At 70.9% G+C, this 114,558-nt stretch carries 101 protein-coding genes, 2 tRNA genes and 1 riboswitch (1 of these 104 only partly in view); of the genes, 57 read left to right on the top strand and 46 right to left on the bottom strand.

Annotated elements, in window-relative coordinates:
- The first annotated feature begins 24 nt into the window (after positions 1–24).
- The gene (locus ACIO6U_RS07325) at positions 25–825 is read left to right on the top strand and encodes a VOC family protein (protein ID WP_391162400.1); all 801 of its coding nucleotides are present in this window, start codon (positions 25–27) and stop codon (positions 823–825) included.
- Positions 826–874: 49 nt separating this feature from the next.
- Here the strand turns inward: ACIO6U_RS07325 and ACIO6U_RS07320 are convergent, their stop codons facing one another.
- The 6 genes from ACIO6U_RS07320 to ACIO6U_RS07295 form a co-directional block, all read right to left on the bottom strand.
- On the bottom strand, positions 875–1,285 hold the full coding sequence (locus ACIO6U_RS07320) for an STAS domain-containing protein (RefSeq protein ID WP_355337754.1): 411 nt from the start codon (positions 1,283–1,285) through the stop codon (positions 875–877).
- Complete coding sequence (locus ACIO6U_RS07315; RefSeq protein ID WP_401716359.1) at positions 1,282–2,430, bottom strand: B12-binding domain-containing protein; 1,149 nt, start codon at positions 2,428–2,430, stop codon at positions 1,282–1,284. Before ACIO6U_RS07315 ends, ACIO6U_RS07320 begins: the two co-directional genes overlap by 4 nt.
- Complete coding sequence (locus tag ACIO6U_RS07310; protein WP_401717138.1) at positions 2,427–4,076, bottom strand: PP2C family protein-serine/threonine phosphatase; 1,650 nt, start codon at positions 4,074–4,076, stop codon at positions 2,427–2,429. Before ACIO6U_RS07310 ends, ACIO6U_RS07315 begins: the two co-directional genes overlap by 4 nt.
- A 267-nt stretch (positions 4,077–4,343) precedes the next feature.
- Positions 4,344–5,300, bottom strand: a complete 957-nt coding sequence (locus ACIO6U_RS07305) for a pseudouridine synthase (protein ID WP_401716356.1) — start codon at positions 5,298–5,300, stop codon at positions 4,344–4,346.
- Positions 5,301–5,314: 14 nt separating this feature from the next.
- Positions 5,315–6,022: a hypothetical protein gene (locus ACIO6U_RS07300; RefSeq protein WP_401716353.1), complete on the bottom strand. Its 708-nt coding sequence runs from the start codon at positions 6,020–6,022 to the stop codon at positions 5,315–5,317.
- 90 nt (positions 6,023–6,112) lie between these two features.
- A complete protein-coding gene (locus tag ACIO6U_RS07295; protein WP_401716350.1) occupies positions 6,113–9,247 on the bottom strand; it encodes a tetratricopeptide repeat protein in 3,135 nt (1,044 codons plus the stop codon).
- A gap of 267 nt (positions 9,248–9,514) precedes the next feature.
- Here ACIO6U_RS07295 and ACIO6U_RS07290 point away from each other — a divergent pair, with 267 nt between their 5' ends.
- Positions 9,515–11,968 (top strand): tetratricopeptide repeat protein, encoded by a 2,454-nt coding sequence (locus ACIO6U_RS07290; protein ID WP_401716347.1) that lies wholly within the window; start codon positions 9,515–9,517, stop codon positions 11,966–11,968.
- A gap of 318 nt (positions 11,969–12,286) precedes the next feature.
- On the opposite strand, the gene ACIO6U_RS07285 is transcribed toward ACIO6U_RS07290, so the two are convergent.
- Positions 12,287–13,492, bottom strand: coding sequence for a hypothetical protein (locus ACIO6U_RS07285; protein WP_401716344.1), 1,206 nt, complete (start codon positions 13,490–13,492; stop codon positions 12,287–12,289).
- A 946-nt stretch (positions 13,493–14,438) separates the two neighbouring features.
- Here ACIO6U_RS07285 and ACIO6U_RS07280 point away from each other — a divergent pair.
- Both ACIO6U_RS07280 and ACIO6U_RS07275 read left to right on the top strand, forming a co-directional pair.
- The gene (locus ACIO6U_RS07280; protein WP_401716341.1) at positions 14,439–14,588 is read left to right on the top strand and encodes a hypothetical protein; all 150 of its coding nucleotides are present in this window, start codon (positions 14,439–14,441) and stop codon (positions 14,586–14,588) included.
- Positions 14,585–15,565: an RNA polymerase sigma-70 factor gene (locus ACIO6U_RS07275; RefSeq protein ID WP_355337766.1), complete on the top strand. Its 981-nt coding sequence runs from the start codon at positions 14,585–14,587 to the stop codon at positions 15,563–15,565. The genes ACIO6U_RS07280 and ACIO6U_RS07275 overlap by 4 nt, the downstream gene beginning before the upstream one ends.
- An 84-nt stretch (positions 15,566–15,649) precedes the next feature.
- On the opposite strand, the gene ACIO6U_RS07270 is transcribed toward ACIO6U_RS07275, so the two are convergent.
- From ACIO6U_RS07270 to ACIO6U_RS07250, 5 genes are all read right to left on the bottom strand, one after another.
- The gene (locus ACIO6U_RS07270) at positions 15,650–16,303 is read right to left on the bottom strand and encodes a sigma-70 family RNA polymerase sigma factor (protein ID WP_401716338.1); all 654 of its coding nucleotides are present in this window, start codon (positions 16,301–16,303) and stop codon (positions 15,650–15,652) included.
- Positions 16,304–16,507: 204 nt separating this feature from the next.
- The gene (locus ACIO6U_RS07265; RefSeq protein ID WP_391043302.1) at positions 16,508–16,852 is read right to left on the bottom strand and encodes a hypothetical protein; all 345 of its coding nucleotides are present in this window, start codon (positions 16,850–16,852) and stop codon (positions 16,508–16,510) included.
- A 146-nt stretch (positions 16,853–16,998) separates the two neighbouring features.
- Positions 16,999–18,861: a hypothetical protein gene (locus tag ACIO6U_RS07260; protein ID WP_401716335.1), complete on the bottom strand. Its 1,863-nt coding sequence runs from the start codon at positions 18,859–18,861 to the stop codon at positions 16,999–17,001.
- Positions 18,858–20,285, bottom strand: coding sequence for a tetratricopeptide repeat protein (locus ACIO6U_RS07255; RefSeq protein ID WP_391043306.1), 1,428 nt, complete (start codon positions 20,283–20,285; stop codon positions 18,858–18,860). The genes ACIO6U_RS07260 and ACIO6U_RS07255 overlap by 4 nt, the downstream gene beginning before the upstream one ends.
- Positions 20,286–20,407: 122 nt before the next feature.
- Positions 20,408–21,853, bottom strand: a complete 1,446-nt coding sequence (locus ACIO6U_RS07250; RefSeq protein ID WP_401716332.1) for a DUF4331 domain-containing protein — start codon at positions 21,851–21,853, stop codon at positions 20,408–20,410.
- Positions 21,854–22,291: 438 nt separating this feature from the next.
- On the opposite strand from ACIO6U_RS07250, the gene ACIO6U_RS07245 reads away from it, so the two are divergent.
- From ACIO6U_RS07245 to ACIO6U_RS07235, 3 genes are all read left to right on the top strand, one after another.
- On the top strand, positions 22,292–23,071 hold the full coding sequence (locus ACIO6U_RS07245) for a hypothetical protein (RefSeq protein WP_391043313.1): 780 nt from the start codon (positions 22,292–22,294) through the stop codon (positions 23,069–23,071).
- Positions 23,068–23,913, top strand: coding sequence for a class F sortase (locus tag ACIO6U_RS07240; protein WP_401716329.1), 846 nt, complete (start codon positions 23,068–23,070; stop codon positions 23,911–23,913). The genes ACIO6U_RS07245 and ACIO6U_RS07240 overlap by 4 nt, the downstream gene beginning before the upstream one ends.
- A 168-nt stretch (positions 23,914–24,081) precedes the next feature.
- Positions 24,082–25,923: an FG-GAP repeat domain-containing protein gene (locus ACIO6U_RS07235; protein ID WP_401716326.1), complete on the top strand. Its 1,842-nt coding sequence runs from the start codon at positions 24,082–24,084 to the stop codon at positions 25,921–25,923.
- 146 nt (positions 25,924–26,069) lie between these two features.
- Here ACIO6U_RS07235 and ACIO6U_RS07230 read toward each other — a convergent pair.
- A tRNA-Arg gene (locus ACIO6U_RS07230) sits at positions 26,070–26,142 on the bottom strand.
- 74 nt (positions 26,143–26,216) lie between these two features.
- Positions 26,217–26,915, bottom strand: a complete 699-nt coding sequence (locus ACIO6U_RS07225) for a type 1 glutamine amidotransferase domain-containing protein (protein WP_355337793.1) — start codon at positions 26,913–26,915, stop codon at positions 26,217–26,219.
- Between the two features lie 244 nt (positions 26,916–27,159).
- Here ACIO6U_RS07225 and ACIO6U_RS07220 point away from each other — a divergent pair, with 244 nt between their 5' ends.
- Both ACIO6U_RS07220 and ACIO6U_RS07215 read left to right on the top strand, forming a co-directional pair.
- Positions 27,160–28,269, top strand: coding sequence for an LLM class flavin-dependent oxidoreductase (locus tag ACIO6U_RS07220; RefSeq protein ID WP_355337796.1), 1,110 nt, complete (start codon positions 27,160–27,162; stop codon positions 28,267–28,269).
- Positions 28,266–28,973 carry an FMN reductase gene (locus tag ACIO6U_RS07215; RefSeq protein ID WP_401716323.1) on the top strand — a complete coding sequence of 236 codons (708 nt, stop codon included), beginning with the start codon at positions 28,266–28,268 and terminating at the stop codon, positions 28,971–28,973. The genes ACIO6U_RS07220 and ACIO6U_RS07215 overlap by 4 nt, the downstream gene beginning before the upstream one ends.
- A 60-nt stretch (positions 28,974–29,033) precedes the next feature.
- Here ACIO6U_RS07215 and ACIO6U_RS07210 read toward each other — a convergent pair whose 3' ends face one another.
- Positions 29,034–30,371, bottom strand: coding sequence for a hypothetical protein (locus ACIO6U_RS07210; RefSeq protein ID WP_401716320.1), 1,338 nt, complete (start codon positions 30,369–30,371; stop codon positions 29,034–29,036).
- 301 nt (positions 30,372–30,672) lie between these two features.
- Here ACIO6U_RS07210 and ACIO6U_RS07205 point away from each other — a divergent pair, with 301 nt between their 5' ends.
- From ACIO6U_RS07205 to ACIO6U_RS07195, 3 genes are all read left to right on the top strand, one after another.
- The gene (locus tag ACIO6U_RS07205) at positions 30,673–31,008 is read left to right on the top strand and encodes a hypothetical protein (RefSeq protein WP_401716317.1); all 336 of its coding nucleotides are present in this window, start codon (positions 30,673–30,675) and stop codon (positions 31,006–31,008) included.
- Between the two features lie 55 nt (positions 31,009–31,063).
- Positions 31,064–32,650 (top strand): DHA2 family efflux MFS transporter permease subunit, encoded by a 1,587-nt coding sequence (locus tag ACIO6U_RS07200; RefSeq protein WP_401310481.1) that lies wholly within the window; start codon positions 31,064–31,066, stop codon positions 32,648–32,650.
- A 78-nt stretch (positions 32,651–32,728) separates the two neighbouring features.
- Positions 32,729–33,526 carry an ABC transporter ATP-binding protein gene (locus ACIO6U_RS07195; protein ID WP_401310478.1) on the top strand — a complete coding sequence of 266 codons (798 nt, stop codon included), beginning with the start codon at positions 32,729–32,731 and terminating at the stop codon, positions 33,524–33,526.
- A 60-nt stretch (positions 33,527–33,586) separates the two neighbouring features.
- Here ACIO6U_RS07195 and ACIO6U_RS07190 read toward each other — a convergent pair whose 3' ends face one another.
- Positions 33,587–34,072: a MarR family transcriptional regulator gene (locus tag ACIO6U_RS07190; protein ID WP_391043331.1), complete on the bottom strand. Its 486-nt coding sequence runs from the start codon at positions 34,070–34,072 to the stop codon at positions 33,587–33,589.
- A gap of 278 nt (positions 34,073–34,350) precedes the next feature.
- On the opposite strand from ACIO6U_RS07190, the gene ACIO6U_RS07185 reads away from it, so the two are divergent.
- Both ACIO6U_RS07185 and ACIO6U_RS07180 read left to right on the top strand, forming a co-directional pair.
- Entirely contained in the window at positions 34,351–35,034 is a 684-nt protein-coding gene (locus ACIO6U_RS07185; RefSeq protein WP_391043333.1) for a TetR family transcriptional regulator, read from the top strand.
- Positions 35,035–35,220: 186 nt separating this feature from the next.
- A complete protein-coding gene (locus tag ACIO6U_RS07180) occupies positions 35,221–36,726 on the top strand; it encodes a DHA2 family efflux MFS transporter permease subunit (protein WP_391162381.1) in 1,506 nt (501 codons plus the stop codon).
- 125 nt (positions 36,727–36,851) lie between these two features.
- On the opposite strand, the gene ACIO6U_RS07175 is transcribed toward ACIO6U_RS07180, so the two are convergent.
- The 3 genes from ACIO6U_RS07175 to ACIO6U_RS07165 all read right to left on the bottom strand — a co-directional run bounded on the left by ACIO6U_RS07175 (position 36,852) and on the right by ACIO6U_RS07165 (position 38,948).
- Positions 36,852–37,481 (bottom strand): hypothetical protein, encoded by a 630-nt coding sequence (locus ACIO6U_RS07175; protein ID WP_355337816.1) that lies wholly within the window; start codon positions 37,479–37,481, stop codon positions 36,852–36,854.
- 19 nt (positions 37,482–37,500) lie between these two features.
- Positions 37,501–38,286, bottom strand: coding sequence for a dioxygenase (locus ACIO6U_RS07170; RefSeq protein WP_401716311.1), 786 nt, complete (start codon positions 38,284–38,286; stop codon positions 37,501–37,503).
- 140 nt (positions 38,287–38,426) lie between these two features.
- Positions 38,427–38,948 (bottom strand): GNAT family N-acetyltransferase, encoded by a 522-nt coding sequence (locus ACIO6U_RS07165; RefSeq protein ID WP_401716308.1) that lies wholly within the window; start codon positions 38,946–38,948, stop codon positions 38,427–38,429.
- A gap of 208 nt (positions 38,949–39,156) precedes the next feature.
- Here ACIO6U_RS07165 and ACIO6U_RS07160 point away from each other — a divergent pair, with 208 nt between their 5' ends.
- Both ACIO6U_RS07160 and ACIO6U_RS07155 read left to right on the top strand, forming a co-directional pair.
- Positions 39,157–40,155 carry a sigma-70 family RNA polymerase sigma factor gene (locus ACIO6U_RS07160; RefSeq protein WP_355337827.1) on the top strand — a complete coding sequence of 333 codons (999 nt, stop codon included), beginning with the start codon at positions 39,157–39,159 and terminating at the stop codon, positions 40,153–40,155.
- Between the two features lie 123 nt (positions 40,156–40,278).
- Positions 40,279–41,013, top strand: a complete 735-nt coding sequence (locus ACIO6U_RS07155) for a VIT family protein (RefSeq protein WP_355337831.1) — start codon at positions 40,279–40,281, stop codon at positions 41,011–41,013.
- Here ACIO6U_RS07155 and ACIO6U_RS07150 read toward each other — a convergent pair.
- On the bottom strand, positions 40,971–42,203 hold the full coding sequence (locus ACIO6U_RS07150) for a low temperature requirement protein A (protein WP_401716305.1): 1,233 nt from the start codon (positions 42,201–42,203) through the stop codon (positions 40,971–40,973). The genes ACIO6U_RS07155 and ACIO6U_RS07150 overlap by 43 nt on opposite strands.
- 62 nt (positions 42,204–42,265) lie before the next feature.
- Positions 42,266–43,348: a PLP-dependent cysteine synthase family protein gene (locus ACIO6U_RS07145; RefSeq protein WP_401716302.1), complete on the bottom strand. Its 1,083-nt coding sequence runs from the start codon at positions 43,346–43,348 to the stop codon at positions 42,266–42,268.
- A gap of 281 nt (positions 43,349–43,629) precedes the next feature.
- Between ACIO6U_RS07145 and ACIO6U_RS07140 the strand changes: the two genes are divergently transcribed.
- A complete protein-coding gene (locus tag ACIO6U_RS07140) occupies positions 43,630–43,854 on the top strand; it encodes a hypothetical protein (protein ID WP_391162378.1) in 225 nt (74 codons plus the stop codon).
- 13 nt (positions 43,855–43,867) lie between these two features.
- Here the strand turns inward: ACIO6U_RS07140 and mscL are convergent, their stop codons facing one another.
- From mscL to ACIO6U_RS07110, 6 genes are all read right to left on the bottom strand, one after another.
- Positions 43,868–44,338: a large conductance mechanosensitive channel protein MscL gene (mscL, locus tag ACIO6U_RS07135; RefSeq protein ID WP_391162377.1), complete on the bottom strand. Its 471-nt coding sequence runs from the start codon at positions 44,336–44,338 to the stop codon at positions 43,868–43,870.
- Between the two features lie 102 nt (positions 44,339–44,440).
- Positions 44,441–44,887 (bottom strand): hypothetical protein, encoded by a 447-nt coding sequence (locus ACIO6U_RS07130; protein ID WP_401716299.1) that lies wholly within the window; start codon positions 44,885–44,887, stop codon positions 44,441–44,443.
- A 336-nt stretch (positions 44,888–45,223) separates the two neighbouring features.
- A complete protein-coding gene (locus ACIO6U_RS07125; RefSeq protein ID WP_391043356.1) occupies positions 45,224–46,081 on the bottom strand; it encodes an S-methyl-5'-thioadenosine phosphorylase in 858 nt (285 codons plus the stop codon).
- Positions 46,082–46,174: 93 nt separating this feature from the next.
- Positions 46,175–46,507, bottom strand: a complete 333-nt coding sequence (locus tag ACIO6U_RS07120; RefSeq protein ID WP_391043359.1) for an FmdB family zinc ribbon protein — start codon at positions 46,505–46,507, stop codon at positions 46,175–46,177.
- Between the two features lie 66 nt (positions 46,508–46,573).
- Complete coding sequence (locus tag ACIO6U_RS07115) at positions 46,574–47,827, bottom strand: MFS transporter (RefSeq protein ID WP_401717135.1); 1,254 nt, start codon at positions 47,825–47,827, stop codon at positions 46,574–46,576.
- Positions 47,828–48,119: 292 nt separating this feature from the next.
- Positions 48,120–49,649: a potassium/proton antiporter gene (locus tag ACIO6U_RS07110; RefSeq protein ID WP_391043588.1), complete on the bottom strand. Its 1,530-nt coding sequence runs from the start codon at positions 49,647–49,649 to the stop codon at positions 48,120–48,122.
- A 157-nt stretch (positions 49,650–49,806) separates the two neighbouring features.
- On the opposite strand from ACIO6U_RS07110, the gene ACIO6U_RS07105 reads away from it, so the two are divergent.
- Entirely contained in the window at positions 49,807–52,521 is a 2,715-nt protein-coding gene (locus ACIO6U_RS07105; RefSeq protein ID WP_401716295.1) for a penicillin acylase family protein, read from the top strand.
- Positions 52,522–52,574: 53 nt separating this feature from the next.
- Here the strand turns inward: ACIO6U_RS07105 and ACIO6U_RS07100 are convergent, their stop codons facing one another.
- Entirely contained in the window at positions 52,575–53,168 is a 594-nt protein-coding gene (locus ACIO6U_RS07100; RefSeq protein WP_401716292.1) for a 5-formyltetrahydrofolate cyclo-ligase, read from the bottom strand.
- An 82-nt stretch (positions 53,169–53,250) separates the two neighbouring features.
- Between ACIO6U_RS07100 and galU the strand changes: the two genes are divergently transcribed.
- The 7 genes from galU (at position 53,251) to ACIO6U_RS07065 (ending at position 58,608) form a co-directional block, all read left to right on the top strand.
- The gene (gene galU / locus ACIO6U_RS07095) at positions 53,251–54,165 is read left to right on the top strand and encodes a UTP--glucose-1-phosphate uridylyltransferase GalU (protein ID WP_355337861.1); all 915 of its coding nucleotides are present in this window, start codon (positions 53,251–53,253) and stop codon (positions 54,163–54,165) included.
- Positions 54,162–55,514, top strand: coding sequence for a gephyrin-like molybdotransferase Glp (glp, locus tag ACIO6U_RS07090; protein ID WP_401716289.1), 1,353 nt, complete (start codon positions 54,162–54,164; stop codon positions 55,512–55,514). The genes galU and glp overlap by 4 nt, the downstream gene beginning before the upstream one ends.
- A 106-nt stretch (positions 55,515–55,620) precedes the next feature.
- Positions 55,621–56,103, top strand: coding sequence for a cyclic pyranopterin monophosphate synthase MoaC (gene moaC, locus ACIO6U_RS07085; RefSeq protein ID WP_401716287.1), 483 nt, complete (start codon positions 55,621–55,623; stop codon positions 56,101–56,103).
- Entirely contained in the window at positions 56,100–56,648 is a 549-nt protein-coding gene (locus ACIO6U_RS07080; protein WP_401716284.1) for a molybdenum cofactor biosynthesis protein B, read from the top strand. The genes moaC and ACIO6U_RS07080 overlap by 4 nt, the downstream gene beginning before the upstream one ends.
- Complete coding sequence (locus tag ACIO6U_RS07075; protein ID WP_401310712.1) at positions 56,645–57,265, top strand: GNAT family N-acetyltransferase; 621 nt, start codon at positions 56,645–56,647, stop codon at positions 57,263–57,265. The genes ACIO6U_RS07080 and ACIO6U_RS07075 overlap by 4 nt, the downstream gene beginning before the upstream one ends.
- Before the next feature lie 117 nt (positions 57,266–57,382).
- Entirely contained in the window at positions 57,383–58,447 is a 1,065-nt protein-coding gene (locus ACIO6U_RS07070; protein ID WP_401716281.1) for a hypothetical protein, read from the top strand.
- 87 nt (positions 58,448–58,534) lie between these two features.
- Positions 58,535–58,608 (top strand) — tRNA-Ala (locus tag ACIO6U_RS07065).
- A 231-nt stretch (positions 58,609–58,839) separates the two neighbouring features.
- On the opposite strand, the gene ACIO6U_RS07060 is transcribed toward ACIO6U_RS07065, so the two are convergent.
- Genes ACIO6U_RS07060 through ACIO6U_RS07050 form a run of 3 tightly spaced genes read right to left on the bottom strand, consistent with a single transcriptional unit; the run spans position 58,840 to position 61,404 of the window.
- A complete protein-coding gene (locus tag ACIO6U_RS07060; RefSeq protein WP_401716278.1) occupies positions 58,840–60,468 on the bottom strand; it encodes a hypothetical protein in 1,629 nt (542 codons plus the stop codon).
- On the bottom strand, positions 60,465–60,608 hold the full coding sequence (locus tag ACIO6U_RS07055; RefSeq protein ID WP_391043386.1) for a hypothetical protein: 144 nt from the start codon (positions 60,606–60,608) through the stop codon (positions 60,465–60,467). Before ACIO6U_RS07055 ends, ACIO6U_RS07060 begins: the two co-directional genes overlap by 4 nt.
- On the bottom strand, positions 60,592–61,404 hold the full coding sequence (locus ACIO6U_RS07050) for a hypothetical protein (protein WP_401716275.1): 813 nt from the start codon (positions 61,402–61,404) through the stop codon (positions 60,592–60,594). Before ACIO6U_RS07050 ends, ACIO6U_RS07055 begins: the two co-directional genes overlap by 17 nt.
- Positions 61,405–61,509: 105 nt before the next feature.
- Here ACIO6U_RS07050 and ACIO6U_RS07045 point away from each other — a divergent pair, with 105 nt between their 5' ends.
- Positions 61,510–61,833, top strand: coding sequence for a hypothetical protein (locus ACIO6U_RS07045; protein ID WP_401716273.1), 324 nt, complete (start codon positions 61,510–61,512; stop codon positions 61,831–61,833).
- A 153-nt stretch (positions 61,834–61,986) separates the two neighbouring features.
- Here ACIO6U_RS07045 and ACIO6U_RS07040 read toward each other — a convergent pair whose 3' ends face one another.
- The gene (locus ACIO6U_RS07040; protein ID WP_401716271.1) at positions 61,987–62,523 is read right to left on the bottom strand and encodes a hypothetical protein; all 537 of its coding nucleotides are present in this window, start codon (positions 62,521–62,523) and stop codon (positions 61,987–61,989) included.
- A gap of 190 nt (positions 62,524–62,713) precedes the next feature.
- On the opposite strand from ACIO6U_RS07040, the gene ACIO6U_RS07035 reads away from it, so the two are divergent.
- The 7 genes from ACIO6U_RS07035 to ACIO6U_RS07005 all read left to right on the top strand — a co-directional run bounded on the left by ACIO6U_RS07035 (position 62,714) and on the right by ACIO6U_RS07005 (position 67,430).
- Positions 62,714–63,094: a hypothetical protein gene (locus ACIO6U_RS07035; protein WP_401716268.1), complete on the top strand. Its 381-nt coding sequence runs from the start codon at positions 62,714–62,716 to the stop codon at positions 63,092–63,094.
- A complete protein-coding gene (locus ACIO6U_RS07030; protein WP_401716266.1) occupies positions 63,087–63,590 on the top strand; it encodes a hypothetical protein in 504 nt (167 codons plus the stop codon). The genes ACIO6U_RS07035 and ACIO6U_RS07030 overlap by 8 nt, the downstream gene beginning before the upstream one ends.
- Positions 63,591–63,782: 192 nt before the next feature.
- Complete coding sequence (locus ACIO6U_RS07025) at positions 63,783–64,208, top strand: DUF4259 domain-containing protein (RefSeq protein ID WP_401716263.1); 426 nt, start codon at positions 63,783–63,785, stop codon at positions 64,206–64,208.
- 41 nt (positions 64,209–64,249) lie between these two features.
- On the top strand, positions 64,250–64,654 hold the full coding sequence (locus ACIO6U_RS07020) for a hypothetical protein (RefSeq protein ID WP_401716260.1): 405 nt from the start codon (positions 64,250–64,252) through the stop codon (positions 64,652–64,654).
- A gap of 14 nt (positions 64,655–64,668) precedes the next feature.
- Complete coding sequence (locus ACIO6U_RS07015) at positions 64,669–65,430, top strand: DUF4253 domain-containing protein (RefSeq protein WP_401716258.1); 762 nt, start codon at positions 64,669–64,671, stop codon at positions 65,428–65,430.
- Positions 65,431–65,725: 295 nt separating this feature from the next.
- Positions 65,726–65,812, top strand: a riboswitch (ZMP/ZTP riboswitch).
- A gap of 49 nt (positions 65,813–65,861) precedes the next feature.
- Entirely contained in the window at positions 65,862–66,692 is an 831-nt protein-coding gene (locus ACIO6U_RS07010; RefSeq protein ID WP_401717132.1) for a bifunctional 5,10-methylenetetrahydrofolate dehydrogenase/5,10-methenyltetrahydrofolate cyclohydrolase, read from the top strand.
- A 108-nt stretch (positions 66,693–66,800) separates the two neighbouring features.
- Positions 66,801–67,430 (top strand): dihydrofolate reductase family protein, encoded by a 630-nt coding sequence (locus ACIO6U_RS07005; protein WP_401716255.1) that lies wholly within the window; start codon positions 66,801–66,803, stop codon positions 67,428–67,430.
- Here ACIO6U_RS07005 and ACIO6U_RS07000 read toward each other — a convergent pair.
- Complete coding sequence (locus ACIO6U_RS07000; RefSeq protein ID WP_401716251.1) at positions 67,415–68,107, bottom strand: AEC family transporter; 693 nt, start codon at positions 68,105–68,107, stop codon at positions 67,415–67,417. The two genes, ACIO6U_RS07005 and ACIO6U_RS07000, sit on opposite strands and share 16 nt — an antisense overlap.
- 132 nt (positions 68,108–68,239) lie before the next feature.
- Positions 68,240–68,407: a hypothetical protein gene (locus ACIO6U_RS06995; RefSeq protein ID WP_401717193.1), complete on the bottom strand. Its 168-nt coding sequence runs from the start codon at positions 68,405–68,407 to the stop codon at positions 68,240–68,242.
- On the opposite strand from ACIO6U_RS06995, the gene ribA reads away from it, so the two are divergent.
- The 4 genes from ribA to ACIO6U_RS06975 all read left to right on the top strand — a co-directional run bounded on the left by ribA (position 68,358) and on the right by ACIO6U_RS06975 (position 75,154).
- Positions 68,358–68,936, top strand: coding sequence for a GTP cyclohydrolase II (gene ribA, locus ACIO6U_RS06990; RefSeq protein WP_401717129.1), 579 nt, complete (start codon positions 68,358–68,360; stop codon positions 68,934–68,936). The genes ACIO6U_RS06995 and ribA overlap by 50 nt on opposite strands.
- A gap of 182 nt (positions 68,937–69,118) precedes the next feature.
- Positions 69,119–69,715 (top strand): TetR/AcrR family transcriptional regulator, encoded by a 597-nt coding sequence (locus ACIO6U_RS06985; protein WP_188282412.1) that lies wholly within the window; start codon positions 69,119–69,121, stop codon positions 69,713–69,715.
- 186 nt (positions 69,716–69,901) lie between these two features.
- Positions 69,902–72,136, top strand: coding sequence for an MMPL family transporter (locus ACIO6U_RS06980; RefSeq protein WP_401716249.1), 2,235 nt, complete (start codon positions 69,902–69,904; stop codon positions 72,134–72,136).
- A 210-nt stretch (positions 72,137–72,346) separates the two neighbouring features.
- Positions 72,347–75,154, top strand: a complete 2,808-nt coding sequence (locus ACIO6U_RS06975) for a YfhO family protein (protein ID WP_401716246.1) — start codon at positions 72,347–72,349, stop codon at positions 75,152–75,154.
- Positions 75,155–75,225: 71 nt separating this feature from the next.
- Here ACIO6U_RS06975 and ACIO6U_RS06970 read toward each other — a convergent pair whose 3' ends face one another.
- The 5 genes from ACIO6U_RS06970 to ACIO6U_RS06950 form a co-directional block, all read right to left on the bottom strand.
- Positions 75,226–75,753: a methylated-DNA--[protein]-cysteine S-methyltransferase gene (locus ACIO6U_RS06970; RefSeq protein WP_401716244.1), complete on the bottom strand. Its 528-nt coding sequence runs from the start codon at positions 75,751–75,753 to the stop codon at positions 75,226–75,228.
- On the bottom strand, positions 75,750–77,375 hold the full coding sequence (locus ACIO6U_RS06965; protein WP_401717126.1) for an AlkA N-terminal domain-containing protein: 1,626 nt from the start codon (positions 77,373–77,375) through the stop codon (positions 75,750–75,752). Before ACIO6U_RS06965 ends, ACIO6U_RS06970 begins: the two co-directional genes overlap by 4 nt.
- A gap of 155 nt (positions 77,376–77,530) precedes the next feature.
- Positions 77,531–77,860, bottom strand: a complete 330-nt coding sequence (locus ACIO6U_RS06960; RefSeq protein WP_355337894.1) for a GNAT family N-acetyltransferase — start codon at positions 77,858–77,860, stop codon at positions 77,531–77,533.
- On the bottom strand, positions 77,857–78,066 hold the full coding sequence (locus ACIO6U_RS06955) for a DUF2630 family protein (RefSeq protein WP_391043593.1): 210 nt from the start codon (positions 78,064–78,066) through the stop codon (positions 77,857–77,859). Before ACIO6U_RS06955 ends, ACIO6U_RS06960 begins: the two co-directional genes overlap by 4 nt.
- Positions 78,067–78,248: 182 nt before the next feature.
- On the bottom strand, positions 78,249–79,151 hold the full coding sequence (locus ACIO6U_RS06950) for a MerR family transcriptional regulator (RefSeq protein WP_401717122.1): 903 nt from the start codon (positions 79,149–79,151) through the stop codon (positions 78,249–78,251).
- Positions 79,152–79,612: 461 nt separating this feature from the next.
- Between ACIO6U_RS06950 and ACIO6U_RS06945 the strand changes: the two genes are divergently transcribed.
- The 4 genes from ACIO6U_RS06945 (at position 79,613) to ACIO6U_RS06930 (ending at position 83,555) form a co-directional block, all read left to right on the top strand.
- Positions 79,613–81,115: an NAD(P)/FAD-dependent oxidoreductase gene (locus ACIO6U_RS06945; protein WP_355337900.1), complete on the top strand. Its 1,503-nt coding sequence runs from the start codon at positions 79,613–79,615 to the stop codon at positions 81,113–81,115.
- Positions 81,112–82,278 (top strand): alpha/beta fold hydrolase, encoded by a 1,167-nt coding sequence (locus ACIO6U_RS06940; RefSeq protein WP_401716241.1) that lies wholly within the window; start codon positions 81,112–81,114, stop codon positions 82,276–82,278. Before ACIO6U_RS06945 ends, ACIO6U_RS06940 begins: the two co-directional genes overlap by 4 nt.
- Complete coding sequence (locus ACIO6U_RS06935) at positions 82,275–83,195, top strand: SDR family oxidoreductase (protein ID WP_401716239.1); 921 nt, start codon at positions 82,275–82,277, stop codon at positions 83,193–83,195. Before ACIO6U_RS06940 ends, ACIO6U_RS06935 begins: the two co-directional genes overlap by 4 nt.
- A gap of 123 nt (positions 83,196–83,318) precedes the next feature.
- A complete protein-coding gene (locus ACIO6U_RS06930) occupies positions 83,319–83,555 on the top strand; it encodes a hypothetical protein (protein ID WP_355337909.1) in 237 nt (78 codons plus the stop codon).
- 126 nt (positions 83,556–83,681) lie between these two features.
- On the opposite strand, the gene ACIO6U_RS06925 is transcribed toward ACIO6U_RS06930, so the two are convergent.
- Both ACIO6U_RS06925 and ACIO6U_RS06920 read right to left on the bottom strand, forming a co-directional pair.
- On the bottom strand, positions 83,682–87,548 hold the full coding sequence (locus ACIO6U_RS06925) for a S41 family peptidase (RefSeq protein ID WP_401716237.1): 3,867 nt from the start codon (positions 87,546–87,548) through the stop codon (positions 83,682–83,684).
- Between the two features lie 134 nt (positions 87,549–87,682).
- A complete protein-coding gene (locus ACIO6U_RS06920) occupies positions 87,683–88,498 on the bottom strand; it encodes a class I SAM-dependent methyltransferase (RefSeq protein WP_401716234.1) in 816 nt (271 codons plus the stop codon).
- A 57-nt stretch (positions 88,499–88,555) separates the two neighbouring features.
- Here ACIO6U_RS06920 and ACIO6U_RS06915 point away from each other — a divergent pair, with 57 nt between their 5' ends.
- Positions 88,556–89,281 (top strand): GntR family transcriptional regulator, encoded by a 726-nt coding sequence (locus tag ACIO6U_RS06915; RefSeq protein WP_355337918.1) that lies wholly within the window; start codon positions 88,556–88,558, stop codon positions 89,279–89,281.
- Positions 89,282–89,448: 167 nt separating this feature from the next.
- Positions 89,449–89,910 (top strand): ATP-binding protein, encoded by a 462-nt coding sequence (locus ACIO6U_RS06910; RefSeq protein WP_401716231.1) that lies wholly within the window; start codon positions 89,449–89,451, stop codon positions 89,908–89,910.
- Between the two features lie 152 nt (positions 89,911–90,062).
- Here the strand turns inward: ACIO6U_RS06910 and ACIO6U_RS06905 are convergent, their stop codons facing one another.
- Both ACIO6U_RS06905 and gltX read right to left on the bottom strand, forming a co-directional pair.
- Positions 90,063–90,731 carry a hypothetical protein gene (locus ACIO6U_RS06905; protein WP_401716228.1) on the bottom strand — a complete coding sequence of 223 codons (669 nt, stop codon included), beginning with the start codon at positions 90,729–90,731 and terminating at the stop codon, positions 90,063–90,065.
- Between the two features lie 87 nt (positions 90,732–90,818).
- Positions 90,819–92,204 (bottom strand): glutamate--tRNA ligase, encoded by a 1,386-nt coding sequence (gltX, locus tag ACIO6U_RS06900; RefSeq protein WP_401310696.1) that lies wholly within the window; start codon positions 92,202–92,204, stop codon positions 90,819–90,821.
- 183 nt (positions 92,205–92,387) lie between these two features.
- On the opposite strand from gltX, the gene ACIO6U_RS06895 reads away from it, so the two are divergent.
- The 6 genes from ACIO6U_RS06895 to ACIO6U_RS06870 all read left to right on the top strand — a co-directional run bounded on the left by ACIO6U_RS06895 (position 92,388) and on the right by ACIO6U_RS06870 (position 100,608).
- Positions 92,388–94,079, top strand: coding sequence for an FAD-binding dehydrogenase (locus ACIO6U_RS06895; RefSeq protein ID WP_391162333.1), 1,692 nt, complete (start codon positions 92,388–92,390; stop codon positions 94,077–94,079).
- A 299-nt stretch (positions 94,080–94,378) separates the two neighbouring features.
- The gene (locus ACIO6U_RS06890) at positions 94,379–96,163 is read left to right on the top strand and encodes a glycoside hydrolase family 6 protein (protein ID WP_391162332.1); all 1,785 of its coding nucleotides are present in this window, start codon (positions 94,379–94,381) and stop codon (positions 96,161–96,163) included.
- Positions 96,164–96,491: 328 nt separating this feature from the next.
- Positions 96,492–97,676 carry a serine hydrolase domain-containing protein gene (locus ACIO6U_RS06885; RefSeq protein ID WP_401310367.1) on the top strand — a complete coding sequence of 395 codons (1,185 nt, stop codon included), beginning with the start codon at positions 96,492–96,494 and terminating at the stop codon, positions 97,674–97,676.
- A gap of 4 nt (positions 97,677–97,680) precedes the next feature.
- On the top strand, positions 97,681–98,523 hold the full coding sequence (locus ACIO6U_RS06880) for an SDR family NAD(P)-dependent oxidoreductase (RefSeq protein WP_401716223.1): 843 nt from the start codon (positions 97,681–97,683) through the stop codon (positions 98,521–98,523).
- Between the two features lie 158 nt (positions 98,524–98,681).
- On the top strand, positions 98,682–99,671 hold the full coding sequence (locus tag ACIO6U_RS06875) for an NAD-dependent epimerase/dehydratase family protein (RefSeq protein ID WP_401716220.1): 990 nt from the start codon (positions 98,682–98,684) through the stop codon (positions 99,669–99,671).
- 4 nt (positions 99,672–99,675) lie between these two features.
- Positions 99,676–100,608, top strand: a complete 933-nt coding sequence (locus ACIO6U_RS06870) for an RNA polymerase sigma-70 factor (RefSeq protein WP_401716218.1) — start codon at positions 99,676–99,678, stop codon at positions 100,606–100,608.
- A gap of 3 nt (positions 100,609–100,611) precedes the next feature.
- Here ACIO6U_RS06870 and ACIO6U_RS06865 read toward each other — a convergent pair whose 3' ends face one another.
- The 3 genes from ACIO6U_RS06865 to ACIO6U_RS06855 form a co-directional block, all read right to left on the bottom strand.
- Positions 100,612–101,457, bottom strand: a complete 846-nt coding sequence (locus tag ACIO6U_RS06865; protein ID WP_355337945.1) for a DMT family transporter — start codon at positions 101,455–101,457, stop codon at positions 100,612–100,614.
- A gap of 81 nt (positions 101,458–101,538) precedes the next feature.
- Complete coding sequence (locus ACIO6U_RS06860; RefSeq protein ID WP_401716214.1) at positions 101,539–103,173, bottom strand: penicillin-binding transpeptidase domain-containing protein; 1,635 nt, start codon at positions 103,171–103,173, stop codon at positions 101,539–101,541.
- Between the two features lie 212 nt (positions 103,174–103,385).
- Positions 103,386–105,110 carry a phospholipid carrier-dependent glycosyltransferase gene (locus ACIO6U_RS06855; protein ID WP_391043451.1) on the bottom strand — a complete coding sequence of 575 codons (1,725 nt, stop codon included), beginning with the start codon at positions 105,108–105,110 and terminating at the stop codon, positions 103,386–103,388.
- Between the two features lie 317 nt (positions 105,111–105,427).
- On the opposite strand from ACIO6U_RS06855, the gene rsmI reads away from it, so the two are divergent.
- From rsmI to ACIO6U_RS06815, 8 genes are all read left to right on the top strand, one after another.
- A complete protein-coding gene (gene rsmI, locus ACIO6U_RS06850; protein WP_355337951.1) occupies positions 105,428–106,303 on the top strand; it encodes a 16S rRNA (cytidine(1402)-2'-O)-methyltransferase in 876 nt (291 codons plus the stop codon).
- A gap of 351 nt (positions 106,304–106,654) precedes the next feature.
- Positions 106,655–107,254, top strand: a complete 600-nt coding sequence (locus ACIO6U_RS06845) for a hypothetical protein (RefSeq protein WP_401716210.1) — start codon at positions 106,655–106,657, stop codon at positions 107,252–107,254.
- Positions 107,255–107,289: 35 nt separating this feature from the next.
- The gene (locus ACIO6U_RS06840; RefSeq protein WP_355337957.1) at positions 107,290–108,177 is read left to right on the top strand and encodes a TatD family hydrolase; all 888 of its coding nucleotides are present in this window, start codon (positions 107,290–107,292) and stop codon (positions 108,175–108,177) included.
- A 146-nt stretch (positions 108,178–108,323) separates the two neighbouring features.
- Positions 108,324–109,469 (top strand): ubiquitin-like domain-containing protein, encoded by a 1,146-nt coding sequence (locus ACIO6U_RS06835; protein ID WP_401716207.1) that lies wholly within the window; start codon positions 108,324–108,326, stop codon positions 109,467–109,469.
- Between the two features lie 63 nt (positions 109,470–109,532).
- The gene (gene rsmA, locus ACIO6U_RS06830; RefSeq protein WP_391162323.1) at positions 109,533–110,432 is read left to right on the top strand and encodes a 16S rRNA (adenine(1518)-N(6)/adenine(1519)-N(6))-dimethyltransferase RsmA; all 900 of its coding nucleotides are present in this window, start codon (positions 109,533–109,535) and stop codon (positions 110,430–110,432) included.
- 150 nt (positions 110,433–110,582) lie between these two features.
- Complete coding sequence (locus ACIO6U_RS06825; protein WP_391051684.1) at positions 110,583–111,515, top strand: 4-(cytidine 5'-diphospho)-2-C-methyl-D-erythritol kinase; 933 nt, start codon at positions 110,583–110,585, stop codon at positions 111,513–111,515.
- An 86-nt stretch (positions 111,516–111,601) separates the two neighbouring features.
- Entirely contained in the window at positions 111,602–113,392 is a 1,791-nt protein-coding gene (locus ACIO6U_RS06820) for an ABC-F family ATP-binding cassette domain-containing protein (RefSeq protein ID WP_355337968.1), read from the top strand.
- A 204-nt stretch (positions 113,393–113,596) separates the two neighbouring features.
- Positions 113,597–114,558 carry the 5' portion of a hypothetical protein gene (locus ACIO6U_RS06815; RefSeq protein WP_401716203.1) on the top strand. It continues 766 nt past the right edge of the window, so only the first 962 of its 1,728 coding nucleotides appear in the window; it begins with the start codon at positions 113,597–113,599; its stop codon lies off the right edge, out of view.

Raw genomic sequence — 114,558 nt, 5'->3', positions numbered from 1 at the left:
GACAGCTCCAGGAGGAAGGCACCCATGCTCACCAACGACTACGTGCCCGGCGCGCCCGACTGGATCGACCTGGGCAGCCGCGACACCACGGCCGCCGCCGCGTACTACGGCTCGCTCTTCGGCTGGGAATTCGAACCGGGCGGCCCCGCGTCCGGCGGGTACGGCACCTTCGTGCGGGACGGCGCGACGGTCGCCGCGCTGGGCCCGCTCCAGGACACCGGCGCCCACCCGGCCTGGACGGTCTACTTCGAGACCGCCGACGCCGACGCCACCACGGCGGCCGTCGAGGAGAACGGCGGCACCGTACGGGTGCCGCCGATGGACGTCTTCGACCAGGGCCGCCTCGCCTCCTACACCGACCCGACCGGCGGCGAATTCGGCGTCTGGCAGCCCGGCACCAACAAGGGCCTGGACCACGTCGGCCCCTGGGGCCTGTGCTGGACGGAGCTGTACACACCGCGGGCCCAGCGCGCCAAGGACTTCTACGCCGCGGTCCTGGCCTGGGACTACGAGGACATGCCGCTGCCCGGCGACGCGTCCGCCGACGTCTACACCGTGGTGTCCCGCTCCGGCGGCGGCCAGGACGGCTCGCACGGCGGCATCCTCCAGCTCGGCCCCGACCTGCTCCCCACCGGTACGGCCTACTGGCAGCCCTACTTCGGCGTCGACGACTGCGACGCCGTCGTCGCCAGGGCCACCGAGGGCGGCGGCACGGCCCTCCTGCCCCCCACCGACATGGCGGGCGTCGGCCGCCTCGCCCTGCTGACCGACCCCGAGGGCGCGTTCTTCGCCGTGCTCACCCCGGCGGCCTCGATGACGTCCTGAGCCCGTACGGCCCGCAAAGCCGCCACAGCGTGCCCGGCCCGCGCGGCCCTCAGGCCCGCGGGTCCTGGCCCGTGGAAGGGGCGGCCTGCTCGGCGGCGGACGGCTCCGCCGCACCGGCCCCGGTCGCGGGGAGCGCCGTCAGATGGGCGAGCGTGCCGGTGATCGTCAGCAGCCGCTCCAGCGCGGGGGACCGGTCGTCCAGGTGGAGCCGGACACCGGCCTCGTCGGTGCGGCGGCGGATCATCAGCAGCGCCGAGAGCCCGCTGGAGTCCGTGCTGCCGAGCCCGGCGCAGTGCAGGTGCAGGTCCGCCAGGCGCGGATTGTCGGCGATCTTGTCGCTGACGACCGCCAGCAGCCGGTCGGCGTTGTCGTAGTCGAGGTCGCCGTGCAGTTCGATCCGCACGGTCGTCTCGGTGTCGACGGCCGTCAGCCGCAGATGGCTCGGGGGAATCGTGGTCATGCGGTGGTCCTGGCGGTGGTGAGTGCGGACGAGGTCAGACAGTCGGTGCCGAGCCGGAGTATCCGGACCGCGCGCGGGAAGTCCTTCAGCTCGTCGGACAGGATCCGCAGCGCGGGCGGCAGGCTGTGCGCGGGAACGCCGCGGGCGGCGAGGATCCCGGCGGTCCAGGTGAGGAAGTCCGCGAAGAGGTCCTCGTCGCCCGTGTAGAGGGCGATGGTGAGGAAGTCCACGATGTGCGCGAGGTCTTGCGCGGTGTGCTCGCGCTGGAGCTCGCTGTACGCGCGCATCGCGGGGAAGGCGGCCTCCAGCCTGCTGAAGACGGTCCGCACCAGGGCCGTACGGGCGCGCGCGACCATCGTGTACTCCTGGTCGGCCAGGTGCGGCAGATCGTCTATCGGCTGGTGCTCGGGCTGCGGGCGCGGCAGCGGGCCGCGCGCGAGGCGCTCCGCGGCCGTACGCGCGTCGGGGGCCCAGGCGTCGGCGCCCAGCAGCCGCGCGTGCCGGCCGTCCGGGCCGAAGGCGGCGCCGCCGACGAGGACCGGCACCCCGACGGCCTGGCAGGCGGTGATCGCGGCGTGCGCGGTCGGCAGCCGGGTGGCCAGCGAACTGGAGAGCGCCACCGCGTCGCACGCGGTGCGGTGCAGGTGGGTGATGAGGTGCGGGGTGGGCACCTGGGCGCCGAGGAAGTCGACGCGCCAGCCGCGCAGCTTCAGCACCTCGGCCAGGATCCGGGCGGGCAGCGCGTGCCACTCGCCCTCGACGCAGGCCACCGTGATCCTGCCCCGCCAGGGTTCGGTACGGGCGGCCGGGTGCAGGGACAGCGCCGCCACCGCCCGGTCGTTGATCGCGGTGGCGGCGTGCTCCTCGGCGACGCTCAGCCGGTTGGCCGCCCACTCCTCGCCCACCTTGCCCTGCACGGGCGCGATGACGTCGAGCAGCACGCTCTCCGCGTCCACCCCCGTGTCCAGCGCGCCGAGCACCACACCGGCCGCCGCGTGCTCGTCGCCGTGCGCGACGGCCTCCCACAGCTCCGTCACGCGCCGCGCGAGCCCCTGATCAGGTCCGGAGCGGGCTCCGGACGGCGGGGCGGGCGGCGAGGACGCGGAGTGCGACGAGGGTGCGGTCGGCTCGGTGTCGGTGCTCACGCTGTGTACCTGCCCCGAGTACGGCCGTTCACCGCACTCAGGTGGTGCGTCCGGGGCGCGGAGATCACGACGACGGCCATGTCGTCGTGACGCCCCGTGCCGACCCATTCGGCGGCGAGCATCTGGACCCGCTCCACGATTCCTTCCGCGGGCATGCCCGCGCACTCCGACAGCACGCGCCGCAGCCGCTTCTCGCCGAACAGCGCGCCGCCCAGGGGGCCGCCGCGCGCCTCGGTGATCCCGTCCGTGTACAGCACGCAGGTCTCGCCGGGCGCCAGGGACAGCGTGACGGTACGGGAGACGGCGTCGGGGATCGCGCCGACCAGGGTGCCCTTGGTGTCGGCCTGCTCCACCTCGCCGTCGGCCCGCACGATCAGCGGCGCGAGGTGTCCCGCGCTGGTCAGCCGCAGCCGCACCTGGTGCCCGTCGCGGAGCGCGGAGGCCAGGATCAGCGTCGCGAAGCGGGTGTGGTGGGAGTTCAGCAGCGCCGTGTTCAGCAGGCTGAGCATCCGCTGGTGGTCGTCGGCCATGGGCAGCAGCGCGTGCAGGGTGTTGCGGATCTTGCCGGTCAGCACGGCCGCCTCGAGGCCCTTGCCGCACACATCGCCCAGCACCGCCAGCGACGCCTCGCCCTCGGTCACCGACGGGTGCACGTCGTAGAAGTCCCCGCCGATCCGCTCGTGGTCCTGCGAGGGCCGGTAGCCGCCGGCGAAGTCCACCCCGCCGACCTGGTGCAGCGACGGCGGCAGCAGTTCCCGCATCAGGACCTCGGTGATCGCCGACTGCTCCGCGTACAGCCGGGCCGCCGACATGGCGGCGCCCGCGCGCGCGGCGAACAGCCGGGCGAAGACCTCTTCGCGTTCGGTGAAGGCGTCGGTCTCCGAGCGCCGCAGCAGGACGAGGGCGCCCGCCGACACCCCGTGCCCCGGCAGCGGGGTGATCACTATCGAACCGACCGGCCCGAAGCCCTCGGGCACCAGCCAGGAGGGGGCCGTCGCCGGGTCGAGCCAGCGCGAGGGCACCGGCGGGAAGCCGCGCAACGCCTCGCCGAGCCCCGGCACTTCGTCCGGATCGACGCCCAGGTGCGACTGCGAGGGGCTGCCGCCGCGCACACAGGAGACCACCGGCAGCCGGTTCGCCCGCGACGGGGCGATGACCATGGCGGCGTCGGCCAGGTGCTCGGCGGCCATCTGCGCGGTGACGTCCATGCACCGGTCCAGGTTGAGCGAGGAGAGCAGCAGGTTGGACGAACGGCTGAGGAATTCGGTGCGCTCGCGTTCCATGCGCAACGCCTCGCGCGCCAGCCGCCGGTCGGTGTCCTCGACCAGCCACCACACGGCGCTTCCGTCGGCTAGCACCGTCGGATGCGCCTCGAAGGTGCGCCCGCCGACCGCGCCCCAGGCCACGTCGACGTCAGCGGTCGCGGCCACGTCCCCGTCCACGTGAGCGGCCACGTCCCCGTCCACGTCAGCGGTCGCGGCCCCGTCCACGTCAGCCGTCGCGGCCCCGTCCGGGCCCGGGGAATCCTCCGTCGGCGCGTGCAGCGTTTCGTGTGCCCGCGACAGCCACGGTGGCGCCACATCCGCGAGCGCCACCCCTTTCCCGGCCCCCGGCAGCAGAATCCCCGCCGCCTCGTTCGCGAGTATCAGCCTGCCGTCGGCCTCGACCACGAGCACCGGGTAGGGCGCCAGCAGGGGGTACGGAGTGTCGCTCCTCGAAACGCTCACCGGTGCGTCCGCACCGGCTGCCGTCGTGACGGAACCAACCACACATTCAGGATCCGCTGAGCGAATCCCTCACCTCATCGACTAGGGGACAGTTGCGTACGGCGACCAGAAGACCGTTGCCGTCCAGCAACCATCCCGTACTTCCCCGCGGCCCCGCAACCAGCCCACCGGAGCGTGGCCGACCGGTCACAGGGCCTCGCGCCACGCCGCCAGTTCCCGCGCGCTGTCGAACCGCAGCGCCCGTCCGGTCACCGGATCGGTGAATTCCAGCGCCCGCGCGAGCAGTTGCAGCGGCCGGGTGAAGTCCTCCCGGCCGCCCTCCGAATCGGGCTCCGGCAGCACCCGCGGATACACCGGGTCGTACAGCAGCGGCAGGCCGAGCGCGCTCATGTGCAGCCGCAACTGGTGGGTACGGCCCGTCGCGGGCAGCAGCCGGTAGCGGCCCCGCGCACCGCGCCGCTCCAGCAGTTCGACCCGGCTCTCCGCGTTCGGCGGCCCCGGCTCCTCCCACGCCGCGATCCGCCCGCGCTCCTTCACGATCCGGCTCCGTACCGTCCTGGGCAGCTCCACTCGCGGGTCGTACGCGGCGACCGCCTCGTACTCCTTGCGCACCCGCCGGTCCCGGAAGAGCGTCTGGTACGCGCCCCGGTCGCCGGGGCGGACCACGAACAGCACCAGGCCCGCCGTCAGCCGGTCGAGCCGGTGCGCGGGCGACAGTTCGGGCAGCCCGCAGTCGCGCCGCAGCCGCGCCAGGGCGGTGTCCGTCACGTGCCGCCCGCGCGGGGTCGTCGCCAGGAAGTGCGGCTTGTCCGCCACCACGATCCGCTCGTCGCGGTACACCACCCTCACCTCGAACGGCACGGCCGTCTCCGGCGCCGCATCGCGGTGGAACCATACGTACGCGCCCGCCTCGTACGCCGTCCCCGCCGTCACCGGACCGCCGTCCGCGGTCACGAAACGCCCCTCGGCCAGCATCGCCCCGACGCGCTCCGCGCCCACCGCCCCCGCGTACCGCTCCAGCAGATACGCCGCCACCGTCGGCGGCTCCCCGCCCCCGCCGGGCAGCCGCAGCCGCACCGGGTCCACGCCGTCCCGCTGCGCCAACGGCGACGGCGGCGCCTTGCGCCCGCCCCTGCGTGCCATGTCCCCGCCCCCCGTCAGCGCGCGACCGGGTAGCCGATCCGCTCCAGCTCCCCGGCCACCGCCTCGAAAGGAGCCGCCGGATTCAGGGCGGCGACGGTCTCGCGGTCCAGTGGCCGCAGCGCGTACACCCCGCGCACGGCCTCGGCCGCGAGCCCGCTCTCGCGCGCGTACGCCTCGGGATCGGGATCGGTGAGCGGCGCGAACAGCCAGGCCGCGCCGTCCGGTCGGCCCCGCACCCCGGACTCCGCGGCCGGGAAGACGATGCCGTCGCCGGTACGCCACCGGTCGTCGTCCGCCGTACGCCACGCGCAGGCCGTGACCAGCGGCACCTCGGCGGCCAGGAACTCCGGCGGCTCCGCCACATAGGGCGCGAACACCGGCGGCACCGCGTCCAACACCCCCGGCCAGTTCCGCGGCGGCGGCCCCGACGCGTACGGGCTCATCGGCGACGCGTGGTCGAAGCCCAGCACGAGCGCCCCGTAACACGTGAACGCCACCGCGTATCCGTCACCGCTCCCCGTCCGCCACACCCCCACGTCGGCGGCCGTCCGCCAGCCCCGTACGAAATCCCGCTCCCGTTCCCCCCGGCCGTCCCCCTGAATCTCCCCCGCCCCCGGATACCGCACGATCTCCAACGCGGCCAACGCCCGGCACACATCCCGCAGCCCCGCGATCGACGGCAGCGCTCGAGCGACGTCATGGATCGTCACACGCTCAGTCATGCCCCATCCCTATCAAGCCGCACTGACATTCCGGACGCATGACGAGCCACGCACGTGGAGTCCGAGCATCTTCAGAGCCGCGGAGCGGGGTTACGGCCGTTGGCCGTCACTGGTCCCGACCTCGCCGCAGAGCCGGATCCGGTCCTGGGTCCTGGCGGCCTCCAGTTCGTTGAGCCCCTGAAAGATCGCGTGTGCAGAATGGAGCTGCTGCAGCGCCTCGTTCCTGCGGCCCGCCTCGAAATGGACGTCAGCGATTGCGGCGTGCGCGCGGGCTTCTTCCTCCGACGAGCTGATCTGCCGGGCCATCGCCAGGGCCTCGGTCAGACGGTCGACGGCCGAATCGCGGTGGTCGGAGCGGTGTTCGGCCATTCCCAGCCCGCGCAGCGCCTGGACTTCCTCCTGCGCCGCCCCTATGTCACGTGCCAGGGTGAGAGCGACCGAATGATGAGCGGCGGCCTCCGCGTAGTGTCCCCCGGCGTACAAGTCGGAACCGATGGCGATGAGAGCTACGGTCTCATTGCGCCGGTCCCCTACATGGCGAAATGCCGCCAGAGCCTGCCTGTGGAGGCTCAGAGCCTTGGCCAAGTCCTCAGGGGCGTCGAGGGTGTTGCCGAGGTTGAGCTGGGCAATGGCCTGCTCGGTGCGGCTGCCGAATTCTGTGGTGAGAGCGAGGACACGGTCGAACGCTTGTCGCGCCTGGTCGTCTTGCCCCATGTGGTGGTGCAGATCGCCCAGATTGTTGAGCGCTTGTGCCTCACCCCGAGGATCCCGCGTGCGGATGAAGCCGTTCAGCGCCGCGCTGAAGCACTCCATCGCCTCTGCGTGCTGACCCAGTTGCAGTAGCGAAATACCGAGATTGTTGCGGGACCTGGCGATGTTCCACTCATCCCCAGACCGCACACGGATGTCCAACGACTCCTGCTGGAAAGCGCACGAATCCGCCAGACGCCCCAGATTCCAGCACACCAACCACAGCGCGCTGAGCGCTTCCGCCTCGATGTTGGCCTCGGATACTGCCCTGGCCGCGTCGAGTGCGCGCTGGCTGTCACGTTCCGCCATCTCATAACGACCTGTCTGCGCATGGACGGTGGCGAGGGCGAGAAGCGCATGCGCCTCGGAGGACTGGTTGCCGGTCGAGCGCCAATGCCGAGCCGCGTGCGTGTGTACGGTCTCGGCCTCTCTCCACAACCCTTCCGTCTCCAAGAACCCCGAAGCAGCGTCGGCGAGTTGAGCGGCGGGCTCGTCCAGGCGGTGTTCGCGGAGATAGGACGCGGCGCCAACCACCGCATCCGTCTCGGCGAGAAGCCACTTCTTCGCTTGGCGGGCGTCGGGCCAGTCGGGGAGGTCGAAAGAGCATGAAGGCGCCCCGTCGGCAAGCCGCGCCCGCCGCGGATGGAGCAGCAGGTCGGCCGCAGCCACTGCACGCGCGTAGAACAACGCCAAGCTGTCCAGCGCCTCGTCGCGCATGGTTAGCGGATCGTTGAGCGCAAGCGACTGTGCGTAGGCGCCGATCAGATCGTGGAATTCGTAACGGTCCGCCGCGGGCTCCTGCAACAGGTGCGCGTCCAGCAGGGACTCGAGAATCCGTTCCGTGGTGTCCAGCGGAAGTCCGACGAGCACGGCTGTCGCATACGGGTCGAAGGCGCGTGTGAAGTGCAGGCTCAGCAGCCGGAAGACGCGCTGCTCCTCTGCGGTGAGCGAGTGGTACGAGAAGGCGAAGACGGTGGCGAGCTCCGACTGACCGTCGCGGATCTCGGCCAGTCTGCCGGGCCCTTGGGACATCTTCCGTACCAGGCGGCCGACGGTCCAAGTGGGTCGGGATCTGAGCCTTCCCGCCGCCAGCTCCAATGCCAGGGGTAAGTAGCCGCACAGGCGGACGAGTTCGGCGACGTCGGTCGGTGCCTCGGCGGGTGTGATGCCGGCCAGCGTCGTGAAGAGGGCCTCGGCATCCGCGGGCGACAGAACGTCCACGAAGACGTGGTGCACACCCGGGATTCCGGTAACCCGGCGGCGACTGGTGATAAGGACGAGCGATGGTGAGTCGCCGGGCAGCAGCGGCTGGATCTGGGCCGCGTCCGCCGCGTCGTCCAGCACGACGACGGCCCGCCGGTTCCCCAGCACGGTACGCCACAAGGTGATGAGGGCCGCCAAGTCGTTTGGCATGGTCTTGTGAGGAATGCCAAAGTCTCGCAGCAGCGCGATGAGCGCGGCCTCGGGGGAGAGCGGGTGCTGCCCGGCGTGCGCTCTCAGATTGATGTAGGCCACACCGTCCGGGTACTGATGAGCCACTTCGCGGGCGGTGTGCAGGGCGAGCAGCGTCTTGCCCACACCGGCCATTCCCGAGATCGCCTGGAAGGCGATGACGCCGGCGCCAGCGGTCTGGAGCGCCCGTATTTCCTCGGTCCTGCCCAGGAGCAGTCTGCTGTGCGCCGGCAGATTGTGCGGGGCGGGCGCCGAACTGCCGGGCGGGCCGCCGTCGGGGATCAGTTCGCTCACGGGCGCCTGGTCGAGAATGCTGCGGTACGCCCGATAGAGCGCCTCACCCGGCTGTGTTCCCACCTGCCGCAATCGGCGCCGGAGGGATTCGAACGCGCGCAAGGCATCGGTCTGTCGGCCGCTGCCGTATGCCGCGGCCATGAAATGCTGCGCCACCGTCTCGTCCGTGGGGTACTGCTCGGCCAGGCCGGAGAGTTCCACTACAAGAGAGCCGAAGTGCCCCAGGCGCAATTCGATGGCTGTGCGCAGCAGCGTCGCTGACAGCCGATGTTCCGTGAGCCGACGTCTGACCTGCTCGGCCCAGAGGCTGGAGAATCCGGTGAGGGGCACTCCGCGCCACATCGCGTCCGCGTTCCGCAGCAGAGTCAGCGCTTCGGCGTCGTCCCCGCTGGACGCCAGCGATCGGGCCTGGGTGATCAGCCGCAGGAACCGGTGGTAATCGACGGTGTGCGGAGGGACGTGGAGTGCGTACGTGTGCGCCTGCTGCTGCAATTGCTCGGCGCCGAGCTTTCGCCTGATACGGGTGGCGTACGAGTGCAGGGACGCGCGCGGTTTGGCAGGTGGTGAATCACCCCACAGCCGACGAGCGAGGTTGTCCAGCGAGATCGCCTTGCCCGCGTCCACTGCCAACGCCGCGAGCAATTGCAGTTCTTTGGCGGCTCCGCGCATTTCCTGCTGCTGCTCTACGCACAGTTCCATCGGCCCCAGGACGACAATGTCGAAGTCCACAAGCAAGCCCCCCAACGCTGGCCGCTGTGCAGCCATGTACGGCCGTGCTCCGCCATGTCCAGAGTGACATGCGTCAACTCCGGTCGACAGAGTCACCTTCCCGTGGATGATTTGTTGGCCGAAACGTTTCTTACTCATCCAACGTCTGTCTTTCATGGTCAGGAACGGGCGGCGTGGAACATCGACCGCCGGACGGGCTCCATAGATTCACCGAGATGTCCGTCGGGCGGCACGGGCTGCAGGCAGTCCTGAGGGAGGGCGCTCAGTATGCATGAGGCGACGGTGGAGGAACTGACCGCTGCGTTCGTACGGGCCGACGGTACGGCGATGGAAGTGTTGGCACGGCTGTTGCCGGACAGTTGTAGGCCGTGGTTGCAGGATCTTCCGGGAGGGGCGTTTCACAAGGACGTTGTGGCCGTGCGTGCCGCAGCGCGCCGGGTGATGTCCTTCGCCGCAGCTCGGCCGGACCTCCTGACGGCCGTGCGGATCTGGCTGGCGGCGGTTTCCGCGAACGACATCGCCCCAGCCGGCGACGTCACCGTGATCGCCAACTCGATCTCCGGTGGCACCAGGATCAACGGCCCAACCTTGCAGGCCCGGGACATCAGCGGCGGCATTCACGTCCACGGGTCCGCCCCTCCCGTGCCATCGCCGCTGCGGCCGGTTCCGCGCCAACTTCTCCCAAGGCCGGTCCATTTCACCGGCCGGAACGCCGACCTGGCCGCCCTCGAATCGATACGCTCCGCACGAACCGGCGCGTCTGTACTCGTCGTGATCAGTGGAACTCCTGGCGTTGGCAAGACTGCACTGGTCTCGCACTGGCTCAGCGGCCTCACCTCTGAGTATCCGGCAGGACAGCTTTACGTGGACTTACAGGGATATTCCGATATAGGTCCTGCTGATCCAGGGGCAGTCCTCGGCCAATTCCTCCGAGCGTTGGGCATCGACCACGCGCCGGCCTCGCTGGCGGAACAGGCCGCCCTATGGCGTACGGTCACCGCGGACCTCCGAATCGCGGTCATGCTTGACAACGCTTACAGCGCCGCACAGATCAGGCCACTGCTGCCCGCGTCGCCCGGTGCGCTCGCGGCGGTCACCAGTCGACGGCGGTTGTCCGGTCTAGGCGTGAACGGCGCGGCCTTCCACCATCTCGACGTCCTGGAACTTGGTTCCGCGCTGGAGCTGCTGAGTCGAAGGATCGGCGCAGAACGGGTGGCACGTGAACGGGAGATCGCGTACGGGCTGGCCCGCATGTGTGGTGGACTGCCGCTCGCCCTGTGTGTGGCCGCGGCTCGGATGTCCGCCCGGCCCAAACAGCCACTCTCCTCCCTGGTCGGGGCCATGGCCCGGGAGGACGACCGGTTGGCCGTCCTGGACGCGGGTGAGGACCGGGCAGTACGCACTGCGCTGGATGATTCGTACGCGGCTCTGCCTCCCGATGTTGCCCTCGGCTATCGGCAGTTGGGGTTGTCCTTCATTACTGAATTCGGGCCGGACGTCGTCGCGGCGGCCCGGGGTGGCTCCCGCGAGGATGCCGCGCGTACCCTGGATGAACTCGTTGACGCCAGCCTGGTCGAGGAGTTGGGACCCGACCGTTTTCGTCTGCACGATTTGATACGGCTACATGCTTTTCGGCGCGCCACGAAGGAGGATTCGTCCGCAGCCCGAGAGACCGTCGTACGACGTGTACTCGACTGGTACCTTGCGACCGCCACCGAAGCCAGGAAACTCCTCTCCCCCAGCCACCGGGAGCTGAGGCGGGACTACGCCCACCCACCCGCGCACGTATTCTCGGATGGGTCCTCCTCGACCGCGTTCTTCAGCGACGACGCCGAAGCGCTGGCGTGGTTCGACCGGGAGCGGCTGCACCTCTTGGCAGCGGTAAGACTCGCCGCTGAGCGTGAACTCTTCCCTACAGCATGGCAATTGGTCGACAGCATGCAACCACTGTTTCTCCGGCTGCGCCCATACGATCTGTGGATCGAGGCCCATGTGATCGGTCTGGCCGCAGCAGAGCGGGCCGGGCACCCCGAGGGCGTCAGCCGCATGCTCACGACCGGCGGCAGCGGCTTCTACAACGTCGGCCGCTACGACGAAGCGATCGACTGGTTCGGCCGCGCGCTCGAGGATGCCCGCGGCCGCGCGGACCGCCGGGCCGAGGCCCAGGCACTGCACGGTCTTGGCCAGTCCCACCGACTTACCCAACGTCTGGACCGTGCGTTCTCGTTCTTCCAACAAGCCTTGGCCATAAGGGAAGTCATCGGGTACGTCAGGGGCGCTGCGTTGAGTCGGCTGTGCCTCGGTGACATCGCGCTCGCGTCCGGCGACCCGCGAGGGGCGATCGACTTCCTGAGCAGGGCGCGGGCCGATCTGCTGGCCGTCCCCGACCCCTATGACGCCGCGCGTGCCCTGGCCTTCCTCGGCAGGGCTCACGCGGCCGAAGGCATCCGGGACCTCGACGGTGCCGAGCGTCAACTGACCGAAGCATTGGCGGAGTTCGCGGCCGCGGGATCAGTGCATTGGCAGGGGCATGTGTTGGAAATGCTCGGACAGACCTCGGCAGAACGAGGCGACAGGGAGAAGGCCAGGGACTGGTACGAGCAGTCCCTGGCTCACTATGCGCCGGTCAGTCCCTTGGACGCCCGGCGTCTCAAGGATCGACTGCGTTCGTTGGAAGAGGATCCGTCGGCAGAAGAGTTGGGTGAGTCGGGAGAGAGTTGATGTCGATGAGCCATCGGTACAGCGTCGACACGAGCAGTGCGTGCTCCCTGTCATCCCGCACAGGGGCGATCGTGCAGTGCGGCCCGGTGCGCGAGACGGTCACACAGCGGCCGCACGTGTCCCTGAGGGAGACGAGGAGGCAACCCGGGTAGCGGGTAAGCAACTCCAGCGCCGCTTCCGGGTCGCCGATGCCATACAGGATGTCCGCGCAGCGGCGGGAGGTCTCGGCGCCCTGGGTGCCGTCCTCCGGGGCAGCGGTCACGTTGATGCATACCGTGTTCTCCGGGACTCGTGCTGCCTGCTCGGGAAGGGGACGGATCACGCGGACGCCTCCCACGCCGGGGCAGCCACCGGTTCGGTCACCGGGGGGAAGGCAGGCTGGCCGATCCCGAGAGTCCGGTACAGCAGGCGCCGCATCCGTTCGTTGAACCGGCCTGGCTCGGACGAGATCCGCCGTGAGATCCGGTTGAAGTCGCGGCGCGGATACGTGGCGGAAGCGTAGTCGAGCTGTTCCGCGAGCGGTCTGTGGGGCGACAGTGCGGGCGCGGTGAGGGCCAAGTCGACACCCGGTGACGCGGGGTTGGCATCATGCTGGGGGTAGCGGGCCAGCACGATGGGTGTGCCGGTCAGCGTCGCGTACAAAGTGGTGGAACCGTAGTCGCCGATCACCGAGTCCGCCGCCACCAGCGCCGCGCGCCAGTCGACCTCGGGCGGCAGCACCATGATCCCCGAACGACGGCAGTCAGCCAGCCATGCCCTGACCTGGAACTGTCCATGGCGCGACCACACATTGGGGTGCACCAGCAGCGCGATGCGGTACCGGTCGCGGGGCAGTTCCGTGAGGAGCCGGGGGAGCAGTCCGTCAAGCCGGTTGAAGGACGAACGGCGTCCCCACGTGGACGTCACCAGAGCCAGGTGTTCCTTGTCCCCGACGCCGAATGCCTCCCGGTAGTTCGCCCGATACGGCAGGCTCGCGGCGATCCGGTCGTGGGTGGGATCTCCGACCACCTCGGCGACCGGAAGTGCCTCCGGGCACCAGCGTGCCAACTCCCGCAGGTCGTCCCGGTGGGGCAGCGCGACCTTACGTGGCACCACCTTGCCGTTCCACGTCAGACCCGCGCGACCCGTGATGCCTCCCGGCTCGCGGCTCCCCCCGCCAGGCGTCTGACCTCTCGCCAGCGACATGTGGCCGGCCCCATGTGAGATCCGGATCAGCGGAGCGCGGACCTGCTCCATCCCCTGAGACCCGGCAGCCAGGGCCAAGTCGAATTCGTCGCTGCCTGTGGCCTCCTCCCACGGAACCACGGTGGCGCCCAGCCCGCTCAAGTACGCGGCCACCCCGTTGTTGAAAGCGTGCGGCGGGATCGTGAACACGACCTCGATCCGGAGATCTGACTCAAGGAGTGGCAGCAAATCCTGCAACCGCCTTCCGTACACCTCGGTGTGCACGAGCACCAGCACCTTCTTGCGCTGGGGCAGCGTGAGCCACTCGCTCCCGTCGCCCCGTGTTGCCCTACCGTCCACCGTCACCTGCCCGGCAGACCTGTTCTCCCCCGACACGTCAACACCCCTCTCCGCTGTGCGAACCGTCCTTCGCGGAGTGAGATGCCCGCACAGCGGACGGAGAGCTTGCTGAAGGCTTGACACGTCCTTGCAGGGTGCCGAGTACCGCGGGCGGGTCAGGCACCCTGAGCTGCGGACGACCGTGTTACCGGCTGTCGTGCAGGACGGCGAATACGACGCTGGTCGGAATGCTCGAAGGCATGCACTGCGCGAGTTGGACGAGGGGCCCGGGTCGGGCAAGGGTTGCGGATTGCGCGAGGCGGAATATCCCGTCATTCCATCCAACTATGCGCACGTGAACCCGTGTGTTGCCATTTTCAATAGTAGACGAACCATTCTCGACAGTGCGGAGAGATTCGTCTTGCGCCCAAACAATCGGATGCGGGGGAGGTGGTACGGCGAACAAATTTATCCTCAGAGAAGTGGGGCGCGACGGTGCCCGAGTATCGCGTATCTGGGGAATCAGAGCACGGGTGCTGGGGTCCCCGCAAGCTGGTTCGTCCGCCATTCCCTTAGGCCTGCTTCGCATGTGTATCTCCCCGCATAGTTTATGCGGACTACGTGCGTAGTATGCGTAGTCCTCTACTGGCCTATGCAATGGGCGTATGTGAAACATGCTTGAGGGCAGTCGCCGGGCCTTTCGATGCATAGGGGATGAGTTGTCCGAAGTGTGCTGCGCGTCAGGGTCCTCGACTGTCCGCCAAGGCGAGCCCGGAACGACTGTCGGTGTGGCCGATGCTCTGCCTCCTCGTCGGCATTCCCCCGTGAGATGAAGGCGTATTTCTACTCGACCTCGACACGAGCCCAACGTGCGTACTAATGTTTCCTTGTGAAATGCGTAGCGAATGCTGTCGAGTGTTCATTGAAATCGGCGCACGCTGGAATTCCCGCGCCTCGATTGGCGCCTGTGAGATCGGACCGGTTGCCCGCGAAGGAGGTGGCGGTGACGATGATGACCGAGGGCCGCGGCTTCTCCAATGCCAAGGCCCGGCGGGAACTGGGCTGGGAGCCGCGCTACTCGTCGTGGCGCGAGGGGTTCGAGAAGGGGCTGAAGTGACGCGGGCGGATGCGCGGCAGGGGCAGGGTTCGGCACGGTCTGACGGGGCACGGTCCGGTGCGGCGCGGGCGGGGGAGTTCGAGGACCTGCGGCCCCTGCTGTTCTCGATCGCGTACCGCATCCTGGGCAGCGTGAGCGAGGCGGAGGACGCGGTCCAGGACACCTGGCTGCGCTACGAGGCCGCCGGGACCTCGCCCGCCTCGCCCAAGGCGTACCTGTCGGCCGCCGTCACCCGCGTCTCCATCGACGTGCTGCGCTCCGCCCGCTTCCGGCGCGAGGAGTACGTGGGGGAGTGGCTGCCGGAGCCGCTGCTCGCCGACCCCTACGACGACCCCGCGCGCTCGGCGGAACTGGCCGACTCCGTCTCGACGGCCGCCCTGTTGCTGCTGGAGCGGCTCAGCCCGCTGGAGCGCGCCGTCTTCGTGCTGCGCGAGGTCTTCGGTTTCGGCTTCCCCGAGGTCGCCTCCGCCGTCGGCCGCTCCGAGGCCGCCTGCCGTCAGCTCGCGGTACGCGCCAGGCGGCACATGGACGAGGGCCGCCCGCGCTTCGAGGCCGACCGGCGGGAGCGGGAGAGGCTGGCGGGACGGTTCTTCGACGCGCTGCGCGAGGGCGACGTCGAGGCCCTGCGCGACGTGCTCGCCGCGGACGTCCAGGTCGTCGGCGACGGCGGCGGCAAGACCCCGCAGTTCGCCCGCGCCATCAGCGGCGTCGAGAACGTGACGCGCCTGCTCGCCACCACCTTCCCCTGGTTCTTCCGCATCGACGTGACCGTCGAGTCCCACGAGATCAACGGCCAGCCCGGCATGATCTTCCGCGACCGCGACCGCAAGGTGCTCAACGTGTGGACGCTGGACGTGCTCGACGGCCGGATCCAGATGATCAACTCCGTCAGCAACCCCGACAAGCTCGGACACCTGGGCCCGGTCGGGGACGCGTGGGCGGTCTACCGCGAGTGGAACGCGGCCCGCCGCCCGTAACGCCCCCCGCCCTTGCCGTCCCGCCCCCGTCGTCCCGTGTCCGTCGTCCCGTGTCCGCCGTTCCCTGTCCGTCGTCCCGTGCCGTCACTTGCGGTCCAGGTCGAGGTTCAGATCCAGGTTCAGGTTCAGGTTCAGGTCCAGGTCGAGACCGAGGTCGCGGCGCAGACGCGTCAGGGCGCTGCGGACACGGGACTTGGCCGTGCCCAGCGGGATGCCGAGCGTCTCCGCGACCTCCTGGTGGCTGCGCTCGGCGTAGAACGCCAGGTGGATCGCCTCCCGTTGCAGATCGGTCAGCACGCTCACCCCGCGCCGCACCGCCGCCTGCCTCATGCGCCGCTCGACGATGTCCAGGACGTTGTCGCCGGCCGGCAGCCGCGTCCTGCGTGCCGCCAGGTCCTCACTGCGCAGCAGTACGGCGTTGCGCCGGATCCAGTCGACGGCACGGCGGTGCGCGATGGTGACGACCCAGCCGCGTACGCTCCCCTGCTCCGGCCGGTACAGCGACGCCTTCGCCCACACCTCGGCCATGACGTCCTGGGCGATGTCCTCGGCTTCGGCGCGCAGCCGCACCCGCCGCTGGACCAGCGACTTGACCATGGGAAAGAGCAGCGTGTACAGCGCGGTGAACGCCTCCTGGTCGCCGCGTCCCGCCGCCAGCATGTGCTGTTCGAGGCCGTCGCTCTCCCAGCACTCCGCCTCCGGCGGCGACGGGAGACGCGTCGGACCTGCGTCCGGCATTCGGCTCACCTCCTCAGCGCCCGGTGCTGAACCGGGTGCCGTGCGGACCAAGGGGAGTTCGTGGCCCCGGTCCTCAGGTATGGCCGCTCCGCCCGATGGCCACCTGGAAAGGGGGTACGGACGTACGGATGTGCGGGCGCCCTGACGTGGCGCCCGTCGGCCGTCCGCCGGGGTCATGGGCGGAGTCGGGGGCCGGTGGCGCGCTCAGCGCCGGGTGAGGTCGCCGTAGAGGGTGTCCCAGGCGTCGTCCTGACGGCTGGCCGGTTTTCCGTCGCAATAGGGCAGCGCGTGCTGGGCCGTGTAGTAGCGGAGCATCGACAGTACGGCCATCGGGTCGCTGTTCTTGCCCGCCGTGTAGTCGCGGTCGGGCAGCGTCGCCTGGTGCACGCGGCAGGTCGGACGCGGGCTCGCGGGGCCGGTGACCAGCGCTCCCGTGTGCCGGTCGGCGGCGCAGGAGGTGAGCGCGAGCGCGAGGACGGCGGCGGTCAGGGCGGCGCCGAGGAGGGCGGCCGGGCGGGAGGCCGTACGCGGTGACGTAGGCGGTGTCATACGTGTGGCCGAACGTGTGGCCGTACGCGTTGTCGTGCGGGTCGTGCCGGTCATATCAGTCGTGCGGGTCGTCGTACGCGAGGGTGTGCGCATGGTTCTGTCCTTGTGGCGTCCGTGGGACAACGGGTGCGGGTGTTGTCGATCCGTCAGAGGGGCATCGCACGCAGGGCGGTTCCCACGCCCACGGCGAGAATGAGGAGCGCGGTGCCCAGAGGGGTGAGGCGACCGCTCCACGCGCCGACGGCGTGCCATCTCCCGCCGCTCAGTGCGGGGAAGCGGTCCCTGAGCGTCAGGAGGAGCAGGCCCGCGGCGGCGAGGGTGGCGGCCATGCCGAGGCCGTAGCAGACGACGAGCAGCACGCCGAACGCCGTACGGCCGAGGGCGATCGAGCCCAGCAGGACGACCAGCGCCGAGGGGCTGGGGACCAGGCCGCCCGCGATGCCGATGCCGATGAGACCGCCGCGCTTGCGGGTGCCGCCCGCGGAGTGGGAGTGGTGATGGTGGCCGTGGCCGAAGAGGCCGTGGCGGTGCGGGTGTTCGTGGGCGGTGTGATCGTCGGTGTGGTGCGAGTGGTGACCGTCGTGGCCGTGGTCGTGCTCAAGGCCGTGCTCAAGGCCGTGCTCGCGGTCGGGTTCGTGTTCGGGGGCCTCCCGTTCGTCCAGGACCGCGACCCGCGTGGTGGCGACGGTCGTGGCCGCGCTCTGCTGGGTGATGCCCTCGGCGCCCTCGGGGACCTCGACGAGCGGGCCGGACGACGGGTGCGGGTGCTGGTGCTCAGCCCCGTGTCCGTGCCCGTGCCCGTGCCCGTGCCCGTGTCCCGGTCCGTGTCCCGGTCCGTGCTCGTGGCCGTGGGAACCTTGAGCCCCGTCCCCCGCGTGCCCGTGCTCCGCCTGCCGCGCCCGGAAGACCCGGACGGCCGACGGCAGCAGCCACAGACCGGCCGCGGTGATGACGATGCCGCTGACCGTACCGAGCCAGGCCAGGACGTCCTCGCCGACGAGCGCGGAGGACACGCTGAGCGCGATGCCGAGGACGAGGACGGAGGCGGTGTGGGTCAGCGTCACCGTGCCCGCGACCGTGACGGCGTCGCGCGGACGCCCCTGACGGCCCGCCAGATACGCGGCCATGATGGTCTTGCCGTGACCGGGCAGCGCCGCGTGCCCCGCGCCCAGCACCATGGCCATCAGCACGGCGAGCAGCCCGACGGGGAGGGTGAGCCGGTCGTGGTCGGTGAGCGCGCCCAGCCGCCGGTCGAGGGCTGCGTACCAGGAGGAGGGCCAGCCGGTGCCGGGCGTGACGGCCGCGACGGCCCCGGGACCCGAGCCCAGGACGAGCCGCGTACGGCGCTGGTCCAGCGGGTCGGCGAGCAGGTCCGCCGGATACGCGCGCAGCTCGCGCGAGACCGAGACGGCAGGGACGTCCGAGGAGCCGATGCGTACGCCGTCCCCGTGCGCGGTGATCTCGTGCCAGCCGATCCGGCTGCTGTCCACGCCGGTGGCCAGCGTGATCGTGTCGCCGCGGCCGGGGGAGGCGGGCGCGGACAGCCGGCACTCCAGCCGTCCGGTGTCGAGCCCGGCCTGCCCGGGCACCAGCCGGAAGGACGCGTCCGTCAGCCCGAACCGCAGGGCCGCGGCCGGCCGCGCGCCCCCGGCGCCGCCCGCGGTCCCCGAACCACCGGCCGCGCCCGTGTCGCCGCCGAGCGTCGCGTCGATACCGCGCGCCAGGTCGGTGCAGGCGGTGTGCGCGTGGGCCGCGGCCTCCGCCGGGCTCAGGGCCCCGTCGTGGTCGGTGTCCATGGCGGCCTTGGCCTGGAGCGTGGGGATCTCGGCGGTGTCCACGACGGCGAGGTCGTCGATCCGGTCGGGGCGTACGGTCAGACCGTCGTACCGGTTGACGGTGAAGTTGCCCAGCGGGTGGGCGGAGACGGCCGGGGCGGCCAGCCACAGCAGCGAGGGCACCGCCACCAGCAGCAGGGCCGCGCCGCGCCGGGCACGGATCGGGGTCGTCATCGCTGTCCTCGCCGTCCTTGCGGTGGTTGTGCCGCCGGTTCCTTCTGATCCTTCTGAAGGGCGGTCAGCCGGGCGCGCGCGTCCGGCGCGTACAGCGGCGAGAAGGCCGGATTGGCGGCCAGGGCCCCGGCCAGGTCCGTACGCGCCGCCTCGTCGTCGCCGAGCGACTGCTCGATCACGCCCCGGTGGTAGCGCAGCAGCGCGTCGCGCCAGCCGAGCCGGTTCGCCTGCTCGGCCAGCGGCAGCGCGTCGCCGTCACGGCCCGCCCGGTGCAGCGCCCAGCTCAGCGCGTCCGCGACCAGCACACTGTGCCGCCGGTCCCACTCGGCGCTCAGCAGCTTCACCGCGAGGTCCGCGTCGCCGTGATCGGCCTGATATTGGCCGAGGTTGAGGTCGTCCACCACGCCGTTGGCCGCGAACAGCCTCTGCTCCGCCTCCAGCACCCCGTACTGCGCCCTGGCTTCCGGCGCCCGGCCCAGCGACTCCAGCAATTCGCCGAATTCCAGCACATATTGCGGCTGCGGTACCCGGTCGATCGCCGTCCGGTAGTCCGCGACCGCCTGGTCCGTCCGCCCCAGCGCCGCCTCCGCCCTGGCCGCGCCCGCCAGCGACGCGGTGTACGTCGGATCCAGCGCGAGCGCCGTCCGGTACTCCCGCAGCGCCTCGCGCGTCTTGCCGGTGTTGAAGGCCAGCTCGCCCAAGTAGTGGTGGCAGAACGCCTGGTCGGCCGCCGTCGTCGCGTCCTGGAGCGCCCGCCGCAGCGCCTGCTCCGCGTCCGCGGTGCGCCCGTGCAGCTCGAAGGTGTACGACGCCCGGGTGAACGACGCCGTCGACGGGTGCAGATCGAGCATCCGCTGCACGGCGTCCTGCGCGGCGCTGTCCTCACCCAACTGGGTGAGCGCGTCGTTGAGCGCGCCGTACGGCGCCCAGGCGTACGGGTCGTCGCTGATCGCCTTGTCCGCCCACGTCCTGGCCTGCGCGAACTGGTGCCGCGCGTTGGCCAGTCCGGCCATTCCGGTGAGCGCGGCGGTGTTGTGCCGCGGCTGGAGCGCGAGCGACTTGCGCAGCGCCGCCTCCGACTTCGGGTACAGCGTCGGATCGACGTCGAGCCGGGCCTGTTCGACGTATTCGGAGCCGAGCTGGGCCCAGGAGGAGGCGTCGTTCGGCTGTGCGCGCAGCGTGCTCTGGAGCTTGGCGACGATGGCGTCCACGCTCAACGGCGCCGCCTGCGGGCCGGAGACCGGGCCGGAGTCCGGGCCGGGACCCGTACCGGAACCTGTACCGGAACCCGTATCGGAACTCTGGCCCGGGACCGCGTCGGACGGCGGCGGGGACGAGGCGCCGCCCGAGCGCTCCAGCGCTGCGAAGCCGGTCAGGCCCGCACAGAGCACGGCGGTGGTGGCGATCAGGGCGAGGCGGCGCATGGGGGTCTGTTTTCTCCGCTCGGGGCGAACAGGGGCTCCGGCCGGTCGGACGGGTGGGGCGGTCGGGCCGGAGGAGAGGGACCCGGCGTGGGCCTGTCAGGTGCCCACGCCGGGTGGCTTGCTCAGCCGGCCTGGTTGACCGAGCCGGTGTAGGGCAGCGCGACGTACGGGAAGGTGCCGGCGAAGGGGACGCCGGGTCCGTTCACGCCGTCACCCGCGGCGAGCGCCTGGATCAGGTGGCCGGGGGTCGCGCCCTCCAGCGCCTGGATCGCGATGTCCACGACGTCGTCACCGAGGCGGCGGCCGTTGGGGTAGCCCTGGAAGTCGCCGTTCAGCACGCCGAGACGGTCCGGCTTCGCGGTGACCGGGGTGGACATGTTCAGCCGCAGCTCCTCGGCGGGGACGAACCGCTTCTTGTCGGCGTCCTGGTTCATGAGCTGCGAGTTGAGGTCCACGGCCAACGGGCCGTTCGCCGCCTTCGCGATACCGGTCAGGAAGATCTCCTGAAGGTCCTTGCGCGGCGTCGCGGGCGCCGGGATCCCGTAGATCGACTGGATCAGCATCGGCAGCTCGGGGTTGAGCACCTTCGCCACGACCTTGGGCTGGTTGTGGTCCTGCGACGGCGGCAGCGCGTTGAACGCGTTCTTCAGACCCGCGGGCACCACCGCCTCGTTCACCAGCGGGTTGCCCAGCCGCGAGACCTGCACGTACGGGCCGCTGGCCGTCTGCTTGCCCGGGGAGAGGTTCATGGTGCGGCGCGAGGTGGTGCTCCACACGCCGATCACCGGGTTGCGCTTGGGGTTGCAGTTGAGCGCCAGCGCCGACTTCGGGACCTGGATCGCCAGGGTGTTGACGTTGTAGCCCTTGAGCGTGTTGTGCCCGGTCTCCGACAGATTCCCGCCGTACAGCAGGTCGAAGACGCGCAGGTCGAGGAAGAACGGGTCGGCGGCCTGCGAGGCCACCGTCTGACCGCCGCCGGGCAGCTTCCGCGTCGCCTGGCCGCGCAGCCGCCCGTAGTTCGGCATCGACGCCTTGCCGACGTTCGACGGCGTCACGATGCCGTCCTTCACCAGCGTGACCGGGCGCTTGCCCGCGCGCAGTTCCTGGAGCGTGTAGTGCTGGCGGAACAGCAGCGTCTTGTCGTTGAGGTTGTTCACCACGCCGTTGTTGTACAGGAATGTCTTGTCTCCGCGCCGGTCCTCGTTGCGGAAGGTCCAGCGGTACGTGAGGTCCGCCTTGCCGGTGCCCTGGCTGTCGATATTGATGTCGTACTGGGCGTCGGTGGCGAACGGGTAGAAGTTCGGCCCCCCGTTGGGCTCCTGGAACGGGTACCAGTTCGCGACCAGCGTCACCGTGTCCGACTTGTCAGGACTGGAGAACGCGTAGAGGTCGGTGTTGTCGACCTGTGGGTCCGCCGCGATCAGCGGCGCCTCGCGGTGGCTGGACGCCTGGCCGACGCCCGTACCGGGACCGGCGAGCGCCGCTCCCGCGATCGCCGTGCCGAGCGTCAGCAGCAGCGCTGCCGACTTCCACCGGCCGACGATGCCCGGTGTTCTGCGTGAACTCATGGGTGGTCTTTCTGTGGGGGTGAAGAGTCCGGCCTCGGGACCGGTCCCTGCACCCCGTTCGTCTCCAAGGGAGGTGCCGGATTGCCCGAAAGAGGTTTTTGTCCCCGATCGGGCGAATATGCGGATACGGATGCCAGGGGTGCGCCGTCCGGCTTGGCGGTGGTGCCGATGTTGACGGCGCGTCATGTCGTGCGCGGTGCAAGGCGCTCCGGCTCTCCCCGGGCATACGGACATACGTATGCGATATGTCCGTATGCCCGGACGCGGAGGTACCGCCGTAAAGAGGTCATGGGCACACCCGTACCAATCCGCGCCCCCCACCGCTCCGAATGCCAGTGCGGAGGCACCCGCCTCCGGTCGCGGAGCCGACGCCATGCCGACTCCGCGAATCCGCGAGTGAAGGGCAGCACCACCATGCGATCCACCAGCGCACGTGTCGTGACCGCGATAGCAGTCGCCGCAGTCCCGTTGGCCTTCCCGGCAGCGGCGTGGGCGGCACCGACGGACACCGACGTCCCCTGGACCACGTACCAGGCGTCGCTGGACCCGATCACCGCCAACCACGTCACGGGCAGCGGTACGGCGATGATCCAGCTCTCCGGCAACACCGCGAAGATCACCGTCACCGCGTCGGGCCTGGTCGGCGGCGGCTCCCCGCACGCCATGCACATCCACGTCGACGGCGCCGGTGTGTGCCCCAAGCCGTCCGAGGCCAAGGACCACAACGGCCACAGCTCGATCAACGTCGCCGACGCCATGAAGGACTACGGCATGATCGGCACCTCGCTCACCACCAGCGGCGACAGCACCCCCAAGAGCGCCCTGGCCGTCGACCGCTTCCCGGCCGGTTCGAGCGTCAAGTACAGCCGCACCCTCGAAGTCACCGACAACGTCGCCGCGAACCTCAAGTCCGGCAAGGCCGTCCTGGTCGTGCACGGCATCGACTACAACGGCAACGGCAAGTACGACAACGTGCTCGGCGCGAGCGAACTCGACAAGACCCTGCCCGCCGAGGCCACCGACCCCGCCCTCTGCGGCGCCTTCAACGTCTCCCAGATGACCTCGATGCCCGGCGGCGGCGCGGACACCGGTGACGGCGCCACGCAGACCGGAAGCGGCATCCACACCGGCATGGTCGCGGGCGGCAGCGCCGCCGCCCTGGTCGGCCTCGGCATCGGCGGATTCGCCCTGCGCCGCAGGGGCGTCACGACCCGATGAGTGACGACGCCGCCGCCGCGCACGAGGACGGCCCGGACGACGAGACCGGCCGTACGGACGAGACCGTACGTACGACCGGCGACGGCCATACCGGCCGTACCCTCCGCGCCAGCCGCACTGCCCGTGTGGGCCGCACGCGACGTACGGCGGTCATGCTCGTCGTCCTCGCGGTGGCCTGCGTCGCCGCGGGGGTCACCGCCGTACTCGCCGGGACCACCGGGGGCGGCGGCAACCCGCCGCCGCAGCCGGGCCCGGCCGTCGCGGGAAGCACACCGCGCGGCGACATGTCGGGTCACGAGATGTCCGGCCACGACATGGCCGCGATGCCCGCCCCGCCGAGCGGCGGCGCCTCGGCCGAAGCGGCCGGTCCGACGCCCACCCGGCCCGGCACCCTGCCCGCGTCCAAGCCGGTCGCCCTCGACATCCCGGCCATCGGCGTCCACTCCGACCTGCTGGACCTGGGCCTCAACAAGGACGGCAGCCTGGAGGTCCCCTCCAAGCCGCTGCGTGCCGGCTGGTACCGCAACTCGCCCGCCCCCGGCCAGACCGGACCCTCCGTCATCCTCGGCCACGTCGACTCCAAGGAGACCGGCCCCGCCGTCTTCTACCGGCTCGGCGCGATGAAGCCCGAGCAGCAGATCCGCGTCACCCGCGCCGACCACAAAGTCGCCGTCTTCACCGTCGACGCCGTCCGTTCCTACGAGAAGGCCCGGTTCCCGACCCTCGACGTCTACGGCAACACCGCGGACGCCGAACTCCGGCTCATCACCTGCTCCGACTGGAACGCGCGCACTCACTCCTACGAGGGAAACACCGTGGTCTTCGCCCACCTCGCGACCTGAGAACGGCCGACGGAGACCGGGGTGTCCCCAACTTCACCCGCACGACGCCGTATTGACTTCCTCTGATCATCTGACCGCAGAGCACAACCAACCCGACGGGTCGGCTGTCGGACGGGGTGGGACACCAAGGGCGGTGTCCCACCCCGTTACGCACAGGAGGAACGTTCCTTGGTCTCCCTGCTCTCCCTCCGCACCGGGCGCCGCCGTCTCGTCGCCGCGACCGCCACCGTCCTGGCCGTCACTCTGGGCGCGGTTTCGCTGACCACCACGGCCACCGCCACCACCTCCGCCTCCGCGGGTGCGACGCGGGCGTCCGCCGCGACGTCCGGGGTGAGCGGCCTGCTCCCGATGACGCCCGGCGCCACGCTGGCGTCCGCAGGCACCCAGGGCTTCTGGACGTACGTCCCGCACGACGGCGACGACGGCAAGCTCCGCTGGACCCCGTACGGGGCCGGCCCGGTCCGCGACCTGCGCTTCGACACCGCCAACGGGATCGCCGAGATCTCGGGGGACACCGTCACCACCACGAGCGACACGTCCGGGAGCCGCGTGCTGGACATGCCCACCGGCACCTCCTTCGCGCTGCGGACGGTCGACGACGGGCTGGACAGCCTCTACGGGGGCGTCGCGGGCCGGGCGCTGTTCGTCCGGGGCGCCACGAAGCTGTGGGTCGAGACCGCGGACGGGGCGAACCGCGCCGTACAGGGCCTGCCCGAGGGAACCGACTACGGGCGGGTGCGGCCGGGCGACGCGACCCACGGCCTGGTCCCCACCGGGACCGGGGAGAGCGACCGGCGCATCGGCCTCATCGACCTGACCACCGCCACCCTCACCTTCCCCTACCCGCGGCAGGCGCGGAATCCGGTGATCTCCGGCAACCGCCTCGCCTGGATCGAGGACGACACCGCCGCGAACACGCTCCGGGTGGTCGTCCGCAACCGGACCACCGGCGCGGACACCGCGGTGCCCGTGCCGGGCGTGAAAGCCGGTACGGACCTGACCATCGGCCTGCTCGGCGACTGGGTGACGTACGGGACGACGGCCCTGCGTGTCGGGACCGGCGAGAAGGTCACCTTCCTGGACCGCGCCGACGCCTCGTACGCCGTCCCCGACGGCACCGCGCGGATCGTCCAGGGCAGCGACTCCGCCCAGGGCGCGGGCGTCTTCCGCGTCGCCCTCGACCCGAACGGCCGGCCGTTCGCGCGGCTCCTCGCGCACGCGGGCACCCCGACCTCCGCCCTGCACGACTTCGACAACGACGGCCTGCCCGACCTGCTGGGCCGCGACGCCTCGGGCGGTTTGTGGCGGGACAGCGCCGCCGACGGGCGCCAGCGGGCGCGGATCGGCGGCGGCTGGCAGATCTACGACAAGCTCGAGACCGTCGGCGACATCGCGGGGACGAACAGCCCCGACTACCTTCCCGAACTCGTCGCCCGCGACAAGGACGGGGTCCTGTGGCTCTACTCGGGCCGCGAGGACGGCGGTCTCACCCCGCGCGTCCGCGTCGGCGGCGGCTGGCAGACGTACACCCATCTCACCGGCGGCAGCGACCTCACCGGTGACGGCCGCCCGGATCTCGTCGCGGTCGACACGACCGGTGCCCTCTGGCTCTACCGCGGCACCGGCAGCGCGGCCCGCCCCTTCGAGCCCCGTGTGCGCGTCGGCACGGGCTGGACCGGCTACGACCAGCTCACCGCCGTCGGCGACCTCGCGGGCGGACCCGCGGGCGACCTCGTCGCCCGCGACAAGGACGGCGTGCTGTGGCTCTACCTCGGCAAGTCCGACGGCACCTTCGAGCGCCGCACCCGGATCGGCTCCGGCTGGCAGACGTACTCCCAGCTCACCAGCGCCGGCGACGTCGACCACGACGGCAAGGCCGACCTCTTCGCCTACCGGGCCGCCACCAAGACCGTCTACCTCTACTCCGGCACCGGCGACCCCGCCCGCCCCTTCGCCCCCCGCGCGATCTCCGACGCCCACACGGGCAACGCGTATAACAACATGAGCTGACCGGCCGGGTCTCCTCGGGGGCGTGCGGACTCCGTGGGCCCCCGCGCGGTCTCCGAGCGGCCCCCGTCCGGACTTCCACGGCCAAAGAGGCCCTCCCGTTCGACAACGGGAGGGCCTCTCATGGCTGTGACCTGCTACTTCCGGTGTGCCCCAGGCAGGATTCGAACCTGCGACACCAGCTTTAGGAGAGCTGTGCTCTATCCCCTGAGCTACTGGGGCGGGGACAGGCGCCAGTGTAGCGGGTCGGCGGTGGCCGGTCGGGGGGCCCGGGGGCGGGGCGGAAGGCCGGTTCGTCAGCCGAGGGTCTTGAGGATCTCGGCGGCCAGGGGACCGGCGGAGGCCGGGTTCTGACCGGTGTGCAGATTGCGGTCGGTGACGGTGTGCGGCGCCCAGGGCGCGCCTTCCTGGAAGTCGGCACCGAGCTGCACGAGCCGGTCCTGGAGGAGCCAGCGGGCCTTGTCGGCGAAGCCCGCCTGGGTCTCCTCGACGTTGGTGAAGCCGGTCAGCCGGTAACCGGCGAAGGGGGAGGCGCCGCCGGGTCCCGTGGCGGTGGCGAGCAGCGCGGCGGGCGCGTGGCACACGATGCCGAGCGGCTTGCCCGAGGCGAGGGCCGCGTTGAGCAGGGCGCCGGACACGGCGTCGGCCGACAGGTCCTCCATCGGGCCGTGGCCGCCGGGGTAGAAGACCGCGTCGTAGTCGTCGAGCGAGACGTCGGACAGCTTCACGGGGTGCTGGAAGGCGGCGATCCCGGCCAGCTCGGCCGCCATCGCCGCCGCGCCCTCCTCGCCGCCGTTGAACTCGGGCGCGAGGCTTCCCCGGTCCACCGTCGGTACGACCCCGCCCGGCGTCGCGGCGACGACCTCGTGGCCCGCCTCGGTGAAGACCCGGTACGGGACCACGGCCTCCTCGGCCCAGAAGCCGGTCGGGTGCGCGCTGCCGTCGGCGAGCGTCCAGTGGGTGGCTCCGGTCAGGACGAACAGGATCCTTGCCATGGAGGTGGCTCTCTCTTCCGTGTCGCTGGGGGCGGGTGGGGCGGGCGTTTCCAACGTACGCCGAGGCGGGGGCTCGCGCCGGGTGCGGCGGGGGGTCGGGTGAGGCCGGGGGCCGGGTACGGCGGGGGCCGGGTGCGGCGGGGTCAGGGTGCGGCCGGGTCAGGGGAATAGGTAAGGTGGCCGGAATGTTCGAGATGTTGAATGCTCAACCAAACAGGGTGAGTGCGACAGGACGGTGGGTGTGATGCAGTTCGGGATCTTCACGGTCGGCGACGTCACGACGGACCCGACCAACGGACGGACGCCGAGCGAGCACGAGCGGATCAAGGCGATGGTCACCATCGCGCGGAAGGCCGAGGAAGTCGGCCTGGACGTCTTCGCGACCGGCGAGCACCACAATCCGCCCTTCGTGCCGTCCTCGCCCACCACCATGCTCGGCTACATCGCGGCCCGCACCGAGCGCATCGTGCTGTCCACCTCCACCACGCTGATCACCACGAACGACCCGGTGAAGATCGCCGAGGACTACGCGATGCTCCAGCACCTGGCGGACGGCCGCGTCGACCTGATGATGGGCCGGGGCAACACCGGGCCGGTCTACCCGTGGTTCGGCAAGGACATCCGGCAGGGCATCCCGCTCGCCGTCGAGAACTACGCGCTGCTGCACAAGCTGTGGCGCGAGGACGTCGTCGACTGGGCGGGCAAGTTCCGTACGCCGCTCCAGTCGTTCACCTCGACGCCCCGCCCGCTGGACGGCGTGCCCCCGTTCGTCTGGCACGGCTCCATCCGCAGCCCGGAGATCGCCGAGCAGGCCGCGTACTACGGCGACGGCTTCTTCCACAACAACATCTTCTGGCCCATGGAACACACCAAGAAGATGGTCGACCTCTACCGTCGCCGCTTCGCGCACTACGGCCACGGCACCGAGCAGCAGGCCATCGTCGGCCTCGGCGGCCAGGTGTTCATGCGCCGCGACTCGCAGGCCGCGGTACGGGAATTCCGGCCGTACTTCGACAACGCCCCGGTCTACGGGCACGGGCCGTCGCTGGAGGACTTCGCCGAGCAGACGCCGCTGACCGTCGGCTCCCCGCAGCAGGTCATCGAACGCACCCTGACCTTCCGCGACGCCGTCGGCGACTACCAGCGCCAGCTCTTCCTCATGGACCACGCCGGTCTGCCCCTCAAGACCGTCCTCGAACAGCTCGACCTGCTCGGCGAGGAGGTCGTCCCCGTCCTGCGCGCCGAATTCGCCAAGGGCCGCCCGGCCGAGGTGCCCGACGCCCCCACCCACGCCTCGCTGCTCGCCCGCCGCGACGCCGACACCGCCGACGAAGTCCTGGAGGCCCGGGCATGACGCATCACCCGATCGAGCGACGCCGGCTCGCCGTCGTCACCGCCGGTCTCAGCCAGCCGTCGTCCACCCGGCTGCTGGCCGACCGGCTGACGGAGGCGGTACGCCGCCATGTCGACGGTGACGTGGACGTGGACGTACGGGTCATCGAGCTGCGGGGCCTGGCCAACGACATCGCGCACAACATGCTCACTGGCTTCCCGGCGCATCATCTGCGCGACGCAATCGATTCGGTGACCGGCGCCGACGGCCTGATCGCCGTGACCCCGGTGTTCACCGGCTCGTACAGCGGCCTGTTCAAGTCGTTCTTCGACATTGTCGACAAAGACGCACTGGCGGGCACCCCGGTACTGGCCGCCGCCACCGGCGGCACCGCCCGCCACTCCCTGGTCCTCGAACACGCCATGCGCCCGCTGTTCGCCTACCTGCGCGCGATCGTCGTACCGACCGCCGTATACGCGGCCTCCGAGGACTGGGGCACGGCAGGCAGTGGCGACGGCAACGGCAACGGGACCAGCGCCGTCGACGGCACCCTCGCCGCCCGCATCGACCGCGCGGGAGCCGAACTCGCCGCCCTGATGACCTCCCGACCGTCCCGCCCGGCGCCGGGCGGGGGCGCGACTACGGATGCCGGTATGGGCGCCGGTGCTGACGACGAGGTCGTGCCGTTCGCCGAGCAGTTGGCGGCGCTCGGCGCGCAAGGGTGACGGCGCCACAAGAGTGACCGTGCGACGGAGCCGGGGCGAGGGACCCGACGACGGCGTCAACTACGACGTCAACGCCCCGGATCCGCGCTCACCCCCGCCGGTCGTATCAACGGCCGGACGCTCGTCCAGGAACTCGATGACCGCGAGCCCCGCCACCGTCACCAACGCGATCCAGAAGATCACCATGCCGGTCGGATACGGCCACAGCGCCAGGACCACCGACGCGACCGCGACGACGACCCACCGCAGCCAGACGCGGAAACGGTCCACCCACGGCCCCACCGGCCCGGTCGACCGCACCCCCGCCGCCTCCCGCACCGCCGCGATCCCCGACTCCCACATCGACCGCACCCGTACCGCCCACTGCCCCGAACCGCTCAGCCACGCCCCCAGCGCCACCACCACCCCCAGGGTGATCACCATCCGAACGCTCGCCCGCAGAAACCGCACTACCTGGTCGTAGATCGCCGCGGCGGCCGCATGGTGCACATCGGGGGAGAGGTGGTCGAGGTAGAAGGTGCGGAAGAGAGCGAGCGCGACGCCGAGTACGGCCACCCCCGCCGCGACACCCAGCGCGGCGGCGACCAGCGCGCGGCGACGCCGTACGGCCAGCAGCACCCCGGCGCCCGCGACGACGACGGTGACCACCGGCAGCCAGTCCCCGGCCAGTTGCAGCGCCCGGAAACCGGTCTTCACCCGCCCGATCTCGTCCGACTTCAGCAACGTGAAGTCGGTGTGCACGTCGGGCAGCCGCCCGGCGACCTTCAACCCGCGGTCCACCAACTGCTGCTTCACCCCGGCCACCACGGGCGCGAGATCGAGCGTCACCGTGTTGTGCTCGACCTGCACCGCCGAATCGTTACTGCCGGTCAGCGCGTCGACGACCGTCGCGTGCGCCCTCCGGTTCAGCTCCTCCCAGATCGTCGAGAAGGCACTGCTCGACACGAACGTCGCCACCGTGCCGTGCACGAAATCCGTCACCCCCGACGTGATCGGGCCGCTGATCCCGCCCAGCGCCGCCTTCACCCCCGGCAGATCCGAGGGCGCCACGCTCGACAGCAGCGAGTCGAGGTCGATCCGGTCCATGACGGCCGCCGTCACCTGATCGGTGACGGCCCTCCGCACCTGCGGGTTGTCGGCGAGCGGCGCCATCGTCGCCACATAGCGGTCGGTGTTGCCGACGATGTCGGCGGCCCACACCGCCACGGCGCTCAGCGGAGCCAACACCGCGGCCAGTGTGATGAGCAGCGCGGAGAAGAACGACCGCACCCGGTGCCGCGACCGCGTCCCCGCCAACCGCGCCCGCAGCGCCGTCAACTCCGCGCGCTCGTCGTCACCCAACGGTCCCGACCCTGACGCGCCGTCCCCGGCAGCGGGTCCGTCGGCGGTCGCCGCCATCCACGTACCCCCTGCCTGTGCGAGTGCCGCCCGACCGGGCCCGTTCCTCTCAGGGAACGTGCTGCCGGGCGGGTGCGCGCGCGGAGTTGGTACGTCAGGGTTGTCGCTAAATCGCCTTTCGCGCGGTGTGTGACGGTGTGCGGTGCTACCTCAGCGCACGCGGTCGCGCTCATTGGGTCGCGCCATTCGGGTGACGACGCGTTAGTCCTATGGGATGGGCGGTTACTGATCGTTGTGTCGGTGCCGCAGACCCGGTGAAGCGCGGGTCGCGCGGCGGTCAGGTTCGTGAAGGGCGCACCGCGTGATCACCACCCGTCTGCTGCTGGACAGGACAGGCACGGCCACCGCCGTGCGGTTCCCGGCCGCGCGGACGACGCCCGCCCACGCCGCCACCGCGGACCGCGGAGCGGCCGACCACTCCGTGACCGTCATCGCCACCCGGGACGGTCGTCCGATGGCGGTCGCGGTGGACTCCAGGGCCTTGCGGGCGACCACCGCCGCGGACGCGACGACCGACACCGAAGACGGAGGAGCCGCCGCGGTTCCGGTACGGGGACCGGACCGCAGCGGCTCCTCGGCACTGCCCAGGGCCCTTGCGCCGTCCGGGCGACGGCTTCCCGCGTGGCGAGGCCGCTGAGCTGCGCCTAGCGTGGAGTTCCCGGGGGGTGGTCGCGCCAAGGGAGAACTCCGTCATGGCCCGTAGCAGCCCGGACACCTCCGCTTCCGCCGCCGGCCTCGGCGGCGGCCCACAGCCCGACGGGAAGCCGGGCCGCAGCAGTGTCGTCGGCACCCCCTCCCACCGCTGGTGGGTGCTCGGCGTGATCGGCCTGGCGCAGCTCATGGTGGTCCTCGACGCCACCATCGTGAACATCGCGCTGCCCTCCGCCCAGACGGCCCTCGGCTTCACCGACGGCAACCGTCAGTGGATCGTGACGGCGTACGCCCTCGCCTTCGGCTCGCTGCTGCTGCTCGGCGGCCGTCTCGCCGACCTGGTCGGCCGCAAGAGGGTCTTCCTGATCGGCCTGACCGGCTTCGCGCTCGCCTCCGCGATCGGCGGCGCCGCCCCCAACTTCGGCGTACTGGTCACCGCCCGCGCCCTCCAGGGCATGTTCGGCGCCCTGCTCGCCCCCGCCGCCCTCTCCTTGCTCACCACGACCTTCACCATCCCCAAGGAGCGCGCCAAGGCATTCGGCATCTACGGCGCCATCGCGGGCGCGGGCGGCGCCGTCGGTCTGCTGCTCGGCGGTGTGCTGACCGAATACCTCGACTGGCGCTGGTGCCTGTACGTCAATCTGATCTTCGCCACGATCGCGTTCATCGGCGGCGTACGACTGCTGCAAGGCGGCACCCTGCCCGACCGTCCCAAGCTGGACATCCCCGGCACCGCCCTGGTGTCGGCCGGCCTGTTCTGCATCGTCTACGGCTTCTCCAACGCCGAGAAGCACCCTTGGAGCTCGCCCCAGACCTGGGGCTTCCTGGTGGCGAGCGTCGTCCTGCTACTCGCCTTCGTCACCTGGCAGCGCCGCGCGGCGCACCCCTTGCTGCCGCTTCGGGTGGTGACCGACCGGGACCGGGGCGCGTCGTTCCTGGCGATGTTCATCTCCGGCGGCGGGATGTTCGGCGTCTTCCTGTTCCTGACGTACTACCTCCAGCAGAGCCTGCACTACTCGCCGGTCTCCACCGGACTCGCCTTTCTTCCGATGATCGCCGTGATGGTGGTGACGTCGGTGACCACCACCAATGTGCTGGTGCCGCGCTTCGGCGCCAAGCCGATCGTGCCGACCGGCATGGCCCTGGCCGGCGTCGCCATGGCGTGGCTGACCGCGCTCGACCTGCACAGCACCTATCCCGCGCACGTACTGCCGCCGCTGCTGATCCTCGGCCTCGGCCTCGGCTCGATCTTCGCCACGGCGATGAACCTCGCCACCGCGGGCGTACAAGCGCGTGACGCGGGTGTCGCGTCCGCCATGGTGAACACCTCGCAGCAGGTCGGCGGCTCCGTCGGCACCTCGCTGCTGAACACCCTCGCCACCAGCGCCGCCGCCAGCTACGTGGTCGGCAGGCAGAACACTCCCGCCGTCGCCGCGCAGGCCCAGTTGCACAGCTATTCGACCGCCTATTGGTGGGCGGCGGGCTTCTTCGCCGTCGGCACCGTGGTGACGGCCTTCCTCTACCGGCGCGGCAAGCCGCGTGCCCTGGCGCAGCCCAGCACGCTGCCCGACGATTCGCCCGCACCAGGTGACGCCGAACCCGACGCCCCGCCCGCCGCACATATGTGACGCCTCCCTCTCGCGCACGGCCGCTCACATCGTGGAATCCCGGGGCGTGAAGGTGGCGGATACAGCTACCGTGCCGTCATGACAGCCAACACCGTCGTGGCCGCTCTCGACGCCGTCAGCGTCCGCCGCTTCACCACCGGCCAGGTCATCCTCGACGACGTCAACTGGACCGTACGGTCCGGCGAGCACTGGGCGCTGCTCGGCGCCAACGGCGCGGGCAAGACGACGATGCTGCGCCTCATCGGCGCCCTCATGCATCCCACCTCCGGCACGGTCGACGTGCTCGGCCACCGTCTCGGCCGTGTCGACATGCGCGAATTGCGCGCGCACATCGGCCTGGTGTCGTCCTCACAGAAGGTGCCGCTCGACGCCACCGCCCACACCGTCGTCCTGACCGGCCACACGGGCACGGTGCAGCCGCTGTGGCGCAAGTACGACGACGAGGTCCGCGAGCGCGCGCACGAGCTGCTGGCGGAGCTGGAGATCAAGGATCTGGCGGACCGGGCGTACGGGGTCTGCTCCGGCGGTCAGCGGGCCCGCGTTCTGGTCGCGCGGGCATTGATGGCCGACCCGGCACTGATGCTCCTCGACGAGCCCTTCAACGCGCTCGACCTGCCCTCCCGCGAGGACCTGATCGACGCCATGCACCGCCTCGCGCTCACCCGTACGGGTCTGGCGACCATCACCGTCACCCACCACCTGGAAGAGCTGTCGCCCGCGATCGGGCACGTACTGCTGCTCAAGGAAGGACGGGTGCTGACGTCGGGGACCGCGCGGCAGGTGCTCACGGCCGAGTCGATGACCCACTGCTTCGGGCGGCCGATCGAGGTCAGCAGGCACGAGGGACGGTGGCTCGCCCGCTCCGGGCGGCGCTGACCGTATGGGGTGACTTCACGGGCGCGAGGTTGACGCTCCCGCAGTCGGTGACCGACCTTTTCAGCGCAGCCAGGGCAGGTCCGCGCGGTCCGGCTGGTGCAGGCCCTCGGCGATGACGCGGGAGATCTCCCCGAGCTGCGCCGTCTGCTCGGGAGTGAGCCGGTCGAAGATCGCGGAGCGGACGGCGGCGACGTGACCGGGCGCCGTACGCACCACCTCGTCGTAACCGGCGTCGGTGAGGACCGCGATCTGCCCGCGGCGGTCGGAGGGGCAGTTCTCGCGGCGCAGCCAGCCGTTCCCCTCCAGGCGGGCGACAGCGTGCGACAGCCGGGAACGGGTGATCTTGGCGCGCTCGGCGAGCTCCGTCATGCGCATACTGCGGCCGGGCGTCTCGGAGAGCGTGCTGAGCAACGCGTAGTACATGTGCGGCATGCCCGCGTCGCGCTGGAGCTGACGGTCGAGGTGGTCTTCCAGCAACGTCGTGGCGTGCAGGAACGCCCGCCAGGTCGCCTGCTCGTCTTCGGTCAGCCATGTCATGGCGTTCATGGTACGTGCACTTCTTGAAGCTTCAATAAAATGGCGTGTCCCGCCGTCGGTCCGCGACCGGGCGCGTCCGGCCCGTACGACCGGACGCCTCTTTGGTGAAGCCTCCCGCCAACCCCGCCAATCGAGTGACGCAGGTCACAAGCGTGACGGGAAATATCCGGGGACGCGGTCCCCGTTTAGACCAGGTGACCGCGAAACGGGGAGTGCCTGTCCGTTTCAACGACGGGGCCCGTACCCCCGTGAACGACCGCTGGATCGATCGGAAGGAGCCGCCCGCCGTGAGCCTCGACACTGTTGGTACGACCAGCGCCACCGCAACCACCAGCAGCACCAGGCCGCGCGCCGTGCGGCTGCGCGCGGACGCCACACGCAACCGCGAGCGCATCGTCGCCGCCGCCCGCGAGGCCATCGTGGAGTTCGGCCCGGACGTGCCGCTCGACGACGTGGCGCGCCGCGCGGGAGTGGGCAACGCCACGCTCTACCGGCACTTCACCGATCGCGCCGAACTGATCCGCCAGGTCACGCTCACCGTCATGGCCACGACCGCCGAGCGGGCCGAAGACGCCCTCGCTCAGGAGCCCGACGCCTTCGCCGCGCTGCGCCGCTTCGTCTTCGAGGCGGCCGAAGAGCGGATCGGGGCGCTGTGCCCGATGCTGTCGGACGCCTTCGACCGCCAGGACCCCGCCGTCACCCAGCAGATGGAACGGCTGGAGCGGTCGGTCAACGCCATCATGGAACGCGCGCAGAGCGCGGGCCTGCTCCGTACCGACATCGCCGTCGGTGACCTGATGGTCGCCCTGACGCAGCTCACCCGGCCGCTGCCGGGCACCGGCTGCATGGGCTTCGACCGCTTCGTCCACCGCCACCTGCAGCTCTTCCTCGACGGGCTGCGCGCCCCCGCCGGATCCGTACTCGTCGGGACGGCGGCCACCCTGGAGGACCTCAAAGCCGGAAACAAATAGTTCGCAACGCCCATGAACCGGGCGATAACGTAGGGAAGTTCGCCGACATACCGAAGCGCAGTTCTCGGCCGCTCGACCGATGAACACCGCGACCGGATCCCGGACCACGATCCGCATCGTCCGGCGCCTGCTCGATGACACACGTCCCCACGTCCTGTCACTCCGCATCCATTAGTGAGATCAGTTATGCCTGAAACACGCTTGCCCGATCCGAAGCGCTGGACAGCGCTGATATTCATCGCCATCGCTCAGCTCATGGTCGTGCTCGACGCGACCGTGGTGAACATCGCACTTCCCTCCGCCCAGGCCGACCTCGGCATCTCGGACGGCAACCGCCAGTGGGTCGTCACGGCCTACACCCTCGCCTTCGGTGGCCTGCTGCTCTTCGGCGGCCGGATCGCGGACCTGTGGGGACGCAGGAACACCTTCATCGTCGGTCTGCTCGGCTTCGCCGCGGCCTCCGCACTCGGCGGCGCCGCTGTCAACACGGCGATGCTGCTCGGCGCCCGCGCCCTCCAGGGCGTCTTCGGCGCCCTGCTCGCGCCCGCCGCGCTGTCCCTGATCTCGGTGATGTTCACCGACGCCAAGGAACGCGCCAAGGCGTTCGGCATCTACGGCGCCATCGCCGGCGCCGGCGCCGCGGTCGGCCTCATCCTCGGCGGTGTCCTCACCGAGTACCTGAACTGGCGCTGGGCGCTGTTCGTCAACATCTTCTTCGCCGTCGCCGCCGTCCTCGGCGCCATCGCCTTCATCCGCGAACCCGCCGAAGGCCGCAACCGCAACCGCCTGGACATCCCCGGCGTGGTCCTCGCCAGCACCGGTCTGGTCGCGCTCGTCTACGGCTTCAGCCGCGCCGAGTCCGACGGCTGGTCGTCCGGTGTGACCATCAGCCTGTTCGTCGCCTCCGTGGTGCTGCTCGCCTCGTTCGTGGCCGTGGAAGGCCGCGTCAAGGCCCCGCTGCTGCCGCTGCGCGTCATCACCGAGCGGAACCGGGGCGGCGTCTACCTGTCGCTGGGCCTCGCCATCATCGGCATGTTCGGCCTGTTCCTGTTCCTGACCTACTACCTCCAGCAGGTCATGGGCTACTCGGCGCTCAAGTCGGGCTTCGCGTTCCTGCCCATGGTCGGCGGTATGGTCATCGGCTCCACGCAGATCGGCACCCGGCTGATGCTGCGGGTCCGGCCGCGCTTCCTGATGGCGCCCGGCTTCCTGGTCGCCGCCGTCGGCATGGGCATCCTCGCCCAGATCAAGGTCGACTCCAACTACGCCGAAATCCTGCTGCCCGGCCTGGTCCTGATGGGCCTCGGCATGGGTACGGCGTTCATGCCCGCCATGAGCCTGTCCGCGCACGGTGTGCGCCCCGAGGACGCGGGCGTCGCGTCAGCCATGGTCAACACCTCGCAGCAGGTCGGCGGCTCCATCGGCACCGCCCTGCTGAACACCCTCGCGGCCAGCGCCACCACCACGTGGATCGGCTCGCACGCCAAGAGCCCGGCCGACCTGAAGAACCAGTTGTTCGTCAACCAGGCCGCCGTCCACGGCTACTCGGTCGCCATCTACTGGGCCACCGCCATCCTGGTGCTCTCCGCCGTCCTGGCCTTCGTCCTGGTCGACGCGGGCGTCCAGAACACCGGAGAGAGGGTCGCCGAAGGCGACTTCGAGGACATCCCGATCCCGGTCATCGCACACTGACCCGGCACGGCACTCACCCGATGGGGTGAGCGCGTGAAAACGGCAGGGCCCCGCCTCGTGCAGCACGAGGCGGGGCCCTGCCGTTGGTCATTCGTCATTCCATACGCAGCCCCGCGCGGCGACCGTCAGAGCCCCTCGGGCCACTTGTACGAGCTGGGCACCGTCACCTTGTCCGAAGGCGCGCCGTACACGAGCGCGATCTCCTCGTGCGCGCCCAGCTTGATCGCCGCCGGGTCACCGGTCTGCTCCTTGCCGTTCACATACACGTGCAGCTCCTTGCCGCCGCCGGTCTTGAGCGAACCGAGCGTGTCCTTCGTGAGCGGCACGTTCCACTCGGTCATGAACTCGCCGAGCGTGAAGTCGGCCTGCACCGGCGACTCGATGTGCACGACGCCACTGGTGTCGTGCGTGTGCAGCGGGCTGATCGACTGCTTGGCCTCGTCGATGCCGATCAGGGCGGGCACGACGACGGCCTTGCCGTCCACGAACACATCCAGGTGACTGTGGATGTGCAGCACCTGCCCCTCCTGCCCGAGCATCGGCAGTCCCGCCGCCTTGACCTGCGCGGAGGCGTCGGCGGGCGCGGGCCACGAGACGGAACTGGCCGCGGGCTTGCTGTCACCGCCGCCCGCGGTAGTCGTCGCCGTGTCGCTCGCTCCCTTGCCGCTGGCGGAGCTGGAGCCGGAGCCGCAGGCGGCCAGCGTCACGGCGCTGACCACTACGGCCACGCCGATCCCGATGCGTCGTTTCTGCATGAGCGTGGGGTCTCCTTGTTCAGCCGAACTGGACGGAACGCTTGGCGAGCCCCATCCAGAAACCGTCGATGATGCTGCGCTGGCTGCCGAGCTCGGACTCGGCGGCGCCGAGCGTAACGAACAGCGGGGCGAAGTGCTCGGTCCGCGGGTGCGCCAACCGCCCGGCGGGCGAGGTGTGTTCAAAGTCCAGCAGCGCGTCCACGTCCTGGGCGTCCAACGCCCGGTGACCCCAGTCGTCGAACTCCGCCGACCAGCTCGGCGGCCGCGGACCCGCGTTGCGCAGCGCCGCCAGATTGTGCGTGAAGAATCCGCTGCCCACGATCAGCACGCCCTCGTCGCGCAACGGCGCCAACTTGCGTCCAATGTCCAGCAGCTTCTCCGGGTCGAGCGTCGGCATCGACACCTGGAGCACCGGAATGTCGGCGGCGGGGAACATCTCCACCAGCGGTACGTACGCGCCGTGGTCGAGACCGCGGTCGGGCACGTCCTGCACGGGATTACCTGCGCCGCGCAGCAGTTTCCGTACGGAGTCGGCGAGCGCGGGCGCGCCGGGCGCCGCGTACCGCACCTGGTAGTAGTGCTCGGGGAAGCCCCAGAAGTCGTACACCAGGGGGACGGTGGTGGTCGCGCCGATCGCCAGCGGGGCCTCCTCCCAGTGCGCCGAGACCATCAGGATCGCCTTGGGGCGCGGCAGGTCGGCCGACCAGGCCGCCAGCTCTGCGGGCCACACCGGGTCGTCGGCGAGCGGCGGGGCGCCGTGCGAGAGGTAGAGCGCGGGCATGCGCTCCGGGGTTGCCGTGGTCATCGCGCACCCTCCTTGAAGTTTCAAGCGTACGGGAGCACCACCGTAACCCCATATGCTTGAACCTTCAAATAAGCTGCACGTGTCCGCACGTGTCCGCACGTGTCCGCGCTGTCCACGCGTATCAGCGTGCGAGGCCGGCGTCAGCCCAGGCGCTTCTCGAACCACGCCACATCGTGGTACGCGCCGAATTTGTGGCCGACCTCCTCATACACCCCGACCGGCCGGAAGCCGAAACGCTCATGCAGCCGCAGCGACGCCGCGTTCGGCAGCGTGACGCCCGCGTACGCGCGATGCAGGTTCTCCTCCGCCAGGGCCTCGAAGAGCGCCGTGTAGAGCAGCGTGCCGATGCCGCGCCCGCCCGCGTCGTGCGCGAGATAGATCGTCGTCTCCACCGACGTCGCGTACGCGGCCTTCGGTCGGAAGGGGCTGCTGGTCGCATAACCCAGGATTCGTCCCGACGGGCCGGGAAAGTGAGCAACCAAGAGCCGGTGCGGGCCGTCTTTCGGGTGGGAGAGCAACCACGGACGACGTTGTTCGACGGTGAAGGGAACTACGTCGAACGTGATCGACGTTTCACGGATGTAGTGGTTGTAGATGTCGGTAAGAGCGGCCAGATCGCCCTCACTACCTGGTCTGACCTGGACTTCTGGACGTTCCGGCACCCTTTGGCCTCCCTGTGTGGCGAGACAGGGTACTGCATGATCACAAAATTCAGGTCACGAGATGGGAATTGTGTCCGGATTCCAATCGTTATCCCGATCAGGACGGGGCAACCGCAAGGCAAGAGCCGCACCTGACGGAACCATCCGGCAAGCGGCCCGACCGCCCGGTCCGACCGAGACCCGACCGCACCTTCGTAAGGGAGCACGCATGGCAACCCGTGCCGTCGCCCGTCGTCACGCTGGCGGGACCAGTAGCGTTCGCGCCGCAGGCGGGGAAGTCGCCGACCGCGACCTCGTCGGCATGTACCTGGACGAGATCGCGCGCACCCCGCTGCTCGACGCCGCCAGGGAAGTGGAACTGTCCCGCGACATCGAAGCGGGCGTCTACGCAGAACGCATACTCGCAGCCGATCCCGGACTGCCCGCAAAGGCCGGCGGTGACGCCCGCCGCGAGGAGCTCGAGGCCATCGTCGCCGCGGGCGAGCAGGCCAAGGACGTCTTCATCCGTTCCAACCTCCGGCTCGTCGTGGCCGTGGCCCGCCGCTACCCGCGCAGCGGACTGCCGCTCCTCGACCTGATCCAGGAGGGGAACGCCGGCCTGGTACGCGCCGTCGAGAAGTTCGACTACGCCAAGGGCTTCAAGTTCTCCACCTACGCGACCTGGTGGATCCGCCAGGCCATCACCCGCTCCATCGCCGACCAGTCCCGCACGATCCGGCTGCCCGTCCACCTCGTCGAGGAACTGGGCCGCATCCGCCGCGTGCAGCGCGAGTTCAACCGCGAGCACGGCCGCGACGCGGAGCCCGCCGAGATCGCCACCGAACTGGCCTCGACCCCCGAGCGCGTCACCGACGTCCTCGACTGGGCCCGCGACCCGGTGTCGCTCAACATGTCCGTCGACGCCGAGGGCGAGACCGAATTCGGTGACCTGGTGGAAGACGGCGCCGCGCCGTCCCCCGAGGACTCCGTGCTCGTGATGCTCCGCCGCGAGGAACTGGACGGGCTGATCGACCGCCTCGACGACCGCACCGCCTCCATCATCCGCGCCCGCTACGGCATCGTCGACGGCCGCGAGCGCACCCTCACCGAGGTCGGCAAGCAGCACGGACTGACGCGCGAGCGCATCCGGCAGATCGAGAAGCACGCACTGGCCGACCTCAAGCGGATGGCCCGCGCGACCGGCCTCGACCAATACGAAGCCGCCTGACCGGCGCGCTTCCCCACAGACCCGAACCCCGGTGCATTCCCCCCCGCACCGGGGTTCGGCCTGTCCGCGACACCCACAACCACCTGATCGGGCACGACCGCCCCAGGTGAGACGCTTCCGCCTATGGACGACCAGACCGACGCCCAAGCCGGGCCCCACAAGAACGAGCCCCACCACGACGGACTCGGCACCCGGCTCAACTGGCTGCGCGCCGCCGTACTCGGCGCCAACGACGGCATCGTGTCCACCGCGGGCCTGGTCGTCGGCGTCGCGGGAGCCACCGACTCCCGCTCCACACTCCTGACCGCGGGCATGGCCGGACTCCTCGCGGGCTCCCTGTCGATGGCGGCGGGCGAATACGTCTCCGTCAGCACACAACGCGACTCCGAACAGGCCGCCCTCGCCCTGGAACGCGAAGAACTCGCCACCACCCCCCAAGCCGAACTCGACGAACTCACCGGCCTCCTCGAAGACCGCGGCATCAGCCAGGAACTCGCCCGCGAAGTCGCCGAGCAACTCACCGAACGCGACGCCCTCGGCGCCCACGCCCGCGTCGAACTCGGCATCAACCCCGACGAACTCGCCAACCCCTGGCACGCGGCCGGCGCCAGCTTCGTCTCCTTCACCATCGGCGCCCTGCTCCCGCTCCTGGCCATCGTCCTGCCGCCCACCTCATGGCGCCTGGCCGTCACCGTCGTCTCCGTCCTGCTGGCCCTCGTCGGCTGCGGCTGGGCGAGCGCCCGCCTCGGCAGCGCACCGACCGGCCCCGCCATCCTCCGCAACGCCGCGGGCGGCGCCATCGCGATGGCCATCACCTACGCCGTCGGCGAGCTCCTCGGCGCGACCGGCGCCGTCTGACCACCACCCCGCGCCTGCAACGTCACCCCCACCCCCACCGTGACCGCACACACCAACCCGGCCCACAACACGGCATGCGAACCCGTGAAGGTGCACGCCAACACCACCACCCCCGAGACCGGCAGCGTGAGCTGCTGCGCGAGACCCCGCTTGTAGTGCCGTGAGTGCAACAGCCAGACAGTGATGAGAAACACCGCGGCGGGAACCGTGACCCAGGCCGCCGCCACCCGCGTCGAGATCTCCGCCTTCCCGACCGCCTGCTCGACTGCGATCTCCATCCCCGCCCCGATCGCCGCCGCCGAACCGAACACCGCGAAGTGGCCGTAACCCCAAAGGAACGCCTGCCTGTTCGACACCAGGTGGTCATGGATCGGCACCGCGAAGTAGATCCACCACGCGGCGAAGACAATCAGCAACCCGCCGATGGCGATCGGCAACAACTCACCGAGCGCGTCGTGCTCGTCGGCCGCCGACTGCACGGCGATGGTCGCCGAGGACACCGACTCCCCGAGCACGATGATCGTGAACAACCCGTACCGCTCCGCGATGTGACGCGGATGCCACGTCGTCGGTGCCGCCCGCTCCGCCAGCACAGGCACCGACATCTCCGCCACCGCCAACAACACGAACGCCCACACCGGCGGCGCACCATGCGGCAACAGCAACGCCATCCAGCCCACTTGGCACAACGTCACCCCGAACGCGTACCGCAGAGCCGTCCCCCGAGCCGCGCCCGTCTCCGCCCCGGCCGCCCGCAGCCACTGCGTCACCAACGCCAGCCGCATCACCGCGTATCCGCACACCGCCAACCGGAAGTCGCCGCTGTCGAAGGCGCGCGGCACACCTGCCGCCAGCATCAGCACACCGACGATCTGCACCAGCGTGGTGATCCGGTACGGCACATCGTCCGTGTCGTATGCGGAGGCGAACCATGAAAAGTTGACCCACGCCCACCAGATGGCGAAGAAGACCAACAGGTAACCGGTCACGCCGTGTCCCGGATGCCCCTCCGCGGCGGCATGCACCAGCCGGACGCCCGCCTGCGCGACCGCCACCACGAAACACAAGTCGAAGAACAGCTCAAGTGGCGTGGACGCGCGGTCTTCCTCGTCGCGGCTGCGTGCCGTCATCCGGCGCAACGCGCCGCTGGTCCTGGCCACCGGACCCGCCGGAGTCGTCGGTTCAGTCATGGAGGACACCATGGAGTACGGCAGGCACTACGCGCAGCGCGCCGCGCGGAATTCCAGGCCGCTCAGCCCCGACTCGCCTGCCCGCTCGGCGAATCCGCCCGCGCCAGCTCCCCCGTGGTCAGGAAGCGTTCGACGCGCTCCACGTAAGGGCCGATCCGGATGCCCTGCTCGGCCAGCCAGCCGTCCGAATAGTACTTCTCCAGATACCGCTCACCCGGATCACACAACAGGCCCACCACGCTGCCCTGTTCACCGCGTTCGCGCATCTCGGAGATGATCCGGAAGGCGGCCCACAGCCCGGTGCCGGTTGACGCGCCCGCCCGGCGGCCGAGCAGGCGCTCCAGGACGCGCACGCACGCGATGGAAGCGGCGTCCGGGACCCGCATCATGCGGTCGATCACGCCCGGCACGAAACTCGGCTCCACCCGCTGGCGGCCGATCCCCTCGATGCGGGACCCCGCTCCGGTCGTCACCGCCGGATCGTGATCCCGCCAGCCCGGAAAGAACGCCGAATTCTCCGGATCCGCGACGCAGATCCCCGTCGTCGCCTGGGCGTACCGCACGTACCTGGCCAGCGTCGCCGACGTCCCCCCAGTGCCGGCCGTCGCCACGATCCACATCGGGACCGGGAACCGCTCGACCGCCATCTGCCGGAAGATCGACTCGGCGATGTTGTTGTTGCCCCGCCAGTCCGTCGCCCGCTCCGCGTACGTGAACTGATCCATGTAGTGGCCGCCGGTCTCCCGCGCCAGCCGTGCCGCCGTCCCATACACCTCGCACGGGTCGTCGACCAGATGACATCGGCCCCCGTGGAACTCGATCAGCTCGATCTTCGACCGCACCGTCCCACGTGCCATCACGGCCACAAAGGGGACACCGATCAGCCGGGCGAAGTACGCCTCCGAGACCGCCGTCGACCCGCTGGACGCCTCGATCACCGGCCGCCCCGGCCGGATCCAGCCGTTGCACAGGGCGTACAGGAACAGCGAGCGCGCCAGGCGGTGCTTCAGCGAGCCCGTGGGATGCGTGGACTCGTCCTTCAGATAGAGGTCGACGCCCCAGTCCGCCGGGAGCGGAACTGACAGCAAATGGGTATCGGCGGACCGATTGGCGTCGGCATGGACCTTCCCCACAGCCTCGCTCAACCAGCGACGGTACGCGAGGTCGCTTCGGTCGAGATCCTGTTCCCGCGCCTGCGCCTCTACGTGCTCCCGCTCCGGTACGTGTGCCTGTGCGCGTCGCTGTTCCCCGCTCTCCGGGTCCGGGCGTACGGCTGCCGGTGCGGGCGAGGGCGTCGGGTCCGGTGTCTGCATGCGGCCAGGTATATCCGGCCGACTGCCTCAAACGGACACTTGGGGTATCTCCCTCCGGCCGCTTGAGCAGGGACGACAGCCCGGCCACCGACGCCCCGCCGTACCCTGGAGGCATGAGCAGCGCCCCCGATCGCACCCCGGCCGAGAACCCCGGCGACGAACCCACCCCGGCCGTTGTACCCCCGGTGGGACCCTCGGGCCTCGTCTTCGACGATCCGCTCGACCGCCCCTCGGCTGACGACACCGACCGGGGCTGGGGCGACCGGCCCTCCGGCTCGGCGGCCGATGACGACGACTTCACGCGCTTCCTCAACGAGAAGCCGCCGCACCACCTCTGAGCCGAGCGGACGATCAGTTCCCGCCCCCGCTGCGCGGCGAGACCAGCGCGTCGCGGATGTCGCGCAGCAGTGTGATCTCCTCGACCTCGGCCGCCTTCTCCACCACCTCGTCGTGCTTGCGCTTGCTCGCCTGCCGTGCCAGGTAGCGGGACATCGGTACGACCATCAGGAAGTACACGACCGCCGCGGTGATCAGGAACGTCAGGACGGCGCTCAGCACCGAGCCCCACAGGATGTGGATCCCGCTGATCGTCTCGCCCTTTTCGTTGACGACGCACGGGCCTTTCAGACAGGACGAGTACCCAACGAGATCCTTCGTACCGAAGGCACCGACCAGGGGATTGATCACGCCGTTCACCACGGAGTTCACGATGTTGGTGAACGCGGCACCGATGACGACCGCGACCGCGAGGTCGATCACGTTCCCGCGCGTGATGAATTCCTTGAAGCCTGCCAGCACGCCCGGCTTGTTCTTGTCGGTCACCGCTATGCCTCTTCCGTGACGCCGATGTGGCGGAATGATGGGTTCCGCCATAGAAGGCAATGCGGGTTCGGCGTGTCCAATCGCCGTCCACGAACGGGTGATTCAGCACAATGTCACCGCCAGCGGTGACGAGACGGCCGCTCCGGAGAGCGCCGCCGCCGTACGGCGTGGCACGGCGAGCACGACCAGTGCCCCGCCGCCTCCACCGCCACTGACATCGGGTGGGGCGGACTCTCCTGTGGGCTTCGAGTCGTCCGCGCGGCCCGGTACGGCCACAACGGTCGCGTTCGACGCCACCACCCGCGAACTGGCCAGCACATCGATCCGGTCGCCAGGGCGCAGCAGCCCGACGGCCGCCGCGTCGGCGATCCGCACCGGCGCCCTGACCAGCACCTCGGCCACGTCATGGGGCGCCCGTACGGTCGCTGCGTGGGTGGTGTCGCTGGCCGGTGCGGGTCCGCGTGGGGCCGCCGCGTCATGACGCGGGCCGATCCCGTGGGCCGCGGACGCCGCCAGCGCGGCCGCCGTCAGCGCCAGACCGAAGGCCAATGAGCGCCGTCGGCGCCCCGGCGACCGCCGCAGGAGCTGCCGTCGGCCGCCCGCTCGGATCGGCGGGAAGTCCGGCACCGCGCAACGCGGCGGCGTGTACGGCTCGGGGCACGCCGGAGCCGAATAGGGAGTGGGGGAGCAGGACATGACGGACCACCGCCTGACGTGAGGTGCTCGATACCGGTATGTCCGGTCGATGCATCCACCATCGCGCACGGCGCCGACAGCGCTCCGATCCCTGTGGACAACTCCCGACTTGTGGATAACTCGGCCACCCGGAGGCGTGAATTACCGCTTCGCGAAAGGCAGGAGCTAAGGGATACGGGAGTCCGCGTGCTAGGGGAAAATGATCCCCGGGTCCTGGCCCCCCAGCGAGTCCACGCACAGGCAGTCCCGCGCGTCGTTGTCCGGCAGCTCGCCGATCAGGTCGAAGAGCACGTCCCGCATCCGGCCGACATTGGCCGCGAAGACCTCCAGCACCTCCTCGTGGGAGACGCCCTCTCCAGTGTCGGCGCCCGCGTCCAGATCGGTGACCAGCGTCAACGACGTGTAGCAAAGCCCCAGTTCGCGGGCGAGCACGGCCTCGGGGTGACCGGTCATCCCGACCACGGACCAGCCCTGCGCCGCGTGCCAGAGCGATTCCGCGCGCGTCGAGAAGCGGGGACCCTCGACCACCACCAGCGTCCCTCCGTCGACCGCCTCCCAGCCACCCGACCGTGCCGTGCCGACGGCGGCCTTCCGGCCCACCGGGCAGTACGGGTCGGCAAAGGTCACATGGACCACGTTCGGCACCTGACCGTCGGCTCGCGTCTCGCCGTCGAAGTACGACTGGGTGCGCGACTTCGTACGGTCCACGAGTTGGTCGGGCACCAGCAGCGTTCCGGGGCCGAACTCGGTGCGCAGACCGCCCACCGCGCACGGACCGAGCACCTGGCGCGCGCCGACGGACCGCAACGCCCACAGGTTGGCGCGGTAATTGATCTTGTGCGGTGGCAGATGGTGCTTGCGACCGTGCCGGGGCAGGAACGCCACCCGGCGCCCCGCTACCTCACCGACGAACAGCGAGTCGCTCGGCGGGCCGTAGGGAGTCTCGACCGTGATTTCGCTCACATCGTCGAGGAAGGAGTAGAAACCGGATCCGCCGATGACGCCGATCTCGGCCTGCGCGTCCGTCGCACTGCTGCTCTGCACCATGTCGATCACCCTATTGCGACGCCGGGCACACGACGAAACCCCCACCGTGAAAACGGCGGGGGTTCGTAAGGTCCGCGAAAGCCTCGGAAGGGCTCAGGCCGCCGACGTGCTGTTCGAGGACGAGGAGCCCGTGCCGGAACCCGAAGAGGAGCCGGACGATGAACCCGACGACGAGCCGGAGGACGGCTTGCTGTCGGACTTGCTGTCCGAGTTGCTGCTCTTGGCGGCAGGCGCGCTGCTCGTGGACGAGCCGCGGCTGTCGGTCCGGTAGAAACCGGAGCCCTTGAAGACCACGCCTACGGCGGAGAAGACCTTGCGCAGGCGTCCGCCGCAGTTGGGGCACTCGGTCAGCGCGTCATCACTGAACTTCTGCACCGCCTCGAGGCCCTCGCCGCACTCGGTGCACTGGTACTGGTACGTCGGCACTTGCTCCTCCTGGCACTCTCACTCATTGAGTGCTAACGACGCTCAATAGTGCAGTATTTCCCGGCGTCAGTCCACCGGGACCGCCGCACGGTGACCGATCACACCCGACGCGACCACTCCTCGCGATTGTGGCACCAACCTCTCGCGCAGCCCCACCAGCACCGTGAGCGCCAGCGCCGTACCGGCCAACGGCACCGTGAAACCGGCGTGCGAGCCGGCGTGGTCGGCCAGCAGCCCGGCTGTCGTCACGGCGGCCGCCTGCCCGAGCGCGACTGCCCCTGTCAGCCACGTGAACGCCTCGGTGCGGGACTCGGCCGGTACCAGGGCGTCCACCATCGTGTAGCCGGTGATGAGGGTGGGTGCGATGCACAGGCCCACCAGCAGTCCGAGCGGTGCCAGTACCGGCACGGCGTGCACGGCCCACAGCGGGGCGCAGGCGAGTGTCAGGGCCGGGTACGCCGCGAGCAGCCTGGTACGGGGGCTGCGGCGCCAGGCGACCGCGCCGTAGACGACGCCCGCCAGCATGTTTCCGGCGGCGAAGGTCCCGTACAACAGGCCGCTGATGCCGGGCCGGCCGATTTCCTGGGTGAAGGCGGTCAGCGACACCTGCATGCCGCCGAAGACGGCGCCGATGCCGAGGAAGGCGACGGCGAGCGCGCGCACTCCGGGTACGGACAAGGCTGAGGCGGGTTTTCCGCTGACGCCCCCCATGGTGGGGTGCGGAACGGGTGCGGTACTTCTCTGCGCGGCGAAGAGGATTCCTCCCGCAAGGGTCAGCGCTGCCTCGGTGATCAGCCCGGCCGCCGGGTGCACCGCGGTGCACAGCGCGGTGGCGAGCACAGGGCCGATGACGAAGGTGAATTCGTCGGTCACCGACTCGAAGGCCGCGGCCGTTGTCATCAAGGGGGAGGCGGCGCTGGACGGGGCGGTTGCTGAGCCGTTCAACGCCACCGCCCAGCGGGCGCGCACCATCGGCCCGATCTGCGGCACGGTGGCACCAGCGGGCACGGCCGCCGCGAACAGCGTCCAGGTAGGCGCATGGGTCAGCGCGAGCGTCACCAGCCCGATGACGGAGACGGTGTGTAGGGCGACGCCTGGTACGAGGACGGCACGTTGCCCGAAGCGGTCGGCCAGTCGGCCGCTCCTCGGGGCGCACAGGGCCATCGAGACCCCGGTGACGGCCGCGGCGGCTCCCGCGGTGCCGTAGGAGCCGGTGGTGTGCTCGACGAGCAGCACCATGCCGATGGTGAGCATCGCGAACGGCTGCCGGGCCGCGAAGCCGGGGAGCAGGAAGGCCCAGGCGCCGGGGGTGCTCAGCAGTTGCCGGTAGCCGGTCTTTGCGTCGACAGCGGCGGGCGTGGGCGTTGTCCCGGGTGGGGACGTGGACGGGGAGGTGGGCACCTTGGATGCCACAGCCTGGTCTTTCTGCCGCCTGGTAGCGCGGACGCGGATCCAGGTCCGCGAATGACCGCGCCGAGAGCCGTCCGCTCAGCGCGGGAATCCGCGCCGGCTCTGCGTCAGACAGAGGTTGAACTCGACAAATACCTCACCATGATACGCGGAGACCGGAGCCGTTTTCGCGCACCTGGCGCGGTCCGGACGTTGATCGGATTTATCGGTCGCCTGGTCGGCCGCGTTGCCGACCAGGCGGCTTCTCTCCGAGCCACCCGGCGAGCTTGCCGCCGCGCCCGACGGCCCGCAGCCGCGCCTCGGCCGCGTCCCGTACCGGATCGGTGGTCACCACGAGCAGTTCGTCGCCGCGCCGCAGCACGGTCGACGGCAGCGGTACGAAACTGGCGCCCTCGCGTACCACCAGGGTGACGGCGGCGCCGGTGGGCAGCCGCAGCTCGTCCACCTCGACGCCGTGCATGCGCGAGCCGTTGGGGATGGCGACGGACAGCAGGTGGCCCTGGAGCCGTTCCAGCGGGGCGGATTCGATGCCGAGGTCGGCGGCGTCGCCGTTGCTGTCGCCGGACAGCCGCAGTCGGCGGGCGACCCATGGCAGGGTCGGGCCCTGCACCACGGTGTAGACGATCACCAGGACGAAGACGATGTTGAAGATCCGCTTGCTGTCGGTGATTCCCGCCACCATGGGGATGGTGGCGAGCACGATCGGCACCGCGCCGCGCAGCCCCGCCCAGGACATCAGCGCCTGTTCGCGCCAGGGGATGCGGAAGGGGAGCAGGCTCGCGATCACCGAGGCGGGCCGGGCGACCGCGGTCAGGAACAGTCCGATGATCAGGGCGGGGACGACATCGTCACCCAGCTCGTGCGGTGTGATGAGCAGACCGAGCAGGACGAACAGGCCGATCTGAGCGATCCAGCCGAGTCCTTCGGCGAAACCGCGAGTCGCGGGCCGGTGTGGAAGTTTGGCGTTGCCGAGGATGAGCGAGGCGATGTAGACGGCGAGGAAGCCGGAGCCGTGCGCCATGGCACCTGCCGCGTAGGCGGTGACGGCGATCGCCATGACGGCGATCGGGTAGAGGCCGGAGGCGGGCAGGGCGACGTGTCTGAGGCCGTAGGCGCCGCACCAGCCGACCGCGAGCCCGATCGCGGCACCGATGACCAACTCCAGCGCGATCTCGCCCACCAGGTGGTACCAGTGGTCGACGGGACCCGCCGCCGAGAAGGCGACCACCAGGATCACGACAGGGGCGTCGTTGAAGCCGGACTCGGCCTCCAGGACGCCGGTCACGCGCTTGGGAAGCGCCACATTGCGCAGCACGGAGAAGACGGCGGCCGCGTCCGTCGACGACACCACCGCGCCGATGATCAGCGCCTGCCGCCAGTCGAGGCCCACCAGATAGTGCGCGGCGCCGGCCGTGACGAAGACGCTCAGCATCAAGCCGAAGGTCGACAACACCGCAGCGGCGGGCAGTACCGGTTTGATTTCCTGCCATTTCGTACCAAGTCCGCCTTCGGCGAGGATCACCACCAGTGCGGCATAACCCAGGACTTGGGTGAGCTGGACGTCGTTGAAGGTGAAACCGAAGACGCCATCCTGGCCCATGATGACGCCAATGCCCAGGTAGATGAGCAGGGTGGGAAGGCCACTGCGTGAGGCGAGGCGCACGGCCACGACCGCGACCAGCAGTACTGAGGCGCCGACCAGCAGGATCTCGTTGAGATGGTGGACAGTCAGGGTGCCGGTCCTTTCAACTTCGTTGCCTTACCTAACATTTTACGCTCTCTTGACATTCCACGGCCCACCGGCCGCCGACCGCTGGGCTGCCCCTATGGTTGCCCTTGCACAACGAGCACCTTGATCACCGGTCCGCCCTGCCCCTCGAAGGACAGCGATGCCCGCACGGAAGAAATCCCGCCGCGTACGCTTCATCGTGATCGCGTTCGTGCTGCTGCTCGTAGCGGGCATCGGATTCGGGTCCTACTGGAGCGTGAGCACCGTCCGCGCCTCCTTCCCGCAGACATCGGGCTCGCTGAAGCTCAAGGGCCTGTCAGGGCCCGTCGACGTCATGCGCGACGCGAACGGCATCCCCCAGGTCTACGCCGACAGCCCCGAGGACCTTTTCCGCGCCCAGGGCTTCGTCCAGGCGCAGGATCGGTTCTACGAGATGGACGTACGCCGCCATCTCACCTCGGGACGGCTGTCCGAGATGTTCGGCAAGGGCCAGGTCGAGACCGACGCCTTCCTGCGCACCCTGAACTGGCGCGGCGTCGCGCAGAAGGAATACGACACCAAGCTCGACGCCACCACCAAGACGTACCTTCAGGCGTACTCCGACGGGGTCAACGCCTACCTCAAGGACCACAGCGGCGCCGGACTGTCGGTCGAGTACGCGGCGCTGTCGTTCAGCAACGACTACAAACCTGCACCCTGGACGCCGGTCGACTCCGTCGCCTGGCTCAAGGCGATGGCCTGGGACCTGCGCGGCAACATGCAGGACGAGATCGACCGCGCCCTGATGACCAGTCGCCTCAGCCAGGCGCAGATCAAGCAGCTCTACCCGGCGTATCCGTACGACCGCAACCGGCCGATCGTGGACGGCGGTTCCGTCAACAAGATCACCGGCGCGTACGAGCCCGCGTCGTCCGGCGGCCCGCAGGGACTCAGCAGCTCGGTCAACACACAGCTTTCGGGTATCTCGCAGGTCATCGACCAGATGCCCGCGCTGCTCGGTCCGTCGGGTGACGGCATCGGCTCCAACTCATGGGTGGTGTCCGGCACCTACACCACCACCGGCAAGCCGCTGCTGGCCAATGACCCGCACCTGGCGCCGCAGCTTCCCTCGCTCTGGTACCAGATGGGCCTGCACTGCCGGGTGGTGAACGCCGCCTGCCCGTACGACGTCGCCGGTTACACCTTCTCAGGAATGCCAGGGGTCGTCATCGGCCACAACCAGAGCATTGCCTGGGGAATGACCAACCTGGGGGCGGACGTCACCGACCTCTACCTGGAGAAGGTCACGGCGGGCACCTACCTCTACGACGGCAAGCAACTGCCCTTCAAGACGCGCCAGGAGACCATCAAGGTCGCGGGTGGTAAAAGCCGCACTATTACGGTGCGCGAAACCAACAACGGCCCCGTGATCTCCGACCGCAGCGACGAGATCCGCACCGTCGGACAGACCGCACCCGTCACCGATCCACCGGGCGGCGTCAACAGTGGTTATGCCGTCGCTCTGCGATGGACGGCGCTTGAGCCCTCGAAGACCATGGACGCCGTCTTCGAACTCGACAAGGCGACGGACTTCGACCAGTTCCGGGCCGCCGCCGCCGACTTCGCGGTCCCGTCGCAGAATCTGATCTACGCCGACACCAAGGGCAACATCGGCTACCAGGCGCCGGGTCAGGTGCCGACGCGCGCCGACGGTGTGGACGGTACGTACCCGGTGCCCGGCTGGGACTCGCACTACGACTGGACGGGCACGATCCCGTTCAAGTCGATGCCGTACGAGTACAACCCCTCCCGCGGATACATCGTGACCGCCAACCAGGCCGTCATCGATCAGAGCAAGTACCCGTACCTGCTGACCGAGGACTGGGGATACGGCACCAGGAGCCAGCGCATCAACGACCTCATCGCGTCCAAGATCAAGGACGGCGGCAAGGTCTCCATGGACGACATGCAGTCGATGCAGGGCGACAGCAGCAGTGAGATCGCCAAGCTTCTCGTTCCATATCTTCTGAAGATCAACATCACGAACGACAAGGGCGACTACGTACGCAAGGCGCAGCAACTGCTGGAGGGCTGGGACTTCAACCAGGACGCCGATTCCGCCGCCGCCGCGTACTTCAACGCGGTGTGGCGCAATGTCCTGAAGCTGGCCTTCGGCAACAAGCTGCCCAAGGAATTGCGTCCCGAGGGTCAGTGCCTGCGGGTGCCCCCGGCCGGGCAGACCGGGCCGGTCGACAATCTCGACGGCAGCAGCGGCACGGTCCACGAGTGCGGCGAGCGGGATGCCGACGAGGCGCAGCCGGACGGTGGCGACCGGTGGTTCGAGGTCGTTCGCAAGATGCTGCCGCAGCAGAACAGCCCCTGGTGGACGATGTCGACAACGGCGTTCTTCAGCGGAGACCCCGACAAGAAGCACCACAGCGATCGTGACCAGCTCCTTGGGCAGGCCATGAAGGACGCCCGCTACGAACTGACCGCCAAGCTCGGCAAGGACATCGACACCTGGAGCTGGGGCCGCCTCCACAAGCTGGAGCTGAAGAACCAGACGCTGGGAACCGAAGGCCCCGCCGTGCTCAAGTGGCTGCTCAACCGCGGCCCCTGGCAGCTCGGCGGAGGTGAGGCGGCCGTGAACGCGACCGGCTGGAACGCGGCGGGCGGTTACGACGTCGTCTGGGTCCCGTCCATGCGGATGATCGTCAATCTCCAGGACCTCGACAAGTCCCGGTGGATCAATCTGACGGGCGCGTCAGGTCACGTCTACAACGCGCATTACACCGACCAGACCAATATGTGGGCGAACGGCGAACTTCTCCCCTGGGCGTTCTCCGCCGAGCAGGTGGACGAGGCCACCAAGGCGAAGATGGCACTCACTCCGTAAATCACACCGGTAATCGCGCACCTGGTGACGGAAAACGTCACGCGCGAATGACATCACCTGGTGAAGTGGTGCACTCCTTCCGGTGTCACCGCCAGGTCTACGAGGTGGTCGTGCGGTTCCTGCGGAACCCGTTCGACCACCTCGTGCGCGTAGAGCAGCACCATGAGAAGAGGATCGACCGCGGCCTCCCTCAGCCGGCCGAGGACCCGGTCGTACGAGCCGCCGCCGCGGCCAAGGCGTACACCGCGCGCGTCCACGGCGAGGCCGGGCAGCAGAACGGCCCGCGCCGTGGTGACGGCTTGGGGGCCGAGGTGTTCGCCGGTCGGCTCGAACAGGCCGCGTCCGGTGCGGTGCAGGGCGTCGGGGCCGTCGTATGCGGCCCAGTCCAAGTCGTTGTCGGGGAGCAGGACGGGCAGTAGGACGCGCGTACCGGCGTTCCGCAGGGTGTCGATCAACTCCCGGGTGCCGGGCTCCGCGCCGATCGACACATAGGCGGCCACCGGTCCGGGGGCGGCCAGTTCGGGCAGGCCGCGTACGGTCTGCGAGAGCGCTGTCGCTGCGGCGGCGCGGTCGGCGGCGGTAAGGTCGCGTCGGGTGCGCAGGAGCCGGGTCCGCAGTGCTGCTTTTCGCTCGCGGGCGTCGCTCATACCACACACATCCGTCACCAATCCGTCACAACCAGTCGTACCTTCGTCTTCGGGCAAATACTTGCCCGCTATGGTGCACGGCATGACGCAATCACATCCTCGTACCCGGATCAGCAAGGCTGTGATCCCTGCCGCCGGTCTTGGTACCCGCTTCCTGCCGGCGACCAAGGCGACGCCCAAGGAAATGCTTCCCGTGGTCGACAAGCCGGCCATTCAATACGTGGTCGAGGAAGCCGTGTCCGCACAGCTCTCCGATGTGCTCATGATCACAGGTCGCAACAAGCGCGCCCTGGAGGACCATTTCGACCGCAACTACGAGCTGGAGGAAGCACTCACCCGCAAGGGTGACGAGTCCCGGCTCGCGCGGGTACGCGAATCCAGCGGTCTGGCGACCATGCACTATGTGCGCCAGGGTGACCCGAAGGGCCTCGGTCACGCGGTGCTGTGCGCTGAACCGCACGTCGGTGACCAGCCGTTCGCCGTGCTGCTCGGTGACGACCTCATCGACCCCCGCGACCCGTTGCTGGCGCGCATGGTGGAGGTGCAGGAACGGCACGGCGGCAGTGTCGTCGCCTTGATGCGGGTCGATCGCTCGCAGATCCACCTCTATGGTGCAGCCGCCGTGGTGCCGACGAGCGACGACGATGTCGTGCGCGTCACCGACATGGTGGAGAAGCCGAGCCCCGACCAGGCACCGTCGTCGTATGCGGTCATCGGCCGCTATGTGCTCGACGCCGCCGTCTTCGACGTGCTGAAGAAGACCGAGCCGGGGCGTGGAGGCGAGATCCAGCTCACCGACGCGTTGCGTGAGTTGTCGCACCGGGACCACACCGGCGGGCCGGTGCACGGTGTGGTGTTCACCGGGCGGCGTTACGACACCGGTGACCGCGGTGACTATCTGCGTGCGATTGTCCGACTGGCATGCGAACGTGATGACCTGGGGCCAGATTTCCGGACCTGGCTGCGTTCGTACGTCACCGAGGAGATGCAAGAGTGAGTCATGACGCCGACCGGGTGTGGTCCGTCTCCGAACATCTCGACAGCATCCTGGGTCAACTGACCCCGCTGGAACCGATCGAGTTGCAGATCCTCGACGCGCAGGGGTGTGTGCTGGTCGAGGACGTCACGGTGCCGGTGGCGCTGCCGCCGTTCGAGAACAGTTCCATGGACGGCTACGCGGTGCGGGTCGCCGACACCAAGGCGGCGACCGAGGAGCACCCGGCGGTGCTCGACGTGGTCGGCGATGTGGCGGCGGGGAGCGGTGAACTGCCCACGGTGGGACCGGGCCAGGCCGCCAGGATCATGACAGGCGCCCCGCTGCCGCCCGGCGCTGAGGGTGTCGTGCCGGTGGAGTGGACCGACGGCGGCACCGGTGGCGGCCCGGCGGCGAGCATGACCGCGCACAGCACCGATCCGGCCGGCGCGGCGGGTGAGGTGCGGGTGCACCGGCCGGTGGAGCACGGGCAGTTCGTGCGGGCTCGCGGCAGTGATGTCGCCGCGGGGGAGTTGGCGTTGGCCGCCGGTACGATTCTCGGCCCGGCACAGATCGGGCTGCTCGCGGCGATCGGGCGCGGCGCCGTCAAGGTGCGGCCCCGGCCGCGGGTGGTCGTGGTGTCCACCGGCAGCGAGTTGGTGCAGCCGGGTGAGGACCTCGGACCCGGTCAGATTTACGACTCCAACAGTTTCGCGCTCACCGCCGCCGCGCGGGCGGCGGGCGCCATCGCGTATCGCGTCGGCGCCGTCGCCGACGAGGTGGAGACGCTTCGCGCCACCATCGAGGACCAGCTCATCCGCGCCGACATCATCGTCACCAGCGGCGGGGTGAGCGTCGGCGCGTACGACGTCGTCAAGGAAGCGCTGTCGTCGATCGCGGACGGCAGTGAGATGAACGTCAACGGCGACGACGGTGAGGGTGACATCTCCACGCCAAGTGGACATGTCGACTTCCGCAAGCTCGCGATGCAACCGGGCAAGCCGCAGGGCTTCGGGCGGATCGGCCCCGACCGCACACCGCTGCTCGCGCTGCCCGGCAATCCGGTGAGCGCGTACGTGTCCTTCGAGCTGTTCGTCCGCCCCGCGATCCGTACGCTGATGGGTGCCGGGTCGGTGCACCGGGAGGTCGTGCGCGCGGTGTGCGTCACCGCGATCGAGAGGTCGCCGGAAGGCAGGCGGCAGTTCCTGCGCGGTCACTACGACCGGGCGTCCGGTACGGTCACGGCGGTCGGCGGTTCCGGGTCGCACCTGGTCAGGGCGCTCGCGCACGCCGACGCGCTGATTGTCGTACCGGAAGCCGACACCTCGGTCGAGGCCGGAGCGGATGTCGAAGTGGTGGTGCTGGAGCCGTAGGCGATCGGCGGCCGGGCGGTCCGCGCGCACACCGGCGCGGACCCGCGGGCCGCGCGGAGGTCCCTGCCGGTACGGTGTCTGCCCAAGAGACCGCACCGGGAGAACGATGAGCAGCGCGCAGCAGCACCTCACCCACCTCGACGAGGCAGGCGCGGCCCGAATGGTCGACGTCTCCGCCAAGGACGTCACCGCGCGCACGGCCAGGGCGACAGGACGGGTCCTGGTCGATCCCGGCGTCATCAAACTTCTGCGCGGCGCAGGCGTTCCGAAGGGCGACGCCATCGCCACCGCGCGGATCGCCGGGATCATGGGCGTCAAGCGCACCCCTGACCTGATCCCGCTCTGTCACCCGTTGGCGGTGTCCGGTGTGACAGTCGACCTGGTGGTCGCCGACGACGCCGTGGAGATCACCGCCACCGTGAAGACCACCGACCGCACCGGGGTGGAGATGGAGGCGCTGACCGCGGTCACCGTCGCCGCGCTCACGGTCATCGACATGGTGAAGGCCGTCGACAAGGCGGCGGTCATCACCGATGTGCGGGTCGAGGAGAAGACCGGCGGCAAGTCCGGCGACTGGCACCGCGCATGACCGGGCCCGCCGTACCGCAGGCCGCGCCGGGCCGCACCCTGCGCGCGCTCGCCGTCACCGCGTCCAACCGCGCCTCCGCGGGGGTGTACGAGGACCGCGGCGGCCCGCTGATCGTCGCCGCGCTCCAGGAGTGGGGTTTCACCGTGGACGGCCCGCGGGTCGTACCCGACGGCGCGCCCGTCGGCGAGGCGCTGCGGGAGGCGGCCGAGGCCGAGTACGACGTGGTGGTGACCACCGGCGGCACCGGTATCTCGCCGACGGACCGTACCCCCGAGGTCACCCGGGAACTGCTCGCCTACGAGATCCCCGGTATCGCCGAGGCGATCCGCGCGGCGGGACGGGAGAAGGTGCCGACCGCCGCGCTCTCCCGTGGCGTGGCGGGGGTGTGCGGACGCACGCTGGTGGTGAACCTTCCCGGTTCGAGCGGCGGGGTCAAGGACGGCCTCGCCGTACTCGCCCCGCTCCTGGTGCACGCCGTCGACCAGATCCATGGCGGCGATCACTTGAATGACCAAACGACTTCAGTCCCTGGGAGACCGAGCTGAACGGGTCCTGGCCGGTTGAGTTGGTGGACGGTGACATCACCCTCCGCCCGATCCGGATGCGTGACCAGCGCGCCTGGCGCGAGGTCAACCGGCGCAACCGCGACTGGCTGCGTCCGTGGGAGGCCACCGTGCCGCCCGCCCCGCCCGGCCATGTCGCGCAGCGCCCCACGTACCGTCAGATGGTGCGGCACCTGCGCTCGGAGGCGAGCGCGGGCAGGATGCTGCCGTTCGTGATCGAGTACCAGGGGCGGCTCGCGGGGCAGCTCACCGTCGCGGGCATCACCTGGGGGTCGATGTGCTCGGCGCACGTCGGTTACTGGGTGGACGAGGCGGTCGCCGGGCGCGGTGTGATGCCGACGTCGGTGGCGCTCGCCGTCGACCACTGCTTCCGGCGCGTCGGACTGCACCGCGTCGAGGTGTGCATTCGCCCGGAGAACGGTCCCAGCCGCAGGGTGGCCGAAAAGCTCGGTTTCCGGGAGGAGGGGCTGCGTCCGCGCTATCTGCATATCGACGGTGGATGGCGGGACCATCTGGTCTACGCGCTGACGGCGGAAGAAGTCCCCGAGGGGTTGCTGAACCGCTGGCGGCAGGCCAGGCCCGGGACGCACCAGAAATAAAACAATTGTTCGAAAATGAAGCCAATCGCAAAAAAATCTCGGCATATCAGCCAGATCGTGCGACACACCGGGCCAAATTGCGTATGGCGTGTCTCGATCACCCCTACCGTGTAACGCGTGAGCAGTAGTGGCCTCATCTACGCAGTCATCGTCGGGGCCTGGGCTGCCTACTTGGTGCCCATGTGGCTCCGTAGGCAGGATGAGCTCAACGAAGCGCGTCCGACGGAACGCTTCAGCACCGCCATCCGGCTTCTGTCCGGGCGCGCGGCGATGGAGCGGCGTGTCGCGAAGGCGCGAGGTGAGAGCGTCGAACCCGCGCAGGACGCAGCCGACGACGTATCCGAGGACGACCTCGCCGGAGCGGTGGACGTCCGCGGACTCGCCGTGCCCGCGACCGAGGTGCGGCCGGGCATCCCGCAGGGCGCCCACGGCGTCCACGGAGCACGCGGTACTCAGGGCGCGGCCGGCGTCCATGGTGCGCACACCGCGCATGGTGCCCGCCCCGGCGTGCCCAATCCGCGTGCCAAGGTGCTCGCGCGCCGTCGCCGCACCACGACACTGCTCTTCCTCGGCTTCACCGTCGGCGCCGTCGCGGCGGCCGTCGGCGGCGTCGCGCTGCTCTGGGCGCCCGCCATCCCGGCCGTTCTGCTGACGGTCTACATCGGCCAGATGCGTCGCCAGGAGCGGCGTCGCTTCGAGGTGCGCATCGACCAGCGGTACGCTGCCGAGGCCGCCCGACGCCTGCGCGCCCGCCCCGAACCGGCCGCCGAGGAGCACCAGCACCAGCACCAGGCGGCGCCCGCCGAACGCCCCGCGCCCTCGCCGCGTACGGCCGACCGGCGCGCCCTCGTCGAGCAGACCGACCACGCCGAGTGGGTCGACCAGCAGCGCGCGCAGCAGAACAACGACGACGGCTGGGAGCCCGTACCGGTCCCGCTGCCCACCTATGTGACGGCTCCGGTCGCCCCCCGTACGCCGGGCGGCGTCGACCCCGGCGCGCCCGACACGTGGAGCGCCGCCAGGTCCGGTACCGCCGCCGCGGAATCCGCCCCGGCGGCTGCCGCGCAGGAGTCCGCCCCGGCCGCCCCCCAGCCGCGCCGCCCGCGCCCGCGCACCCCCCGCACCCCGCTCTTCGACCAGTACGCCGACCCCTCCGACCGCCCCCGCGCCGCCAACGAGTAGTGCCGCCAGGCTTCCCGGCCATCCGGACCAGCGTGAATCGCGTTCACGACCACCCGTCTCGGGATGCTAGAGTTTTCCTCGTTGCAAGGGCCTGTGGCGCAGTCCGGTAGCGCACCTCGTTCGCATCGAGGGGGTCAGGGGTTCGAATCCCCTCAGGTCCACAACCGACTGTTCACGAGTTGTCTGGTGAGCAGTTGACGAGATCCCGTCCGATCTGATTGATCGGGCGGGATCTCGTCGTTTCTGGTGTCTGTTCGATGTGCTGTCCGAACGCGGCAGGCGTCGTGACATCTGTCCGGTGGTCGACAGCCTGTGGGGCCGGGGTGGGTCGGGTGCGGAAGGTGTTCCGGGGCCTTAGCCGGGCGTGCGTGATCGCGTGTGGTGCTGAGCTCTCAGGTGACGGTGCGGATCTGCGGTCGTGCGGGCGGAGGAACCCTGGTCGCGGCGGGAGGCGAGAGTGCTGGACTGCTGGGTGCGCCGGCTTCGCAGAGGGTGGTGAGGGCTCGCTCGGTGCCGGTGGTGTGCTGCCAGGTGAACAGGATGTGCAGGTTGATGCTGCAGATCATCAGCGCGAGCAGGATGGTCTGCGCGACTCGCCCGTGGGCGAGCCGTTTGGTGGGGTCGGAGATGTCGAGGCCGTGGCTCTTGGCTCTGCCTTTGAGACCTTCGATGTTCGCCCGCTCGGGCCGGTAGACGTCCTGCCAGGTGGGGTGGAGGTAATGGCGGTCCTGGCGGAATTTGTCGAGTTTGCCGAGGCCACCTGGCCGGACGGTGATCGTCGGCTTCTGGCAGATCCGCGGCAGCTCGTTCATGGGCAAGGGCCGCAGCCGTTCGCCTTGCGGGATCGGGACGGTGGGCTTGGCAGCGGTGTGTGCGGCGGTGGCTCGCTTGTTGGTGAGGTCGACGACGGCTGGCTGCGGCGCGGGGACGCGGTGGGAGTGGTTGAAGCGGGGGCAGGTTACGGCAGGCGAGGGACCCGTCGACGAGGAGGGCGCCCTGGTGGGTGCCTTGGACGCCGGGTACTGCTGTTTGTAGTCGAGGACCAACTGGTAGCCCATGGTGCGGACCGGCTGTGCGAAGTTCTCGGTGGTCTGGTCGGTGTAGGCGCGGTCGGCTGCCAGCAGTCCCGTCGGGAAACCGAACGGGGCGAGCTGGGCCAGGGAGTGAACGGCGTTCGGGCCGATGCGCTTGCCCGGGGTGTCCAGGCCGAGGGCGAGTTGCGGATGCCGGCTGACACGTTCACCGGCCTGCGGGTGACCTGCGGGGTGCCGTCGGCTGGCGGCGACCAGGAGGCTGGCGGAGTGCCCGAAGATTCCTTCCTCGGAGCCTCCGCAGTAGTGCCAGCCCGCGGTGAGCTCGACGGAGGCCAGGCCCCGTCGTTCGCGGGGCGGCTGGTGCCAGGCGGGAATCGGTGTGGTGTCGGCGCCGATGTCGCCCCGCCAGCCCTTGAGCAGGCCCCGGCGGTGAGCGAGGCGGACGGTGATCAGGATCAGACGATCGCTGATCTCCTGCAGCAGCTCCAGGCGCCGTTTGTGCTCGGCGTCCGTGTCCTCCCAGGCGTCGGCCACGATCCCGGCCTCTTCGGCGGGAAGCCGGCGGCGCCGGTCGCAGCGCTGCGGGTCCAGGGCGGTGGTCAGGCGGTCGAAGGACCGGTAGACGCGGCGGGAGAACGCGATCCTGGCGTGGCCGTCCGCCCTGCTGTTGTCCGGGATGCCGAGCCAGGAGCGGGTAGGGGCCCGCAGCTCATCGAGCAGAACCCGGCAGACGTCCGCGAGGCTCGCGCTGCGGTGGTGATGCAGCGCCAGCAGCAATCCCACCAGCACGGTCCGCACTGGCAGCCCCTTCGGTCCCGGGCGGCCCGCCAACTCGGCGTCAATCAGCTCCAGCACCCCGGACTGGTGCAGGACGGCATCGAGCTGGCCGACCTTGGAATCGGGGATCTCGAAGGGGGCGTCGGTCACCGGCCGGGGTCGGCAGCGCTTGATCTTCTCCGGGTTCCGCCAGGCCCGGGGCTTGGTCACCGCTGCTCCGGGCCCCGCAACAGCCGGGCTGCGGTCGCCTCGTCCACGGGCGGCACCAGATGCTGCCAGCGGGCCAGGGAGGCGGCGGAAGCCAGTCCGGCCGCTTGGGCGATCAGGTGGTGATCAATATGCGCGCGCATCAACTCGACGATCCACGTCGCTCGCAGCCGGCCCACGGACACCGCGGGGCGTATTTCCCGGCGGCCGGTGCATCAGGGACCAGGAGCCGATCAGGTTCTTGGAGTATTCGACGGTCCGCGCGGGCCGGAACACGTACCCGCTGCCCGCCCGTTCCGCCAGTTCGCCCAGCAGGGCATCCCAGCCGGCTCGGGCGACGAGCGGGACCACACGCTTGACGCCCTTGTGCAGCAGCGGCCCGCCTTGGCGAGGACGCCGCAGATCGACGCCGCGACTGGCCGCCACCTCCCTGGGCGTGAGCCCCAGCCCCGCGCCCAGGGCCAGAAGTGCCAGGGCATCGGTCCGCTGCTGGCCCGGCAGGTGATCGGCCCAGTGCCGCAGACCCGCCAACTCGGCTGCCGTGTAGGGCGGGTGCGGAGACGCTTCCGCGTGCATCTGCGACGGGGCTGCCTCTCCGCGCTCGCTGAAGGCCAGAGCATCCCGCACCCGCAGGAGCCACGTCCGGTAGGTCCGCACCGACGACGTTTCGATGTCTCCTGCCCGCGACAGGACGAACGCGTCGATCACCTCATTGCGCAACCACGTATCCGGATCGCGTTCCAGCCCCGCCGACTCGGCCCACAACGCCAGGCGCCCGAGGACGTGCAGCAGCCTCTCCACCTCGTAGGGAACCGAGCTCACCGTGGCAGCGGCCACCGAGCTGACGAGTGGCGCGACCTCGTCCCAGAGCGGTGGAGCCTGCCGGGGGCGGTAGCGGGCGATCTTCGCAGACGTATCGGGATCAACGACCACGGCCATACATACCGGCTGGACAAGCAGCCATTCCAAGCGTGATCGACTTCGACGGACAGGATGGTGCGCGCATGGTCGGCGGACGCGCCCGCGCACGCTCCCCCCCGGCAGATGACCCGCGATCCGGAAGCCTGGCCCGAACAGACCAGCCCCGACCCCGCGGCCGAGGCGGTTCGACAGATCGCTGACGCCCTCACCCGGGCGCTGGCCGATCAGGGACTGAGCCTGCGGGCGGCGGCGGCCGGTTCCGGAGTCAACCGGCAGGCCATCGCGGATCTGCTCGCCGGGCCGGTCCTGGCTCGACGTGGCCACTGTCGCCCGACTGGGCGCGTTCACCGGAGGGCGGCTGTGGCCGCGAAATTCCACGACCGATCGAACTGGGACGCATTGAGCCGCGATTCTCGCCCGAATCCGCACAACGGCGACCGGACATGACGACTTCGCGGCTCCGCGCTTTGAGTGGGAAAGGCATCCACTTCGCTCGAAACGCGGGAGCCACCGTTCATATGGGCGCTCACGCACATTCGGCACCGCCGAGCTGAACCCTCGGCGGTGCCACCCTCCCCGGCCGCACCGGCGGCCGTCGCGTCACCTCATGCCCACTCCTTCCTGACGGTGTCCGCCAGCCGTGGGCGCGATCGCGAAATACGCCGTCGGGCCTTCAACCACCCGGCCCTCTTTCGCCATCCGCTTCAGCCGGGAACGGGTCGTCTCCACCCGCCGCGTGCTCGTGACGTCCTCGCCGATCGCCGCGCAGATGTCCTGCACCTTCATCGCCCGCCCAGCCCCAGCCAGAAGCACCAGCATCTGCTCGCGTGCCACCTCCCAGTCCAACTGGGTCCCGGACGCAGCAGAAGCACCCGAGCTATCGCCATCAGCCGAAGCTGAGACCTCGGCCGAACCGCGGGGCGAACTGCTGGCGGGCGGCGCCTGCCCGGCCTCTTCCGACGCTGCCTGAGGACCCTCGGTGGAAGCACCGCCGTCCAGAAGCGATTCCGCCGTCTCCCGGGTGATGGTCAACCGCGCCAGCCGTTCCTCGGCGACGGTGATCTTCTCCCGCAACGCGGACAACTCGCCGCGCACGATGGCTTCTTCCTCATCCAGACGCCGAAACAGCGATGTCATCTCGTCCCGCCAGTCGCCCGCAGCCGACAGCCGGCTTCCACGGCCTCCGAAGCCCCAGGCAACCGTAGAAGGGAGCGCACCAAGATCGCAGAAGGTGACCGCTCATGCCTCCAAACGACCACACACGCCTGCCTTCCGCCCGCACCGCGTCGCCCCACGACAACTCCCGTCCGCGCCGTAAGCTCATCTCGTGCCGGCAGAGGACAGCCCCCAGAACAGCGTCAAGCACTGGCAGGAGTGCACCAGCGTCTACGACTTCCTGGAGCAGGTCCGTCTGCGACCTGGCATGCGGCTTCCCGGCGGCTCACTCCAGCACCTGCACTCCATCCTCATCGGCTACCGAGTCGCCCTGGGCGTGCACGACATCAACGAACCCTTCGATTTCTGGCCCGACGGGGACTTCACCTACTGGCTTCGTGAGCAGCAGGGCATCTCCGGTTCCCTCAGCTGGGCAGCAGGCATCGAGCGTGCGACACCAGCGGACTCCACACCGGTCGAGGAGTTCTTCCGGCTGCTGGCCCAGTTTCGCCAAGTCGGACGCCGAAGGTGGGAGGACGAGGCCGGTGCCTGATCTCCAGTTCAGCTGGGAACTCAGCGGGTCCGGCTGGGCAACCTGCCGCATCGCAGACGGTTCGTCGGAGCGCAAGGACATCGTCAGCTACCTCACCGATGCCCTTGCCGACCTGCTTCACAGCGTTGCCGGCCTCTACAGCCTGAACTCCGTCCACCGGTTTTCCTTCGACCTCGAACCGGCCGAAGTCAGGTGGGTCCTCCGACGTCTGGGGCCGGACGTGGACATAACGATCTACCGCTTCCCAGACATGTCCGCGAGCTTCGACGCGAACGACGAGGCCGGCACGCTCGTATGGACCTCGACGCAAAGCCGTAGCGCCCTGAGTCACGCTGTCATCGAGGCCGCGCAGTCAGTGTTGCGGCTTCACGGTGAAGAGGGCTACCGAGCAAAGTGGGTGCAACACCCCTTCCCAGTCGCGGCACTGCAAGACCTGCGTCGGCTGCACATCCGAGAGGACGCATGCGGCAACCTGCACGACATTTCCGCCCCATAGGCGGCCCACGCTTCTCCCGGGAAGCGATCACCACTCGGGAAGCGATCTCCAAAGGCGTTGGATGTGCTGGTCAGACCCACGTCTGGCAGCCGTTCCCGACCCCGGCGTACTTCACGCTGGTCCGGTCCGTGCGGCCGCTGTCAGTGGCCTCTGTCAGGATTCCTCGATCAGCACCGTGATCGGGAGAGAGTTATGGGCACTTGGGACGTCGGCCCCTTCGACAACGACACCGCAGCGGACTTCTGTGGCGACCTTGACGAGGTTGCCGCAGGCGAACGCGAGGGCCTCGTCCGCGGCGCTCTCACCCGTGTGATCGACACCGTGGGCTACCTCGAAGCGCCAGAATCAGAGGAAGCCGTGGCCGCGGCCGCCCTCGTCGCGGCGCAGTGTCCCGGGGGTGAGCCTGCTGATCCCGTTTATGGGCCGGAAGAGCTCCTTCCTGATCTCACCGGCCTGCGCGATCTGGCACGTCAGGCCCTCGGCCGTGTCATGACCGAGCCGTCCGATCTGATGGAGCTGTGGGCCGAGCCGAGTGGCGCCTCCTGGCGCGCGAACGTCCGCCAGTTGCAGAACGTGCTCCTGCCACAGCCTCCTGGAGAGCAGTTCAGCCTGATCTGACCGACCGCGACCGCTACTTGAGTCCTGCCTGAAAGGCCACCATGAGCTGGGATGTGCTCCTCCTCCGCTTGCCCGACGAGGTCACCTCGATGCACGAGCTTCCCGACGACTACTCGTCGGAACCGCTCGGCCGGCAATGCGACGTGCTCGCGGCTGTCACCCGGGCCGCTCCCGAAGCTGATCTCTCGGACCCCACGTGGGGCGACCTGTCCGGCCCCACTTGGTCCATCGAACTCAGCATCGGCTCAGAAGACCCGGTGGACTCGATCATGCTTCACATTCGGGGCTCCGGCGACGACGTGTTGGCACCCGTCTTCTGCCTTGCAGAGGCTCTGCGGTGCAAGGTGCTCGATCTCGCCGAAGGGGACCTGATCAATCCGGGACAGACGTCGGGCTGGCACACCTTCCAACAGTTCCGTGACGGTGTGCTCGGATCCGCTCAGTGATGCCGCCCGGCCGGATGATCACGTCCAGTGAAGGCGATGGGGATTCCCAACCCCTATGGCTCAGCGACGAGCCGGCCGCAGCCGGGCTGTGGGCTCGGATGCACGCCGAACACAGAGGCTCCGGCCAGTGGCCCCTGCTGCTGGACGCGCTCGACCCCGAGGATGCCGAATTCCGCCCCTGGGGATCGGGCGAGGTTTTTCCAGAGCAGATGTCCGCTGCCACGTGCCACGACCCAACCGCCCTTCTCGCGAAGTGGTGGGCGACGTATACCGCCGTCGATGAAGACGACGACATGCTGTCGGCCGATCGGCGCCTCGCCGTCACCGCCCCCTTCGAGCAAAGCTGGCCTGGACGCGCACCCAGCCGAGAAGCCGTGTTGAGCGCTGACCAACTGGCCGCCGAGTACGCCGAGGTGTTCCTTTCCGACCACCCCAAGTCGCGTCTCGGGCTGGTCACCGCCGCATCCGGCGCAGAAGCCCTCACAACGGCAGGATGGTCTGGTCCCGCCAACTACGACAACGACACGGCGAAGTTCTCCGCGATCGTCGGCGACTGGGAGAACCGGTTCGGCGCCCGTGTCGTCGCTGTCGGCTTCTCCACCCTGCATCTCAGCGTCGCAGCCCCACCCACAACTGAGGAGGACGCCCTCCTGATCGCTGCGGAGCACTTCGCCTTCTGCCCTGACAACATCTGGCAGGGCAGACGCCCGTACACACTGGGCGCGTACGCTGAGCGGCTCACCGGTGTCCACAACTGGGACTTCTGGTGGGACTGAGGCCCCTCGCTGACACCTCGCGCGGGAAACGATCAACCTTGCCGCGGGAAGCGATCTTCACGGGCGCCACGTGTGCCTGATCAGAGGTATTCGTCAACGCCCCACAACAAGGCCGTTCCTGGGCGATTTCGGGAACGTTTGACGGAATCCCGCCGGTCTTCATGATCGGACGGGATTTCTGTCGTTTACGGGGTCCGTTCGCGACGGTTCAGGGCGGCGGAGTTTTTCAGGGCGGCTTGCGGTCCCGGCCCGGCACCGGCGACACGGGACGGGGGCGGCGGGGGCGGATAGAGTGCGGGTGGGCCGTGACTGGCGCTGAGGTGGAGTACCACCGGGGAGCGGCCTGACGCATACGTCGGTGCCGTGCGCCTGGGCGAGTGGACTGAACACGCCTGGAGGCAACGGTGGCATCGGCACATACCGCGCGGCTCATGGACGGGGCCGGTCTGGCCCGGCGCATCATGGGGGAGACCGCCGCCAAGGCGTCGATCCTTGCGCGGCGCACAGGATTCGCGCCGTGCCTGGCGACGGTGCTGGTGGGTGAGGATCCCGCGTCGGTGACGTATGTGCGGATGAAGCAGTCGCGCAGCGCGAAGGCCGGAATCCTGTCGCGCCATGTGGCGCTTCCCGCGCGGACCAGTACGGCGGAACTCGTGGAGACGCTCGGCGCGCTGTCGGCCGACCCCGAGGTGCACGGCATCTTGTTGCAGCATCCGGTGGGCCCGCACATCGACGAGCGGGCGGCGTTCGAGGCCATCGCGCCGGAGAAGGACGTCGACGGCGTCACGGTCAGCTCGTTCGGCGCGATGAGCTTCGGTCTGCCGGGGTTAGTGTCGTGCACGCCGGGCGGCATCATGCGGCTGCTGGAGGAGTACGAGGTCGGGCTCGCGGGGAAGCGCGCGGTCGTGGTGGGCCGCAGCGCGATCCTGGGCAAGCCGGTCGGGATGCTGCTGCTCGCGAAGGACGCGACGGTGACGTACTGCCACTCGCGTACCGAGGACCTGGCCGCGGTGGTCGCGGAGGCGGACGTCGTGGTGGCGGCGGTGGGGCGGCCCCGGCTGATCCGGGGTCAGGACATCAAGCCGGGCGCGGTGGTGATCGACGCCGGGTACAACGCGGGCAATGTCGGCGACGTGGACTTCGAGACGGCCCGCGGTCGTGCGCGGCTGATCACGCCGGTGCCGGGCGGGGTCGGGCCGATGACGATCGCCGTGCTGCTGGCGCAGACGGTGGACGCCGCCGCACGCCAGCTCGGGGTGTGAGGGCCCGGGACCGGGACGGGCCGCCGCTGCCGCGGCGTTGAGCGCGGCCGACCTGCGCCGATGTCCGCTTGAGGGGCAATTGTCAGTGGTGGGTGGCAGGCTGTGACGGTGACCAGGACTCAGTACTACACAGCGACCACGCTCGACGGATTCCTCGCCGATGAGGCGAATTCGCTCGACTGGCTCTTCGAGGTGGACACCGAACCCGGAGAGCCGTTCGAGCGCTTCATAGCGGGCGTCGGGGTGCTGGCGATGGGTGCGACGACGTACCGCTGGGTGCTGGAGCACGAGAAGGTGGTGGAGCGGCCGGAGGAGTGGCGGCGCTGGTACGGGGACCGGCCGTGCTGGGTCTTCACGCACCGGGACGATCTGCCCGCCGTGCCGGGGGCGGACATCCGCTTCGTCCAGGGTGACGTACGGCCGGTGCACGCGGAGATGGTGGCCGCGGCGCGGGAGGGGAGCGGTGGCAGCCGCGGCTACGGGGAGAACGTGTGGCTGCTCGGCGGCGGCGAGTTGGTCGGGAACTTCGCCGACGCCGGGCTGCTGGACGACATCATCCTCGGCGTCGCGCCGGTGACGCTGGGAGCGGGCGCGCCGCTGCTGCCCCGACGGCTGGACGGGGGGCGGCTGCGGTTGACGGACGTGGAGCGGGTCGGCCAATTCGCCTATCTCACGTACGAGGTGGGGCAGCCGGTGACGCCGTCCGCCGGTGGGGGCGGGAGTCAGCCGAGCGCGTAGGCGATCAGGGTGAGGGTGACCATCGAGAGCAGGGTGGTGAGCAGGACGGTGTCGCGGGGGAGGTCGGTGGGGAGCCGGTATTCGGAGGCGAAGATGAAGGCGTTCTGCGCGGTGGGAAGTCCGGCGCACAGGACGACGGCGAAGAGGGCGTGGCCGGAGAGGGCGAAGGCGTAGCGGGCCAGCAGATAGGCCAGGAGGGGGTGGACGACGGTCTTGATGCGGCCAGCAGACGGCGTTCGGTGCGCGCGGCCGACGTGGGGCGGGAACGGGCGTGCAGCGACATGCCGAGGGCGAAGAGCGCGGAGGGAACGCCCGCGCCGCCGAGCAGTTGGACGGGGGAGACCACTTCGGCGGGCAGGGCCAGTCCGGTGGTGGCCACCGCCAGGCCCGTGGCGGAGGCGGCGATCACCGGGTTGCGGGAGGGGAGTCGGAGCATGCGCCGCCACAGCGCGCCGACGCCGCGGTGGGTGTCGAGGTCGATCAGGACGAGGATCAGCGGGGTGACGAAGAGCATCTGGAAGAGCGCGGCGGACACGATGAAGGACGTGTCGTGCAGGACGTGGACGGCGACCGGGATGCCGAGGTTGGCGGAGTTGACGTAGGACGCGCACATCGCGCCGATCGCCTGGTCGGCCTGGCGGTGCCGGAACAGCTTGCGGCTGACGGTCAGTGCGCATGGCGGACCCGGGGGCGGCCGATCGGGCGGGTCGAGGGGGGATCGGGGACGGCGACTCATATGTGTGGCCTGGGTCACATCTCGGGGTGGGGGAAATAATCCGACCGCCGAAAGAGCTTGATGTTTCAAGATCTTATGAGGGGGTCAGCATGGCGTCGAAGGTGTCGACCAGTGCGTCGGGCACGGCGGTCAACGCGGCGCGGGGCGGGGAGAATCCGCTGCCGGCCGCCGGGATACGGACGAAGGTGCGGGTGCCGCTGCGGTTCTCGGACGGGTGGGGGAGGACGGCGGACGTGTTCACGTTCACCGGTCTGGTGGACGGCAAGGAGCACTTGGCGCTGGGCCTCGGGGACTACGAGGGCGCCGAGTCGCCGTTGGTCAGACCGCATTCGGAGTGCCTGACGGGGGACGTGTTCGGGTCGCAGCGGTGCGACTGCGGGCCGCAGTTGCGCGAGGCGGTCGAGCGGATCGCGGAGACCGGCGGGTATCTGCTGTATCTGCGGCAGGAGGGCCGGGGGATCGGTCTGTACGCGAAGCTCGACGCGTACGCGCTCCAGGACGACGGCCTCGACACGTACGAGGCGAATCGCGCGCTCGGGCGCGGCGAGGACGAGCGGGACTACACCGCGGCGGCCCAGATGCTGGCGGCGCTCGGGGTCGACGGCATACGGCTGCTGAGCAACAACCCGGACAAGGCGCGGCAGCTCACCGCGCTCGGGACGGCCGTGGTCGAGCGGATTCCGACCGCCGTCCACGTGTCGGCGGCGAATGTCAGCTACCTGCGGGCGAAGGTCGAGCACACCGGTCACACGCTGGCGCTTCCCGCCTGAGCCGGGACGCGAGGTCGACCGCGGCGCCGCGCCTGGGCGGGGTGAATCCGTACGCGCGAGGGCGCGGGCACGGTTGAGCGTCGTGAACGTGATTCGACCCACGATCGAAACGGTGGCGTTTCGATCGCGGGCCGTCTATGGTTATGTGTACGACATCGTTTCGACTCGGAGGGCAGGGCGACATGACGGCTGAGGTTTCCGCCACGCGTCGTACGCGCCTGACCCCCGAGCGCGAGCACGAGCTCTACGCGGCGGTGGTCGAGCTGCTGCGTGAGGTCGGCTACGAGGCGCTGACGATGGACGCGGTCGCGTCCCGTACGCGTTCCAGCAAGGCGACCCTCTACCGCCAGTGGAAGGGCAAGCCGGAACTCGTGGCCACCGCGCTGCGGCACTCCAAGTCGGTGTCCACGGCGGACATCGACACGGGCTCGCTCAGCGGTGACCTGCACGAACTCATCCGCTGTCACGACCAGGACGAGACCAAGCGGGACCAGGAACTCATGCGCGGGCTCGCCCACGCGGCCTTCAGGAACGAGGACCTGTTCCGCGCCCTGCGGGAGCTGCTCATCGAGCCGGAGCTGGTCAGCTTCCGGGCTCTTGTGCAGCGCGCCGTGGACCGCGGTGAGCTGGCCGCCGACAATCCGGCACGCGACTTCGTCCCGCACCTGCTGTTCGGGGCCGCATTGGCGCGGCCCATCATCGAAGGTCTCGACCCCGACCCCGACTTCTCACACAGATACATCGACGCGGTGGTCGTCCCCGCCCTGCGTCTGTCGTGACGAAGCGCAGTGACCACTGATGTGATCTGACCTTTCCCCGCGCCACTCAGCACGACTCGGCGCCCCGGCACGACTTCCTCAGCACGACATTCCCCGCACCACCGCTCCACCTGACACGCCGCTCTCGTCGTCGGGCTGGTTCCTCACGCCCACATTTCCATCCTCCTGACGGGAGCCCATGCCCCCATGGCCACATTCCTCTACAAGCTGGGCCGGCTCGCTTTCCGGCGACGGCGGTTCGTCGTACTGATATGGGTGGCGCTGCTGGCGCTCGCCGGTGTCGGCGCGGCGACCGCGCCGTCCGCGCCGAGCGACAACTTCACGGTGCCCGGCACCGAGGCGCAGCAGGCGTTCGACCTGCTGCATGAGCGTTTCCCCGGCACGAACGCCGACGGCGCGAGCGCGCGCATGGTCTTCCAGGCACCCGACGGTCAGAAGATCACCGCGGGACCGAACAAGGCGGCGGTCGAGAAGGTCGTCGACGAGCTGAAGAGCACACCGCAGAAGGCGACGGTCGCCGATCCGTTCGCCGCCGGCGGTGACGCGATCAGCAAGGACGGCACCACCGCTTACGCGTCGGTCAGTTACACGGCCAAGTCCTCCGACATCACCGACGCCACGCACACGGCGCTGGAGGACGCGGCGCAGCACGGCAGGGACGCCGGGCTGACGGTGGAGACCGGCGGTACGGCGCTCCAGGCGTCGGTGGAGACCGGGAACAGCGAGATCATCGGTGTCGGCATCGCGGCGGTCGTGCTGCTGATCACGTTCAGTTCGCTGGTCGCGGCGGGGCTCCCGCTGCTGACCGCGATCATGGGCGTGGGTATCGGTATCGCGTCGATCACCGCGCTGGCCAGCACGCTCGGTCTGTCCAGCACGTCGTCCACGCTCGCGTCGATGATCGGACTGGCGGTCGGTATCGACTACGCGCTGTTCATCGTGTCGCGGCACCGGCATGAGCTGATGGAGGGCCGAGAGGGTGAGGACGCGGCCGGCCGGGCGGTCGGCACGGCGGGCTCCGCGGTGGTCTTCGCAGGTCTGACCGTGCTGATCGCGCTGGCGGGCCTGGCCGTGGTCAACATCCCGATGCTGACCAAGATGGGGCTGGCCGCGGCGGCCACCGTCGCCATCGCCGTACTGATCGCGCTCACCCTGATTCCCGCGCTGCTCGGCTTCGCGGGACCGAAGGCGCTCAGCCGCAAGGTCCGCAAGGGGCGCGCGGTCGACACCGGCAAGCCGAACATGGGCACCCGCTGGGCGCGCATGGTGGTACGCCGCCGGGTGCCGGTCCTGGTCGCGGGCGTCGTGGCGCTGGGCCTGGCCGCGATCCCGATGACGAGCATGCAACTGGGCCTGCCCGACGACGGTTCGCAGCCGGTCAGCACGACTCAGCGCAAGGCGTACGACCTGCTGTCCGACGGTTACGGGCCGGGCTTCAACGGGCCGCTGATGGTGGTGGTCGACGCCGCGGCGAGCGACGACCCGAAGGCGGCGGTCGACCGGATCAAGACGACCATCACCGGCTTCCCCGATGTGAAGACGGTCAACGCGCCCGCCTTCAACACCAAGGGCGACACGGCCACCCTTTCGGTGGTGCCGGACTCCAAGCCGAGCAGCGCGCAGACCGAGGACCTGGTGCACGCGATCCGCGGGCATCAGGGTGAGTTCACCGGTACGACCGGCGCGCACGTCCTGGTCACCGGCACCACGGCGATGAACATCGACGTGTCGCAGAAGCTGAACGACGCGCTGGTGCCCTACCTGGCGCTGGTCGTCGGCCTGGCGTTCCTGCTGCTGATGCTCGTGTTCCGGTCGGTGCTGGTGCCGCTCAAGGCGGCGCTCGGCTTCCTGCTGTCGGTGCTCGCGGCACTGGGCGCGGTCGTGGCGGTCTTCCAGTGGGGCTGGCTGTCCGGCCTGATGGGCGTCGAGCAGACCGGGCCGATCATGAGCATGATGCCGATCTTCATGATCGGTGTGGTGTTCGGTCTCGCGATGGACTACGAGGTCTTCCTCGTCACCCGGATGCGGGAGGCGTACGTCCACGGGGAGTCGCCGAGCCAGGCCGTCGTCACCGGCTTCAACCACGGTGCGCGGGTGGTGTCCGCCGCGGCGGTCATCATGATCAGCGTCTTCGCGGGCTTCATCGGCTCCTCCGAGTCGATGATCAAGATGATGGGCTTCGGCCTCGCGATCGCGGTCGCCTTCGACGCGTTCATCGTTCGTATGACTATCGTCCCCGCCGTGCTGGCGCTGCTCGGGCGTTCCGCCTGGTGGCTGCCGCGCTGGCTCGACCGCGCGCTGCCCAATGTGGACGTCGAGGGTGAGCAGCTCCGCAAGAGCCTCGGTGACACGGTGACTTCCGGCGGCGGCGCCTCGGGGACCGGTGCTTCGGAGGAGGAGCACGAACCCGTACGCGTCTGATCATGTGACGCTGTCGGTTGTGGCTTCGTCCAGTCGGACGCGGCACCAGGTGACGCCGTCCGTTGTGTGATCCTCCACCCGTCCGGTTGCCTTCGGGCACCGGGCGGGTGTTTGACGTTCACCTCGGAGTCGGTGGAATGTCGCGTTCCTGTCTGTCGGGGATGCCTAATATCTGGCGACATTCACAGAACATGCGTACCGGGGGAACCGATGGCACCTCAAGAAGTCCCTCCGGGAGCGGTCGGGCGCGTGAGGTCATGGTTCCTCGCCGCGCGCACACGGGCGGCGCTGCTCGCCGCGGGCATCGCGGCGGTCGCCTTCTGTATCGGTGACGCGGTCGCGGGCAGCTACCCGTTCGGCTCGCGCACGCGCAGCGTCAATGACCTGGGCAATCAGTTCGTCCCGTACCACGCGCACCTGTGGGACCTGCTGCACGGCAGGGCCGACGGCGGGCTCCTGCTCAACTGGCAGTCCGGCTACGGCAGCAGCTTCCTGCCGGACCTCGGCACGTATGTCTCCAGCCCCTTCGCGCTGCTGGTCGCCTTCTTCCCGCGCGACCGGATCGACCTCGCCGTCTACGCCGTGACCGTGCTGAAGATCGGCGCCGCCGCCGCGGCGATGGCCGTACTGCTGCTGGCGCTGCGCCCCGGCCGGTGGTGGGCGGCGGGCGCGCTCGGCGCGTCGTACGCGCTGTGCGGCTGGACGGTGATGCTCGCGTCGTACAACCCGATGTGGCTGGACGGCCTGATCGCGTTCCCGCTGCTGTGCCTGGTGGGGGAGTGGGCGCGGACCGCGCGGCGGCCGTATCTGAGCGTCCTCGTGGTCGCCCTGTGCTGGATCGCGAATTTCTACACCGCGTATATGGCGACGATCGGCGCCGGGCTCGTCCTCATCGCCCGGCTGCTGACCGAGCCCGACCGCGGCGACACGACCGCGCCGGACCGGACCGCACAGGACGGGACAGCACAGGACGGGACCGCACCGGGCGTCGGCGGCCCCGGCGGTACGCGTGCGCCGCGCGAGTGGCTGCGCGCGCTGGGCAGGGCGGCGCGCAGCATGGTGCTCGGCATCGGCCTGTCCGCGCCGCTGGTGCTGACCATCTTCAAGGGGACGAAGCTCGCCTATCCCGGCCTGGTGCAGGAGTTCGAGCCCAAACCGTGGTCGGACCTGCTCGGCCGGATGCTCCCCGGCACGTACGGCTTCACGACGCCGTCCACGTACATCGACACCGCGGCGCTGCTGCTGGCCTTCGCGCTGCCCTTCCACCCGGCGGTGCCGCGCCGCACGCGCACGGTGTGGACGGTGCTGGTGCTGGTGGTCACCGCGTCGTTCCAGTGGAAGCCGACGCATCTGCTGTGGCACGCCTTCACCACGCCCAACGGCAGCGCGTACCGCGAGACGTTCGTGCTCAGCGGGATGATGGTGATCGCCGGGTGGTTCGCCTTCGCGCACGGTCTGCCCGGCCGGCGTCAACTCGCGTGGGCCACGGGCGTGATGGCGGCGCTGGTGGCCGTCACGCGCTTCGGTGCGGAGAAGGGCGTCACCGGGCAGGGCACGTATCCGCTGCTCGCGCTCGGCCTGGTGGCCACGATCGGCGCCCTGTTGCTGCTGCGCTGGGCGGCGGACCGGTCGCAAGGCGGTGCCGCGCCCACCGGGGCTACCGCGGCCACCGGGGCTACCGCGCCCGCCAAGGCTACCGCGACCGCCACGCTGCCCGTGGTGCTGGCCGCCACGCTGCTGATCGGCGCCCAGATCGGGCAGTCGGCGCTCACCAACGCCTGGGACGTCAGGAAGCGGCTGGCGACCATGGACGACTACGGGCAGTGGGGCCAGCGCGAGACGTACCAGTACGACGCCGTCGCGAAGGCCGACGGCTGGCCGGACTACCGCACCGATCCCGGACGCGAACAGACCGTCGGGAACGACCCGTTGATGGTCGACGGCCAGGGCGCGCAGTACTACAGCAGCCTCACCGCCGACGTGTGGACGAAGACCCTGATGGCGCTCGGCGGCGGCTGGACCTCGCGCGGCCGGTCGTTGCAGAGCCTCGACAACCCCGTCACCGACGTCATCTTCTCGGTCGGCGCGCGCGTCCACTCGCGCCGCGACCCGCACCAGGTGCATGTGAACCCGCCGCCGAACGTGCCGCCGACCGTCACCCGGCAGGACGTACCGCCGCTGGTGACGATGCGCGACGCCGCACCGGCAGGGCGCTACGGCCTCTCGCCGTACCGGAACCAGGAGTTGCTGCTCGGCTCCGCCGTCTACACCCCGACCAGCGCCGAACTGCGCGACAGCAAGGGCCGGTTGATGCCGCGCACCCCGAAGGGGTACCGGGTCACCGGGTACGTGCGGCATCCGCGGACCAGTACGTACTCGCTGCGGACGTCCTGCCCCGCGGGCAGCGAAGTGTACTTCTGGTCACCGGACTTCAAGGGTCAGGTCACGCTCCCCGGCGCCGCGCCGGTCGACTTCCTCGGCCGGATGCCCACCCACCGCGCCGCCGTCGAGCGCCTGGGCGAAGTGCCGCGCGGCGGCGGGAAGTTCGCCCTGAAGGTACGGGCCCTGGAACCCGGCACCCTCTCCTCGGACGGCGTCGGCTGCCTCGACCGGGGCAGGCTCGCCGCCGCCGAGCGGAAGCTGGCGGCGGGCGCCGCCACCCGCGTCCAGGTGACCGACGACGGCATCAGCGCCCAACTCCCCTCCGGCGCGCACGGATTCGCGGTCGTCGCGGCCCCGGCCATCACGGGCTGGAGCTGCGCCACCGACAACGGCTCCAGGCACCCCGCGCGCTCCTACCTCGGGCTGATCTCCGTGCCCGTCACCGCGGGCGCCACCTCGGTCTCCTGCTCCTTCACCCCGCCCGGCCTCCACCTCGGCGAGGCGATCGGGGGCGCCTCACTGCTCGGCGTCGCGGCCCTCGCGGCGTTCGGCTGGTGGCGCGGGCGCCGCCGCCCCGAGGAGGACGGCGACAGCGAACCGGTACGGCCGGTGCCCGCGGCGCTGGTCGAGAGCTGAGGCGGCCCCTGCGCCTCAGAGCGGCACCGGAGACTTCCGCACCTCAGAGCGGCACCGGAGGCTCCCGCGCCTCAGAGCAGCACCGGCTGCTGGACGCCGTTCTCCATCGCCAGCAGCCACCGCTTGCGAGGCAGCCCGCCGCCGTAACCCGTCAGGTCGCCGCCCGCGCCGACGACGCGATGGCACGGCACGATGACGCCGATCGGATTCCTGCCGTTGGCCAGGCCCACCGCGCGGGAGGCGGTGGGATGGCCGAGGATCGCGGCGAGTTCGCCGTACGAGACGGTCTCGCCGTACGGGATGTCGCGCAGCGCCGACCAGACGCGCTGCTGGAAGGGCGTGCCCGACATCGCCAACGGCAGGTCGAAGCGGGTGAGTTCGCCCGCGAAGTAGGCGTCGAGCTGGGCGCGGGCGGCGGCGAAGACGGGGCTGTCGCCGCGCGGGCCGAAGGTCTCCTGCGCGGGGCGGTGCCGCTGCTCGGTCATGTAGAGGCCGGTGAGGGCGCAGCCGCGGGCGACGAGGGTCAGTTCGCCGCAGGGGCTGTCCACGACGGTGTGGACCGGGTGCTCCGCCGAGGGGGCGGGGCGGTTGGCGGTCATGAGGGTGAAGTCCCTTTCTCATCGGTGGTGTTGGGGGGCAGGACGTTGATCGGGTGGTCACCCGTCGCCCACAAGTACTGCGTGGCGTAGGCCCGCCACGGCGACCAGGCGGCGGAGTGCCGTACCAGCGCCGCCGGAGTCGTCGGCAGGCCGAGGTCGCGGGCGGCGTACCGCACGCCGAGGTCGGTGGCCAAAAAGGCGTCGGGGTCGCCGAGCGCCCGCATCGCGATCGTCTCGACCGTCCACGGCCCGAATCCGGGCAGCGCCGAGAGCTGGGCGCGGGTCCGTGCCCAGTCGCTGCCGACGTCGAGGTCCAACTCGCCGCTCTCCAGGGCCCGTACGAGCGCGGCCAGGGTGTTCCTGCGGGTCTGCGGCATCGCGAGGGCGGCGGGGTCGAGTCCGGCGAGCGCGGCGGGAGCGGGGAAGAGGTGGGTGAGGCCGCCGCCGGGGTCGGTGACCGGCTCGCCGTGCGCGAGCACCAGACGGGCGGCGTGCGTACGGGCCGCCGCCGTCGAGATCTGCTGCCCGAGGACGGCGCGGACGGCGAACTCCGGCCCGTCCGTGACCCGCGGCACCCGCCGCCCCGGCGCCTTCGCCACCAGCGGCGCGAGCACCGGGTCCGCGGACAGCAGCGCGTCCACCGCTTGCGGGTCCGCGTCCAGGTCGAGCAACCGGCGGCAGCGGCTGATCGCCTGCGCCAGGTCACGCCAGTCGGTGAGCCACAACTGGCAGGCGATGTGGTCGGGTTGGGGCCGCAGCGCCACGATCCCGGTGCCGTGCGGCAGCCGCAGCGTGCGCCGGTACGCGCCCGCCCGCCACTCCTCGACGCCCGGTACCGCGGTCGCGGCGAGGTGCCCGAAGAGATTGTCCGGGGTGAGCGGCCGGCGGAACGGCAGCCGCAGTGACAAGGTGCCGGTCCCCGCGGCCGGACGCCCCTTGGCGACCCGCGCCCGCAGCTCGCTCGGCGACAGCGCGAAGACCTCGCGCACGGTGTCGTTGAAAGCGCGGATGCTGGCGAAGCCCGCCGCGAAGGCCACCTCGCCCATCGGCATCGCGCTCGTCTCGATCAGCAGCCGCGCGGTCTGCGCGCGCTGGGCACGCGCCAGGGCCAGCGGCCCGGCGCCCAGCTCCGCCAGCAGCTGCCGCTCGACCTGCCGGGCGCTGTAGCCGAGCCGCGCCGCGAGGCCCGGCACCCCGTCGCGGTCCACCACCCCGTCGGCGATCAGCCGCATCGCGCGCGCCACCAGGTCGGCCCGCTCGTTCCACCGCGGCGAGCCGGGGCTGGCGTCCGGGCGGCACCGCTTGCAGGCCCGGAAACCGGCCTGCTGCGCGGCGGCGGCGCTCGGGTGGAAGGTCATGTTCTCGGCCTTCGGCGGCACCACGGGGCAGCTCGGGCGGCAGTAGATGCCGGTGGTCAGCACCGCGGTGTAGAACCATCCGTCGAAGCGGGCGTCCTTCGACCGGACGGCGCGTACGCAGGTGTCGAAGTCCGGGACGGCCGCGGCCGACCCGGAGTCCCGGACCGTTCCCCCGGCGGCGTTCCCGCTCGCGGCCCTGCCCGCAGCCGCGACCGCAGCCCTAGTCGCAGTCCTAGCCCTGTCCGTATCCGTATCCGTATCCATGTCCACCCCACCAGCATCGCCCGTCGTCAGGCTTCCGGTCTGGCGGAAATCCGACATGGACGTCGGGGCGCGTGCGGTGCGGGGGCGGCGGTACGGGCGCGGCGCTGCGGGCGGGTCGGTGCGGGAGGGTTAGGGGCCCCCGTACGTACGGGGGCTCAGTCGGAGACGTTGCTCGCCGGTACGTAGAGCAGATCCGCGTACTCCGGGTGCTTGCCGAGCCAGCCCTCGAAGAACGGGCAGATCGCCAGGACCCGCAGGCCCTGCGCGCGGGCGGCGTCCAGGGCGGTGCGGGCGAGCGCGGAGCCGACGCCGCGGCCCTCGTAGGCGTCCTTCACCTCGGTGTGGATGAACGCGATCATGTCCGGGGTGCGCAGATACGCGGCCACCCCGGCGATGTCGTCGCCGATACGTGCCTCGTACCGCTTGCTCTCGGGCGCGTCGGTGACCGTGACGTCACCGTGGACGGAGGCGGCGCCGTCGCTCATGAGCGGTAGTTCTCGACGGTGGAGGCCGGGCGGACCTTCGCGTCGCCGGGGTCCTCGCCCGCGTCGGTCAGGGCGCGGCGCTGCCGCAGCAGGTCCCAGCACTGGTCGAGCTCGCGCTCCAGGGCGGCGAGCCGCTCCTGTTCCGTCGCGCCGTCGATGCTGCCTGCGGCGAGCAGGTCGCGCAGCGCCTTCTCGTCCGCGACCATCGCGCTGATCCGGCCCAGAATGGCCTGGTCTGCCGAGGAGTCGTTGGGCTGTTGCACGGGGCACCTCCCGGGTCGGTACGGCCTTGTGGTCCACTCTCGCAGGTCGTGCGGCGGCGCGCTCGCGATGTGCGGGGTGATGTGACGGGTCAGACGCGGCCGGTACGTCGGGCGCGGTGCGTACGTCAGGCGCCGGCGGTGGGTTCGGCCGGGTCCGTACCGATTTTCGTACCGCCGTCCGTACTGCCGCCCACACCGGCCTCCGCGCCGCCGTCCGTACTGCCGCCCACACCGGCCTCCGCGCCGCCGTCCGTACTGCCGTCCACATCGGCTTCCGCGCCGCCGTCCGTACCGCAGGCCGCGCCGCCCTCCGCCCGCTCCGCCTGCTGCCGCAGCCAGGCGTCGATCTCGGCCCGTACCCGCCGCTCCATCGCGAGCCCCATCTCGGCGTCGACGATGTTCTTGGCGAGGGGCCGCAGGCGTTGCAGGGACTCGGCTATGCGGTGGGCCTCGGCGGGCGGGAGGTCGTCCATGGGCCCGATGACGTGGGTGCGGATGACCTGGGTGAAGAGGTCGGCGAGCGCGTCGGTGTGGGCGCGTACGCCGCGTCCGGCGGCGAGGACGGCGGCCAGCGGCACGCCCTCGTGGACGAGGGCGGCGGAGGCGTCGAGCAGGCGGCGGCTGATGTGGATGACGTTCTCGCCGTCGACGCCGATGTAGCCGATGTCGAGGGCCGTCGTCAGATTCTCCGGGGTGACGTCCTCGCCGAAGTAGTCGGCCAGCTCCTCGGGGGTGAGGCGGACCGGGGTCTCCTCCGACCAGGGCGCGGTGAGCGCGCCCTCCAGGCCGAGCAGTTCGGCGACGCCGCCGAGCGTGCGGCCGTTCTCCCACGCGCCGATCAGTTCGGCGATGCCGCCGAGGGTGTGGCCGCGCTCCAGCAGCCCCGCGATGGTCCGCAGCCGGGCGAGGTGGGCCTCGGAGTACCAGGCGATCCGGCCGTCCCGGCGCGGTGGCGGGAGCAGCCGCCGCTCACGGTAGAACCGCAGCGTCCTGACGGGGATACCGGCCGCCTTGGCCAGCTCCTCCACGCGGTACTCGCGCTCGGCCGCTGAGCCGCTGCCGGAGCCGTCGCCCGCGCCGTGGTCCCCCGCGCCGCCGCTTCCGTTGTCGTCCACGCGGCCAGCCTATGTGCTGTTCGGGGCTGTCCGACCCCGCCCCTGGGCAGGTATTCCGTCGTGACATCCGCCGCCGCGCGCCCGGCCGTACGCCCCCGTGTCCGGACCCGTACGCTCCGTCGCGCGCCCCGCCGCCCGGACGCGTACGCCCCCGCCGTACGCCCCGTGTCCTGGCCCGTACGCCCCACCGCGCGCCCGTCGTCCGCCACCGCGCGCCCCGTCGTCCGGGACCCCACGCCCCACTCCGCGCCCCACGTACGGACGACTTCCGCCCCTACCCCTACCGGAGGTAACCCGGCATGGTCTACAGTCCGAACCGTGCCAGTGATTGCTGGCATGATCGACGGGGGCACAATTCGGCGGAAGGCGGTGCCATGGACGAGCTCGAACACGTGCGGGTGGCGGTGATCGGGTCCGGGTTCGGCGGGCTGGGGGCCGCGGTACGGCTGCGGCGCGAGGGCATCACGGACTTCGTGATTCTGGAGCGCGCGGACTCGGTCGGCGGGACCTGGCGCGACAACAGCTATCCGGGCTGCGCCTGCGACGTGCCGTCGCACCTGTACTCGTTCTCCTTCGCGCCCAACCCCGACTGGCCGCGCGCCTTCTCCGGGCAGGAGCACATCCGGGCGTATCTGGAGCGGGTCACCGACACCTTCGGGCTCCGCCCGCACCTGCGGTTCGGCGCCGAGGTGCGGCAGGCCCGCTGGGACGGCGAGGCGAACCGCTGGCACCTGACGACCGCGGCGGGCGAGCTGACCGCCGATGTCGTCGTCTCCGCGACCGGGCCGTTGTCCGACCCGAAGATCCCCGACATCCCCGGGATCGAGGACTTCCCCGGGCGCGTCTTCCACTCCTCGCGCTGGGACCACGACTTCGACCTCAAGGGCAAGCGCGTCGCCATGGTCGGCACGGGCGCGTCCGCGATCCAGATCGTGCCGTCCATCCAGCCGGAGGTCGCGCGGCTGACCGTTGTGCAGCGCACCCCGCCGTGGGTGATGCCGCGCGTCGACCGCGGGGTCAGCGCCGCCGAGCGCTGGCTGCACGGCAAGGTCCCGGCCACCGCCAAGGCGCGCCGCGGCCTGCTCTGGCTGATCAGGGAGTTCCAGGTCGGCGCCTTCGTACGGCACCCGAAGCTGCTCAAGGCCGCCGAGCGGATCGCGGCCAACCACCTGAAGCGGTCGGTGAAGGACCCGGAGCTGCGCGCCCGCCTCACCCCCGACTACACCATCGGCTGCAAGCGCATCCTGCTGTCCAACACCTACTATCCGGCGCTCGCGCAGCCCAACACCGAGGTCGTCACCTCCGCGCTCAGCGAGGTCCGCGGCTCGACGATCGTCACCGCCGACGGCACCGAGCGCGAGGTGGACGCGATCGTCTTCGGCACCGGCTTCCACGTCACCGACATGCCGATCGGCGACCGGGTGATCGGCGCGGACGGCCGCACGCTCGCCGAGCACTGGAAGGACGGCATGGCCGCGCTGCGCGGCTGCGCGGTCGACGGCTTCCCCAACCTCCTGTTCATCATCGGCCCCAACACCGGCCTCGGTAACAGCTCGATGATCCTGATGATCGAGTCGTCGCTGAACTACGTCGCCGACTTCATGCGCACCCTCGACGCCACCGGCGCCGCCGCCCTCCAGGCCAGGCCCGAGGCCGTCACCGCCTGGAACGAGGAGATGCAGCGCCGCGCCGCCCGTACGGTCTGGAACACCGGCGGCTGCGAGAGCTGGTATCTCGACGCGAACGGGCGCAACACCACCGCCTGGCCCGGCACCACCGCCGAATTCCGGCGCGCCACCCGGCAGTTGAAGCTCTCCGAATACGAGGTGCTGGCCCCGGTCGCGGGTCGGCGCGAGGCTGTGGAGGCCGTGTCATGACGGTGCCCTACGAGGCGGTACGCGCCCGCCGCGAGCTGACCGTCGTCTCCGCCGACGGCACCCGGATCCACGTCGAGGAGTACGGCCGCGCGGACGGCCCGCCGCTCGTCCTCGCCCACGGCTGGACCTGCTCCACCCTCTTCTGGGCCCCGGTCGTCCGGGCGCTCGCCGCCGACTTCCGGGTCATCGCGTACGACCAGCGCGGGCACGGGCGCAGCGCGTCGCCGCGGTCGCGGGCGGGGTACGGGACGGCGCAGCTCGCCGACGATCTGGAGGCGGTGGTGAGGGCTGTGCTGCCGGGGGGCGCTTCGGGAGCCGGTGCTTCGGGAGCCGGTGCTTCCGGGGCCGGTGCTTCCGGGGTCGGTGCTTCCGGAGAGGGTCCTTCCGGCGACGGAGACGGCGGCGGCACCGGTGACGGCACCGGTGACGGCTACGACGGTGAGAAGGCCGTGCTGGTCGGCCACTCCATGGGCAGTATGACGATCATGGCGGCCTCCGGGCGTACCGCCGTCCAGGAGCGTACGGCCGCCGTCCTCATGACCAGCACCGGCAGCGCCCGCCTGCTCGGCTCGACCCAGGTGCTGCCGCCCCGCTTCAGCTCCCGGCGCGTCCGGCGGGCCTTCCACCGGCAGCTCCTCGTATCCCGGCTGCCGCTCGGACCGGTCACCCCGGTCTCGCGCGCGGCGCTCAAGTACGGCGTGCTGGCGTCCGGTTCGACCCGCGAGCAGGTGGCCTTCTCCGCCCGTATCGTGCACGCCTGCGGTGCGCGGCAGCGCTCCGAGTGGGGGCGGGTGCTCGCCGCGCTCGACCTCGACGCGGAACTGGCCGCGCTCACCGCGCCCACGGCCGTGCTGGTCGGCACCGCCGACAAGCTCACCCCTCCGGTGCACGCGCGCGGCATGGCCGCCGCCCTGCCGAACTGCACCGACCTGATCGAGCTGCCCGGGCTCGGCCACATGACCCCGATCGAGGACGCGGACGCGGTGGTCGCGGCGGTACGGAAGCTGGCCGCGGCCCATCTGCGGGTGGGCGCCGCGTCCGGCGACGCGCGCGCGGTGGACGACCCGCACACCGACCCGCGCACCGACACGCGTACCGGCACAGGTACCGGCACACTTACTGACCCGCTCACCGACACACGGACAGAGGAGAAGAGCGCATGAGCAGCCGTACGGACAGCTCGCTCGACGGGCAGGTCGTGGTGGTCACGGGGGCGGCGCGCGGGGTGGGGGCGCTGCTGGCGCGCAAGCTCGCCGCGCGGGGGGCGACGCTGGCGCTGGTCGGCCTGGAGCCGGACGAGCTGAAGAAGGTCGCCGAGTCGATCGGGGCGCGGGCGGGCTGGTGGACCGCCGACGTCACCGACCGGGCCGCGATGGCGGCGGTGGCCGAGGAGGTCGCCGAGCGCTTCGGCCGGGTCGACGTCGTCGTCGCCAACGCCGGGGTGGCCACCGGCGGCCCCTTCCTCGACTCCGACCCCGAGGCGTTCGACCGCGTCATCCAGGTCAATCTGCTGGGCAGCATCACCACCGCCCGCGCCTTCCTGCCCGCGCTGCTGCGGTCGCGCGGCTATCTCCTCCAGATCGCCTCGCTGGCGGCGCTGACCCCGGCGCCGCTGATGGCCGCGTACTGCGCGAGCAAGTCGGGTGTCGAGGCCTTCGCGCACTGCCTGCGCGGGGAGGTGGGCCACAAGGGTGTCAAGGTCGGCGTCGGCTACCTGAGCTGGACCGACACCGACATGGTGCGCGGCGCCGACGAGGACGACGTCCTGCGCGGCCTGCGCTCCAAGCTGCCCTGGCCCACCAACCGCACCTATCCGCTCGAACCCGCCGTCGACCGTATCGCCGCCGGGATCGTGCGCCGCTCCCCGCACGTCTACGGGCAGGCGTGGCTGCGCGGCATGCAGTCCATCCGCGGCTACCTCCCGTCCGTCATCGGCGGCGCCCTCGGGCAGCGGCAGATGCGGCAGGTCGAACCCGCCCTCGCCCGCGCGGCCGGTACCCACCGCGGCCTCGTCGGCCGGGGCGGCGCCGCCGACGAGACGGCCCGCTCGGCCGGCGCGACCACGGGACCAAACGCCTGAGCCTCACGCTCCGTGATCCCAAAGCCCTTGCCACGCTGGGCTTTTCGTCCCGAGATGCGCACTTCGCGCACCCGTGTAAGTCTGGTCGAGGCCCCATCCCCACAGACTCCAGGAGGAGTGATCATGGGCGCTTTCGACCAGTTCAAGGACAAGGCCAGCGAGTTCGCCGACAAGGCCAAGGGCGCGGCCGGCGACCAGCGCGACAAGGCGGCCGAGTCCGCGGACGACGCGCGCGACAACATGCAGCGCGGCACCCAGCAGGACCAGGGGCAGCGGGACCGTCGCTCCGACGTCGAGGACCCGTCGCAGGACCGCCTCGGCTCCGAGTCGAGCGACGCGGACCAGGACGACTGGGCCTGACGTCACGCGAACACCGTGACAAAGAAGGGGCACCCCCTCGGGGGTGCCCCTTCTCCCTTGTGCCCACGGCCCGTTCTCCTGTCCGCCGCGCCCGTTTCTGTCCGCCGCGCCCGTTTCGCGGTGTGTTCAGCGCGGGGGGAGTGGGGGGCGCTGGCGGTTGGGGCGGGTGGTGAGGTCGGGCGGGGTGGCGGCGGGGTGTTCGGCCAGGAGGGCGAGGGCGGTGCGGACCGCGACGTCCATCTGGCCGTGGCGGCCCTCGGCCCAGTCCAGCGGGGTGCGGAGGGCGTCGATGTCGGGGTCGACGCCGTGGTTCTCGACGGACCAGCCGTACGCGTCGAACCAGGCGGCGTTCATGGGGACGGTGATGACGGTGCCGTCGCCGAGGCGGTGGCGGCCGGTCATGCCGACGACGCCGCCCCAGGTGCGGGAGCCGACGACCGGCCCTATGCCGAGGAGTTTGAAGGCGGCGGTGATCATGTCGCCGTCGGACGACGTCGCTTCGTCGGCGATGGCGACGACCGGGCCGCGCGGGGCGTTGCCGGTGTAGGAGACCGGCTGCGCGTTGCGGGTGAGGTCCCAGCCGAGGATGGTGCGGGTCAGCTTCTCGATGACCAGTTCGCTGATGTGACCGCCCGCGTTGCCGCGGACGTCCACGAGCAGGGCGTCGTAGGCGACTTCCATCCGCAGGTCGCGGTTGAACTGCGCCCAGCCGGAGCCGCCCATGTCGGGGATGTGCAGATAACCGCACCGGCCGCCGCTCAACTGCCGTACGACCGAACGGCGTTTGGCCACCCAGTGCTGGTAGCGCAGCGGGCGTTCGTCGATCAGCGGGACGACGGCGACGCGGCGGGGCGCGCCGCGGCGGCCCGGTCCGACGAAGGTCAGCTCGACGGTGGTGCCGCCCGCGCCGGCCAGCAGCGGATACGGTCCCGCGTCCGGGTCGACCGGCCGCCCGTCGATGTGGGTGAGCACCGCGCCCTCGCGGATGCCCGTACCGGCCAGCGGCGAACGGGCCTTGGAGTCCGACGACTCGCCCGGCAGGATCCGTACGACCGACCACGTGCCGTCCTTGCCGTGCTGGAAGTCGGCGCCGAGCAGGCCGATGGGGCGCTGGTAGTGCGGCGGGCCCTCGTTGCGGCGGGCGGGGGCGACGTACGCGTGCGACGTGCCCAGTTCGCCGAGGACTTCGCGCAGCAGGTCGGCGAACTCGTCGGGCGTGGCGACGCGTTCGACCAGCGGGCGGTACTGGTCGAGGATCGCGGGCCAGTCGACGCCGCACATGTCGGGCGCCCAGAAGTAGTCGCGGATCAGCCGCCCGGCCTCCGCGTACGACTGCCGCCACTCGGCCGTCGGGTCCACCTCGTGCAGGATGCGGCGCATGTCGACATAGACCGTCGAGTCGTCGTCGCCGCGTTCGGTGGCGGGCAGGACGGCCAACTCGCCCTCGTCGAAGACCGCCAGGCGCTGGCCGTCGCCGCTGACCGCGTACCAGTCCATGTGGTGGACCAATTCGGTCCGCTTGGACTTGGTCAGGTTGTAGTACTCCAGCGTCGGGCGGGCGGAGGGGTCGGTGGGGTTGGCGAAGGTCTCGCCGAGCGCGCCGGAGATCGGCCAGCGCAGCCAGACCAGGCCGTTGTGCACGGGCTCCAGCGCCGAGTACTTCGACGCGGGGACGGGGAAAGGCGTCACCCGGTTCGCCAGGCCCTCCACCTCGACGACCACCGGGCCGTCGCCGCCGCCGCTCTCGCCCGGGTCGAGACCGCCGCCGATGGGACGGCCGTCGACCGGCAGCGCGAAGGGTGACGGCGTCGCCGAGTTCAGCGGCACCAGATACGGGCGGCAGCCGAGCGGGAACGACAGGTCGCCGGTATGAACGTCGTACACCGGGTCGAAGCCGCGCCACGACAGGAACGCGAGGTAGCGGCCGTCGCGGGTGAAGACGGGCTGCTCGTCCTCGAAGCGGCCGTTGGTGACGTCGATGATCGACTGGTCCGACAAGCGGGCGATCTTCACCGAGCGCAGACTGCGGCCGATACCGGGGTGCGACCAGGTCAGCCACGCCGAGTCGGGGGAGAAGGCCAGGTCGCGGACGGGGCCGTTGGTGGAACGGATCAGCTCGTCGACAGTGCCCGCCATGGTGCGGCCGTCGGTTGTGTGATCGTCCAGCGGTACGCGGCGCACGCCGTTTCGCGTGCCGTCACCCGCGCCGCCGGGCTCGTCGCCTGCGTCGCCCATCTCGCCCATCTCGCGTACGTCGCGTACGTCGCGTACGTCGGCCCGTACGTCGTCCCCTAGGCCGTACGGGTCATCGCCCTCGTCACCGTCCGAGTCGTCCTCCGCCTCCCCGGTCGTGACCAGCAGCAGGCGGCCGTCGTTCGTGGCGACGGCCAGCGTGCCGCCGTCGGGGGAGGAGACCAGCTCCAGGACGCGGCCGAGCTTGCCGACGGCGAGGCGGGTGGGGCGGTCCGGCTCGTGGCCGCCGCCGGTGACGTCGTCGTCCGTGTACACATCGGTGTCGGGCGATTGGCCGTCCGAGCCGGGGGTACGGGTGGGGCCTTCGCCCTTGCCGCGGCCGGCCGCGGGGTCCGTGTAGACCGTGCTCGAACGGCTGACGTCCGCGCCGCCCTTGCCGCCACCGGCCTTGCTCCCGCCGCCCACCCCGCCACCGGCCCTGCCTCCGCCTGCTGTGCCGCCGTCGCCCGCCCCACCGCCTGCCCCGCCGCCTGCCCCGCCGTCCGCCTTCTCGCCACCCGCGACCGGCACCACATCGGTCAGCTCCTCCGTCACCTCGGTGACGTCCTCCGCCTCCGTCACCTGCGCCTTCGCGTCCGCCGCCGCGGAATCCCGCGCGCCGCCGCGGATCGCCGCCCGCGACGCCCGCCCCGGCAGGTGCGCCAGCTCGATCCCGTCCTCGCCCTCCGCGTCCGTGACGAATGCGACCAGCCCGGTGTCGCCGAGCATCTCCGGCAGCCGGACCCGCGCGCCGGGCTCGTCGGCGATCGTCCGGGCGGGGCCGTCGCGGTGCGTGAGCCAGTAGAGGCTGCCGCGTACGCAGACGGCGCTGGCCCGGCCCGTACCGTCCATGGCCAGGCTGTCCAGATTCGAGGCCGCGGGCACCTGGTACGGGCGCTGCCCGCTCCTCGCACCGCCCAGCCGGATGTCCAGGCGGCGCGGCCGGGCGTCGGGCGCCGCCAGGTCCTCCACCAGCCACAGCTCGCCCGCGCACTGGTACACCACCCGCCGGCCGTCGGTGGCGGCGCTGCGGGCGTAGAACTCGGCGTGGTCGGTGTGCCGCCGCAGATCCGTACCGTCCGGGTGGCACGAGTACAGATTGCCGATGCCCTCGTGGTCGGAGAGGAAGGCGATCCGGCCCGACACGAACATCGGCGACGCCAGGTGACCGTCGATGTCCGGAACCAGCCGCTCGCCGTGCAGCCACAGCCGCCCCGTCGCGCCGCCGCGGTACCGCTTCCACGCGTGCGGCTCGTGCGGCGGCGTCCCCGTCAACAGCAGGGTGCGGCGCTCACCCGGCTCCCCGTTCTCGTCGCACACCGCGATGTCCGACACCGGCCCCCACGGCAGCGGGCCGCCGGGCCCGCCGTCCACCGGCACGCTGTGCGCCCACGTGTGGTACGCGAACGGCTGCCCGTGCGACGACACCGCCAGCACCTGGCCGTCCGGCGTCCACGAGCACACCCGGGTGTCGGAGCTGCCCCAATACGTCAGCCGCCGCGACTCCCCGCCGTCCGTCGGGACCAGATACACCTCGGGGTCCAGGCTCCGCCAGGTCGTGAACGCGATGGTCGAACCGTCGGGCGACAGCCGCGGCGGCCCCACCCGCGTCCGGTCCGCCGTCACCCGCCACGCCCGCCCGGGCGACCCCCCGGCCGCCCCCAGCGGAGCCACCCAGATGTCGTCCTCGGCGGCGAAGCTGAGCAGGTCGCCGTGGAGATGCGGGAATCGGAGGTACGCGCCGTCGCTCACCCCTCCCATGGTTCGGCCCCCGGAAACCCCCGGCAACTTTTCGCCACCTTGCGCCCCCGCCTCGCCCCCGTCCGCCGCCCATGCGCCCCGCCCCGGGCGCCCCGGGGGACCCCGTCCCACAGACCTTGGCCAGGCGGCCGGCGTCAGGCGGTCCCCACCGCCAGCAGGTGCGATGCGGCGGACAGCAGCTCCGGGTAGGGCTCCGCCAGCCGGGCGGCGGTCAGAGCCGCGGCGAACATCGGTGAGTCGGTCAGAGACTCGCCCGTGTGCTGCTCGGTGGCCTTCAGCAGTGCCCAGGCCGGGCCCTCGACGCCGAGGACGGTCACGTCGGTGAGGCCCGCGCAGGTCAGCTCATCCGCCAGCTCCGCCGCCGTATGGAAGTAAGCGGCTGTGAAGCCCTTGCGTCCGGGGTCGTGGCGGCCCGTCGCCAGGATGTCACCGACGGCGTCCCGGACGCGGTCCTTCGTCAGCAGCGTCGTCGCGGTGTGCTCGAAGAGCGAGGCGTACCGTCCGATCGCGGCGGCGGCGACCATGCCGCCAGGCCGTACCACCCGCCGGGCTTCCGCTAGCGCCTGATCGCGGTCGGCACGCTCCAGCAGGTGGTAGAGCGGTCCGAGCAGCAGGACGGCGTCGTACGTCCCGGCCCCCGCGCTCAACGCTCGCGCGTCGCCCAACTCCGTGGTGCAGCCGACCGACTTCGCGTGCTCCACATGCCGTTCGACCGGGTCCACCAAGTGCACCCGGTAGCCGTCCTCGACCAGCCACTTCGCATGCACCCCGGCCCCGCCGCCGACATCGAGCACAGCGGCGGGCGCGGGCGGCAGATGACGCCGCAGGATCTCCCGGGTCCGCGCCAACTCCAGCGCGCCGTCGGCAGAGGAGGTCAGACGCGTCGACTCGTCGAATACCGAGCCGTAGAAGTCCAGGATCTCGGACGCTACATGGGGTGCGGTCGCCATGGTTGTGATGGTCTACCCTGACCGGTCAACCTGTCCACCGAACGGGAGTGCCCCGCCATGCCCAAGCTCAAGTACGAAGAGATCGCGGATTCGTTGCGGGCCCGGATCGCCGACGGTGAGTTCGGTTCGGGAGACGTCCTGCCGTCGGGGCGGGATCTGTGCGAGCAGTGGTCCGTGTCGCGGGCGACGGTCATCAAGGCGATGGATGTACTGAGGGGAGACGGCCTCGTGGCGGCTCGCCAGGGGCAGGGATTCCACGTACTCGCAACGCCGTTGGCGCGTCCCGCCGGTCGGCGCCGGGCAGACGCCACGCGCGTGACCGGTGGTCACCCCTTCCGACGGTTGGGCAAGCCTGTTCACGAAACGCCGCCCGACCGTGTCGCAAGGATTTTGGACCTTGCCGCGGGCGTGTCCGCTCTGCGGCGTGACCGCTTGGTGCTGCTTGACGACGGTGCTCCGCTGTCGCTGGTCACGGCGTGGTTTCCGGCGGACATCGCGGCGGCCTGTCCGAAGCTGACTCAGGCGGGTCCGATCGCCGAAGGGACGACCCATTACGTGGCCCGCCAGACCGGGCGTTCACCGGCGCGGGGTACCGACCTCACGAAAGTGCGCCTGGCGACGTCGGCGGAGGCGGAGCAGTTGCGACGTGAACTACCGCTCGCAGTCGCGGTCGTGCTCCATGTCGCGCACGACAAGGACGGCCGGGTTCTCGTCGCAGAAGAGGGCGTCACTCCTTCCGACCTGTGGGAGCTGACGGACAACTACCCGATGAGTCACGGATAGTTGACAATCACTTGACTGGACCGGTCAACCGGTCCAGTCTCAAGGGGGGGCGATTTCCTCGCACCCCTTGTTCGTCGTTGGCGTGCCGCGCGGGGTCCAGGCCGGGATCGCCGCACATGCGGCACGTCTGCGTATGACTTCGCTGCGCTACACGAAGGGAACCGTTCGTGACTGATGACAGCGCTGCGCTCAAGGCCGGAGTCTTACCCGCGGCCGTATCGAGATTCTTCGACGCGAAACGTGAATCGGTCGGGCTGGCACGCGAATTCGCCGCAGGGGCTCTGAGGGCATGGGGGTTGTCGCCTGTCGTTGACGACGTGCGGTTGTGCGTATCGGAGTTGGCGTCGAACGCGTTGGCGCACGGGACGCGGCGGGGGCACGGGTTTTTGGTGCGGGTGGTGGTGGAGGACGGGTGCGTACGGCTGGAGGTGCATGACAGTCGTGACGAGGAGGGGGAGCGGAGGCCGCGGGTGTGCGAGCCCGGTGCGGCGGATGTACGGGGGCGGGGGCTGTTGATCGTCGCGGCGGTCGCGGACGGGTGGGGGGTCGAGGGGCGGGAGCCGTTCGGGAAGGTGGTGTGGGCGCGGTTCAAGGGGGTGGCTTCCGGGCCCGCGGGCGGCCAGGGGTAGTGCGGGGGGGCCAGGGGTGGGTGGTGCGGGAAGACCCGGTCGAGGCCGGGCGCAGTTCGTCGTCATCGCCTACCGCACGGGCCTGGCCCACGCCGCCCCGGAGAGCGGCGCGGACGGCCGTACGTGGTCAAGTGGTGGGGCAACGGCTACGGCTACGGCCGCGGGTAGCCGATGGCCGCGATGTCGTCGGCCAGTTCGGGGAGCGTGAGGTCGGGGTTGAGCGTGGTGACGACCTCGGCGGTCAGCGGGCGCAGGGCGAGGACGTGGTGGACGGGAGCGGGGGCGACCGGGACCTCGTAGTAGTCCTCGGCGAAGGCGCGGTAGGCGTCGGCGTCGCGGTCGGTGAGCAGCGGGAAGAGGAGCCCGGCGCCGTCGGGGTCGCCGTCGGGCGCGTCGGGGAACTCGATGGCGCCGCCGGTCCGCCACGCGGTGTCGGCGGCCTGCCGCCAGAGGCAGGCGGTGACGACGGGCATGCCGTCCTCGTCGCTGAAGGCGGGCTCCTCGACGCAGGGGCGGAAGACGTCGGGGACGTCGTCGAGGACACCGGGCCAGGGGCCGTCCTCGACGTAGGGGCTCATCCGGGACTCGTGGGCGAAGCCGCGGACGTAGGCGCCGAGGGGGGAGAAGACGATGGAGTATTCGTCGCCCGAGCCGTTGCTCATGGAGGCCATCTCCTCGACGTCCGACCAGTGCGCGTCGAAGGAGTAGAAGCGGCTCTCCCACGACGGGCTGAGTATCGCCTCCAGCATGGCCAGCGCGCGGCAGTGGTCACGGAGCACGGGGATGGCGGGGAGCCGCCGGGCGGTGTCGTAAACGGTCACGGCGGCGACCGTACGCCGTCCGGCGGCCGGTCCCGATGCCGGGTCCGGCGCGGCGGTGTAAGACCCGCCGCGCCAGGGTGGCGGGTCTTACGACTCGGCGGGCGTCTCCGACTCCAGCCGGGTGCGGGCGGCCTCCAGGCGGGCCAGCGCGCGCTCGCGGCCGAGGGCTTCGAGCGACTCGAAGAGCGGCAGCCCGACGGTGCGGCCCATGACGGCGACGCGGATGGGCGCCTGGGCCTTGCCGAGCTTGAGGCCGTGGGCGGCGGCGATGGACTCCAGGGCCGCCTTCAGGGGCTCGGCCGACCAGTCGGGAAGCGCGCCCAGTTCATTGGCTGCGTCGCGCAGAAGATCCGCCGCGCCCGCCTTCATCGCCTTGGACCACGACGCGTCGTCGCGCACCGGCTCGTCGAGGAAGAGGAAGTCGACGTACGACGTGATCTCGGACAGCAGGGCGATCCGGGTCTGGGCGAGCGGTGCGACGGTCTCGAAGACGGCCTCGTCGTACGACAGCGGGTCCCAGGTGGCGTGCGGGGCGGTCAGCCACGGCGCGCAGGCGCTGACGAAGGCGGCGGGGGACAGGGCGCGGATGTACTCGCCGTTGAAGGCGGTGAGCTTCTTGACGTCGAAGAAGGCCGAGGAGCCGATGACGTCCTCGATGCGGAAGAGCCGCTCCAGCTCCTCGTAGGGCAGGATCTCGCGGTCGTCGCCGGGGCCCCAGCCGAGCAGCATCAGGTAGTTGACCATGGCCTCGGGCAGGTAGCCCTCGGCGAGGTAGTCCTCGAGGGCGACCTTGTCGCGGCGCTTGGAGAGCTTCTGCCGCTTCTCGTTGACGATCACCGGCAGGTGCGCCCAGGTGGGCGGGGTGGCGCCCAGCGCCTCCCAGAGGAGCTGCTGCTTGGGCGTGTTGGACAGGTGCTCCTCGCCGCGGATGACCTGCGTGACGCGCTCGTCGAGGTCGTCCACGACGTTGGCGAGCAGGAAGACCGGGGAGCCGTCGCCGCGGGCGATGACGAAGTCCTCGATGGAGCTGTTGGGGAAGGCGGGTTCGCCGCGGATCAGGTCGACCACGACCGTCTCGCCCTCGTCCGGCGTGCGGAAGCGCATCGCCCGCCCCGGCTCGTACGCCAGCCCGCGCTCGCGGCAGAAGCCGTCGTAGCCGAGGTGTTCGGAGCCGGTGCGCTCCTTGAGCATGTCGCGCGTGCAGTCGCAGTAGTACGCGCGCCCCTCGATCTGGAGCCGGGAGGCGGCCTCGCGGTGCCGGTCGGCGTTGTGCGACTGGAAGTACGGGCCCTCGAAGGCGGGGTCGGCGCCGCTGATGCCGATGGCGGCGAGCGCGCTGATGATGCCGTCGATCCATTCGGGCTTGTTGCGCGCCGCGTCGGTGTCCTCGATGCGCAGGACGAAGGTGCCGCCCGACTGTCGGGCGACCGCCCAGTTGTAGAGGGCGGAACGGGCGCCGCCGACGTGGAACATACCGGTCGGGGAGGGGGCGAAACGGACGCGGAGCGGGGCATCAGACATGGCGTGAATCCTACCGAGCCGGGTCGGCGCCCCGCGCCTCGGATTATGCGGGGTCCCGATGCCGCTGACCCGCGCCCGCCGCTCGCGTAACGTGCTCGTCACTACGTTGACTACTGGCGAGTAAGGAGCGGTCGGATGGCGCTGGACGCGGATGTCGTGGTGGTGGGCGCGGGGCTGGCCGGTCTGGTGGCCACGGTCGAGCTGGCGGAGGCCGGACGGAAGGTGATCCTGGTCGACCAGGAGCCCGAGGCGTCCCTCGGGGGCCAGGCGTTCTGGTCCTTCGGCGGGCTCTTCTTCGTCGACTCGCCCGAGCAGCGCCGGATGCGGATCAAGGACACGCCCGACCTCGCGCTCCAGGACTGGCTCGGCACGGCCGGCTTCGACCGGCCCGAGGACTACTGGCCGCGCCGCTGGGCCGAGGCGTACGTGCACTTCGCCGCGGGTGAGAAGCGGGCCTGGCTGCACCAGCGCGGCATGCGCTTCTTCCCGGTGGTCGGCTGGGCCGAGCGCGGCGGCTTCCTGGCCACCGGCCCCGGCAACTCCGTGCCGCGCTTCCACATCACCTGGGGCACCGGGCCCGGCGTCGTCGCGCCCTTCGCGCAGCGGGTGCGCGACGAGGTCGCGCGCGGGCGGGTCGAACTGCGCTTCCGGCACCGGGTGACCGGCCTGACCCGTACCGGCGACGCCGTGGACGGTGTGACCGGCGAGGTCCTGGTGGCCAGCGACGTGGCGCGCGGCGAGGCCAGTTCGCGGGAGACGGCGGGCGCGTTCGAACTGCGCGCGCAGGCCGTGGTCGTCACAAGCGGAGGCATCGGCGGCAACCACGATCTCGTACGGGCCGCCTGGCCCAAGCGGCTCGGCACCCCGCCCGGCAAACTGCTCTCCGGCGTTCCCGCGCACGTGGACGGCCTGATGCTCGGCATCACAGAGGCGGCGGGCGGAAGGTTGATCAATGGTGACCGGATGTGGCACTACACCGAGGGCATCGAGAACTGGAACCCGATCTGGGCCCGCCACGGCATCCGTATCCTGCCCGGCCCTTCGTCGCTGTGGCTGGACGCCACCGGCAAGCGGCTGCCGGTCCCGTACTTCCCCGGTTTCGACACGCTCGGCACCCTGGAGCACATCATGGGGACGGGCCACGAGTACACCTGGTTCGTCCTCACCCAGAAGATCATCGAGAAGGAATTCGCGCTGTCGGGCTCCGAGCAGAATCCGGACCTGACCGGGAAGAGCGTGCGCGACGTGCTCAAGCGCGCGCTGCCGGGGGCGCCGGGGCCGGTCGAGGCGTTCAAGCAGCACGGCGTCGACTTCGTGGTGGAGAAGGACCTCGGCGCCCTGGTGCGGGGGATGAACGCCGTAACGGGCGAGGGGCTGGTCGACGAGGCGGTCGTACGGCGCGAAGTCGAGGCGCGCGACCGCGAGATCGCGAACACGTACACCAAGGACTTGCAGGTCACCGCCATTCGCGGGGCCCGCAACTACCTCGGCGACAAGCTCATTCGCACCGCGTCGCCGCACCGGCTGCTCGACCCGAAGGCGGGGCCGCTGATCGCCGTGCGGCTCAACATCCTGACCCGGAAGTCGCTCGGCGGCCTGGAGACCGACCTCGAAGGGCGCGTCCTGCGCGGCGGGTCGGAAGGCGCGGAGGACGGCGGCGCGGCCGGTCGCGGCGAGGTGCTCAGCGGGCTCTACGCGGCGGGCGAGGCCGCGGGATTCGGCGGCGGCGGGATGCACGGATACCGGTCGCTGGAGGGGACGTTCCTCGGCGGCTGCATCTTCTCCGGGCGCGCGGCGGGGCGGGCCGCCGCGGCCGCGACGGCATAACGCGCGAGCGGGCGCCGGGGGTTCCGCCCCCGGCGCTCCCTCCGTGCCCCGGCACCCGGCCGCCCGTCCGGGCGGGTCCGCCAACCGTCATGCGTTTCAGAGGTGTTGGCGCCCGGCCCCCGTCCGGGACCAACTCCATGGACGTAGCGCCAAGCATTGACAGGAGCGGACCGCCTGCCCACTATGGGAGCGCTCCCACGTTAAGAGCGTGTAACCGAACCATGCTTCACCGCACCACCTCCCATGACCCCGCGAAGTCGTTTCGAGGGGTCCATCCCCCCTATGGAGGTTGTTCGCACATGGCAGTCCCGACAGTCCGACGCAGAACCGCCGCGCTCGCGGCCGGCCTGATGGTCGTCGCCTCAGGCGGCGTGGTCGCCGCGATGAGTACGACATCCGCCTCGGCGGCCACCGCCGGTTGCTCGGTCGCCTACGACGTGAGCCAGTGGGATTCCGGCTTCACCGCGCAGGTGACGATCACCAACACCGGCCCGGCCATCACGAGTTGGCAACTCGGCTGGAACTTCCCCGGCAATCAGAAGGTCACCCAGGGCTGGAACGCCACCGTGAGCCAGACGGGCGCGGCCGTGACCGCGGCGAGCCTGTCGTACAACGGCGCGGTGGCGACCGGCGGTACGGCGACCTTCGGCTTCAACGGCTCGTACAGCGGCACCAACACCAAGCCGTCGTCGTTCACCCTGAACGGCGTCGTGTGCGGCGGCGGCACCGGTACGACCCCGCCGACGACGCCCCCGACCACACCCCCCACCACTCCGCCGACGACGCCCCCCACGACGCCGCCGACCACCCCGCCCACCTCGCCGCCGCCCGGCACCAGGGTCGACAACCCGTACGCGGGCGCCAAGGGCTACGTGAACCCGGACTGGTCCGCGAAGGCCGCGGCCGACGGGGGATCGAAGATCGCCAACCAGTCCACCGCGGTGTGGCTGGACCGGATCGCGGCGATCGCGGGCACCAACGGTGCCATGGGGCTCAAGGCCCACCTGGACGCGGCGGTGCAGCAGGCCGCAGGCCAGCCGCTCACCATCGAACTGGTCATCTACGACCTGCCCGGCCGTGACTGCGCCGCGCTCGCCTCCAACGGCGAACTGGGCGCGACGGAGATCGGCCGCTACAAGACCGAGTACATCGACCCGATCGCCGCGATCATGTCGGACCCGAAGTACGCGGGCCTGCGGATCGTCAACATCATCGAGCCCGACTCGCTGCCCAACCTGGTCACCAACGCGGGCGGCACCGCCGGTTCGACGGACGCCTGCGCCACGATGAAGGCCAACGGCAACTACGAGAACGGCGTCGGTTACGCGCTCGCCAAGCTCGGCGCGATCGGCAACACGTACAACTACATCGACGCCGGACACCACGCCTGGCTCGGCTGGGACACCAACCTGGCGCCCGCCGCGCAGGAGTTCCTGAAGGCCGCGAAGACCGGTGGCGCCACCGTCAACGACGTCCAGGGCTTCATCGTCAACACGGCCAACTACAGCGCCACCGTGGAGCCGAACTTCAAGGTCACGGACAGCGTGAACGGCACCACCATTCGCCAGTCCAAGTGGGTTGACTGGAATCAATACGTCGATGAGCAGAGCTACGCGCAGGCCCTGCGCAACCTCCTGGTGTCGGACGGCTTCAACTCCAACATCGGCATGCTGATCGACACCTCCCGCAACGGCTGGGGCGGCGCCTCGCGTCCCGCCGGTCCCGGGGCGACCACGACCGTTGACACCTACGTCGACGGTGGCCGTATCGACCGCCGCATCCACGCCGGCAACTGGTGCAACCAGTCCGGGGCCGGCATCGGCGAGCGCCCGACCGCGGCGCCCGCCGCCGGTATCGACGCCTACGTGTGGGTGAAGCCTCCGGGCGAGTCCGACGGTTCGAGCACCCAGATCCCGAACGACCAGGGCAAGGGCTTCGACCGGATGTGCGACCCGACCTACACCGGTAACGCCCGCAACGGCAACAACCCGACCGGTGCCCTGGCCAACGCCCCGCTCGCGGGTGCCTGGTTCTCGGCGCAGTTCCACCAGCTCGTGCAGAACGCGTACCCGCCGCTCCCGTAGCGGACCCCCCCCACCGGGCCCGTGACGGGTCCCGCGCTCCGGCCGGACACTCTCCGGCCGGGGTCGCGGGCCCGCCGCGGGCCCGGGTGGTTTTCCGGCTCCTGCCGCGGGGAACGGGTGCCGCCCCGCCGCCGATCGTGGGGAACGAGTGCCGCCCCGCCGCCGCCCGTGGGGAACGGGCGCCGCCCCGCCGCCGCCCGCGCTCGACCGCGTATACGGCCCGTCCCACCGCCTGTTTACAGAACGCGCATCTTCGTCGTGCACCATGGGTGCCGCAGAGTTCGGTGCAGCGGGTGGACCGGCGGAGCGGCAGGCGGAGGCGGCATTCATGGACGCGTTCACGGACGTCCACGGCACGGCGGAGGACGGCTGGGAGCCGGTACGTACCGCTTTCGCCCAGAATTTCACCCGCCGGGGGGATGTCGGCGCCGCTTTCGCGCTCTATAGGCACGGCCGCAAGGTGGTCGACCTGTGGGGCGGTGCCGCGGCGGCCGGGGAGCCCTCGGGGAAGCCGTGGGCCGAGGACACCGTGCAGATCGTCCGGTCGGCCACCAAGGGCGTGGCCGCGGCCTGTCTGCTGCTGCTCCACCAGCGCGGTCAGTTGGATCTGGACGCGCCGGTGGGCGCGTACTGGTCGGAGTTCAAGGCGCACGGCAAGGAGCGGGTGACCGTCAGGGACGTGCTGGCGCACCGGGCAGGAGTGCCCGCGCTGGACACGCCGTTGACGCCGGAGCAGGCGCTCGACGGCACGACGGGGCCGCGCGCGGTGGCCGCGCAGAAGCCGCAGTTCCCGCCGGGCGCGGCGCACGGGTACCACGCGCACACCTACGGCTGGCTGGTCGCGGAGCTGGTGCTGCGCGCGTCGGGGCGGACGGTCGGCCGCTTCGTCGCGGAGGAGATCGCCCGGCCGCTCGGCCTCGACCTGTGGGTGGGGCTGCCGCCGGGGCAGGCGCACCGGGTGGGCGGGACCGCCGAGACCGTCACGCCGGAACCGGCCGTCTCCGGCGCGCTGCGGGCCCGGCCCAAGCGGTCCGTGCAGGACGCGTACGCCGACCCCGAGTCGCTGACCATGCGCGCCTTCGGGGCGATCTCGCCGCGGCCCGACGAGAACGACCCCGCCTATCGCGCGGGTGAGCTGCCCGCCGCCAACGGCATCACCGACGCGCGCTCGCTGGCCCGCTTCTACGCGGCCCTGATCGGGGAACTGACCGACGGGCCGCGGCTGTTCGTGCCCGCCACGCTCACCGCCGCCCGGACCGTGGAGTCCGAGGGGCCGGATCGAGTATTGATCGTCAACACTCGATTCGGCCTGGGATACATGCTGCACGGCCCGGCGTCCCCGCTGCTGGCGCCCGGCTCCTTCGGGCATCCCGGCCGCGGCGGCTGCCTCGGTTTCGCGGACCCCGCGAGCGGAATCGGCTTCGGCTACGTCACCAACGGCATGCAGAAGAACGTCACTGCGGATCCCCGTGCCCAAGCCCTGGTCAGGGCGGTACGGGAGTGCCTACGCTGACCCGATGGTGCGTAACGGGACAGCTGCGGCGGCGTATTCAGGGCAACGATTCGCGACCTACACCGTCATGGTGACCGGCGGCGCGCGGGGCATCGGCGAGGCGACGGCCCGCAGATTCGCCGCGGAAGGCGCCGCCGTACTCCTCGCGGACCTCAACGGTGAAGCGGCCGAACGCACCGCCGCCTCGATCCGCGAGGACGGCGGACGGGCGGAGGCGGTCGGGTGCGACGTCGCCGACCGTACGGCCGTGGACGCGGCGGTCGGACACGCGGTGGCGGCCTTCGGCGGCCTCGACGTCCTCGTCAACAACGCCTATTCGTGCAGCGATCACTCCGAGGACTTCACCGAGGAGCCGGACGAGAACTGGCTGCGCGACCTCGACGTCACCCTGACCGGCGCCATGCGCTGTTCCCGCGCCGCGCTGCCGCACCTGGCCGCCGCGACCGACGGGCGCGGCGCGATCGTCAACATCGGCTCGGTCAACGGCATGTCGTACTTCGGCAACCACTCCTACAGCGCGGCCAAGGCGGGACTGATCTCCCTGACCCGCACGCTCGCCGTGCACGCGGCGGCCAGCGGCGTCCGCGTCAACCTCGTCGCGCCCGGCACCATCCGCACGCCCGCGTGGGCGGGCCGCGAGTCCATGCTGGAGACCGCCGCGGGGCTGTACCCGCTCGGCCGCGTCGGCGAACCCGCCGACATCGCCGCCGCCGTCACCTTCCTGGCCTCGGCCGACGCGTCCTGGATCACCGGCGTCACGCTGCCGGTCGAAGGCGGCATCCTCTCCGCGAATCCGGGGTTCACCCACGCGCTGTCGGCCGGGACCGCCGACGACGAGGCGCCGTAGGAGCCGCGGCGGGAGCCGCCGTCGGCGCCGCCGGGAAAGAGTGACGCAGGTCACCTCCGCTTCTGTCACGCAGGCGCCGGGCCGTTTGTCCTATGGGCATCGACGAGGCGGCCGGCCTGTGTGGGTCCGGCCCCGGCACGGGACGAGGGACGGACGGCATGGACGCTGCGAAGGACACGGGAAGCGACCGGCGCACGGGCGGCGGGGGCCTGCGGATTCTGCTGGCGGGCGGCAGCGGCGTCCTGGGACGTTCCGCCGCGAAGGAGTTGACAGCCGCCGGGCATCAGGTGGTACGGCTCGGCAGGGGCGCGTCCCACGACATCCGCGCCGACCTCCTCGACCGTGACGCGCTGCTGCGCGCGGTCGACGGGCTCCGCTTCGACGTCGTCGTGCACGCGGCGACCGCGCTGTCCGGCAAGTCCATGACCAGGCACCGGGACATGGACGGCACCAATACGCTGCGTACGGCCGGAACCCGGCACCTCTTGGAGGCGGCCCGCACGACCGGCGCGTGGCGCTGCGTCACGGAGTCGATGATGTTCGGCTACGGGTACGGCGACCACGGTGAGGGTCCGGTCACCGAGGCGGGCACACCCTTCGGGCCGCACAGCGACGACAAGCACCTGGAGCGGCACGTCGCCGCCATGCGCGTCAACGAGGAGCTGGTCCTGGGCGCGGACGGCGTCGAGGGCGTCGCCCTGCGCTTCGGCCTCTTCTACGGCGCCGGCGTCACCGACACCCTGATGCTGCCACTGCTCCGCAAGCGCACCATGCCGGTCGTCGACGACACCCACCGCCAGGTGTCGTGGGTGGAGGCCGGCGACGCCGCCCGCGCGGTCGCGCTCGCCGTCACCTCGGGGCGGCCGGGGCAGGCGTACAACATCGCCGACGACCGGCCGCTCGGCTTCGCCACCCACATCCGCGCGGTCGCGGACGCGTACGGCGTGGCGCGCCCGCTGACCGTACCGGCCTGGGTGCTGCGCGCCACCCCGCTGATGCGCGCGATCATGGGGACCCGGCTGAAACTGGACAGCGCGAAGGCGGCGGCAGAACTGGGCTGGCGGCCGTCGTACCGCGACAGCGCGCAGGGCGTGCGGGCGATCGCCGCCGGGCCGGTTGCCGGGGCCGGGCCGCTGCTGCCAGCCTGAGCGGATGACGGACGACACGGGGGAACGGCGCACGGGCGGCACGTACGAGCGCCCACAGGGCGACCTCGGCGGCGCGCGCGAGGACGACGCCTTCCTGCGCGACCGGCGGCTGCTGTTCTCCACCGCCTACCACCTCCTGGGCAGCGTCGCCGACGCCGAGGACGTACTCCAGGACACCTGGCTGCGGTGGGCGCGCGTCGACCGCGCCGACGTCCGCCACCCCACCGCCTACCTGGTGCGTACGGTCTCCCGGCTCTGCCTGAACCGGCTCACCTCGGCGCGCGCCACCCGCGAGACGTACATCGGCCCGTGGCTGCCGGAACCGCTGCTGACCGGGCCCGACGCCGCCGACCGCACCGACACGGCGCACTCGGTGTCCATGGCCATGCTCGTCGTCCTGGAGACGCTCAGCCCGCTGGAGCGCGCGGTGTTCGTGCTGCGCGAGGTCTTCGGCTACGAGTACGCGGAGATCGCCGCGGCCGTGGAGCGCGCGGAGCCGACCGTACGGCAGACCGCGCACCGCGCCCGCGCGCACATCCAGGCGCGCCGCTCCCGTTATGACGCCGACGACGCCACCCGCGCGGCGGTGACCGAGAAGTTCCTCGCGGCCTGCGCGGGCGGCGACCTCAACGCGGTGCTGGCGCTGCTCGCCCCGGATGTGACCGCATGGTCCGACGGCGGCGGCAAGGTGACGGCCGCCACCCGTCCGCTGCGCGGCGCCGACCGCGTGGCCCGGTGGGTCCTCGGCGTCCTGGGCAAGCCCGAACTGGCCGCGATCACCGCCGCACCGGCCGCCGTCAACGGCCGGTCGGGTGTGCTTTTCACCCTGCATGGCGCGCCCGCCGGCGCCCTCACCTTCGAACTCGCCGCCGGCGGCCGCATCCACGAACTGCGCTTCCAGGTCAACCCCGACAAGCTGCGCGGCCTGTCCGGATGAGCGTCAACTCGCGTGCAGCATCAGACCTATGCCGGTCACGACCACCACGGCGGCGACCATACGGGGACGGCCGAAGTGCTCCTTGAAGAACAGCGCGCCTATGGCGGCGCCCGCGATGATCGAGGACTCGCGCAGGGCGGCGACCGGGGCCAGCGGCGCGCGGGTCTGGGCCCACAGGACGAGGCCGTAGGCGGTGATGGACAGGGCGCCGCCGAGGAGGCCGCGCAGGGCGACGGGTCTTAGCTGCGCGGCCAATTCTCTGCGGCGCGCAGAGAATGCCACGGCCGGGATCACCAGGCCCTGGAACAGCAGCAGCCAGGCGATGTAGCCGAGCGAGCTGCCGGAGGCGCGGACGCCGACGCCGTCCACGACCGTGTACCCGGCGATGGTCAGTCCCGTACCGGCGGCTGCCGTCAGCGCGGGCCAGTTGGGGCGCTTGCCGCGCAGGCCCCACAGGGCGACGCCGCCGAGTCCGGCGCAGGAGGTGATGACGCCCGCGGTCTGCCAGGGCCCCGGCCGTTCGGCGACGAAGACGGCCGCCAGCACGGTGACGGCGAGCGGCGCGATACCGCGGGCTATCGGATAGACCTGCCCGAACTCGCCGAGCTGGAAGGACCGCATCAACAGGTACTGGTAGGCGAGGTGGATGACCACCGACGCGATCAGATACGGCCACGCGCCCGCGTGCGGCACCGCCGCGAAGGGCAGCAGGGCCAGGGCGCACAGGGCCCCGCCGCCGCCCACGAGGGTGAAGGCGAGGACCTGGTCCTTGATGCCGTGCGCGATGGCGTTCCACGCGGCGTGCGTGATCGCGGCGGTGAGGACGACGGCGACGACCAGCGGCGTCATCCGCGGCTCGAACGGCAGGGGCTGCTCGTACGGCGCGGACCGCTCAGACGGCTGGGGCGGTGCGACGGACGCATCGGCGGGTCAGGAGGCGCGCAGCACGGCCGCCACGATGGGGCCGGCGGACTGGTTGCCGTGACCGCCGCTGTGGACGACGGCGGCGGCGGCGACATGGCCCGCGTACGCGGTGAACCAGCCGTTGGCCTCCGCGGAGGTGTCGGTCTCGGCGGAGCCGGTCTTGGCACCGGAGTCGGGGCCGAATCCGCTCATCACACCGCTGGCCGTGCCGCTGGTGATGGTCGCGCGCATCATCTGCCGCAGATACTGCGTCGTCTTCGACGGGATGCCGGAGGCGGTGGCGATGGGGCCCTCGATGAGGCTCTTGGCGACGATCCGCGGCTGGTGGAAGTCACCGGTGCTGGCGGTCGCGGCGACGGACGCCATGATGAGCGGGCTCATCTGAAGAGTGCCCTGTCCGATCATCTCCGACGTCAGCTCGTCCCCCGTGCCGCCCGGCACCACCGGGTCCTGGGACACGGTGCCGATGTTCCACCCCTGCGTCAGGCCGAACTGCTCGGCCGTGTCCACGAGTCCGGTCGCGCCGAGCGTCTTCGCCTGGAGGATGAAGCCGGTGTTGCAGGACTTCATGAAGTCCCATTGCAGCGAGGCGCCGGGGTTGTTCATGCCGCCGTCGTTCTTGTACGCCTTGCCGTAACCGTAGTTCGCACCATTGATGCACTTCGCGGGCGAGGACGGTGTCAGACCGCGCTGGAGCAGTGCCGCCGCCGTGACGATCTTGAACGTCGAGCCGGGCGCGGCCTTGTCCTGCAACGCGTAGTCGGTGCCGGACGCCGGCCCGTAGGCGACCGCCAGGATGGCGCCGTTCGTGGTGTCGACGGCGGTCACCCCGGACTTGTCCTTGCCCGCCACCGCCTTCTCGGACGCCTTCTGGATCGTGGCGTCGAGCGTGGTGTCCAGCCGTACGGGCTTGCCCTTCTTGAGCACGTTCAGCGTCTTGCCGGCCGAGTCGTCCGCCTTCTGGACGTACGTCTCGATGCCGGGGGTGCCGTCGCCCAGCTTGTCCGCGTACCGCGTGCGCAGGTCGGGGATGATGCGGCTCAGCGACGGATAGTCGGCCGGGTCCATCACCCGTCCCTTGCGGTCCACGACATCGACCTCGGGCACCTTGGCCTGACCGGTGACGAGCTGGTCGCCGTCGCCCAGCTCCGGGCTGATCACGGACGGCTTCCACCGCACGACCGGCTTCCCGCTCGCGCCGCGCACGACGGTCAGCGACGAGCGGTAGCTCCAGGGGGTGGTGACGCCGTCGTACGTGACCTGCGCGGTCACCGTGAACGGCATGGTCGTGGTGGTCGTCGCCGCCGGTGTGCCGGGGGTGAGCTGCACGGACGTCACATGGGCCTGCGTCTTGTACGCGGTGAGCGCGGCCGTCGTCGTCCGCACGGAGTCGGTCAGGGCCGCCGCCCGCGTGATGTCGCCCGACGACCACGCGGTCAGGAAGTCGTCCCCGACGTCGGTGACTTCGGCGGCGCTCGGCGGCGCGGTGTTGACCGGCGTCGGCTTGGGCCGCGCGGACTTGCCGCCGCCCCCGCCGCCGCCCTCCAGCGAGTCGTAGACGTTGTAGGCGCCGTACCCGGCGACCACGAGCATTCCGACGAACACCGTGCCGATGATCCCCGACTTGACACCCCGTGACATGGGCACGAGACCTCCCCCTCCCCTTTGAACGCGTTCAAGGAACGCGCGCTGTAGCACCCTACGGGACCCCTGCGCGGAGGAAGGTCTCAGTCCGGGCACGGGTTCGTACGGAAACAGCCCTCCCGGGACCCTCACCCGTCCCAGGAAAACTCAGCCCGGCGCCGTAGCGCTGTCCGGCCCCCCGGCGCTCGGCCCCCGGCCCCGGACCCCGGTCAGACCCAGGAGTCGAACCACATCCTGGCCTGCCAACTGCTGTACGGAATCGTCATACCGGTATAGATCGGGAAGAAGTAGATGAAATTCCAGATGATCAATAGGACAAGCGTGCCCGCGCCGACCGCGCCCCACATACGTCTGCCCTCACTCGCGCTCGGTGGGCCGAGGAAGGCGCCGATCATCATGGCGACCGCGAGGCAGAGGTAGGGGACGAAGGCGACGGCGTAGAAGAAGAAGATCGTACGGTCCTGGTAGAGGAACCAGGGGAGGTAACCGGCGCCCGCCGCGCACAGGATGGCGCCCGCGCGCCAGTCGCGGCGCATCGCCCAGCGGTAGACGAGGTAGATGAGGGCGAAGCAGGCGGACCACCACAGTAGGGGCGTGCCCAGCGCGATGATCTCGCGGGAGCAGCCGGCCGCCGCGTGGCAGCCGTCCTCGCCGTTCTTGGGGGACTGGAAGAAGTACGAGACCGGGCGGCCGAGTACGAGCCAGCTCCAGGGGTTGGACTGGTAGGGGTGCGGGGTCTGGAGATTGACGTTGAAGTCGTAGACCTGCACCTCGTAGTGCCACAGGCTGCGGATCGGGGCCGGGATCCACGACCAGGTGCCGCCGCGGGCGTCCGCCCAGTGCCGTCCGTAGGCGTTGTCGGACAGGAACCAGCCGGACCAGGAGAGCAGATACGTCACCAGGGCGACCGGCAGGATCGTCAGCGCGGCCCAGCCCAGGTCCTTGCGCAGGACGGCGAGGTACGGGCGGCGGGCGCCGGCCAGGCGGCGTGAGCCGATGTCCCAGACGACGGTCATGATGCCGAAGACCGCCAGGAAGTACAGGCCGTTCCACTTGCTGGCGCAGGCCAGGCCGAGGCAGACGGCGGCGGCGATCCGCCAGGGCCGCCAGCCCATGCCCGTCCGGTCGCCGACCTGCCGGTCGGGTCCCGCGTAACCGCTCTCGTCGACGGGCAGGGCGCGCGCGAGGCGGGCCCGCGACCAGTCGCGGTCGATCAGCAGGCAGCCGAACGCGGCGAGCGCGAAGAAGGAGATGACGAGGTCGAGCAGCGCGATCCGGCTCATCACGAAGTGCAGTCCGTCGACCGCGAGCAGGGTGCCCGCCACGCAGCCGAGCGCCGTGGAGCGGAACAGCCGTCGCCCTATCCGGCACAGCATCAGCACGGACAGCGTGCCGATCAGCGCCATCATGAAGCGCCAGCCGAAGGGGTTGAGCCCGAACATCCACTCGCCGACCGCGATCACCCACTTGCCCATCGGCGGGTGCACGACATAGCCGGGCGCGTCCGAGAGCGGGATCACCTGGGGGTGGGCCAGGATTTGCGGGTTGGAGACCTTGCCGTCGGGCCAGGTGCCCTCGTAGCCGAGCTTCAGCAGCGACCAGGCGTCCTTGGCGTAGTACGTCTCGTCGAAGACGACGTCACGCGGGTTGCCCAGGTGCCAGAAGCGGATCGCCCCGGCGAAGACGGCGACCAGCAGCGGGCCGAGCCAGCCGCTCCACTTCGCCACCCGGTGGGCCGCGACGGGGCCGAGGCCGAGCGCCTCCCACATCCGGGTGCCCGGCTCGGGGAACGGCGGTACGAGGCGGTCGCGGGTGTCGATCCGAGTCCGTTCCGCATAGCCGAACCGGCGCAGTCGTCGCGCCCACGCGCTCGACTCCGCCTCCACCCGAAAGCCCTCGTCGGCCCGGTCCTGCGTCGCGGTCTCACTTGTCACCGGCCCATCGTAGGGAAACCCCCTGAGAAAGCGATGAGGTCCGGGCTCACCGCCCGGGTTTGTCCGCAATCCCGGCCGGTAACCAGGGGTGCGCGGGCCGTGTCCGGGCGGTTTCCGGGCGGTGGGGCGGCCGGGATCGGGGCCGATGCCGTTCGTGCGGGGCCGCGGGGGCGGGCGAGGGCCCCCGGCGTGATCCTGGTCACGCGCCGTGCGGCCGGCTCCGAGGAGCGGGGCGGGGGGCGCGGGGCGGTGGGCGTTGGACGCTGGGCGCTGGGCGCGATTGAGGGGATACGGCGGGCAGGTGGGAGGCTGGGGGCGTGACCACCTCAGCCGTCGGCGTCCTCGTTCTGGCCGGAACCCCCATCGGCGACCCCGCCGACGCCCCGCCCCGCCTCAGCGCGGAACTGCTCGCCGCCGATGTGATCGCCGCGGAGGACACCCGCCGCTTCCGCCGTCTCACGCACGCGCTGGACGTGCACCCGACGGCCAGGGTCGTCTCGTACTTCGAGGGCAACGAGAGCGGGCGCACCCCGGAGCTGGTCGAGGCGCTGGAGGGCGGCGCGCGGGTCGTGCTGGTGACGGACGCGGGGATGCCGTCGGTGTCCGACCCCGGCTACCGGCTGGTGGCGGCGGCCGTCGAACGCGACATCAAGGTGACCGCGGTGCCGGGCCCGTCGGCCGTACTGACCGCGCTGGCGGTCTCCGGGCTGCCGGTGGACCGTTTCTGTTTCGAGGGCTTCCTGCCGCGCAAGGCGGGCGAACGGCTGTCGCGGCTGCGCGAGGTCGCCGCCGATCGCCGCACCCTGGTGTATTTCGAGGCGCCGCACAGGATCGACGACACCTTGGCGGCGATGGCGGAGGCGTTCGGCGAGGAGCGCAGGGCCGCGGTCTGCCGGGAGCTGACCAAGACGTACGAGGAGGTCAAGCGCGGGCCGCTGAAGGCGCTCGCGCTGTGGGCGGCGCAGGGGGTGCGCGGCGAGATCACCATCGTGGTGGAAGGCGCGCCGGAACCGGGCCCCGCCGACCTCGACCCGGCCGAACTCGTCCGCCGGGTGGCGGCCAGGGAAGAGGCGGGCGAGCGGCGCAAGGAGGCCATCGCGGCGGTCGCCGCCGAGGCGGGCCTGCCCAAGCGGGAGGTCTTCGACGCCGTCGTCGCCGCCAAGCGGACCGGCGAACTGCCCCCGGGCGCCTGAGGACGGGGACTCCGCACGGCCCGGCGGCGTGCGGCCCGGGGACCGTTTTCTGACGGCGCGGCGGCCTGCGGTCCGAGGACCGTTTTCTGACGGCCCGGCGACCGCCGTTCGCGGAATCCGTCGCCTGATGCCCTGATTCCCGGGCGCACAATCCCGGCGGGCCGCCCTTTTGACGCCGTAAGAACCTAAACCGTATGCATGGCAAAGCAATATCCGCCATCTGCCACATACGGGCCCAAATCTGGCTCAAGAGTCGGGCGCATCTCCTGCGGAGCGGGCAAATCGGGCGTTCGCTGGTAGGTGCAAAGTCCCGCTCCGGACACCGTGTCCGGAGGGCACGCAGGAGCTGCCATGAGCGAGACCATCGGAAGCGATCCCCGTCCCGTCGCCGCCGCCGCACCGGGTACGCCCGCCGTACCCGTCACGGTGACCGTCACCGCCCCCGCACCCGACGGCCCGGCTCCCGCCCCCGACCGCGCGGCCGCCGCGCGCGAGGAGTCGGGCCGGAACGCGGCGGAGGCGTACGCCTTCGCCTGCCTGAACTGCGGCCACGGCTGGGAGCAGGCGTACGAGATCGAGCACCATGTGGACGCGTCCGGCCACGCCTTCGTCGTCTACCTCGCGGACGGCGCGAGGGTGCCGTCACCGCTCACCCGTCCGGCGTGCCTGAACTGCGGCGGTACGCACGTACGCATCATGCGCTCGGGGCAGGTCTCCGGCGTCGCCTCCGTATGGGCACACCCGCGGGGCGACCGCGGTGTGCGCCGCGAGCACCACTGGTCGGTCCTGCACTTCCTGCACCGCAAGCCGCACGGGGAGCGCGGCAAACACGGGGAGCGCGGCAAGCACGCCAAGCAGCATGGCAAGCACGGCGGGCGGCCCGACACCCAGCCCGGAGCGCAGCCCGGCCTCCAGTGCGATGAGCAGTCCGGGGGAGCCGACACCGCCTGACAGGACGACGGCCCCGCGTCCTTAGGATCGGGGCCATGCCCGACAAGAACGCCAAGGCCGACGACAAGAAGTCCGCCCCGCCGGCGCCCGAGCCGCTGCGGGTCGCGGTCGCCGATTCCCACACCCACCTCGACATGCAGCCGGGCACGGTTCCCCAGGCCCTCGCCCAGGCCGCCGCGGTCGGCGTCGACACCCTCATCCAGGTGGGGTGCGATCTCGCGGGTTCCCGCTGGGCGGCGAAGACGGCCGCCGCCCACGACGCGATCTGGGCCACCGTGGCCCTGCACCCGAACGAGGCGCCCCGCATCGTCCACGGAGCGCCCGAGGGCTCCTACGGGGGCGCGCAGGCGCCGCGCGGCATCGAGGGGCTCGACCGGGAGATCGACGAGATCGACGCGCTCGCCGCCCTTCCCCAGGTGCGCGGCGTCGGCGAGACCGGCCTGGACTACTTCCGCACCGGGCCCGACGGTGTCGCCGCCCAACAGCACTCGTTCCGTCGCCATATCGACATCGCCAAGCGGCACGGCAAGGCGCTGGTCATCCACGACCGCGAGGCGCACGCCGACGTGCTGCGCATCCTCGATGAGGAGGGCGCCCCGGACACCGTCGTCTTCCACTGCTACTCCGGCGACGCCGAGATGGCCGAAGTCTGCGCGGCGCAAGGGTTCTACCTCTCCTTCGCCGGCACCGTCAGCTACAAGTCGGCGCAGAATCTGCGCGACGCGGTGGCCGTCGCCCCGCTCGACCGCCTCCTGGTGGAGACCGACGCGCCTTTCCTCACCCCGGTGCCCTACCGCGGACGGCCGAATGCGCCATACCTCATTCCGGTCACGCTGCGTGCGATGGCCGCGGCCCGCGGCATCGACGAGGACACCCTCGCGACGGCCGTCGCGGCCAACACCGCCAGGGCGTTCGCCTACTGACGTTTCCACGCGCTCACCCGGACAGGTGACTTCGCGCGACCGGAGGTGACGACGCCACGTGACGGCGAGCGCTTGGCCGGTGGCGACAAGTCGGCTACGTTCCCGGTTCCCCGCACCGGAACCCCGCAGCCGTGGAGCGAGCCGTCGTGAGCAATACGCAGGGCACACACCGAGCCGCCGCCCATCCGGCGGCCGCCGTCCGGCGGACCGGCCGCGCGATCGTGCCGCGGGCGCTGGTGATGGCGGTCCTGGCGGGCGGCACCGGCGCGTACGTGCTGGCCGACAAGGCGGTACGGCTGACCGTGGACGGCCGGCCGCGCACGCTGCACACCTTCGCCGACGACGTGGCCGACGTGCTGCACGAGCAGGGCGTCGAGGTGGGCGACCACGACATCGTGGCGCCGGCGCCGGGCGAGGCGCTGCACGACGGCGACGACGTGGTGGTCCGCTACGGCCGTCCGCTGACGCTCACCGTGGACGGCCGTCACCAGCGGGTGTGGACGACCGGCAAGACCGTCGCGGAAGCGCTGCGGCAGCTCGGAGTACGGGCCGAGGGCGCGTATCTCAACGCCTCCCGCGACGCGTCCATCGGCCGCCACGGCCTCTTCCTCGACGTGCGCACCGAGCGTACGGTCACCGTCCTGGCCGACGGCCGCGAGCACACCGTGCGCACCAACGCCGCCACCGTCCGGCAGGCCGTCGCGGACGCGGGCGTCACCCTCGGCGGCCAGGACGCCACCTCCGTGGACGCCGACAGCTTCCCCCGCGACGGCCAGACCGTCTCGGTGCTGCGGATCTTCGGCCACCAGGAGACCCGCGAGGAACCGATCCCCTTCCGCACCCGCAAGCACACCGACGCGACGCTCGCGCAGGGCACCGAGGCCGTGGACCGGCCGGGACGCGACGGCGTCCGCCGCGTCACCTACGCCTACCGCACCGTCAACGGCGTCCGGGAGCGCCCGCGCGTCGTGGAGTCGGTGACCGCGCGCGAACCGGTCACCGAGGTCGTACGCGTCGGCACCAGACCGCCGCCCACCGCCGTCACGGGCGCCGACGGCCTCAATTGGGGCGGCCTCGCGCAGTGCGAGGCGGGCGGCAGACCCGACGCGGTGGACGCGACCGGCACCTATGGCGGGCTCTACCAGTTCGACGTGCACACCTGGCACAGCATCGGCGGCCAGGGCCGCCCCCAGGACGCCCCCGCCGCCGAGCAGACCTACCGGGCCAAGAAGCTGTACGTCCAGCGCGGCGCGGCCCCCTGGCCGGTCTGCGGGCGGCACCTGGGCGGTTAGGGCCGGACAGGCCCTAGGTCCGGTCCGCGAGGGCGGCCCCGGCCGCCCCGTACTCTTGCGGGTGTGAGTACGACAGATCCCGACGCCCTCCTCGGACCGGCCGACATCCGTGAACTGGCCGCGGCACTGGGGGTGCGCCCCACCAAGCAGCGCGGGCAGAACTTCGTCATCGACGCGAACACGGTGCGGCGGATCGTCAGGACCGCCGGGGTGCGGCCCGAGGACGCGGTCGTCGAGGTCGGTCCCGGACTCGGCTCGCTCACCCTCGCGCTGCTGGAGGCCGCCGACCGGGTCACCGCGATCGAGATCGACGACGTGCTGGCCGCAGCCCTGCCCGCGACCGTCGCCGCGCGCATGCCGGACCGGGCGGACCGTTTCGCCCTGGTGCACAGCGACGCGATGCGGGTGACGGAACTGCCGGGGCCGCCGCCCACCGCCCTGGTGGCGAATCTGCCGTACAACGTGGCGGTGCCCGTCCTGCTGCACATGCTCGCCGCCTTCCCGAGCATCGAGCGCACCTTGGTGATGGTCCAGGCCGAGGTCGCCGACCGGCTGGCCGCGGGGCCGGGCAACAAGGTGTACGGAGTGCCGTCGGTGAAGGCCAACTGGTACGCGGAGGTCAAGCGCGCCGGTTCCATCGGCCGCAATGTGTTCTGGCCCGCGCCCAACGTCGACTCCGGTCTCGTCTCGCTGACCCGGCGTGACCCGCCGAAGACCACCGCCACCCGCGAAGAGGTCTTCGCCGCCGTCGACGCGGCCTTCGCCCAGCGCCGCAAGACGCTGCGCGCCGCGCTGTCCGGCTGGGCGGGCTCGGCCCCGGCCGCCGAGGCCGCGCTGGTGGCCGCAGGGGTCTCCCCGCAGGCCAGGGGCGAGGAACTGACGGTGGAGGAATTCGCCGCCGTCGCCGAGCACAAGCCCCCGGCCGAACACAAGCCCCCGGCCGAGCACAAGCCCGCGGTCTGACGCCGCCGCACCGTAAACCCGCCGCCGCCCGTACCCGCCGCCCGCGAATCCCCAGCCCGCGAATCCCCAGCCCGTGAATCCCCACCCCGTGAATCCGCCGCGCCCGGCGGACCGCCCTCCGTACGCACCACCCTCGCAAGGGAGCCAGCAGTGACCGCCGCACCCGTCACCGTCCGCGTGCCCGCAAAGGTCAACGTCCAGCTCGCGGTCGGCGGTCGCCGTCCCGACGGTTTCCACGACCTGGCGAACGTCTTTCTGGCGGTCGGCCTGTACGACCATGTGACAGCAGTGCCCGCCGACGCGTTGACGATCACCGCGTCCGGCCCGGACACCGACAACATCCCGCTGGACGCCACCAATCTGGCGGCCAAGGCGGCGGTCGCGCTCGCCGCGCACCATGGCGTCGATCCCGTTGTGGGATTGCACATCACCAAGGACATCCCTGTGGCGGGCGGCATGGCGGGCGGCAGCGCGGACGCGGCGGCGGCGCTGCTCGCCTGCGACACCCTGTGGGGCCTGAACACCCCGCGCGCCGACCTGCTCGCGATCTGCGCGGAGCTGGGCAGCGACGTGCCGTTCAGCCTGGTCGGCGGCGCGGCGCTGGGGGAGGGCAGGGGTGAGATCCTCACGCCGCTGGAGGTGGCGGGCCCCTTCCACTGGGTCTTCGCCGTCGCCGACGGCGGCCTGTCCACCCCGGCCGTCTACCGCGAGTGCGACCGCCTGCGCCGCGAGTCCGGCGCGGGCGACACCACCGACGACGTACCTGCGCCCGTCGCCGACCCCGCGCTGATCGACGCGCTGCGCACCGGCGATCCGTACGCGCTCGCCGCCGTCTTGGTCAACGACCTCCAGGCCGCCGCCCTGTCGCTGCGGCCCGCGCTGGCCGACACCCTGGCGACCGGCACGGACGCGGGCGCGCTCGCCGCGCTGGTCTCCGGCTCGGGACCCACCTGCGCCTTCCTCGCGCCGGACGCCGACACCGCCGCCAAGATCGCGGTCACCCTCACCGCGTCCGGCACCTGCCGCACCGCCCGCCCGGCCGCCTCCCCGGCCCCCGGCGCGACCGTCGTCCCCGCCCCCTGACCGCCGGGGCACCACCCGGAACCGGCACCTCACCGCGCCGCACTACGCTGAAGCAGAACCCCCGCGAACCCCTGGAGCGTACGAGAGTGGCCGTCAACCTGGTCAACGTCGAAGCCGTCGGCAAGACATACGGCACGCGAGCGCTGCTCGAATCCGTGTCCCTCGGCGTCTCCGAAGGCGACCGCACCGGCGTCGTGGGCCGCAACGGCGACGGCAAGACCACCCTCATCCGGCTGCTCGCCAAGCTGGAGGAGCCGGACACCGGCCGCGTCACCCACCAGGGTGGGCTGCGACTGGGCGTCTTGACGCAGAGCGACAGCCTCGACCCGGCCGCGACCGTGCGCCACGAGGTGATCGGCGACCGCGCCGACCACCAGTGGGCGGGCGACGCGAAGATCCGCGACGTGCTGACCGGCCTGTTCGGCGGCCTGGACCTGCCCGGCTTCCCGCTCGGCCTGGACACCGTCATCGGCCCGCTCTCCGGCGGCGAGCGGCGCAGGATCGCGCTCGCGAAGCTGCTGATCGAGGAGCAGGACCTGCTGGTCCTCGACGAGCCGACCAACCACCTCGACGTCGAGGGCATCGCCTGGCTGGCGGGCCACCTCGGCACCCGCCGCTCCGCGCTCGTCTGCGTCACCCACGACCGCTGGTTCCTCGACCAAGTCTGCACCCGCATGTGGGACGTGCAGCGCGGCTCGGTGTACGAGTACGAGGGCGGCTACAGCGACTACGTGTTCGCGCGCGCCGAGCGGGAACGGATCGCGGCCACCGAGGAGACCAAGCGGCAGAATCTGATGCGCAAGGAGCTGGCCTGGCTGCGCCGCGGCGCCCCGGCCCGCACCTCCAAGCCGCGCTTCCGCATCGAGGCGGCGAACGAGCTGATCGCCGACGTGCCGCCGCCGCGCGACACCGCGGAGCTGATGAAATTCGCCAACTCCCGCCTCGGTAAGACGGTCTTCGAGTTGGAGGATGTGACGGTCCAAGCGGGCCCCAAGGTGCTGTTGAAGCACCTGACGTGGCAGCTCGGCCCCGGCGACCGCGTCGGCCTGGTCGGCGTCAACGGCTCGGGCAAGACCTCACTCCTGCGGGCGCTCGCCGAGGCCGCGGCGACCGGCGGCGACCAGCAGCCGGCGGCCGGCAAAGTGGTCGTCGGCAAGACGGTGAAGCTCGCTTACCTCTCCCAGGAGGTCGCCGAGCTGGACCCGAACTGGCGGGTGCTCCAGGCCGTGGAGTCGGTGCGGCAGCGCGTCGACCTCGGCAAGGGCCGGGAGATGACCGCGGGGCAGCTCTGCGAGAAGTTCGGCTTCACCAAGGAGAAGCAGTGGACGCCGGTCGGGGACCTGTCCGGCGGTGAGCGCCGTCGGCTCCAGATCCTGCGGCTGCTGATGGACGAGCCCAATGTGCTGTTCCTGGACGAGCCCACCAACGACCTCGACATCGAGACGCTCACCCAGTTGGAGGACCTGCTCGACGGCTGGCCCGGCTCGATGCTGGTGATCAGCCACGACCGGTACTTCCTGGAGCGCACCACCGACCGCGTCTTCGCGCTGCTCGGCGACGCCAGCCTGCGCATGCTGCCGCGCGGGGTGGACGAGTACCTGGAGCGCCGCCGCCGGGTCGCCGAGGCCGCGGCGCCCGCCCCGGCGCCCGCCAAGGACAAGCCCACGGGCGACACCCGCGCGGCGAAGAAGGAACTCCAGCGCATCGAGCGGCAGCTCGACAAACTCGGCCAGCGCGAGGCGAAGCTGCACACCGGCATCGCCGACAATGCGACCGATTTCGAGAAAGTCGCCTCCCTGGACGCCGAATTGCGCGCGCTGCGCGAGGAGCGCGAGGAACTGGAGATGCGCTGGCTGGAGTTGGCGGAGGACGCGTAACACCCCTTCACATGGGGCGGGTGAGACCCCTTCACCTGGGGCGGGTAACACCCCTTCGCAGGTGAAGCAGAATCCCTCGACGTGTGAAGACGTGTAGCGGCCAGGTAACGGTCGGGCCGCTCCCCGAGGGGGTGGTGGGGGCGGGTGATAGAAAGAATTTCCGTTCATCCGTCCCTGATTCACCTGTGCCCGAAGGACCTGTTGATGTCGCAGCCGCCCCCGCCGCCCCCCGGAAACCCGCCGCCGCCCGGCGGTGGTTACGGATACCCGGGCCAGGCGGGCCCGGTTCCCGGTAACGAGAACCCGTACGCGCAGCCGGTGCCCCCCGGCCAGAACCCGTACGCGCAGGCGCCCACCCAACCGGCCTTCCCGCAGCAGCAGTACGGCGGCCGGCAGGGACCTCCGCCGCCGCCCGGCCAGGTGCCGCCCCCGCCCCCGCCGCCCGGGCAGGTGCCGCAGGGGCAGACACCGCCCCCGCAGTACGGCTACCCGCAGCCCGGCCAGGTCCCGCCGCAGCAGCAGGCGTACGGCTATCCGCAGCAGCAACAGCCGCCGTACGGGCCCGGACCCTCGGGCTACCCCGCCCCCTCAGGCGGCTCGTCGAACAACAAGCTGATCGTGATCGTCGCGGCGGTCGTCGCCGCGGTGCTGGTGATCGGCGGCGGTGTGTACTTCGCGACCAAGAGCGGCGGCGGCGACGACCCGGCGCCCAAGCCGCAGGCCAACGCCGGTGGCGCCAACGGCGGTACGAACACCGCCAAGACGCACAATTCGACACTGTCGTACAAGTGGGACAAGCCCGCGGACCCGGTGGCGTCGAAGGACAATCTGAAGAGCGTCCTCGGCGTCTGGTTCACCGACAAGTACGTGGTGAAGAACGAGATCGACAAGGTCGTCGGCTACGACCTGGGCACCGGCGCGGTGGCGTGGACCGTACCGACACCGTCGAGCGGCGACTGCACGGCCGCGCGCGACTCCAACAACAACCTGACGGCCGTCCAGTTCGGCGCCAACTGCGAGCAGGTCATGGTGATCGATCTCGCGGCGGGCAGGGCGGTGTGGACGGCGAAGCTGCCGGTCGGCAGCTCGGAGAAGGCGGACTTCGACTACAGCGAGATGGCGATCAGCGGCGACACGCTCGGCGTGGACTGGCTGGAGGGCTCGAT

The organism is Streptomyces sp. NPDC087422, assembly GCF_044744145.1.
Classification (GTDB): Bacteria; Actinomycetota; Actinomycetes; order Streptomycetales; family Streptomycetaceae; genus Actinacidiphila.
This window is presented reverse-complemented; position numbering and strand designations above follow the sequence as displayed.

Bases quoted from the DNA above. Each gene is read 5' to 3' on its own strand.
- ACIO6U_RS07325 (WP_391162400.1), top strand. From the start codon at position 25: ATGCTCACCAACGACTACGTGCCCGGCGCGCCCGACTGGATCGACCTG.
- ACIO6U_RS07320 (WP_355337754.1), bottom strand. From the start codon at position 1,285: ATGACCACGATTCCCCCGAGCCATCTGCGGCTGACGGCCGTCGACACC.
- ACIO6U_RS07305 (WP_401716356.1), bottom strand. From the start codon at position 5,300: ATGGCACGCAGGGGCGGGCGCAAGGCGCCGCCGTCGCCGTTGGCGCAG.
- ACIO6U_RS07300 (WP_401716353.1), bottom strand. From the start codon at position 6,022: ATGACTGAGCGTGTGACGATCCATGACGTCGCTCGAGCGCTGCCGTCG.
- ACIO6U_RS07290 (WP_401716347.1), top strand. From the start codon at position 9,515: ATGCATGAGGCGACGGTGGAGGAACTGACCGCTGCGTTCGTACGGGCC.
- ACIO6U_RS07270 (WP_401716338.1), bottom strand. From the start codon at position 16,303: ATGCCGGACGCAGGTCCGACGCGTCTCCCGTCGCCGCCGGAGGCGGAG.
- ACIO6U_RS07265 (WP_391043302.1), bottom strand. From the start codon at position 16,852: ATGACACCGCCTACGTCACCGCGTACGGCCTCCCGCCCGGCCGCCCTC.
- ACIO6U_RS07260 (WP_401716335.1), bottom strand. From the start codon at position 18,861: ATGACGACCCCGATCCGTGCCCGGCGCGGCGCGGCCCTGCTGCTGGTG.
- ACIO6U_RS07255 (WP_391043306.1), bottom strand. From the start codon at position 20,285: ATGCGCCGCCTCGCCCTGATCGCCACCACCGCCGTGCTCTGTGCGGGC.
- ACIO6U_RS07250 (WP_401716332.1), bottom strand. From the start codon at position 21,853: ATGAGTTCACGCAGAACACCGGGCATCGTCGGCCGGTGGAAGTCGGCA.
- ACIO6U_RS07240 (WP_401716329.1), top strand. From the start codon at position 23,068: ATGAGTGACGACGCCGCCGCCGCGCACGAGGACGGCCCGGACGACGAG.
- ACIO6U_RS07225 (WP_355337793.1), bottom strand. From the start codon at position 26,915: ATGGCAAGGATCCTGTTCGTCCTGACCGGAGCCACCCACTGGACGCTC.
- ACIO6U_RS07220 (WP_355337796.1), top strand. From the start codon at position 27,160: ATGCAGTTCGGGATCTTCACGGTCGGCGACGTCACGACGGACCCGACC.
- ACIO6U_RS07215 (WP_401716323.1), top strand. From the start codon at position 28,266: ATGACGCATCACCCGATCGAGCGACGCCGGCTCGCCGTCGTCACCGCC.
- ACIO6U_RS07210 (WP_401716320.1), bottom strand. From the start codon at position 30,371: ATGGCGGCGACCGCCGACGGACCCGCTGCCGGGGACGGCGCGTCAGGG.
- ACIO6U_RS07200 (WP_401310481.1), top strand. From the start codon at position 31,064: ATGGCCCGTAGCAGCCCGGACACCTCCGCTTCCGCCGCCGGCCTCGGC.
- ACIO6U_RS07195 (WP_401310478.1), top strand. From the start codon at position 32,729: ATGACAGCCAACACCGTCGTGGCCGCTCTCGACGCCGTCAGCGTCCGC.
- ACIO6U_RS07190 (WP_391043331.1), bottom strand. From the start codon at position 34,072: ATGAACGCCATGACATGGCTGACCGAAGACGAGCAGGCGACCTGGCGG.
- ACIO6U_RS07180 (WP_391162381.1), top strand. From the start codon at position 35,221: ATGCCTGAAACACGCTTGCCCGATCCGAAGCGCTGGACAGCGCTGATA.
- ACIO6U_RS07175 (WP_355337816.1), bottom strand. From the start codon at position 37,481: ATGCAGAAACGACGCATCGGGATCGGCGTGGCCGTAGTGGTCAGCGCC.
- ACIO6U_RS07170 (WP_401716311.1), bottom strand. From the start codon at position 38,286: ATGACCACGGCAACCCCGGAGCGCATGCCCGCGCTCTACCTCTCGCAC.
- ACIO6U_RS07160 (WP_355337827.1), top strand. From the start codon at position 39,157: ATGGCAACCCGTGCCGTCGCCCGTCGTCACGCTGGCGGGACCAGTAGC.
- ACIO6U_RS07155 (WP_355337831.1), top strand. From the start codon at position 40,279: ATGGACGACCAGACCGACGCCCAAGCCGGGCCCCACAAGAACGAGCCC.
- ACIO6U_RS07150 (WP_401716305.1), bottom strand. From the start codon at position 42,203: ATGACTGAACCGACGACTCCGGCGGGTCCGGTGGCCAGGACCAGCGGC.
- ACIO6U_RS07140 (WP_391162378.1), top strand. From the start codon at position 43,630: ATGAGCAGCGCCCCCGATCGCACCCCGGCCGAGAACCCCGGCGACGAA.
- ACIO6U_RS07125 (WP_391043356.1), bottom strand. From the start codon at position 46,081: ATGGTGCAGAGCAGCAGTGCGACGGACGCGCAGGCCGAGATCGGCGTC.
- ACIO6U_RS07105 (WP_401716295.1), top strand. From the start codon at position 49,807: ATGCCCGCACGGAAGAAATCCCGCCGCGTACGCTTCATCGTGATCGCG.
- ACIO6U_RS07100 (WP_401716292.1), bottom strand. From the start codon at position 53,168: ATGAGCGACGCCCGCGAGCGAAAAGCAGCACTGCGGACCCGGCTCCTG.
- galU (WP_355337861.1), top strand. From the start codon at position 53,251: ATGACGCAATCACATCCTCGTACCCGGATCAGCAAGGCTGTGATCCCT.
- moaC (WP_401716287.1), top strand. From the start codon at position 55,621: ATGAGCAGCGCGCAGCAGCACCTCACCCACCTCGACGAGGCAGGCGCG.
- ACIO6U_RS07080 (WP_401716284.1), top strand. From the start codon at position 56,100: ATGACCGGGCCCGCCGTACCGCAGGCCGCGCCGGGCCGCACCCTGCGC.
- ACIO6U_RS07055 (WP_391043386.1), bottom strand. From the start codon at position 60,608: ATGCGCGCGCATATTGATCACCACCTGATCGCCCAAGCGGCCGGACTG.
- ACIO6U_RS07050 (WP_401716275.1), bottom strand. From the start codon at position 61,404: ATGGCCGTGGTCGTTGATCCCGATACGTCTGCGAAGATCGCCCGCTAC.
- ACIO6U_RS07045 (WP_401716273.1), top strand. From the start codon at position 61,510: ATGACCCGCGATCCGGAAGCCTGGCCCGAACAGACCAGCCCCGACCCC.
- ACIO6U_RS07040 (WP_401716271.1), bottom strand. From the start codon at position 62,523: ATGACATCGCTGTTTCGGCGTCTGGATGAGGAAGAAGCCATCGTGCGC.
- ACIO6U_RS07025 (WP_401716263.1), top strand. From the start codon at position 63,783: ATGGGCACTTGGGACGTCGGCCCCTTCGACAACGACACCGCAGCGGAC.
- ACIO6U_RS07020 (WP_401716260.1), top strand. From the start codon at position 64,250: ATGAGCTGGGATGTGCTCCTCCTCCGCTTGCCCGACGAGGTCACCTCG.
- ACIO6U_RS07015 (WP_401716258.1), top strand. From the start codon at position 64,669: ATGATCACGTCCAGTGAAGGCGATGGGGATTCCCAACCCCTATGGCTC.
- ACIO6U_RS07010 (WP_401717132.1), top strand. From the start codon at position 65,862: ATGGACGGGGCCGGTCTGGCCCGGCGCATCATGGGGGAGACCGCCGCC.
- ACIO6U_RS07000 (WP_401716251.1), bottom strand. From the start codon at position 68,107: ATGCGCACTGACCGTCAGCCGCAAGCTGTTCCGGCACCGCCAGGCCGA.
- ACIO6U_RS06985 (WP_188282412.1), top strand. From the start codon at position 69,119: ATGACGGCTGAGGTTTCCGCCACGCGTCGTACGCGCCTGACCCCCGAG.
- ACIO6U_RS06980 (WP_401716249.1), top strand. From the start codon at position 69,902: ATGGCCACATTCCTCTACAAGCTGGGCCGGCTCGCTTTCCGGCGACGG.
- ACIO6U_RS06975 (WP_401716246.1), top strand. From the start codon at position 72,347: ATGGCACCTCAAGAAGTCCCTCCGGGAGCGGTCGGGCGCGTGAGGTCA.
- ACIO6U_RS06970 (WP_401716244.1), bottom strand. From the start codon at position 75,753: ATGACCGCCAACCGCCCCGCCCCCTCGGCGGAGCACCCGGTCCACACC.
- ACIO6U_RS06965 (WP_401717126.1), bottom strand. From the start codon at position 77,375: ATGGATACGGATACGGATACGGACAGGGCTAGGACTGCGACTAGGGCT.
- ACIO6U_RS06960 (WP_355337894.1), bottom strand. From the start codon at position 77,860: ATGAGCGACGGCGCCGCCTCCGTCCACGGTGACGTCACGGTCACCGAC.
- ACIO6U_RS06955 (WP_391043593.1), bottom strand. From the start codon at position 78,066: ATGGTCGCGGACGAGAAGGCGCTGCGCGACCTGCTCGCCGCAGGCAGC.
- ACIO6U_RS06945 (WP_355337900.1), top strand. From the start codon at position 79,613: ATGGACGAGCTCGAACACGTGCGGGTGGCGGTGATCGGGTCCGGGTTC.
- ACIO6U_RS06940 (WP_401716241.1), top strand. From the start codon at position 81,112: ATGACGGTGCCCTACGAGGCGGTACGCGCCCGCCGCGAGCTGACCGTC.
- ACIO6U_RS06935 (WP_401716239.1), top strand. From the start codon at position 82,275: ATGAGCAGCCGTACGGACAGCTCGCTCGACGGGCAGGTCGTGGTGGTC.
- ACIO6U_RS06930 (WP_355337909.1), top strand. From the start codon at position 83,319: ATGGGCGCTTTCGACCAGTTCAAGGACAAGGCCAGCGAGTTCGCCGAC.
- ACIO6U_RS06925 (WP_401716237.1), bottom strand. From the start codon at position 87,548: ATGGGAGGGGTGAGCGACGGCGCGTACCTCCGATTCCCGCATCTCCAC.
- ACIO6U_RS06920 (WP_401716234.1), bottom strand. From the start codon at position 88,498: ATGGCGACCGCACCCCATGTAGCGTCCGAGATCCTGGACTTCTACGGC.
- ACIO6U_RS06915 (WP_355337918.1), top strand. From the start codon at position 88,556: ATGCCCAAGCTCAAGTACGAAGAGATCGCGGATTCGTTGCGGGCCCGG.
- gltX (WP_401310696.1), bottom strand. From the start codon at position 92,204: ATGTTCCACGTCGGCGGCGCCCGTTCCGCCCTCTACAACTGGGCGGTC.
- ACIO6U_RS06895 (WP_391162333.1), top strand. From the start codon at position 92,388: ATGGCGCTGGACGCGGATGTCGTGGTGGTGGGCGCGGGGCTGGCCGGT.
- ACIO6U_RS06890 (WP_391162332.1), top strand. From the start codon at position 94,379: ATGGCAGTCCCGACAGTCCGACGCAGAACCGCCGCGCTCGCGGCCGGC.
- ACIO6U_RS06885 (WP_401310367.1), top strand. From the start codon at position 96,492: ATGGACGCGTTCACGGACGTCCACGGCACGGCGGAGGACGGCTGGGAG.
- ACIO6U_RS06880 (WP_401716223.1), top strand. From the start codon at position 97,681: ATGGTGCGTAACGGGACAGCTGCGGCGGCGTATTCAGGGCAACGATTC.
- ACIO6U_RS06875 (WP_401716220.1), top strand. From the start codon at position 98,682: ATGGACGCTGCGAAGGACACGGGAAGCGACCGGCGCACGGGCGGCGGG.
- ACIO6U_RS06870 (WP_401716218.1), top strand. From the start codon at position 99,676: ATGACGGACGACACGGGGGAACGGCGCACGGGCGGCACGTACGAGCGC.
- ACIO6U_RS06865 (WP_355337945.1), bottom strand. From the start codon at position 101,457: ATGACGCCGCTGGTCGTCGCCGTCGTCCTCACCGCCGCGATCACGCAC.
- ACIO6U_RS06860 (WP_401716214.1), bottom strand. From the start codon at position 103,173: ATGTCACGGGGTGTCAAGTCGGGGATCATCGGCACGGTGTTCGTCGGA.
- ACIO6U_RS06845 (WP_401716210.1), top strand. From the start codon at position 106,655: ATGAGCGAGACCATCGGAAGCGATCCCCGTCCCGTCGCCGCCGCCGCA.
- ACIO6U_RS06840 (WP_355337957.1), top strand. From the start codon at position 107,290: ATGCCCGACAAGAACGCCAAGGCCGACGACAAGAAGTCCGCCCCGCCG.